Origin of the sequence: Curtobacterium sp. PhB170 (assembly GCF_003752345.1) — a bacterium.
GTDB lineage: Bacteria > Actinomycetota > Actinomycetes > Actinomycetales > Microbacteriaceae > Curtobacterium.
Genome location: NZ_RJUM01000011.1, coordinates 403,701 through 517,523, shown reverse-complemented (window position 1 = coordinate 517,523; position 113,823 = coordinate 403,701). Strand labels below are relative to the sequence as shown.

Annotated in this window: 104 protein-coding genes and 1 other RNA gene (2 of these 105 running past the window's edge); 63 read left to right on the top strand and 42 right to left on the bottom strand. The window is 71.2% G+C overall.

The features are described 5' to 3' along the window. Nucleotides 1-427: the beginning of a TerC family protein gene (locus EDF40_RS13180; protein ID WP_111086101.1), read on the bottom strand. Its footprint begins 602 nt before the window's first position; the window shows 427 of its 1,029 coding nt (coding positions 1-427); the start codon lies at nt 425-427; the stop codon falls past the left edge of the window. Between the two features lie 217 nt (nt 428-644). Here EDF40_RS13180 and ftsY point away from each other — a divergent pair, with 217 nt between their 5' ends. Together ftsY and EDF40_RS18905 are read left to right on the top strand one after the other, a co-directional pair. After that, nucleotides 645-1,514, top strand: coding sequence for a signal recognition particle-docking protein FtsY (ftsY, locus tag EDF40_RS13175; RefSeq protein ID WP_111086057.1), 870 nt, complete (start codon nt 645-647; stop codon nt 1,512-1,514). Between the two features lie 59 nt (nt 1,515-1,573). Beyond that, the gene (locus EDF40_RS18905) at nt 1,574-1,732 is read left to right on the top strand and encodes a DUF4175 domain-containing protein (RefSeq protein WP_139199230.1); all 159 of its coding nucleotides are present in this window, start codon (nt 1,574-1,576) and stop codon (nt 1,730-1,732) included. A 162-nt stretch (nt 1,733-1,894) separates the two neighbouring features. Here the strand turns inward: EDF40_RS18905 and lipA are convergent, their stop codons facing one another. After that, the gene (gene lipA, locus EDF40_RS13170; protein ID WP_123339843.1) at nt 1,895-2,878 is read right to left on the bottom strand and encodes a lipoyl synthase; all 984 of its coding nucleotides are present in this window, start codon (nt 2,876-2,878) and stop codon (nt 1,895-1,897) included. Beyond that, nucleotides 2,875-3,630: a lipoyl(octanoyl) transferase LipB gene (lipB, locus tag EDF40_RS13165; protein WP_123339842.1), complete on the bottom strand. Its 756-nt coding sequence runs from the start codon at nt 3,628-3,630 to the stop codon at nt 2,875-2,877. Before lipB ends, lipA begins: the two co-directional genes overlap by 4 nt. 89 nt (nt 3,631-3,719) lie before the next feature. Here lipB and EDF40_RS13160 point away from each other — a divergent pair, with 89 nt between their 5' ends. Both EDF40_RS13160 and ffh read left to right on the top strand, forming a co-directional pair. Beyond that, complete coding sequence (locus EDF40_RS13160) at nt 3,720-4,403, top strand: hypothetical protein (RefSeq protein WP_123339841.1); 684 nt, start codon at nt 3,720-3,722, stop codon at nt 4,401-4,403. 43 nt (nt 4,404-4,446) lie between these two features. Next, complete coding sequence (ffh, locus tag EDF40_RS13155; RefSeq protein ID WP_123339840.1) at nt 4,447-6,000, top strand: signal recognition particle protein; 1,554 nt, start codon at nt 4,447-4,449, stop codon at nt 5,998-6,000. Nucleotides 6,001-6,308: 308 nt separating this feature from the next. On the opposite strand, the gene EDF40_RS13150 is transcribed toward ffh, so the two are convergent. Beyond that, nucleotides 6,309-7,448 carry a glutamate--cysteine ligase gene (locus EDF40_RS13150; RefSeq protein WP_185003039.1) on the bottom strand — a complete coding sequence of 380 codons (1,140 nt, stop codon included), beginning with the start codon at nt 7,446-7,448 and terminating at the stop codon, nt 6,309-6,311. Nucleotides 7,449-7,567: 119 nt separating this feature from the next. Here EDF40_RS13150 and aroA (EDF40_RS13145) point away from each other — a divergent pair, with 119 nt between their 5' ends. From aroA (EDF40_RS13145) to trmD, 8 genes are all read left to right on the top strand, one after another. After that, nucleotides 7,568-10,828, top strand: coding sequence for a 3-phosphoshikimate 1-carboxyvinyltransferase (gene aroA / locus EDF40_RS13145; protein ID WP_123339838.1), 3,261 nt, complete (start codon nt 7,568-7,570; stop codon nt 10,826-10,828). After that, a complete protein-coding gene (locus EDF40_RS13140; protein ID WP_123339837.1) occupies nt 10,825-11,994 on the top strand; it encodes an acyl-CoA dehydrogenase family protein in 1,170 nt (389 codons plus the stop codon). Before aroA (EDF40_RS13145) ends, EDF40_RS13140 begins: the two co-directional genes overlap by 4 nt. Before the next feature lie 84 nt (nt 11,995-12,078). Then, entirely contained in the window at nt 12,079-12,903 is an 825-nt protein-coding gene (locus EDF40_RS13135) for an SDR family oxidoreductase (RefSeq protein WP_123339836.1), read from the top strand. Between the two features lie 4 nt (nt 12,904-12,907). Beyond that, on the top strand, nt 12,908-15,028 hold the full coding sequence (locus EDF40_RS13130) for an FAD-dependent oxidoreductase (protein ID WP_123339835.1): 2,121 nt from the start codon (nt 12,908-12,910) through the stop codon (nt 15,026-15,028). Between the two features lie 164 nt (nt 15,029-15,192). Further along, complete coding sequence (rpsP, locus tag EDF40_RS13125; RefSeq protein ID WP_111086066.1) at nt 15,193-15,606, top strand: 30S ribosomal protein S16; 414 nt, start codon at nt 15,193-15,195, stop codon at nt 15,604-15,606. Nucleotides 15,607-15,609: 3 nt separating this feature from the next. Next, nucleotides 15,610-15,846: an RNA-binding protein gene (locus tag EDF40_RS13120; protein ID WP_111086067.1), complete on the top strand. Its 237-nt coding sequence runs from the start codon at nt 15,610-15,612 to the stop codon at nt 15,844-15,846. Nucleotides 15,847-15,865: 19 nt separating this feature from the next. Further along, a complete protein-coding gene (gene rimM, locus EDF40_RS13115; protein WP_123339834.1) occupies nt 15,866-16,411 on the top strand; it encodes a ribosome maturation factor RimM in 546 nt (181 codons plus the stop codon). Between the two features lie 5 nt (nt 16,412-16,416). After that, a complete protein-coding gene (gene trmD, locus EDF40_RS13110; RefSeq protein WP_123294798.1) occupies nt 16,417-17,109 on the top strand; it encodes a tRNA (guanosine(37)-N1)-methyltransferase TrmD in 693 nt (230 codons plus the stop codon). Nucleotides 17,110-17,318: 209 nt separating this feature from the next. Here trmD and map read toward each other — a convergent pair whose 3' ends face one another. After that, nucleotides 17,319-18,110 (bottom strand): type I methionyl aminopeptidase, encoded by a 792-nt coding sequence (gene map, locus EDF40_RS13105; RefSeq protein WP_123339833.1) that lies wholly within the window; start codon nt 18,108-18,110, stop codon nt 17,319-17,321. A 167-nt stretch (nt 18,111-18,277) separates the two neighbouring features. Here map and rplS point away from each other — a divergent pair, with 167 nt between their 5' ends. The 9 genes from rplS to EDF40_RS13060 all read left to right on the top strand — a co-directional run bounded on the left by rplS (nt 18,278) and on the right by EDF40_RS13060 (nt 25,528). Then, a complete protein-coding gene (gene rplS, locus EDF40_RS13100) occupies nt 18,278-18,634 on the top strand; it encodes a 50S ribosomal protein L19 (RefSeq protein ID WP_123339832.1) in 357 nt (118 codons plus the stop codon). 133 nt (nt 18,635-18,767) lie between these two features. After that, nucleotides 18,768-19,511, top strand: coding sequence for a signal peptidase I (gene lepB, locus EDF40_RS13095; RefSeq protein ID WP_111086070.1), 744 nt, complete (start codon nt 18,768-18,770; stop codon nt 19,509-19,511). Next, nucleotides 19,508-20,206 (top strand): ribonuclease HII, encoded by a 699-nt coding sequence (locus tag EDF40_RS13090; protein WP_123339831.1) that lies wholly within the window; start codon nt 19,508-19,510, stop codon nt 20,204-20,206. The genes lepB and EDF40_RS13090 overlap by 4 nt, the downstream gene beginning before the upstream one ends. A 273-nt stretch (nt 20,207-20,479) precedes the next feature. Further along, nucleotides 20,480-20,803: a DUF2469 family protein gene (locus tag EDF40_RS13085; RefSeq protein ID WP_111086072.1), complete on the top strand. Its 324-nt coding sequence runs from the start codon at nt 20,480-20,482 to the stop codon at nt 20,801-20,803. A gap of 106 nt (nt 20,804-20,909) precedes the next feature. Further along, nucleotides 20,910-21,257, top strand: coding sequence for an Lsr2 family protein (locus tag EDF40_RS13080; RefSeq protein WP_123339830.1), 348 nt, complete (start codon nt 20,910-20,912; stop codon nt 21,255-21,257). Between the two features lie 153 nt (nt 21,258-21,410). Continuing rightward, nucleotides 21,411-21,800, top strand: a complete 390-nt coding sequence (locus EDF40_RS13075; RefSeq protein WP_123294793.1) for a YraN family protein — start codon at nt 21,411-21,413, stop codon at nt 21,798-21,800. Next, nucleotides 21,797-23,320 (top strand): YifB family Mg chelatase-like AAA ATPase, encoded by a 1,524-nt coding sequence (locus EDF40_RS13070; RefSeq protein WP_123339829.1) that lies wholly within the window; start codon nt 21,797-21,799, stop codon nt 23,318-23,320. Before EDF40_RS13075 ends, EDF40_RS13070 begins: the two co-directional genes overlap by 4 nt. After that, nucleotides 23,317-24,564 carry a DNA-processing protein DprA gene (gene dprA, locus EDF40_RS13065; protein ID WP_123339828.1) on the top strand — a complete coding sequence of 416 codons (1,248 nt, stop codon included), beginning with the start codon at nt 23,317-23,319 and terminating at the stop codon, nt 24,562-24,564. Before EDF40_RS13070 ends, dprA begins: the two co-directional genes overlap by 4 nt. Before the next feature lie 25 nt (nt 24,565-24,589). Beyond that, nucleotides 24,590-25,528 carry a tyrosine recombinase XerC gene (locus tag EDF40_RS13060; RefSeq protein WP_123339827.1) on the top strand — a complete coding sequence of 313 codons (939 nt, stop codon included), beginning with the start codon at nt 24,590-24,592 and terminating at the stop codon, nt 25,526-25,528. Between the two features lie 240 nt (nt 25,529-25,768). Here EDF40_RS13060 and EDF40_RS19250 read toward each other — a convergent pair whose 3' ends face one another. Beyond that, on the bottom strand, nt 25,769-26,350 hold the full coding sequence (locus EDF40_RS19250) for a murein hydrolase activator EnvC (protein WP_185003036.1): 582 nt from the start codon (nt 26,348-26,350) through the stop codon (nt 25,769-25,771). Between the two features lie 331 nt (nt 26,351-26,681). Between EDF40_RS19250 and EDF40_RS13045 the strand changes: the two genes are divergently transcribed. From EDF40_RS13045 to EDF40_RS13000, 10 genes are all read left to right on the top strand, one after another. Beyond that, on the top strand, nt 26,682-28,124 hold the full coding sequence (locus tag EDF40_RS13045) for a sugar porter family MFS transporter (RefSeq protein WP_111086085.1): 1,443 nt from the start codon (nt 26,682-26,684) through the stop codon (nt 28,122-28,124). A gap of 312 nt (nt 28,125-28,436) precedes the next feature. Then, nucleotides 28,437-29,363, top strand: a complete 927-nt coding sequence (gene rpsB, locus EDF40_RS13040) for a 30S ribosomal protein S2 (RefSeq protein WP_111086086.1) — start codon at nt 28,437-28,439, stop codon at nt 29,361-29,363. 82 nt (nt 29,364-29,445) lie between these two features. Further along, nucleotides 29,446-30,273 carry a translation elongation factor Ts gene (tsf, locus tag EDF40_RS13035; RefSeq protein ID WP_111086087.1) on the top strand — a complete coding sequence of 276 codons (828 nt, stop codon included), beginning with the start codon at nt 29,446-29,448 and terminating at the stop codon, nt 30,271-30,273. A 126-nt stretch (nt 30,274-30,399) separates the two neighbouring features. After that, nucleotides 30,400-31,119, top strand: coding sequence for a UMP kinase (pyrH, locus tag EDF40_RS13030; protein WP_123339825.1), 720 nt, complete (start codon nt 30,400-30,402; stop codon nt 31,117-31,119). Between the two features lie 47 nt (nt 31,120-31,166). Beyond that, nucleotides 31,167-31,721 carry a ribosome recycling factor gene (gene frr / locus EDF40_RS13025; protein WP_111086089.1) on the top strand — a complete coding sequence of 185 codons (555 nt, stop codon included), beginning with the start codon at nt 31,167-31,169 and terminating at the stop codon, nt 31,719-31,721. A gap of 65 nt (nt 31,722-31,786) precedes the next feature. Beyond that, nucleotides 31,787-32,731 carry a phosphatidate cytidylyltransferase gene (locus EDF40_RS13020; RefSeq protein ID WP_123339920.1) on the top strand — a complete coding sequence of 315 codons (945 nt, stop codon included), beginning with the start codon at nt 31,787-31,789 and terminating at the stop codon, nt 32,729-32,731. A gap of 80 nt (nt 32,732-32,811) precedes the next feature. Next, entirely contained in the window at nt 32,812-33,360 is a 549-nt protein-coding gene (locus EDF40_RS13015; protein ID WP_123339824.1) for a DivIVA domain-containing protein, read from the top strand. 60 nt (nt 33,361-33,420) lie between these two features. Continuing rightward, complete coding sequence (locus EDF40_RS19540) at nt 33,421-34,419, top strand: lytic transglycosylase domain-containing protein (RefSeq protein ID WP_260212886.1); 999 nt, start codon at nt 33,421-33,423, stop codon at nt 34,417-34,419. Between the two features lie 12 nt (nt 34,420-34,431). Beyond that, nucleotides 34,432-34,734: a hypothetical protein gene (locus tag EDF40_RS13005; RefSeq protein ID WP_235035894.1), complete on the top strand. Its 303-nt coding sequence runs from the start codon at nt 34,432-34,434 to the stop codon at nt 34,732-34,734. Further along, on the top strand, nt 34,731-35,465 hold the full coding sequence (locus EDF40_RS13000; protein WP_123339823.1) for an alpha/beta hydrolase: 735 nt from the start codon (nt 34,731-34,733) through the stop codon (nt 35,463-35,465). The genes EDF40_RS13005 and EDF40_RS13000 overlap by 4 nt, the downstream gene beginning before the upstream one ends. 91 nt (nt 35,466-35,556) lie before the next feature. Here EDF40_RS13000 and EDF40_RS12995 read toward each other — a convergent pair whose 3' ends face one another. Then, on the bottom strand, nt 35,557-37,395 hold the full coding sequence (locus EDF40_RS12995; RefSeq protein WP_123339822.1) for a hypothetical protein: 1,839 nt from the start codon (nt 37,393-37,395) through the stop codon (nt 35,557-35,559). 184 nt (nt 37,396-37,579) lie between these two features. Between EDF40_RS12995 and EDF40_RS12990 the strand changes: the two genes are divergently transcribed. Further along, nucleotides 37,580-39,322, top strand: a complete 1,743-nt coding sequence (locus EDF40_RS12990) for a hypothetical protein (protein WP_148053833.1) — start codon at nt 37,580-37,582, stop codon at nt 39,320-39,322. Continuing rightward, complete coding sequence (locus EDF40_RS12985) at nt 39,319-40,326, top strand: tetratricopeptide repeat protein (protein ID WP_123339820.1); 1,008 nt, start codon at nt 39,319-39,321, stop codon at nt 40,324-40,326. Before EDF40_RS12990 ends, EDF40_RS12985 begins: the two co-directional genes overlap by 4 nt. A gap of 207 nt (nt 40,327-40,533) precedes the next feature. Here EDF40_RS12985 and glgB read toward each other — a convergent pair whose 3' ends face one another. The 3 genes from glgB to EDF40_RS19625 all read right to left on the bottom strand — a co-directional run bounded on the left by glgB (nt 40,534) and on the right by EDF40_RS19625 (nt 47,462). Continuing rightward, nucleotides 40,534-43,089 carry a 1,4-alpha-glucan branching protein GlgB gene (glgB, locus tag EDF40_RS12980; protein ID WP_221180467.1) on the bottom strand — a complete coding sequence of 852 codons (2,556 nt, stop codon included), beginning with the start codon at nt 43,087-43,089 and terminating at the stop codon, nt 40,534-40,536. Next, nucleotides 43,086-45,086, bottom strand: coding sequence for an alpha-1,4-glucan--maltose-1-phosphate maltosyltransferase (locus EDF40_RS12975; RefSeq protein ID WP_173168709.1), 2,001 nt, complete (start codon nt 45,084-45,086; stop codon nt 43,086-43,088). The genes glgB and EDF40_RS12975 overlap by 4 nt, the downstream gene beginning before the upstream one ends. Nucleotides 45,087-45,335: 249 nt before the next feature. After that, nucleotides 45,336-47,462: a glycogen-debranching protein gene (locus EDF40_RS19625; protein WP_123339819.1), complete on the bottom strand. Its 2,127-nt coding sequence runs from the start codon at nt 47,460-47,462 to the stop codon at nt 45,336-45,338. Between the two features lie 59 nt (nt 47,463-47,521). On the opposite strand from EDF40_RS19625, the gene EDF40_RS12965 reads away from it, so the two are divergent. From EDF40_RS12965 to EDF40_RS12930, 8 genes are all read left to right on the top strand, one after another. Beyond that, a complete protein-coding gene (locus EDF40_RS12965) occupies nt 47,522-48,703 on the top strand; it encodes a cysteine desulfurase family protein (protein ID WP_123339917.1) in 1,182 nt (393 codons plus the stop codon). 60 nt (nt 48,704-48,763) lie between these two features. After that, a complete protein-coding gene (gene prfB, locus EDF40_RS12960) occupies nt 48,764-49,873 on the top strand; it encodes a peptide chain release factor 2 (protein ID WP_111086442.1) in 1,110 nt (369 codons plus the stop codon). A gap of 61 nt (nt 49,874-49,934) precedes the next feature. After that, on the top strand, nt 49,935-50,690 hold the full coding sequence (ftsE, locus tag EDF40_RS12955) for a cell division ATP-binding protein FtsE (protein ID WP_111086441.1): 756 nt from the start codon (nt 49,935-49,937) through the stop codon (nt 50,688-50,690). Further along, a complete protein-coding gene (ftsX, locus tag EDF40_RS12950) occupies nt 50,687-51,601 on the top strand; it encodes a permease-like cell division protein FtsX (protein WP_111086440.1) in 915 nt (304 codons plus the stop codon). Before ftsE ends, ftsX begins: the two co-directional genes overlap by 4 nt. Nucleotides 51,602-51,690: 89 nt before the next feature. After that, nucleotides 51,691-52,167: an SsrA-binding protein SmpB gene (smpB, locus tag EDF40_RS12945; RefSeq protein WP_123294782.1), complete on the top strand. Its 477-nt coding sequence runs from the start codon at nt 51,691-51,693 to the stop codon at nt 52,165-52,167. A 101-nt stretch (nt 52,168-52,268) separates the two neighbouring features. Further along, nucleotides 52,269-52,645, top strand: a transfer-messenger RNA (tmRNA) gene (gene ssrA, locus EDF40_RS12940). Between the two features lie 156 nt (nt 52,646-52,801). Then, nucleotides 52,802-53,611: a hypothetical protein gene (locus tag EDF40_RS12935; protein ID WP_123339818.1), complete on the top strand. Its 810-nt coding sequence runs from the start codon at nt 52,802-52,804 to the stop codon at nt 53,609-53,611. A gap of 129 nt (nt 53,612-53,740) precedes the next feature. Continuing rightward, nucleotides 53,741-55,408 carry an APC family permease gene (locus EDF40_RS12930; protein WP_221180466.1) on the top strand — a complete coding sequence of 556 codons (1,668 nt, stop codon included), beginning with the start codon at nt 53,741-53,743 and terminating at the stop codon, nt 55,406-55,408. Nucleotides 55,409-55,427: 19 nt separating this feature from the next. Here the strand turns inward: EDF40_RS12930 and EDF40_RS12925 are convergent, their stop codons facing one another. Next, the gene (locus tag EDF40_RS12925; RefSeq protein ID WP_123339817.1) at nt 55,428-56,735 is read right to left on the bottom strand and encodes an LLM class flavin-dependent oxidoreductase; all 1,308 of its coding nucleotides are present in this window, start codon (nt 56,733-56,735) and stop codon (nt 55,428-55,430) included. Nucleotides 56,736-56,738: 3 nt separating this feature from the next. Next, nucleotides 56,739-58,196 (bottom strand): O-acetylhomoserine aminocarboxypropyltransferase/cysteine synthase family protein, encoded by a 1,458-nt coding sequence (locus tag EDF40_RS12920; protein WP_123339816.1) that lies wholly within the window; start codon nt 58,194-58,196, stop codon nt 56,739-56,741. Nucleotides 58,197-58,331: 135 nt separating this feature from the next. Between EDF40_RS12920 and EDF40_RS12915 the strand changes: the two genes are divergently transcribed. After that, on the top strand, nt 58,332-59,594 hold the full coding sequence (locus EDF40_RS12915) for an amidohydrolase family protein (protein ID WP_123339815.1): 1,263 nt from the start codon (nt 58,332-58,334) through the stop codon (nt 59,592-59,594). A 91-nt stretch (nt 59,595-59,685) separates the two neighbouring features. Here the strand turns inward: EDF40_RS12915 and EDF40_RS12910 are convergent, their stop codons facing one another. From EDF40_RS12910 to EDF40_RS12895, 5 genes are all read right to left on the bottom strand, one after another. Beyond that, nucleotides 59,686-60,219, bottom strand: coding sequence for an NUDIX hydrolase (locus tag EDF40_RS12910; protein ID WP_123339915.1), 534 nt, complete (start codon nt 60,217-60,219; stop codon nt 59,686-59,688). A 114-nt stretch (nt 60,220-60,333) separates the two neighbouring features. Next, nucleotides 60,334-61,047 carry a M50 family metallopeptidase gene (locus tag EDF40_RS12905; protein WP_185003033.1) on the bottom strand — a complete coding sequence of 238 codons (714 nt, stop codon included), beginning with the start codon at nt 61,045-61,047 and terminating at the stop codon, nt 60,334-60,336. A 137-nt stretch (nt 61,048-61,184) separates the two neighbouring features. Next, nucleotides 61,185-61,298, bottom strand: coding sequence for a Rax2 family protein (locus EDF40_RS19530; protein WP_240347339.1), 114 nt, complete (start codon nt 61,296-61,298; stop codon nt 61,185-61,187). Beyond that, nucleotides 61,298-63,112, bottom strand: a complete 1,815-nt coding sequence (glmS, locus tag EDF40_RS12900) for a glutamine--fructose-6-phosphate transaminase (isomerizing) (protein ID WP_123339813.1) — start codon at nt 63,110-63,112, stop codon at nt 61,298-61,300. The genes EDF40_RS19530 and glmS overlap by 1 nt, the downstream gene beginning before the upstream one ends. A gap of 426 nt (nt 63,113-63,538) precedes the next feature. After that, nucleotides 63,539-66,235 (bottom strand): LuxR family transcriptional regulator, encoded by a 2,697-nt coding sequence (locus EDF40_RS12895; RefSeq protein ID WP_123339812.1) that lies wholly within the window; start codon nt 66,233-66,235, stop codon nt 63,539-63,541. 487 nt (nt 66,236-66,722) lie between these two features. Between EDF40_RS12895 and EDF40_RS12890 the strand changes: the two genes are divergently transcribed. Next, nucleotides 66,723-68,207, top strand: a complete 1,485-nt coding sequence (locus tag EDF40_RS12890) for an MFS transporter (protein ID WP_123339914.1) — start codon at nt 66,723-66,725, stop codon at nt 68,205-68,207. 59 nt (nt 68,208-68,266) lie between these two features. Here the strand turns inward: EDF40_RS12890 and hisN are convergent, their stop codons facing one another. The 4 genes from hisN to aroA (EDF40_RS12870) form a co-directional block, all read right to left on the bottom strand. Beyond that, nucleotides 68,267-69,049 carry a histidinol-phosphatase gene (gene hisN / locus EDF40_RS12885; RefSeq protein WP_123294773.1) on the bottom strand — a complete coding sequence of 261 codons (783 nt, stop codon included), beginning with the start codon at nt 69,047-69,049 and terminating at the stop codon, nt 68,267-68,269. An 18-nt stretch (nt 69,050-69,067) separates the two neighbouring features. Beyond that, complete coding sequence (locus EDF40_RS12880) at nt 69,068-70,240, bottom strand: hypothetical protein (protein ID WP_148053832.1); 1,173 nt, start codon at nt 70,238-70,240, stop codon at nt 69,068-69,070. 331 nt (nt 70,241-70,571) lie between these two features. Continuing rightward, the gene (gene rsgA, locus EDF40_RS12875; RefSeq protein WP_123339811.1) at nt 70,572-71,663 is read right to left on the bottom strand and encodes a ribosome small subunit-dependent GTPase A; all 1,092 of its coding nucleotides are present in this window, start codon (nt 71,661-71,663) and stop codon (nt 70,572-70,574) included. Between the two features lie 3 nt (nt 71,664-71,666). Further along, nucleotides 71,667-73,046 (bottom strand): 3-phosphoshikimate 1-carboxyvinyltransferase, encoded by a 1,380-nt coding sequence (gene aroA, locus EDF40_RS12870; RefSeq protein WP_123339810.1) that lies wholly within the window; start codon nt 73,044-73,046, stop codon nt 71,667-71,669. Between the two features lie 111 nt (nt 73,047-73,157). On the opposite strand from aroA (EDF40_RS12870), the gene EDF40_RS12865 reads away from it, so the two are divergent. Genes EDF40_RS12865 through EDF40_RS12855 form a run of 3 tightly spaced genes read left to right on the top strand, consistent with a single transcriptional unit; the run spans nt 73,158 to nt 74,650 of the window. Next, nucleotides 73,158-73,919, top strand: a complete 762-nt coding sequence (locus EDF40_RS12865; RefSeq protein WP_111086427.1) for a sigma-70 family RNA polymerase sigma factor — start codon at nt 73,158-73,160, stop codon at nt 73,917-73,919. Continuing rightward, complete coding sequence (locus tag EDF40_RS12860; RefSeq protein WP_111086426.1) at nt 73,916-74,158, top strand: zf-HC2 domain-containing protein; 243 nt, start codon at nt 73,916-73,918, stop codon at nt 74,156-74,158. Before EDF40_RS12865 ends, EDF40_RS12860 begins: the two co-directional genes overlap by 4 nt. Nucleotides 74,159-74,209: 51 nt before the next feature. After that, nucleotides 74,210-74,650: a GNAT family N-acetyltransferase gene (locus EDF40_RS12855; protein ID WP_123294768.1), complete on the top strand. Its 441-nt coding sequence runs from the start codon at nt 74,210-74,212 to the stop codon at nt 74,648-74,650. Between the two features lie 77 nt (nt 74,651-74,727). On the opposite strand, the gene EDF40_RS12850 is transcribed toward EDF40_RS12855, so the two are convergent. Continuing rightward, nucleotides 74,728-78,480, bottom strand: coding sequence for a multifunctional oxoglutarate decarboxylase/oxoglutarate dehydrogenase thiamine pyrophosphate-binding subunit/dihydrolipoyllysine-residue succinyltransferase subunit (locus EDF40_RS12850; RefSeq protein WP_185003030.1), 3,753 nt, complete (start codon nt 78,478-78,480; stop codon nt 74,728-74,730). Between the two features lie 166 nt (nt 78,481-78,646). On the opposite strand from EDF40_RS12850, the gene EDF40_RS12845 reads away from it, so the two are divergent. Then, a complete protein-coding gene (locus tag EDF40_RS12845) occupies nt 78,647-80,086 on the top strand; it encodes a GuaB1 family IMP dehydrogenase-related protein (protein WP_123339809.1) in 1,440 nt (479 codons plus the stop codon). A gap of 163 nt (nt 80,087-80,249) precedes the next feature. Here EDF40_RS12845 and EDF40_RS12840 read toward each other — a convergent pair whose 3' ends face one another. The 4 genes from EDF40_RS12840 to EDF40_RS12825 form a co-directional block, all read right to left on the bottom strand. After that, entirely contained in the window at nt 80,250-81,287 is a 1,038-nt protein-coding gene (locus tag EDF40_RS12840; protein WP_123294216.1) for a hemolysin family protein, read from the bottom strand. 55 nt (nt 81,288-81,342) lie between these two features. Then, entirely contained in the window at nt 81,343-82,713 is a 1,371-nt protein-coding gene (locus tag EDF40_RS12835; RefSeq protein WP_123339808.1) for a hemolysin family protein, read from the bottom strand. A 157-nt stretch (nt 82,714-82,870) separates the two neighbouring features. Continuing rightward, entirely contained in the window at nt 82,871-83,953 is a 1,083-nt protein-coding gene (locus tag EDF40_RS12830; RefSeq protein WP_123339807.1) for an NADH:flavin oxidoreductase/NADH oxidase, read from the bottom strand. Between the two features lie 10 nt (nt 83,954-83,963). Next, the gene (locus EDF40_RS12825; RefSeq protein ID WP_123339806.1) at nt 83,964-84,596 is read right to left on the bottom strand and encodes an HAD family phosphatase; all 633 of its coding nucleotides are present in this window, start codon (nt 84,594-84,596) and stop codon (nt 83,964-83,966) included. Between the two features lie 24 nt (nt 84,597-84,620). On the opposite strand from EDF40_RS12825, the gene EDF40_RS12820 reads away from it, so the two are divergent. After that, nucleotides 84,621-85,481 (top strand): ADP/ATP-dependent (S)-NAD(P)H-hydrate dehydratase, encoded by an 861-nt coding sequence (locus EDF40_RS12820; protein ID WP_123339805.1) that lies wholly within the window; start codon nt 84,621-84,623, stop codon nt 85,479-85,481. Nucleotides 85,482-85,923: 442 nt separating this feature from the next. On the opposite strand, the gene EDF40_RS12815 is transcribed toward EDF40_RS12820, so the two are convergent. Beyond that, on the bottom strand, nt 85,924-86,634 hold the full coding sequence (locus EDF40_RS12815; RefSeq protein WP_185003028.1) for a YceI family protein: 711 nt from the start codon (nt 86,632-86,634) through the stop codon (nt 85,924-85,926). Between the two features lie 84 nt (nt 86,635-86,718). Here EDF40_RS12815 and EDF40_RS12810 point away from each other — a divergent pair, with 84 nt between their 5' ends. Beyond that, entirely contained in the window at nt 86,719-87,984 is a 1,266-nt protein-coding gene (locus EDF40_RS12810; RefSeq protein ID WP_123339804.1) for a glycosyltransferase 87 family protein, read from the top strand. Continuing rightward, nucleotides 87,981-88,289, top strand: a complete 309-nt coding sequence (locus tag EDF40_RS12805; RefSeq protein ID WP_123339803.1) for a thiamine-binding protein — start codon at nt 87,981-87,983, stop codon at nt 88,287-88,289. The genes EDF40_RS12810 and EDF40_RS12805 overlap by 4 nt, the downstream gene beginning before the upstream one ends. Before the next feature lie 75 nt (nt 88,290-88,364). On the opposite strand, the gene EDF40_RS12800 is transcribed toward EDF40_RS12805, so the two are convergent. Then, nucleotides 88,365-88,559, bottom strand: coding sequence for a hypothetical protein (locus EDF40_RS12800; RefSeq protein ID WP_123339802.1), 195 nt, complete (start codon nt 88,557-88,559; stop codon nt 88,365-88,367). Between the two features lie 124 nt (nt 88,560-88,683). Here EDF40_RS12800 and EDF40_RS12795 point away from each other — a divergent pair, with 124 nt between their 5' ends. Then, nucleotides 88,684-88,869, top strand: a complete 186-nt coding sequence (locus EDF40_RS12795; RefSeq protein WP_123339801.1) for a hypothetical protein — start codon at nt 88,684-88,686, stop codon at nt 88,867-88,869. A gap of 306 nt (nt 88,870-89,175) precedes the next feature. After that, nucleotides 89,176-90,441 (top strand): MFS transporter, encoded by a 1,266-nt coding sequence (locus EDF40_RS12790; RefSeq protein WP_123339800.1) that lies wholly within the window; start codon nt 89,176-89,178, stop codon nt 90,439-90,441. A gap of 333 nt (nt 90,442-90,774) precedes the next feature. Here the strand turns inward: EDF40_RS12790 and EDF40_RS12785 are convergent, their stop codons facing one another. The 6 genes from EDF40_RS12785 to EDF40_RS12760 form a co-directional block, all read right to left on the bottom strand. Next, the gene (locus tag EDF40_RS12785) at nt 90,775-91,446 is read right to left on the bottom strand and encodes a response regulator transcription factor (RefSeq protein WP_111086410.1); all 672 of its coding nucleotides are present in this window, start codon (nt 91,444-91,446) and stop codon (nt 90,775-90,777) included. Nucleotides 91,447-91,533: 87 nt separating this feature from the next. After that, nucleotides 91,534-92,859 (bottom strand): hypothetical protein, encoded by a 1,326-nt coding sequence (locus tag EDF40_RS12780; RefSeq protein ID WP_123339799.1) that lies wholly within the window; start codon nt 92,857-92,859, stop codon nt 91,534-91,536. Then, nucleotides 92,856-94,013, bottom strand: coding sequence for a sensor histidine kinase (locus EDF40_RS12775; protein WP_123339798.1), 1,158 nt, complete (start codon nt 94,011-94,013; stop codon nt 92,856-92,858). The genes EDF40_RS12780 and EDF40_RS12775 overlap by 4 nt, the downstream gene beginning before the upstream one ends. Before the next feature lie 242 nt (nt 94,014-94,255). Further along, nucleotides 94,256-95,458, bottom strand: a complete 1,203-nt coding sequence (locus tag EDF40_RS12770) for a homoserine O-acetyltransferase (RefSeq protein ID WP_123339797.1) — start codon at nt 95,456-95,458, stop codon at nt 94,256-94,258. Between the two features lie 282 nt (nt 95,459-95,740). Next, nucleotides 95,741-97,072, bottom strand: coding sequence for a bifunctional o-acetylhomoserine/o-acetylserine sulfhydrylase (locus EDF40_RS12765; protein WP_111086406.1), 1,332 nt, complete (start codon nt 97,070-97,072; stop codon nt 95,741-95,743). A gap of 348 nt (nt 97,073-97,420) precedes the next feature. Beyond that, on the bottom strand, nt 97,421-98,512 hold the full coding sequence (locus EDF40_RS12760) for an acyltransferase family protein (RefSeq protein ID WP_123339796.1): 1,092 nt from the start codon (nt 98,510-98,512) through the stop codon (nt 97,421-97,423). Nucleotides 98,513-98,655: 143 nt separating this feature from the next. Between EDF40_RS12760 and EDF40_RS12755 the strand changes: the two genes are divergently transcribed. The 5 genes from EDF40_RS12755 (at nt 98,656) to EDF40_RS12735 (ending at nt 102,049) form a co-directional block, all read left to right on the top strand. Beyond that, complete coding sequence (locus EDF40_RS12755) at nt 98,656-99,429, top strand: SDR family oxidoreductase (RefSeq protein ID WP_123339795.1); 774 nt, start codon at nt 98,656-98,658, stop codon at nt 99,427-99,429. Between the two features lie 69 nt (nt 99,430-99,498). Beyond that, nucleotides 99,499-100,032, top strand: coding sequence for a phosphoribosyltransferase (locus EDF40_RS12750; protein WP_173168683.1), 534 nt, complete (start codon nt 99,499-99,501; stop codon nt 100,030-100,032). Beyond that, the gene (locus tag EDF40_RS12745; RefSeq protein WP_123339911.1) at nt 100,029-100,748 is read left to right on the top strand and encodes a Type 1 glutamine amidotransferase-like domain-containing protein; all 720 of its coding nucleotides are present in this window, start codon (nt 100,029-100,031) and stop codon (nt 100,746-100,748) included. Before EDF40_RS12750 ends, EDF40_RS12745 begins: the two co-directional genes overlap by 4 nt. A gap of 5 nt (nt 100,749-100,753) precedes the next feature. Beyond that, complete coding sequence (locus EDF40_RS12740; protein WP_123339794.1) at nt 100,754-101,437, top strand: uracil-DNA glycosylase; 684 nt, start codon at nt 100,754-100,756, stop codon at nt 101,435-101,437. A gap of 9 nt (nt 101,438-101,446) precedes the next feature. Beyond that, entirely contained in the window at nt 101,447-102,049 is a 603-nt protein-coding gene (locus EDF40_RS12735) for a GNAT family N-acetyltransferase (protein WP_123294233.1), read from the top strand. A 185-nt stretch (nt 102,050-102,234) separates the two neighbouring features. On the opposite strand, the gene EDF40_RS12730 is transcribed toward EDF40_RS12735, so the two are convergent. Beyond that, complete coding sequence (locus EDF40_RS12730; protein ID WP_123339793.1) at nt 102,235-102,933, bottom strand: FadR/GntR family transcriptional regulator; 699 nt, start codon at nt 102,931-102,933, stop codon at nt 102,235-102,237. 206 nt (nt 102,934-103,139) lie between these two features. Here EDF40_RS12730 and EDF40_RS12725 point away from each other — a divergent pair, with 206 nt between their 5' ends. Together EDF40_RS12725 and EDF40_RS12720 are read left to right on the top strand one after the other, a co-directional pair. After that, nucleotides 103,140-104,690 (top strand): GntP family permease, encoded by a 1,551-nt coding sequence (locus tag EDF40_RS12725; protein WP_123339792.1) that lies wholly within the window; start codon nt 103,140-103,142, stop codon nt 104,688-104,690. Then, nucleotides 104,687-105,214: a gluconokinase gene (locus tag EDF40_RS12720; protein ID WP_123339791.1), complete on the top strand. Its 528-nt coding sequence runs from the start codon at nt 104,687-104,689 to the stop codon at nt 105,212-105,214. The genes EDF40_RS12725 and EDF40_RS12720 overlap by 4 nt, the downstream gene beginning before the upstream one ends. Here the strand turns inward: EDF40_RS12720 and EDF40_RS12715 are convergent. Genes EDF40_RS12715 through EDF40_RS12705 form a run of 3 tightly spaced genes read right to left on the bottom strand, consistent with a single transcriptional unit; the run spans nt 105,211 to nt 108,600 of the window. Continuing rightward, nucleotides 105,211-105,969, bottom strand: coding sequence for a 3-keto-5-aminohexanoate cleavage protein (locus EDF40_RS12715; RefSeq protein WP_123339790.1), 759 nt, complete (start codon nt 105,967-105,969; stop codon nt 105,211-105,213). The two genes, EDF40_RS12720 and EDF40_RS12715, sit on opposite strands and share 4 nt — an antisense overlap. A gap of 11 nt (nt 105,970-105,980) precedes the next feature. Beyond that, nucleotides 105,981-106,889 carry a L,D-transpeptidase gene (locus EDF40_RS12710; RefSeq protein WP_148053831.1) on the bottom strand — a complete coding sequence of 303 codons (909 nt, stop codon included), beginning with the start codon at nt 106,887-106,889 and terminating at the stop codon, nt 105,981-105,983. A gap of 46 nt (nt 106,890-106,935) precedes the next feature. Then, a complete protein-coding gene (locus tag EDF40_RS12705; protein ID WP_123339788.1) occupies nt 106,936-108,600 on the bottom strand; it encodes an ABC-F family ATP-binding cassette domain-containing protein in 1,665 nt (554 codons plus the stop codon). An 81-nt stretch (nt 108,601-108,681) separates the two neighbouring features. Here EDF40_RS12705 and EDF40_RS12700 point away from each other — a divergent pair, with 81 nt between their 5' ends. After that, nucleotides 108,682-109,098: an HIT domain-containing protein gene (locus EDF40_RS12700; RefSeq protein ID WP_123294238.1), complete on the top strand. Its 417-nt coding sequence runs from the start codon at nt 108,682-108,684 to the stop codon at nt 109,096-109,098. Nucleotides 109,099-109,183: 85 nt separating this feature from the next. After that, a complete protein-coding gene (locus EDF40_RS12695) occupies nt 109,184-109,489 on the top strand; it encodes an EthD family reductase (RefSeq protein ID WP_123339787.1) in 306 nt (101 codons plus the stop codon). Between the two features lie 110 nt (nt 109,490-109,599). On the opposite strand, the gene EDF40_RS12690 is transcribed toward EDF40_RS12695, so the two are convergent. After that, entirely contained in the window at nt 109,600-109,947 is a 348-nt protein-coding gene (locus EDF40_RS12690) for a hypothetical protein (RefSeq protein ID WP_123339786.1), read from the bottom strand. A 107-nt stretch (nt 109,948-110,054) separates the two neighbouring features. Here EDF40_RS12690 and EDF40_RS12685 point away from each other — a divergent pair, with 107 nt between their 5' ends. Then, entirely contained in the window at nt 110,055-110,954 is a 900-nt protein-coding gene (locus EDF40_RS12685) for an NmrA family NAD(P)-binding protein (protein ID WP_123339785.1), read from the top strand. 99 nt (nt 110,955-111,053) lie between these two features. Here EDF40_RS12685 and EDF40_RS12680 read toward each other — a convergent pair whose 3' ends face one another. The 3 genes from EDF40_RS12680 to EDF40_RS12670 are packed head-to-tail and all read right to left on the bottom strand — an operon-like array spanning nt 111,054 to nt 113,395. Beyond that, nucleotides 111,054-111,941 carry an alpha/beta hydrolase gene (locus EDF40_RS12680; protein WP_123339784.1) on the bottom strand — a complete coding sequence of 296 codons (888 nt, stop codon included), beginning with the start codon at nt 111,939-111,941 and terminating at the stop codon, nt 111,054-111,056. After that, complete coding sequence (locus tag EDF40_RS12675; protein WP_123339783.1) at nt 111,938-112,621, bottom strand: TetR/AcrR family transcriptional regulator; 684 nt, start codon at nt 112,619-112,621, stop codon at nt 111,938-111,940. The genes EDF40_RS12680 and EDF40_RS12675 overlap by 4 nt, the downstream gene beginning before the upstream one ends. Nucleotides 112,622-112,630: 9 nt before the next feature. Next, nucleotides 112,631-113,395 (bottom strand): acetoacetate decarboxylase, encoded by a 765-nt coding sequence (locus EDF40_RS12670; protein ID WP_123339782.1) that lies wholly within the window; start codon nt 113,393-113,395, stop codon nt 112,631-112,633. An 80-nt stretch (nt 113,396-113,475) separates the two neighbouring features. On the opposite strand from EDF40_RS12670, the gene EDF40_RS12665 reads away from it, so the two are divergent. After that, nucleotides 113,476-113,823 carry the start of a 3-hydroxyacyl-CoA dehydrogenase family protein gene (locus EDF40_RS12665; protein WP_123339781.1) on the top strand. It continues 519 nt past the right edge of the window, so the window shows 348 of its 867 coding nt (coding positions 1-348); its start codon is at nt 113,476-113,478; the stop codon falls past the right edge of the window.

Genomic DNA, 113,823 nt, shown 5'->3' with positions numbered 1-113,823 from the left:
GCCAGAACAGCAACGCGCCGAACAGGTAGAACACCCACGAGAAGTTCTCGATGATCGTGACGCCGAGGGCGATGAAGATGCCTCGGGCGACGAGGGCGATCGCGACGCCGACCAGCAGGACCTTCTGCTGGAACTCCTTCGGCACGGCGAAGCTCGTCATGATGATGAGGAAGACGAACAGGTTGTCGACCGACAACGCCTTCTCGGTGAGCCACCCGGCGAAGTACTCACCGCCGGCCTGTCCGCCGCCGAAGACCAGGATGCCGAAGCCGAACAGGATCGCGAGTCCGATGTAGAACACGGACCAGAACGCGGATTCGCGGATGTGCGGCACGTGCGGGGTGCGCACGTGCGAGTAGAAGTCGAACACCAGCAGGGCGAGGATGCCTGCGATGGTGAGGAGCCAGACGAAGAGTGGGACGTCCACGGTTTCCTTCAGGTAGGGCGCGCCGCTGATGTGCGGGTACGCCGAGGCCTGAAGGTCTCTTCCGCCGTGTCGCACCGGAACCGGTGCTGCACGACCGGCGCCCCGGGTCCGGATCGTTCCGGGCCGTACTGACGGGGTCACCGAGAGGGAATACTCCCCTTCGTGAGACCGAGCATACCGGGCACAGCGGACATGCGCCGCGCTCTAAGCTGGGAGCATGGCGAGTTCCTGGTCACTGTCCTCACGGCTGCGCGGCCTCTTCCAGCGCAAGACGATCGACGAGACCACGTGGGAGGACCTCGAGACCGCGCTGATCGGCGCCGACTTCGGTCCGGACATCTCCGAGGCGATCATCGAGGACCTGCACGCGCGCGTCGACCGCTACGGCACGACCGACCCGGCCGACCTGCAGCGCATGCTGCGTGAGGTGCTCGAGGAACGGCTGTCGAAGCTCGACACCACGCTCAAGCTCAGCGCACGGCCCGCCGTCGTGCTCGTCGTCGGGGTGAACGGCGTCGGCAAGACCACGACGATCGGCAAGTTCGCCAAGTTCCTGAAGACCTACGACCGCACGGTCCTCGTCGGTGCGGCCGACACCTTCCGTGCTGCCGCGGTCGAGCAGGTCGCGACCTGGGCCGAGCGCGCCGGCGTCGACGTCGTCCGCCCGTCGCAGCCCGGGCAGGACCCGGCCTCGGTGGCGTACCAGACCGTCGAGAAGGCGATCCGCGACAACACCGAGATCGTCGTCATCGACACCGCCGGCCGCCTGCACACGAAGGCGGGCCTGATGGACGAGCTGACGAAGATCAAGCGCGTCGTCGAGAAGCAGACCGAGATCAGCGAGGTGCTGCTCGTCCTCGACGCGACCACCGGGCAGAACGGCTTGGCCCAGGCGCAGGCGTTCATCGAGGGTGCCGGGGTCACCGGCCTCGTCATCACCAAGCTCGACGGCTCCGCGAAGGCCGGCTTCGTGCTCAGCGTGCAGGAGAAGACGGGCATCCCGATCAAGCTCATCGGGCAGGGCGAGGGCATCAACGACCTGACCGGTTTCACCCCGCACGTGTTCGTGCAGAACCTCGTGGGCTGATTCCGGGTACTGTCTCCGCAGTACAGGGATCGTCCAGGTACACCGGAAGGAGCCCTTCAATGCCAGCACTCCTGATCATCGCGATCATCGTCGGCCTCGTCCTGCTCTTCAGCGGCATCTTCGTCGGTGCGCTGAAGTTCCTGCTGTGGGTCGGGATCGTCCTCATCATCCTGGCCGTCATCGGCTGGCTCCTCAGGAGCATCCGCGGTCGCGCATAGCGCTCGCGTCGCCCTGAACGGGCGGATGGACGAACGGGAGGCACGGTGCCAGCTGGCACCGTGCCTCCCGTCTGTCCGTGGTCGCGACCAGTGCCGCCACAGCGACAGACTGCCGCGAACTGTCGGCGGAGATCTGTCGCTTTCGCGGACCGGCGGGCGGCTTCAGACGGCCTGGCGACCCGGCGTCGCGTCGAGCAGGTGCGAGAGGTGCTCGGGAACCGAGCCGCCACGCGCGACCGTGGCGCGTGCCCACAGGCGTCCGGCGCGGTACGACGACCGGACGAGCGGGCCGGCGAGCACCCCCGCGAAGCCCATCTCCTCGGCGACCTCACGCAGCGCCACGAACTCCTCCGGCTTGACCCAGCGCGCCACGGGCAGGTGCCGCGGCGAGGGGCGGAGGTACTGCGTCAACGTGATGATGTCCGTGCCGGCGTCGAACAAGCGCTGCAGGGCGTCCTCGATCTCGATGTGCTCCTCGCCCATGCCGAGGATCAGGTTCGACTTCGTGACGAGCCCGGCGTCGCGGCCCTGCGTGATGACGTCGAGGGAGCGCTCGAACGTGAATGCCGGTCGGATCCGCTTGAAGATCCGCGGCACGGTCTCGACGTTGTGGGCGAAGACCTCGGGGCGGGCGTCGAACACCTGGCCGAGCTGGTCCGGGCGGCCGTTAAAGTCCGGCACCAGGATCTCGACGCCGGTGCCGGGGGAGTGCTCGTGGATCTGGCGGATGGTCTCGGCGTAGAGCCAGGAGCCGCCGTCGGGCAGGTCGTCGCGGGCGACGCCGGTCACGGTGGCGTACTTGAGTCCCATGGACACGACCGAGTCGGCGACCCGGCGGGGCTCGTCACGGTCGAGCGGCTCGGGCTTGCCGGTGTCGATCTGGCAGAAGTCGCACCGGCGGGTGCACTGCGAGCCGCCGATCAGGAACGTGGCCTCGCGGTCCTCCCAGCACTCGAAGATGTTCGGGCAGCCGGCCTCCTGGCAGACGGTGTGCAGCTGCTTGTCCTTGACCATGGCGGACAGCTCGCGGAACTCGGGGCCCTGGGTGGCACGGGTCTTGATCCACCCGGGCTTCGTCTCGATCGGGGTCTCGGCGTTGCGGGCCTCGACGCGGAGCATCCGGCGGCCTTCGGGGGCGAGGGTCATACGAGGGTCTCCTGTCGAGCGGGCAGAGTGCTGGTGGATGCGGTGCTGGTGGCTGCGCTGCTGATGCTCGCGGCGCTGCGTGCCGCGCGACTGATCCGGTCGCCGTTGTGCATGCCGTGCTCGGCGGCACGGATGCGGTTGACCACGACGTCGGCGAGGTCGGCGACCGTGACGGGACGCCCGGCGGCGGCGCTCAGCGTCGTCACGCCGGCGTCGGCGATGCCGCACGGCACGATCGCGGCGTAGACGTCGAGCGCGTTGTCGCAGTTGATCGCGATGCCGTGGGTCGTCACGCCCTCGGCGACGTGCAGCCCGATGGCGCCGACCTTGGCGGGCGAAGCGCCGGTCGTCGCCGCCGACCCGGACGTCCACGCGCCGCTCCGGCCGTCGATGCGCCGCGCGTCCACCCCGACGGTCGCCGCCGCGTCGATGATGACCTGCTCGAGGTCGCGCACCCACGCCACGACGTCGATCGGAACGGCCAGTCGGACGATCGGGTAGGCCACGAGCTGTCCGGGGCCGTGCCAGGTGATGCGTCCGCCGCGGTCCACGTCGACCACCGGGGCGCCGTTCGTCGGCAGGTCGGACGGCTCGGTGCGTCGGCCGGCGGTGTACACGGACGGGTGCTCGCACAGCACGAGGGCCCCGGGGGAGCGGCCGGCGACGACGTCGGCGAGGAGGTCCCGCTGCAGCGCGAGGCCCTCGGCGTAGTCGAGCAGCCCGGCAGGCCGCACGATCTCGAGTTCCGTCATGCGAGCGAGCCTACGATGGTTTCTGGACGGAGTACAACAACAGGGGCGACCTTGACCTGAACCGTGGTTGAGGGCTTCGGATGGCGGACATGGACATCCGCCAGGCACAGCTCGCCACCCGCTCGCTCGACGACACCGCCCGGTTCTGGGAACGGCTCGGCTGCCCGGTCGACCGCGCCGACGGAGTGGTCGAGGTAGCGGTGGGGTCCACGCGCCTCCTGTTCCGGGAACTGCCGTCGATGACCGGTGCGCTGCACCTCGCGATCACGATCCCGGCGGGCACGTTCGACGTGGCTGCCGAGTGGATCGCCGGGATCGCGACGGTGCTGGTCGACGCCGACGGGCGTGACGAGTTCGAGGGCCCGCCGAACTGGAACTCGCGATCGGTGTACTTCGAGGGACCGGACCAGCAGCTGCTCGAGCTCATCGAACGGCGGGACCTCGCCGCGGCCGCACTCGCACCGGCGCCCGTCGCACCCGTGTCGGGGCCGGCTTCCGCGGTTCCGCTCCTGTCCGTCAGCGAGGTCGGCATCGCCGTGCCCGACGTCCTCGGTGCCGTCGGGACACTGCGCCGCGCCGGACTCGAGCCCTACGCCAACCCGGCAGGCGAGGGCTTCGCCGCGGTCGGCGACGTCGACGGTCTCGTCATCCTGGTGGCGCCGGACCGGCGCTGGTTCCCCACCGGGGACCGCCTGCCGTCGACCGCACCGGTGGTCCTCGACGTCGGGCTGGACACCCCGGTCGAGCTCACGCCCGGTGTGCTGCTGCGCTGACCGACCGGGACCCGCGCTCCGAGCCTTGTAGAATCGACGGATCATGGCGCAATTCGGTTCACTCTCCGATCGGCTGACCGAGACCTTCCGCAATCTGCGGAGCAAGGGTCGGCTGACTCCGTCCGACGTCGACGGCACCGTCCGCGAGATCCGGCGGGCGCTCCTCGACGCCGACGTCGCGCTCGAGGTCGTCAAGGCGTTCACCGCTTCCGTGCGCGAGCGTGCCCTCTCCGACGAGGTCAACCGCGCGCTGAACCCGGCGCAGCAGGTCGTCCAGATCGTCAACGAGGAACTCGTCGGCATCCTGGGCGGGCAGCAGCGTCGCCTCGAGTTCGCGAAGAAGCCGCCGACGGTCATCATGCTCGCGGGTCTGCAGGGTGCCGGTAAGACCACCCTCGCCGGCAAGCTCGGCAAGTGGCTCAAGAAGGACGGCCACACCCCGATGCTCGTCGCGGCGGACCTCCAGCGTCCGAACGCCGTGCAGCAGCTGCAGGTCGTCGGCGAGCAGGCCGGCGTCCACGTCTTCGCGCCGGAGCCCGGCAACGGCGTCGGTGACCCGGTCAAGGTCGCCAAGAACGCCATCAAGGCCGCGGTCGACCAGCAGTACGACACCGTCATCGTGGACACCGCCGGTCGTCTCGGTGTCGATGCCGAGCTGATGAAGCAGGCCGCGAACATCCGCAAGGCCGTCGACCCCGACGAGGTCCTGTTCGTCATCGACGCGATGATCGGTCAGGACGCCGTCGTCACGGCCCGCGCGTTCCAGGAAGGCGTCGACTTCACCGGAGTCGTGCTGTCGAAGCTCGACGGCGACGCCCGTGGTGGTGCGGCCCTGTCGGTCGCCAGTGTCACCGGCCGCCCGATCATGTTCGCCTCCACGGGCGAGGGCCTCGACGACTTCGAGCCGTTCCACCCGGACCGCATGGCGAGCCGCATCCTCGACCTCGGCGACATCATGTCGCTCATCGAGCAGGCCCAGTCGGCCTTCGACGAGGACGAAGCCCGCGCGGTCGCCGAGAAGATCGCGTCTGACTCGTTCACGCTGAACGACTTCCTGCAGCAGATGCAGCAGCTCCGCAAGGCCGGCTCGATCAAGGGCATGCTCGGCATGCTCCCGGGTGCCAAGGGCATGCGCGAGGCACTCGACAACTTCGACGAGCGCGAGATCGTGCGCACCGAGGCGATCATCCAGTCGATGACGCCGAAGGAGCGCGAACTCCCGAAGCTCCTCAACGGCTCGCGCCGACTCCGCATCGCCAGGGGTGCCGGCTCCACGGTCACCGAGGTCAACGCCCTCGTGAACCGGTTCGAGCAGGCCGCGAAGATGATGAAGACCGTCGCCCGTGGTGGCGTGCCGCAGATGCCGGGCATGGGTCCGATCCCGGGCATGCACGGCGGCAAGAAGCAGCAGCAGGGCGGCAAGAAGAAGTCGAAGGTCGGTAACCCGGCCAAGCGTGCGGCGATCGCCGCCGGTACGGCTGCCGCTCCGCAGCAGGCGCCGAAGGGCTCCGGCCTCGGCCTCGGCGGTGCCGCCAAGGGCGGCAAGGCGCCGACCGAGGAAGAGCTCGCGAGCCTGCAGAAGTTCCTGGGTCGCTAGTCGCGACCCCCTGACGGACGGGAGGCCCGTGGCGGATCCGCCACGGGCCTCCCGTCCGTCGACGCGCACGTCGTGACGTTCCTTCCCAGAACGGGCGCGATGGAAAGCTGAATCGGGCGTACCTGGTCGGAAGAAACGACCAGGTACGCCCGGATCGACCAGGTGGGTGGGCGCGGGCTGGAGGCGCGGGGCGGGCTCACGACGTTCTTTCCCAGAACGGGCGCGATGGAAAGCCGAATCGGGCGTACCTGGTCGAAAGAAACGACCAGGTACGCCCGATTTGACCAGCTACGCGGAACGGCCCGGGGTCACAGGGACTCGCGGAACTCCGTGACCAGGTGGCGGACGACCTCGCGCAGGTCACCGCCGTGCTCCTGCGCGACCCGGAGCTGCCGCTGGTACGACGCCCCGTTCGCGATCATCGTGTCCAGGTGGTGCAACTCCTGCTGGCAGCCGAGCCGCTCGGCCACCGGGTCGAGCCGCTGCACCAGGTCGTGCACCTCGTCGGTCACGAGCCGCTCGTCGCCGGCGGCGTTCGTGATGATCTCGGCCTCCATGCCGTAGCGAGCGGCGCGCCACTTGTTCTCGCGGATGAACCACGGCTGCATCGTCGGCAGGGTCTCGCCGGCGTCGAGCCGGTCGGACATCGCGGTGACCAGGCACTGCACCAGGGCGGTGACGGCGCCGACCTCGTGCAGGGTCGAGATGCCGTCGGACACCCGGTTCTCGAGCGTGCCCCACTTCGGCGACGGGCGGATGTCCCACCGCAGGTCCTTCACGCTGTCGATGACGCCCGTGTGCGTGAGGTCGCTCACGACCTCTTCGAAGTTCGCCCAGGCGCCGAGTGCCGGCGGCAGGCCTCCGGTGGGGAGCTGCTGGAACATGAGGGCCCGGTTCGAGGCGTACCCGGTGTCGATGCCGGCCCAGAAGGGGCTCGACGCGGTGAAGGCCTGCAGGTGCGGGACGTACGCGAGCATCGCGCCGAGGATCGGCAAGGCCTTGTCGCGGTCGTCGATGCCGACGTGCACGTGCACACCCCAGATGAGCATCTGCCGACCCCACCAGCGCGTCCGGTCGATCAGGGTCGTGTAGTGCTCGCTGTCCGGGGTGATCTCCTGCTGGTCCCAGACGGCGAACGGATGCGTGCCGGAGCACATGACCTGGGCGTCGAGCGGCTCGGCGGCGTCGATGACCTCGCCGATGATGCCGGACAGCTCGCTCGTGGCGTCGCCGACCCGAGCGTGCACGCTGGAGACGACCTCGACGGTGTTGGTCAGGAGTTCCTCGGTCACCCGCTCGCGATCGCCGAGTCGTTCGTGCACGGCCGCGATGACGGCAGGGGCACGGGGCGCGAGGTCGCCGGTCGACAGATCGACCAGCGGGAGCTCCCACTCGACGCCGATGGTCGACGGAGGGGACTCGGTGAAGCGGATGTCCATGCTGTACATCCTGCCCGGAAGGTTGTCGGACACGCACAACGACGGCGGCTTCTGGTCGTGCGGATCCGATTCACAGTAGTTCCACACCGGGCGTACCGTTGATATGTACAGAGCAGGAAGAGGTACGCATGCAGTTGGTCGTGCGCGGCACGTCCGCACCACTCGTCGGTGAACTCGACGTCCCGGTCTCGAAGTACCACGCGCACCGCGCGCTGGTGCTCGCATCGCTGGCGAAGGGGACGAGCATCGTCTCCGGCATCAGCGCCACCCGCCAGGTCGAGTGGACCGTCGGCACGCTCCGCGCCCTCGGCGTCGACGTGCGGCGTCGCGGGGACGAGTACCACGTCACCGGGCTGGGCGGCCGGTACGAGGCCACCGACGTCGTCGACCACGGGTCCCGTGGCGCCGACGGCATCCTGAACATGGGGTCCTCCGGCACCACGCTCTACTTCATGACCGGGCTGGCGTCGCTCGCCGACGAGCCGATGACGCTCGTCGGCATGAAGTACTTCCAGCGCCGGCCCATCAAGGCGCTGCTCACCTCGCTGACCCAGATGGGCATCGAGCTCGAGGCGACGAACGACTGCCCGCCCGTCACCGTCCAGCCGAAGCGCCCCCGCGGCGGCGACGTCACGATCGCCGGCACCCTGTCGCAGTGGGTCTCCGGCCTGCTCCTCGTGGCCCCGTTCGCCGAGCAGGAGACCCGGATCCACATCACCGGCGACCGGCTCAACGAGCAGCCCTACGTCGAACTGACCGTCCGGATGATGCGACAGTTCGGCCTGACGGTCGAGGTCTCCGACGACTGGCTCGAGTACCGGATCCCGGCGAACCAGCAGGCCACCCCGCACGACTACGTCATCCCGCCGGACATCGGCTCCGCCGCGTTCGGCATCGCCGCGGCCGGCATCCGCGAGTCGAACCTGCTCCTGCGCGGCATGACGGCCTTCACCACCGCCGAGACCGACCACCCGGAGAGCGAGTTCCTCGACCTCGCGACGGCGATGGGCGTCCCGATGCGGATCGACGAGGAGACCGGGTTCGTGCGCATCGAGCACGACGGTTCCCCGCTGCGACCGCTCGACATCGACTGCCAGCCGATCCCCGACCTGCTGCCGGTCCTGTCGACCATGGCCACCTTCGCCGAGGGCACCACCCGCCTCTGGAACGTCGCCCACATCCGGTTGAAGGAGTCCGACCGCGTCGCGGCGATGCTGCAGCTCAACCGCATGGGCGGCCGGGCCGAGCAGGGTGCCGACGAGCTCCGCGTCACCGGGGTCGGGGCCGAGGGACTGCACGGCGCGCAGATGTCGTCGTTCAACGACCACCGGGTCCTGATGTCGCTCGCCGTCGCCGCCTCGAAGGCGCGCGGCACCTCGGGGCTGACCTACCCGCGGGCCTACCGGATCTCGTACCCGACGTTCCTCGAGGCGATGAACTCCGTCGGCCTCGACATGGAGGTCGGCGACGCCCTCGCCGCGCAGATCGCCCGCGACGACCGGGCCGACGCGGCCGAGGCCGCCGCGATCACCGACGCGCGCACCGACCTCGGCGAGCGCACCGATGGCGAGCCGGCCGACGGTGAGCGCACCGACGGTGAGCGGGCCGACGGTGAGCGCACCGACGGCGAGCAGCAGCCGGTCGCGCCCACGACCCCGGAGCCGCTCGCGCTCGCCGGTGTCGACGCCGACCCCCTCGTGCTGAGCGAGAAGGTCCGCACGCTCGCGACGACCGATCCCGACGGCCTCGCGGTCATCGAGGTCGGCGGCGCAGCACCCGTGCACACCACGTGGCGGGAACTGCAGGACGAGGCCGACAAGGTCTCCGCGCTCCTGCTCGAGCTCGGCGTCCGCACGGGCGAGTCGGTCGCCATGCAGCTGCCGAACTGGCGCGAGTTCGTCTCCATCACCCTCGGGGCGATCCAGATCGGTGCGGTCGCGACACCGATCATGCCGGTGTTCGGTCCGCGCGAGACGACGATGACGCTCGCCCGGTCCCGCGCCCGTGTGGTGTTCCTGCCGAACGTGTTCCGCAAGCGCCGGCCCGCGCTCGAGCTCCTCGACGTCATCGACGAGGCGAAGGCCCAGCAGCGCCGGCTGTCGGTCGAGCACGTCATCGTGCTCCGGTCCGAGGCGCGCGGCCAGGTCGACGCCCCGACGAACCAGCCGCCGCTGCCGGCCGACGCCCTGGACCGGGTGGCCACGAGCGACTGGCACTGGCGGTACTTCGACAACGCCCTCGACGCCGTGCACGTGGACGTCGACGAGATCACCTCGCGCGCGCCGGGCCCCGACGACGTCTGCCAGCTGCTGTTCACGAGCGGCACGACGGGTGAGCCGAAGGGCGTGCAGCACCCGCACCGCACCCTCGGGCTGGCCACGGCCATGCACGTCGCGCAGTCGGGCTTGACGAGCGCGGACCGTATCTACGTCCCGTCGCCGCTCGCGCACCAGACCGGCTTCCTGTACGGCATGCTGCTGGCGTTCCGGCTCGGTGCGCCGCAGGTCATCCAGCCGGTGTGGGACGGTACCGTCGCGCTCGAGCAGGCGTTCGGCGTCGCGAAGGCGTCGTTCGTGCAGTGCGCGACCCCGTTCCTGACCGACCTCGTCGACCTGGTCGAAGCCGGTGCCGCCCAGCCCGAGTCGCTGCGGATCTTCGTGCCGACCGGTGCCGCGGTGCCCCGGGCCCTCGCCCAGCGGGCCGCGACGGTGCTCGGCACCGCCATCCTCGGCGCGTTCGGCACGAGCGAGACCTGCCTCGGCGCGCTGTCCAGCCCGAGCGACGACCCGGCGGCAGCGTACGGGCACGACGGTCGCGCGCTGCCGGGCATCCGGATCCGGATCGTCGACGACGAGGGCCACGAGCTCCCCGCCGACACCGAGGGCAACTTCGAGCTGCACTCGCCGACGATGTTCGACGGCTACCTCGACCGCCAGGACCTGACCGACGACGTCTTCACCGAGGACGGCTGGTACCGGACCGGCGACCTGGCGAAGGTCGACGCGAACGGCTTCCTGTCGATCACCGGCCGGATCAAGGACGTCATCAACCGCGGGGGCGAGAAGATCCCGGTCGTCGAGATCGAGAACCTGCTCTACCAGCACCCCCTGGTCACCGACGTGGCGATCGTCGCGATGCCGGACGCCCGACTCGGTGAGCGTGCCTGCGCGTTCGTCGTGCCGGCTGCCGGTGCCGAGCGGCTCGACTTCGCGGCGATGCAGCAGGCGCTCGACAAGGCGGGCGTGAGCAAGTACTACTGGCCAGAGCGGCTCGAGTCCATCGACGAACTGCCGCGCAACGCCGTCGGCAAGGTCCAGAAGAACGTCCTGCGTGAGCAGGCAGCCGCGCTCGTCGCCGCGAGCACCACGAAGGAGAACGAGACACGATGACGCTGGTCATGGAAACCGCCACCGAATCCGCCTTCCAGCAGCTCAAGGCCGAGGTCACCGAGTGGGTCCGCGGCCGCGGTGAGGAGTGGGCGGACGAGATCGAGCGCACCGGCCGGGTCGCCCCGGAGCTGTTCCAGGAGCTCAAGGACAACGGGTGGCTCAGCCTCGCCGCCCCGACCGAGCTCGGCGGACGGGCCATCCCGTTCTCGCGCTACCTCGAGATCATGGAGATCATCTCGCGTTCGCACGCGTCGATCCGGATGCTCGTGCACGTCATCAACGGCACCTGGCGCGCGATGGCCCCCTACGCGACGCCGGAGCAGATCGAGCAGGTCGTCAAGCCGAGCGTCGCGGGCGACAAGCTCGTCGCGTTCACCCTGACCGAGGCCACGGCCGGCACCGGCGCGGACATCCGCACCACCGTCCGCCGCGAGGGCGACACCTACGTCATGAACGGTGAGAAGCACCTCATCACGTTCGGCGTCAAGGCCGACTACTGGCTCATCGCCGCCCGCCTCGAGGGCACCAGCGGCCAGGACGGCACGGTCGCGTTCCTCATGCCGAACAGCGGGCTGCCGGGTGCCGAGGTGATCGACGACTCCGACACCATGGGCATCCGGGGCACCGACCACGCGATCCTGCGCTTCACCGACGTGCCCGTGCCGGCCAGTGCGCTGCTCGGCGCCGAGGGCCAGGGGCTCGAGGTCGCGCTCGGCGGCTTCCTGCTGCCGAGTCGCGTGTCCGTCGCGATGAGCGCCGTCGGCCTGGCCGAGCGTGCGAACGAGCTCGCCGTCGAGTACGCGAACAAGCGGGAGACGTTCGGCAAGCAGCTCTCCAGCCGCCAGGCGATCCAGTTCTACCTGGCCGAGAACTACGCCGACATCGCCGCCGCCCGCGCCCTGGTGCTCGAGGCCGCGCGCGCGTACGAGGAGGACCGCCCGGACGCCGGCACGCTCTCCAGTGCCTCGAAGATGGTCGCGGTCGACATGCTCGCCCGCGTCACCGACAAGGCCCTGCAGGTGCACGGCGGCCAGGGCTACTGGAAGCGCAACGCGATCGAACGCGTCTACCGCGACGCGCGCGCGCAGCGCTTCGAAGAGGGCACCAACGAGATCCAGAAGCTGGTCGTCGGTCGTGCCGTCGTCACCGGCAAGGCCGGGTTCTAGACCACAACCACCCACCGGACAGGAGGCCCGTGGCGGGCCCGCCCCGCGCCTCCTGTCCGTCTCCCACTCACCTGAAGGACCGCAGTGACCGACAGCACCAACGCACCCATCGCGCTCATCACGGGCGCTTCGCGCGGCATCGGCCGCCTGCTCGCGCAGAAGCTCGGCCAGCGCGGCGTGACCGTCGTGGTCACGTACAAGGGCAACGCCGACCTGGCCGAGGAATCCCTGGCCGACGTCAAGGCCGCTGGCGGCGACGGGATCACCGCGCAGGTCGACATCGAGCAGCCGGAGTCGATCGACGCCCTGTTCGACCTGGTGCGGGACACCTACGGTCGCCTCGACCACTTCGTCGCGAACGCCGCTGCCAGCGCGTTCAAGCCGGTCAAGGAACTGAAGCTGCACCACCTGGACCGCAGCTACGCCACCAACGCCCGCTCGTTCGTGCTCGGGGCGCAGCGTGCCGCCCAGCTGATGGACCGCGGTGGGCGCATCGTCGTCGTGACCTCGTACGGATCGCTGCGCGCGTTCCCGACCTACGCCGCGCTCGGCGCCGCGAAGGCCATGAGCGAGTCGTACATGAAGTACATGGCGGTCGAGTTCGGTCCGCGCCAGATCACGGTGAACGCGGTCAACGGTGGTCTGATCGACACCGACTCGCTCGAGTACTTCTACACGAAGGTCCCCGGCCAGGCGCCGATCGACTCGGTGTTCGAGAAGCTCCCGCTGCAGCGCCCCGGCACCGCCGACGACATGGCCGACGCGGTGGACTTCCTGCTGTCCGACAAGGCCGGCTACATCACCGGGCAGGTGCTGTCGGTCGACGGCGGCCTGACCGTGATCGCCCCGCCGTTCTGGGCGGACACGACGTCGCCGCTGCGCGACGCGGTGCTCCCTCCGGCAGAGTAGGGGCATGAGCACCGTCGCCCTACCCGAGCTCGCCGTCGTCTCCTCGCCGTGGACACTCGGCCCCCTGACCCTGCCCAACCGGGTGGTCATGGGATCGATGCACACCGGACTCGAGGTGCACGACGACGGTGGGGCCGGCATGGCGGCGTTCTACCGCGAACGTGCTGCCGGCGGTGCCGCGTGCATCATCACCGGCGGCATCGCGGTGAACGACGAGGCCCGTGGTGGCCCCGACTTCGCCGTGTTCGGGGTCGGGGGAGCGGACGAGCGGTTCCGCGCCGCGGTCGACGCCGTGCACGAAGAGGGCTCCACGATCCTCGCGCAGCTGTTCCACGCCGGGCGGTACGCGCTCGCCGCGGGGATGGTCGACCGGCACGGGGAGCCCCAGCGCGTGGTGGCACCGTCGGCCCTGCCCTGGGCGGCCGCCCGTGGCGTGGTGCCGACCGAGCTGACGCCGGCCGAGATCGAGCGCACCATCGAGGACTTCGCCGCCGCGGCCCGGTCCGCGCGCGACGTCGGGTTCGACGGCGTCGAGATCATGGCGTCCGAGGGCTACCTCATCAACCAGTTCCAGTCACCGCTGACGAACCTCCGTGACGACGAGTGGGGCGGTTCGCCGGAGCGTCGACGACGCTTCACGGTGTCGGTCGTCGAGGCCGTCCGTGCGGCGGTGCCCGACCTGGCCGTGACGATCCGGCTCTCCGGCGCCGACCTGATGCCCGGTTCGTCGACCGAGGACGACGTCGACGCCCTGGTGCACGACCTGCTGCCGCTCGGGCTCGACGGCATCTCGGTGGGGATCGGCTGGCACGAGTCCCGCACCCCGACCGTGCAGGCCGCCGTGCCGCACGGTGCCTGGCTCGCCTACGCCGCGCGCATCGCCGGGGTCGTGCGCGCCTCGTCGTACCCGGACGTCCGGGTGATCGCGTCGAACCGGATGACCGACCTGCGCGACGGTGAGACCGTCCTCGCCGACGGGATCATCGACGCCGTCGCGCTCGCCCGACCGTTCCTCGCCGACCCTGCGCTCGTGAACCGGTCGCTCGCGGGCCGGTTCGCGCTGGTGAACACCTGCATCGGCTGCAACCAGGCGTGCCTCGACCGCTCGATCATCGGTGCGCCGGTGTCCTGCCTGGTGAACCCGCGCGCCGCCCGCGAGGTCGCGTTCCCCGCACGTCCGACCACCGACCCGAAGCGCGTCGACGTCGTCGGCGGGGGGCCGGCCGGTCTCGCCGCAGCCGTCGACGCCGCCCGACGCGGCCACCGCGTCACCGTGTGGGAAGCCGCGGACCGGCTCGGCGGCCAGTTCGGCCTCGCCGCGCTCGTGCCCGGCAAGGAGGACTACGCCGCCACCGTGCGGGCTGCCCGCGCCGAGCTCGACGAGCGCGGGGCCACGGTGCACCTCGGCCGCCCGGCCACGACTGCGGACCTGGCCGACAGTGACGCCGTGGTGCTCGCCGCCGGGGTGGTCCCGCGCGACGTCGACGTCCCCGGTGCACACCTGCCGCACGTCCTGTCGTACGAGCGGGCACTGCGCGAGGGCGTGCCCGCCGGCACCGTCGCGATCATCGGCGGCGGCGGCATCGGCGTCGACACCGCAGCGTTCCTGACCGAGTCGCCGGACGAGTCGGTCCGCGCCACCGAGTTCGCGGCGCGCTGGGACCTCGACGTCTCCGAGGAGCTCGTCGGCGACGTCCCCCAGCGGCTGCCCGCCGCGTCGCGCACGATCCGGCCGGGCTCCGACGTCACCGTGCTCCGCCGATCGGGCAAGTTCGGGCAGGGCGTCGGGATCACCTCGCGCTGGGTCGCCATCGGTCGCCTCCGTGACGCGGGGGTGCGCATGGTCGGTGGCGTGCAGGAGTACCTGCGCATCGAGCCCGGTGCCCTCTGGATCCGCGACGAGCACGGCGAGGAGCGTGCGATCCTGGCGGACAACGTCGTGGTCTGCGCCGGGCAGGAACGCGCGATCGACACCGAGGGTGACGTGCGTGACGGACTCGTGACGGGCCTCCAGGCAGCCGGTGTGCCGTTCGCCGTCGTCGGCGGCGCACGCGACGCACGGAGCGTGGACGCGGTCCGCGCGACGTCCGAGGCCCTCGAAGCGGTCCGGCGACTCGCGCCGTAGCGCGTCGGCTCGCATCGCGGCCCGGAATCTGTAAGAATGAACGGTCGAATCGCCGCAGCTCGACCCTCTATCCAGCTGTGAGCGATCTCTCTCGAGCTTTCACCGTGTGTGCCCCCACGCCCGCGGTTCCAGTTCAACCACAACGTAAGCAAACAGGAGCAATTGTGGCTGTCAAGATCCGTCTGAAGCGTCTCGGTAAGATCCGTGCGCCCTACTACCGCATCGTCGTCGCCGACTCGCGCACCAAGCGCGATGGTCGTGTCCTCGAGGAGATCGGTCAGTACCACCCGACCGAGGAGCCCTCGGTCATCAAGATCGAGTCCGAGCGTGCGCTCTACTGGCTCGGCGTCGGCGCGCAGCCGACCGAGCAGGTCGCGGCCCTCCTCAAGCTGACCGGCGACTGGGCCAAGTTCAAGGGCGAGAAGGACACCGCGTCCAAGGTCAAGGTCGCCGAGCCGAAGCAGGCCTTCCAGGTCGACTCCTCGAAGAAGGCCGTCCTCAAGCCGAAGTCGGAGAAGACGGCTCCCGCCGCCAAGACCGACGACGCCGAGACCGCCGACGAGACGACCGAGGCGTAGTCCTTGCTCGAATCCGCGCTGACGCACCTCGTCAAGGGGATCGTCGATCACCCTGACGACGTGCGCGTCGCCAGCTCCACCTCCCCGCGGGGCGAGGTCCTCGAGGTGCGCGTGCACCCCGAGGACCTCGGCCGCGTGATCGGTCGTGCCGGGCGGACCGCCAAGGCACTCCGCACCCTCGTCTCGGCCCTGGCCGACGGCAAGCGTGTGCGGGTCGACGTGGTCGACACCGATTCCTAGGGAGACGACCCAGCTCCGGGTGGGTCGAATCACGAAGGCACACGGGCTCAAGGGCGGCATCAAGCTCGAGCTCTACACCGACGACCCGGATCGTCGGTTCACCCCCGGTGCCACGTTCACGCTCCAGGTCCCCGACGATTCACCGTGGTCGGGCAAGACCCTCGAGCTGGACGAGCTCCGCTGGTACAACGGTCACCCCGTCGCGTTCTTCGCCGGGATCGACGACCGCACCGGCGCCGAGTCGCTCGCCCGGATCATCCTCTGGGTCGAGCAGGACGCCGACGCCGAGACCGGCGAGGACGACGCGTGGTACGACCACCAGCTGGTCGGGCTGAAGGTGCTGCGCGACGGCGTCGAGGTCGGCACCGTCGCCCGGGTCGACCACATGCCGGCGCAGGACCTGCTCGCGATCGACACCCCGTCGCGCGGCGAGGTCCTCGTGCCGTTCGTCGCGGCGATCGTGCCCGCGGTCGACATCGCTTCCGGCACCGTCACGGTCACGCCGCCGCAGGGCCTGTTCGAAGACCCCGAGGACACCTCCCGGCCCGAGACGGTCACGGGCTAGCTGCCGTGCGGATCGACATCGTCACGATCTTCCCGGAGTTCTTCTCCGTGCTGGACGTGTCCCTGCTCGGCAAGGCCCGCTCCGGTGGGCTGCTCGACCTGCACGTGCACGATCTGCGCTCCTGGACGACCGACCGGCACCGCACCGTCGACGACACCCCGTACGGCGGTGGCGCCGGCATGGTGATGAAGCCCGAACCGTGGGCGCAGGCGCTGGACGCCCTGCTGCGGCCGGACGGCTCGTCGACCCTCGTGGTCCCGACGCCCGCCGGCACGCCGTTCAAGCAGTCCATCGCGCGCTCGCTCGCGTCGACCTCCGACCACCTCGTGTTCGCCTGCGGGCGGTACGAGGGCATCGACGCCCGCGTCTTCGAGTGGGCGGCATCACGCTGCTCGGTGGTCGAACTCTCGCTCGGCGACTACGTGCTCAACGGCGGCGAGGTCGCGGCGATGGCCATGATCGAGGCCGTCGGGCGACTCGTCCCCGGTGTCGTCGGCAACCCCGAGTCGCTGGTCGAGGAGTCCCACGAGGACGGCCTGCTCGAGTACCCCTCGTACACGAAGCCCGCTGTGTGGCGCGACCACGCCGTGCCCGAGGTGCTGCTCAGCGGTCACCACGGCAAGGTCGCTGCGTGGCGGCACGAGCAGCAGGTGGAGCGGACGCGGCGCGTCCGGCCGGACCTGCTGCCGCCTGCCTGACGGGCGCGTGTCCGGCTGCCGGTTGCCCGGTTGCCGGTTGTCGCTTTCGCCTTCGCGAAAGCGACAGTCTGCCGCGGAACATCCGCGGCCAACTGTCGCTGTCGCGCACATGACGGCGGCCACAGCCGAGTTCTGTCGCTTTGGGGCACTGGTCGCGACCCGTGACGGACGGGAGGCGCGGGGCGGGACCGCACCGCGCCTCCCGTCCGTCAGCTGGTCGGGTCGGCGCGCTGGGCGCGACGCAGGGTCAGGACCTCGGGTCCGGCCTCGGTGACCGCCACCGTGTGCTCGACGTGCGCAGCACGTGAGCCGTCGACGCTCCGGAGCGTCCAGCCGTCATCGTCCTGGTACAGCTCGTCGGTGCCCTGCATGAGCCACGGCTCGATCGCGACCACCAGGCCCGGCCGGAGCTTCAGACCGCGACCGGGTCGCCCGTCGTTCGGCACGTGCGGGTCGCCGTGCATCGTGTGACCGACGCCGTGCCCGCCGAACTGCAGGTTGACGCCGTAGCCCGCCTCCTTCGCCACGTGTCCGATCGCGTGCGACACGTCGCCGAGCTTGTTGCCGGGCGCAGCCTGCGCGATGCCAGCGGCCAGGGCGCGCTCGACGGTCGAGATGAGCGTCTGGTCCTCGTCGCGGGGCGTCCCGACCTGCACCGACACGGCGGAGTCTGCCACCCAGCCGTCGACGCTCGCGGCGAAGTCGAGGCTGACGAGGTCGCCGTCCTGCAGCACGTGGTCGAACGGCAGACCGTGCAGCGCCGCGTCGTTCACCGAGGTGCACAGGTTCTTGCCGAACGGCGACTTGCCGAACGAGGGGTGGTAGTCGACGTAGCAGCTCTCGGCGCCCCGGTCGGCGATCATCCGCGCGGCGACGCGGTCGAGCTCGAGCAGGTTCACGCCGACGTCGACCGTGGCGAGCAGTTCGTCGAGGACGTCGGCCACGAACCGACCGGCGACGCGCAGTCCGTCGAGTTCCGTGGGGGTGCGCAGTTCGATCATGGGTCCATCCTCGCTGTTTTGCCCCCGGCGTTCTGTGTGGCAGTATTGATCGCTGTGCCCTGGCTGGACTCTGCCACGGGGGAGTCGCCGACACCGGGCACGCACCACCACTTCATCAGACATCGATCCGCGGCGACCCGTGTGCGTCCGCAGAGAGTAGAACAGCCATGAGCCAGCTCCTCGACAACGTCGACGCAGCATCGCTGCGGACCGACGTCCCGGACTTCCGCGCCGGTGACACCATCAAGGTGCACGTGAACATCGTCGAAGGCACGCGCTCGCGTATCCAGGTCTTCCAGGGTGTCGTCATCGGCCGCCAGGGCCACGGCATCGGCGAGACCTTCAAGGTCCGCAAGGTGAGCTTCCAGGTCGGTGTCGAGCGCTGGTTCCCGGTGCACTCGCCGATCATCGACCACATCGAGATCGTCACCAAGGGTGACGTTCGTCGCGCGAAGCTCTACTACCTGCGCGAACTGCGCGGCAAGGCGGCCCGCCGCAAGATCAAGGAGAAGCGCGACGCCTGATCGCCTTCACAGTGAGCGCCCGCGAGCCGGACGCCGCTGCTGGCCCCTCGCCGATGTACGGTTGTGCATCGACGGGGGGCTTTCCCTTTGCGCCCGCTGAACCCGGGCGGGCACGGTGTGAACGAGAGCGGAAATGACGGACACGACTGAGGAATCCGGGCGCAGGCCCCGGCCCGAGAAGCAGCGCAACGGGATCCTCACATTCCTCCGCGACCTCGTCATCATCTTCATCGCGGCGCTGCTCGTGTCGTTCTTGGTCAAGACGTTCCTGATCCGCTCGTTCTACATCCCGTCGGCGTCGATGGAGAACACGCTGCAGATCAACGACCGCGTGATCGTCAACGAACTCGTCCCGGGTGTCGTGGCACTGAAACGCGGCGACGTCGTGGTGTTCAAGGACCCGGGTGGATGGCTCGCCGGGTCCGAGGTGCCGAGCGTCACGCCGGACACCCAGCCCGCCAAGGCGATCGACTGGGTCCTGACGCAGATCGGCCTCGGGACGGGCGACAGCGACGACCACCTCATCAAGCGCGTGATCGGTCTGCCGGGCGACAAGGTCTCCTGCTGCAACGACCTCGGGCAGATGTCCGTGAACGGCGTCCCGATCAAGGAGCCTTACCTCAAGCTGCCGGCCGGCGCTCCCGCGTCGGCGACCGACTTCTCCGTCACCGTGCCGAAGGGCACCATCTGGGTGATGGGCGACAACCGGAACGACTCCAAGGACTCCCGCTACAACGGGGACACACCGTCGAAGGGGTTCGTGCCGTTGTCCGACGTGACCGGCCGCGCCTTCGTGATCTCCTGGCCGACGAGCCGCTGGACGTGGCTCGACGACCACCCCGAGGTGTTCGCCGGGGTGGAGGAGCGCGACCAGTGACCCCCGTCCGCCCGTCCCTCCGCGTCGAGAAGCGACTGCTGGCCGAAGGCCGTGTCACGGTCATCGGGATGGACGAGGTCGGACGCGGTGCGATCGCCGGTCCCGTCGGCGTCGGCGTCGCGGCCGTGACGACCGACGTCGGGCGGGTCCCGCAGGGTCTGGCCGACTCGAAGCTGCTGTCCGCCACCCGCCGCACGGACCTGGTCCCCGTCGTCACCCGCTGGGCGCGCACCGCCGTCGGCATGGCGTCCGCCGAGTACGTCGACCGGCAGGGGATCGTCCCGGCGCTCGGAGCCGCAGGGGCGCAGGCGCTCGAGTCGCTGGTCGCCGGTGGCCTGTCGCTCGACGGCGCCGTCGTCGTGCTGGACGGGTCCTTCGACTGGCTGACCCGTGCCGTCCCCGTTTCGCTCCGTCCGACGACGGACCCGCTCGAGGTCGTCGTGCAGGTCAAGGCCGACCGGGACTGCGCCTCGGTCGCCGCGGCGTCGATCGTGGCGAAGGTCGCGCGGGACGCCCTGATGATCGCTGCCCACGATGAGGCACCGCACTACGCCTGGGCGTCGAACAAGGGCTACGGCTCGACCGCACACTACGACGCCATCCGCGCGGTCGGGGCGCACGCGCTGCACCGCAAGTCGTGGTTGCACCAGGCGTCGAGCGTGTCACTCGAGGGCTTCGACGCGCTCGTCAGCTGACCCGGCGCCGTCGCCCCGGGCTGCCGTGCCTGTGGCCCTCGCGCCCTGCCCCGGCGCCGGCTGGTGAGGTTCCGAAATCTCGGCATCTCGGCGCATGCCCGGTGCCGCCGCGGAACCTCGGCGGAGCGCACACGGCGTGTTGTGGAACCTCGGTGGGCTCCTTGGGGAGCAGCCGGCCTCGGTGTCGTTCGACCTTCACGTTCGCGGCGCTGAGGCACATCGCTGAGGGGGTGTCGCGCACTGGTGCGACTGCCGCCGTAGACTGTGGGCGCAATGGATGAGGACGAATTCGACGACTACGACCGCGAGGTCGAGCTGGCCCTGTACCGCGAGTACCGCGACGTCGTGTCGCAGTTCCGCTACGTGGTCGAGACCGAGCGGCGTTTCTACCTGGCGAACGAGGTCGAACTCGTGCGCCGGGACACCGAACACGATTTCTACTTCGAACTGACGATGAACGACGTCTGGGTGTGGGACGTCTACCGTTCCGACCGGTTCGTCAAGGGCGTCCGCGTCCTCACGTTCAAGGACGTGAATGTCGAAGAACTGACATCGCGAGAACTCGAACTGCCGAAGGAACTCGCACTCGACGAGTGATCGTCAATTCCGGTGCATTCGGTGAATCGCCGGTGACTGGTGACGTGCCGGAATTCCACACGCTATTCTGGTCGGGATTTTCCCGTCCAATGAACAGGAGCCGCGCATGGCACAGAAGGTCACCGTCCAGCTCGTCGACGACCTCGACGATTCCCCCATCACCACCGGTGAAGGTCGCACGGTCGAATTCGGTTTCGACGGCTCGTCGTACGAGATCGACCTGACGAACGACAACGTCGACAAGTTCCGCGAAGCGATCTCCGACTACATCGCCGCCGCGCGCAAGGTCTCCGGTCGTCGCACCGGCAGCACGGCGCCGAAGTCGGCCCCGAAGCGTGGCAACGCCGAAGAGCTCGGCAAGATCCGCGAGTGGGCGAAGGAGAACGGCTACGAGGTCTCGACCCGTGGTCGGATCTCGACCCAGGTGCAGGAAGCGTACGCAGCCGCACACTGAGCCGCTGTCGACGAAGGACCCGGGTGATCGCGATCACCCGGGTCCTTCGTCATTCCTCCCCAAGGGGGATCGTCGTCGTCTCATTCCACAGAGTCTTCATCGGCGCCCATCCGCGCTGTCCGTTCCCGCGATCGTTGCCGTGGAGGCAATGACATGGAACAGAAGCTGCACGATCGCCCCGGACGAACACTCCGGAACGGCCGCCTGGGGCGATTCGGCGAGGACCAGGCCGTGGCGTGGTTGCACGAACGGGGATTCCGGGTCCTCGAGCGGAATTGGCGGTGTGCCCGGGGCGAGATCGACATCGTCGCGTGGGATTCCTGCACACTCGCGTTCATCGAGGTGAAGACGCGATCCGGTACGACGACGGGGCATCCGTTCGAGGCGATCACGGCGACGAAGCTCACGCGGATGCGACGACTCGTGGCCGAGTGGTTCGACGCCCATCCGGAGGTGTCGGCACGCGCGATCCGCATCGACGTCGTCGCGGTTCACGTCGACGGCCCCCGGACGGCCGTGCAACACGTGGCGGGTGTGCTGTGACGGGCATCGGCCGTGCTGCGGCCGTTGCCCTGCTCGGCGTGACCGGGCGCCGGATCGAGGTTGAGGCCCACCTGACCAGTCAGCTGCCCGCCTTCAGCATCATCGGACTGCCGGACACCTCGCTCGGCGAGGCGCGCGAGCGAGTCCGTGCCGCCGCTGCGAATGCCGGGTGTCCGTTGCCGGCTCGTCGGATCACGGTGAACCTCACGCCCGCGGCGATCCCGAAACGGGGTTCAGGGTTCGACCTGGCGATCGCGATGGCCGTGCTCGCCGGCGCCGGACTCGCACCCGACGTCAGTGAGCGGATCGTCTACATCGGGGAGCTCGGTCTGGACGGTCGGGTCCGACCGGTCGCCGGCGTCATCCCGATGCTGCTCGCCGCCCGCGACGCCGGGGCCGACCGAGTCGTGCTGCCGATCGGCAACCTACCCGAGGCCCGCGTGGTCGACGGCGTGCGCACCACCGGGGTCGACTCACTCCGTGCGGCTGCGATCGACGCCGGCGCGCTCCTACCGCCGGTCGAGGTCGACGCCGTGCTGCCGGTGCCGGCGCCCTCGGTCCAACGCCCGGTGGCCGAACTGTCGGACGTCGTCGGGAACCCCATCGGGGTGCGCGCCCTCGTCGCCGCGGCGGCCGGTGGGCACCATGCGCTCCTGCTCGGTCCACCCGGTGCCGGCAAGACGATGCTCGCGGAGCGCCTGCCCGGACTCCTGCCCGACCTCGACGACGCGACCGCGCTCGAGGTCGCCGCCGTCCGGTCCGTCGCCGGACTCGGACCGGCGTCGTGGAGCACGAAGCCCCCGTGGGAGGCCCCGCACCACTCGGCGTCGGCGATCTCCCTGATCGGCGGCGGCTCAGGTGTGCTGCGACCCGGAGCAGTGTCGCGGGCGACCGGCGGCATCCTGTTCCTCGACGAAGCACCGGAGTTCCCCCGAGCGGTGCTCGACGCGCTCCGCCAGCCGCTCGAGTCCGGTCGGATCACCATCCACCGGGCTGCGGGCGCCGCGGAGTTCCCGGCGCGGTGCCAGGTCGTGCTCGCTGCCAACCCCTGCCCGTGCGGCAACGCCGGCGGAGCGCACGGTCAACCGTGTGAGTGTCCGCCGAGTGCAGTCCGGCGCTACCTCGGGCGGATGTCCGGACCGCTGCTCGACCGGATGGACATCCGGGTGCTCGTGCCCCGGGTGACGACCGGGAAGATGCGTGGAGCCGACGGGAGCACGCCGACGACGGCCGAGGCCCGCGCCGGGGTCGCCGAGGCCCGCGCTCGGATGGCCGAACGCCTCCGGGACACCGGGTGGACGAAGAACGCCGAGGTCACCGGAGCCTGGCTGCGGGCGGACGGTCGGATCGAACCGGGTTCGACGACCGAGCTCGACCGGGCGCTCGACCTCGGCACCCTGACCATGCGGGGGTGGGACCGGGTGATGCGGCTCGCGTGGACCCTCGCAGACCTCGAAGCGGTCGACCGTCCGAGCAGAGCACACGTCCGGGGTGCCCTCGCCCTTCGGAGCGCGCTGTGAGCGGCGTGGGGCCCGGCCACGCCAGCGAACTGCTGGCCGCGATCCGACGGGTCCTCGGGGCCGACGGAGTGTCGGACCCGGTCGAGACCGCTGCCCGCGTGGCGTGGTCCGTGATCGTGGAGCCGGGGGACTCCGTCGCCGGTGAGCTCATGGCGGCCCTCGGGCCGGAGCGCGCCCTCGGCACGGTCCTGCTGGCAGCCGACGGTGCGTTCGACGAGCTGCTCGACGGGTGCGTGGAGGCCGGCGTGCCCGGTGCGGAGGACCCCGATGCGTTCGCCGGCGTCCTGCACACGGCCATCGACCGGTGGCGACCGCGCTTGGTCCGGTCCGACGTGGCCGACGTCGTCGCCTCGGCCGAAGCCGTCGGGGCACGACTGCTCGTGCCCGGGTCCGCTGGGTGGCCGACGGCGATCGACGACCTCGGCCCCTACGCACCGCTCGTGCTCTGGACGCGCAGCGCCACGGCGGGTGTCGGCGACGGGGCACCCGCCCTGGCCGTGGTCGGGTCGCGGGCGAACACCATCGCCGGGGCCGAAGCAGCCGCCGAGATCACCTCGGCCGCCGCGGACGCCGGCTGCACGATCGTCAGCGGCGGCGCCTACGGGATCGACGCGGTCGCACACCGGGTGGCGATCGCCGCAGGGGCCCCGACGATCGCGGTCCTGGCCGGGGGGATCGACCAGCTCTACCCCGCCGGCAACCTCCAGCTGCTCCACAACGTCGCTCGGCAGGGCGCCCTGGTGGCGGAGTCGGCACCGGGGACCCGCCCGACCCGGTGGCGTTTCCTGGCCCGGAACCGGTTGATCGCCGCCCTCGCCGACGCCGCAGTCGTCGTCGAGGCCGGGGCGCGGTCGGGTGCGCTCAACACCGCGCACCACGCCGGGCAGCTCGGTCGCCCGGTGTTCGCCGTGCCGGGAGCGTTCGCGTCCTCGGCGTCGGTCGGATGTCACCGACTCGTGGCACAGGGCCGGGCGCAGCTCGTCGTGCACCCGGGGGACCCGGTCGCCGCGATGCGTCCCGTGGCCGCTTCCGGTGCGACCGCGGCGGCGGACGAACCCCTCGTGTCGGTCCAGCGCGATCCCGAGGTCGTCCGGGTCCTCGACGCGCTCGGCCGTCGTGCCCTGCCAGAGGCCGAGATCGCTCGACGGTCCGGGCTGTCCGGAGCGGCGGTGGCGGACGCCCTTGCGCTCGCGCAGTTGCAGGGGCTCGTGGCGCACAGCAGCGGCGGGTGGGGCCGCGCATGACGTCGGCCAGCCGTACGCTGACGACGTGGCGGACCGAGCAGAGCAGCAGGAAGAGCGACTCGTGGCAGCGGTCGACTCGTTCCTCGGGCACGCTCGACACGCCAGGGGGCTCAGCGAACAGACGCTCCGCGCGTACGCGAACGACCTCGACCAGTTCGTCGGGTTCGCCGCGCGACGCGGCGCCGTCAGCATCGACGGGGTCGACCTCGAACTGCTCCGTGACTGGTTGTGGGAAGCCGACCAGCGGGGGCTCGCACGGTCGACGATCGCCCGCCGATCGTCGTCGGTGCGGGCGTTCACCCGGTGGGCGAGCGAGACCGGGGTGACCGCGACGGACGCCGGTGTGCGGCTCCGTGCGCCGAAGGGCGGCGCGCACCTGCCGCGGGTGGTGTCGGCCGACCAGGTCCGTGGGTTGCTCGAAGGCCTCGCGGCCCGTGCAGCGACCGACGATCCCGGTGCGCTGCGGGACCTGGCGCTCGTGGAGCTGCTGTACGCCGCGGCCATCCGGGTGAGCGAGCTCGTTGGCATCGACGTCGCCGATGTCGATCGCGGGCGGCTCACGGTCCGCGTGCTCGGGAAGGGCGGGAAGGAGCGGGTCGTGCCGTTCGGCGTCCCGGCCCGTGACGCACTCGAGGCGTGGACGTCACGGGGACGTCCGACCCTCGCGGCGCGGGCCGACGTACCGAGCACGGCACTGTTCCTCGGCGACCAGGGTGGCCGGCTCGGGGTGCGGAGTGCGTACCGCGTGGTGGCTCGGCTGCTCGGGGACCTTCCCGGCGAAGGGCCGAGCGGACCGCACACCTTCCGGCACACCGCGGCGACGCACCTGCTCGACGGGGGAGCGGACCTGCGGGCGGTCCAGGAACTGCTCGGGCACGCGAGCCTCGGGACGACGCAGATCTACACGCACGTGTCCTCGGCACGGCTGCGCGAGGTCTACCGGACGGCCCACCCGCGCGCCTGACGGCGCGACCGCCGGACCGCCGCCGTGCCCCGCGAGCGACCGTCGGACCGGCTCCGAGCGACCGCCGGGCCGGCACCGCGCACTCGTGCGGCTGCGCGGCGCCGGAACGTTGGAACGGGGCGATCGTGTGACGTCGCACGCCGCACGTCGCACGTCGCACGTCGCACGTCGCACGTCGCACGTCGCACGTCGCACGTCGAAGTTGCCCGTCGCCCGTCGCCCACCGCTCGTCGCCGTCGCTCACCCCGGCCAAGCGGACTCCGGCAACAGGACGGGCCACTCGGCCGCGGGAAGGTACGACGTCGGGTCCACGTAGCGGCCGTCGACCCGCGCGCCGAGGTGCAGACACGGTGCCGAGGCCGGGCAGTGCCCCACGGACACCCGGCCGACCGGATCACCCTGTCGCACGTCGTCCCCAGCAGCGACGAGTGGCTGCACTGAGTCGAAGGTGCTGACGAGCCCGCCGCCGTGGTCGACCGTCACGACGCTCCTGCCGCCCACCGGTCCGGCGAACGCCACCGTGCCGTCGTCGACCGCCGCCGCAGTCGTGCCGAGCGGCGCCGGGACGTCGATTCCGCGGTGACCGGCGGCGTAGTCGTCGGACGGCGGTTCCCACCCGCGCTCGACCACCTGCGTGTCGGTCGGCCAGACCCACGGCTCATCAGCACGAGTCGCCGCCGTGCGATCCCGGTGGTCGTGCACGTCCTCCGGCGCGGGCCCAGGTGCGGGCAACGACGCGGTGGCCGCGCCGAGCATCCCGATCACCACCACCATCGCGACGACCGGGGGGAGCCGAGTGCCGGAGCCGGGGAACAGGACCATGCCGCCACCCTGTCCGGCCCGGACCCGCCACACGACCGAGGTGAGGCGGCCCGTGGAGGGTGGGGCGGGCCTCCCGGCCTGTGGAGGGACGATGCGACCGCAACGAGCGACGTCCTCGATGTCGCACGACATCGACGGTGTCGTTCCGAGTCGAGGCGACACCCCGACCCGACCGACCCACGCCGACACCCGCACCCGGTTATGACCACATCCACCACGAGGAGTACAGTCGGGGCCGCTCCGGACCACGCAACGCCGCACGGACGGCGAACGAGCCGACCGCCGGGGCACCGTGCCCACAGCAGCACGGCCGGCAGAACCCAGGAGCATCGTGTCCAACACAGCCACCGGGCACGGCGAGGACCGTGCGTTCAAGGGGAAGGTCACCGCGTTCGCCATCGCAGCAGCGGTGGGCGGTTTCCTCTTCGGCTTCGACTCGTCGGTCATCAACGGCGCCGTCGAGGCCATCAAGGGCGAGTTCGGCCTGTCCGAGGCGGCGAGCGGTTTCGCCGTCGCGTCCGCCCTCATCGGCTGTGCGTTCGGCGCCTACTTCGCCGGTCGACTCGCTGACCGCTGGGGCCGCACCCGGGTGATGTTCTGGGCCGCAGTGCTGTTCCTGGTGAGCTCGATCGGCTCCGGCTTCGCGTTCGCCACGTGGGACTTCGTCCTGTGGCGTCTCGTCGGCGGCCTCGGCATCGGTACGGCCTCGGTGATCGCGCCGGCGTACATCTCCGAGGTGTCGCCGAAGGCGATCCGCGGACGCCTGGCCTCGTTCCAGCAGCTCGCCATCACGCTCGGTATCTTCGCCGCGCTGCTGTCCGACCAGTTCTTCGCCGTCACCGCCGGTGGCGCCTCCGAGGTCGTCCTCGGCCTGCCGGCCTGGCGCTGGATGTTCCTGGTCGGCGTGATCCCGTCGGTGGTCTACGGCATCCTGGCGATCACGCTGCCGGAGTCGCCGCGGTACCTGCTCGCCAAGGGGCGGACGGAGGACGCCCGCGCGGTCATGACGAAGATCGTCCCGCGCGACACGGTGAACACGAGCCTGGAGGAGATCCAGGACGGCATCAAGAAGGAAGCCAACGAGAAGAAGGGCTCCATCCGGGGCAACCGCTTCGGTCTGCAGCCAATCGTCTGGGTCGGCATCATCCTGGCCGTGCTGCAGCAGTTCGTCGGGATCAACGTGATCTTCTACTACTCGACGACGCTGTGGCAGGCGGTCGGGTTCAAGGAGAGCGACTCGTTCCTCATCTCCACGATCACGTCGGTGGTCAACGTCGCCGTGACCTTCATCGCGATCTTCCTGGTCGACAAGGTCGGTCGGAAGCCGCTGCTCGTCACCGGTTCCGCCGGCATGTTCGTGTCGCTGGCGATGGTCGCGATCGCGTTCTCGCAGTCGACGATCGTGGACGGCAACCCGAGCCTGCCCGGCTCGTGGGGCGTCATCGCCCTCATCTTCGCGAACCTGTTCGTCGTGTCGTTCGGCGCGACGTGGGGTCCGCTCATGTGGGTGCTGCTCGGCGAGATGTTCCCGAACCGCATCCGCGCCACGGCGCTCGGCATCGGCTCGGCCGCCAACTGGGTCGCGAACTTCATCGTCACGATCACCTTCCCGGTGCTGTCCGGCTTCAACTTGACGGTCACGTACGGCATCTACGCGCTGTTCGCGCTCATCTCGTTCTTCTTCGTCATCGCGAAGATCCCCGAGACCAAGGGCCGCTCGCTCGAGGAGATGGGCATCTCCGCCGAGGGCGACACCGTGAACGCGAAGGCGTGACCAGACGCGCCTGACACACCCAGAACACCGGGCAGGAGGCCCGGATCACGTCAGCCGGTCGGCGCGCGTGATCCGGGCCTCCTGTCTGCTAGCATTTCTCCAGCAGTGCGCTGATGCGCGCTGACTTCGCGTGTCCACAGGGTCGTCAACGGTTCGCCGTCTCCGGCCCGGCACCCGACCACCGGTCCCGCTCTCACGAGCGGGCGGTCGCGTGCCAGGACACCAGGGATCACGACCTCCGGTCGTGCTCGACACAACCGCAACAGGGGCACAGCACAGCTGCGCTCCGAGAACACAGAAGGAGGACGGCACATGGCCGTCGTCACCATCCGCCAGCTGCTCGACAGCGGCGTCCACTTCGGACACCAGACCCGTCGGTGGAACCCGAAGGTGAAGCGCTTCATCCTCGCCGAGCGCTCGGGCATCCACATCATCGACCTGCAGCAGTCGCTGGCCTTCATCGACCGCGCGTACGACTTCGTCAAGGAGACGGTCGCGCACGGTGGCACGATCCTCTTCGTGGGCACCAAGAAGCAGGCACAGGGCTCCATCGCCGAGCAGGCGACCCGCGTCGGCCAGCCGTACGTCAACCAGCGTTGGCTCGGCGGTCTGCTCACGAACTTCCAGACGGTCTCCAAGCGCCTCGCGCGCATGAAGGAGCTCGAGGAGATCGACTTCGACGACACGACGAAGGGCTTCACCAAGAAGGAGCTCCTCATCAAGAAGCGCGAGCTGGACAAGCTCCACAAGACCCTCGGTGGTATCCGCAACCTCACGCGGACCCCGAGCGCGCTCTGGATCGTCGACACCAAGAAGGAGCACCTCGCCGTCGACGAGGCGCAGAAGCTCGGTATCCCGATCATCGGCATCCTCGACACCAACTGCGACCCCGACGAGATCACGTACCCGATCCCGGGCAACGACGACGCGATCCGCTCCGTCGGTCTCCTCACCCGCATCGTCGCCGACGCCGCGGCTGAGGGCCTGAAGACCCGCCACAACGGTGGCGACGACGAAGAGGCCGCAGAGCCCCTCGCCGAGTGGGAGCAGGAGCTCCTCGGTGGCGACGCCGCGACGCCGTCTGCCGACGCCGCTCCCGAGGGTGCGACCGTCGAGGAGAACAACGCTGACGCGCAGGTCGCCGCGAAGGAGATCGGCGAGCCGATCGCCGACGACGCGAAGAACGCGGAGCCGACGGCCGAGGCCGAGGCAGCCGCGGAGACCACCCCCGCCGAGTGACCTGTCGCAGGCGCCGGATCCGATCGGGTCCGGCGCCTGCTTCACCACTCTCCACACACGTACCGTCCAGAAAGGACAGTCAATGGCAAACTTCACCGCTGCTGACGTGAAGAAGCTCCGCGAGGACCTCGGCGCCGGCATGATGGACGCGAAGAACGCGCTCGTCGAGGCCGACGGCGACTACGACAAGGCCGTCGAGCTGCTCCGCATCAAGGGTGCGAAGGCCGTCGCCAAGCGCGACGACCGTGCCACCTCCGAGGGCGTCGTCGTCGCGAGCTCCGAGAACGGCGCCGCCACGGTCGTCGAGCTCGCGAGCGAGACCGACTTCGTCGCGAAGAACGAGAAGTTCACGACGCTGGCCGACAAGGTGCTCGGGGCCGTCGCGGCCGCCGGTGCAGCTGACGTCGCCGCCGCGAACGCCGCCCCCGTCGACGGCAAGACCGTCCTCGAGGTCGTCAACGAGTCGGCCGCCGCACTGGGCGAGAAGCTCGAGGTCCGCACGGTCCGCCGTGTCGAGGGTTCGGCCTTCGAGATCTACCTGCACAAGACCAGCCAGGACCTGCCGCCGCAGATCGCCGTCGTCATCGCGTACGAGGGTGACAACGCTGCCGAGGCCCGCTCGATCGCCCAGCACGTCGCGTTCGCGAACCCGACGTACCTGACCCGCGACGAGGTCCCGGCCGACGAGATCGCCAAGGAGCGTGCCACCGTCGAGGCGATCACGCGCGAGGAGGGCAAGCCCGAGGCTGCGCTCCCCAAGATCGTCGAGGGTCGGGTGAACGCCTACATCAAGCAGGTGTCGCTCCTCGACCAGGACTACGCGAAGGACAACAAGATCTCCGTCGCGAAGGCCGCCGAGAACGCCGGCATCACGATCCAGGGCTTCGCCCGCGTCAAGGTCGGCGCGTAACGAACCCGTGACGGGGTCAGGAACCAACCAGGTTCCTGGCCCCGTTTTTCGCGCCTCCGGGCGCGACACACACGCGACACATCCGCGAGTACATTTCCACGAGACCACGACGAAGGGTGCGATCAGATGACCGACGAGAAGACCGGACGACGCCGCGTACTGCTGAAGCTGTCGGGAGAGGCCTTCGGGGCCGGATCGCTCGGCGTGAACCCTGACGTGATCGGGGCCATCGCCAAGGAGATCGCTGTCGCCGCGCGCGAGGTCGAGATCGCGATCGTCGTCGGCGGGGGCAACTTCTTCCGCGGCGCCGAGCTCTCGCAGCGCGGGATGGACCGCGGCCGCGCCGACTACATGGGCATGCTCGGCACCGTGATGAACGCGCTCGCGCTGCAGGACTTCCTCGAGCAGGCCGGGGCCGCCACGCGCGTGCAGTCGGCCATCGCGATGACCCAGGTCGCCGAACCGTACATCCCGCGGCGCGCCGAGCGGCACCTCGAGAAGGGCCGCGTCGTCATCTTCGGCGCCGGCGCCGGCCTGCCGTACTTCTCGACCGACACGGTGGCCGCGCAGCGAGCACTCGAGATCAAGGCCGACGAGGTCCTCGTCGCCAAGAACGGTGTCGATGGCGTGTACACGGCGGACCCGAAGAAGGACGCCACGGCCGAGAAGCTGCACCACGTGACCTACCAGGACGCGCTCCTGAAGGGCCTGAAGGTCGTCGACGCCACCGCGTTCTCGCTCTGCATGGACAACGGCATGCCGATGCACGTCTTCGGGATGGAGGGCGAGGGCAACGTCCAGGCCGCCATCCGTGGGGAGCGCATCGGCACGGTGGTCAGCAACTGACCCGCACCGCTGACTAGACTCGACGCCAGTACCGAAGGAGTAACACCGTGATCAGTGATGTCCTGACCGAAGCCACCGAGAAGATGGCGAAGGCTGTCGAGGTCGCCAAGGACGACTTCTCGACCGTCCGCACCGGCCGCATCAACGCGGCGCTCTTCCAGAAGATCCCGGTCGAGTACTACGGCACGCCGACGCCGCTCGCGCAGCTCGCGTCGCTGCAGACGCCCGAGGCCCGCACGCTCATCGTGACGCCGTACGACAAGACGGCGCTCAAGGAGATCGAGCGCGCCATCGCGACCTTCCCGAACCTCGGCGCCAGCCCGACGAACGACGGTGACATCGTCCGCGTGACGATCCCGGAGCTCACCAAGGACCGCCGCAAGGAGTTCGTCAAGCTCGTGCGGACGAAGGGTGAGGACCACAAGGTCGTCATCCGGAACATCCGCCGCAAGGCCAAGGACGACCTCGACGCACTCAAGGGTGAGATCTCGGACGACGAGATCTCGCGCGGCGACAAGGACCTCGAGGCCCTGACGAAGAAGCACGTCGACCAGATCGACGAGTCGCTGAAGAAGAAGGAAGCCGAACTCCTCGAGGTCTGATGCGCCGCCCGGACCAGGGCGGTGAACGCCCCACAGCAGAGCACGGACCCGACCAGACCGGGCCCGTGAAGAAGGGGCTCCGCCAGGACTTCGATGCGCGTGCCCGAGCGGCCCGCACCGACTTCGAGGCGCAGCTCCGGCAGCGCAAGGCCGACTTCGGTGCGCGCAACGAGGCCCTGACGGCGCGGACCGGGCGCAACCTGCCGGCGGCGATCGGCATCGCGCTCGCGTTCGCCGTGGTCATGCTCGGCACGCTCCTCATCTGGCCGCCGTCGTTCATGGTCGTGGCGGCGTTCCTGCTCGGCGTGGGCGTCTACGAGCTGACGAGCGCCATGCGCTTCGCCGGCCGTGACGTCCCGCGGATCCCGAGCGTCGCCGTCGCGATCGCGATCGTGCCGGCGGCGTTCCTGCTCGGGCAGGTCGCGGCACTGTTCACGCTGCTCGGTGGCATCGTCCTGATCAGCCTCTGGCGTCTGGTCGAGGTCGCGGTCTCGCGGCAGAAGCCATCGGCGGGCGACGTGTTCCGCGACGTCACGAACGGCCTGTTCGTGCAGGCGTACATCTCGTTGCTCGGCGCCTGTGTCGTCCTGCTCTCCGCGCAGTCGCAGGGCAACCTCTGGGTGATCGGTTTCATCCTCGTCGTCGTCGCTGTCGACACCGGTGCCTACGCCACCGGGTTGAACCTCGGCAAGCACCCGATGGCGCCGCGGATCAGCCCGAAGAAGACGTGGGAGGGCTTCGCCGGATCGGTCGCAGCGAGCATCATCGTCGGCATCCTGGTCGCCTGGCTCATGCTCGGTCTGCCGTGGTGGACCGGCGTCGTGCTCGGCGTGCTGATCTCCGGGTCGGCGACCCTGGGCGACCTCACCGAGTCGATGATCAAGCGCGACCTCGGCATCAAGGACATCTCGTCCTTCCTGCCCGGGCACGGCGGACTGCTCGACCGCATCGACAGCATCCTGCCGTCGGCCGCCGTCGCCTACGTGCTGTACCTGATCGTCAACCACTGACCGACCTCGTCGGCCCAGCCTGAGCGCCGCCCTCAGCGCGTCCAGGTTGTGCCACGGGTCGGGACTGGCAGAATGACGCCGTGGCCACCACCTTCCCGACCGCAGCTCGCTCCGCCCTCGGATACGACGTCGACGAAGTCGAGCGTTTCCTCGAGGACGCCCGTCGTGCGTACTCCGCAGACGACAGCGCCCCCGGCATCGAGGCTGCGAAGATCCGCGCCACCGCGTTCTCGATGCGCAAGGGCGGCTACTCCACCTCGCACGTCGACGCAGCGCTGGAGCGCCTCGAGGACGCCTTCGCGGCCCGGGAGCGTGAGCGGGAGATCGGCGACGCCGGGCAGAAGGCCTGGTACGCCGAGGCCCGCACGAAGGCCTCCGACGTCGTGGCCCGCCTCGAGCGCCCGGACGGTCAGCGGTTCAGTCGGGTCAGCGTGCTCGGTACGGGCTACCACCCGAAGGACGTCGACGCGTTCGCGGCCCGCCTCGGCGGCTACTTCCGCGAGGGCAAACCGCTGAGCCTCACCGAGGTGCGGTCCATCGTGTTCCGCCCGAAGCACGGGGGCTACCGCGAGGGCCAGGTCGACGCCCTGCTCGATGCCGTCGTCGAGGTCATGCTCGCCGTCCGCTGACGACGCGCTGCACCCAGGTGCTTCGCTTTCCGTGATCGTTCCGTTACCCTGGTGCTACTCATGGGCAGGCACACGGCAGACCACAGCTCCGACCGCGATCTCCGCGAGCACCTGAGCCTCCAGGCTTCGGGTGAGCGCCGCGCGGCACTGAACCGAACCCGTACGGCAGACACCTCGGTGCTCCAGGCGAACCCGCAGGTCCTGCCGGAGACCGGTCCGGTCGCGACGCCGAAGTCCGTCGCAGCGAACCGCGTGTCCGACGAACGCATCGCCGCGTTCGCGCACGAGGCCCCCGCGGCCCGGGTCGACCCGCGCGCCGCGAAGCAGCAGAACGCGACGGCTATCCAGCGCACCGCGACGGCGCAGCAGCCGACCCGTGGCGCAGCCGCCGCGGTCAACGCCTTCGCACGGAAGCGTTCCTCGGTCCCGGCGTTCTCGTTCGTCGGGGTCTTCCTCTTCGTCGGGGCGTCGCTCTTCAATCCGCTCCAGGCCGACGTCGCGCAGGCCGCGGTCGACACCCCGGTGCTCGTGAAGACACCGCAGGCCCCACAGCAGTACACCGCGCACGGCACCTACGGCGACGCCGCTGCCGACCGTGACGGCTACGGCGTGACCGTGCCAGCGCCCAAGGTCGTCAAGCCCGTCGTCGAGGAAGAAGCCGACGACGCCACCACCGACGAGACGACCGACGCCTCCGCGGCCGAGACCGACAGCGTCTCTGCCGCGAACACGCTGGCCGCCGTGGCCGCGACCCCCGACGCGGGCAGCGCACAGGCCATCGCCCTGCAGCTCGTCACGGCCCGGGGCTGGGGCACCGACCAGTACAACTGCCTCGTCTCGCTGTGGAACAAGGAGTCCGGCTGGCGGGTGAACGCCTACAACCCCAGCGGTGCGTACGGCATCCCGCAGGCGCTCCCGGGCAGCAAGATGGCGACCGCCGGTGCCGACTGGCAGACGAACCCCGCGACGCAGATCACGTGGGGTCTCAACTACATCGCCGGTGTCTACGGCACGCCCTGCGGCGCCTGGGGCCACAGCCAGGCGAACAACTGGTACTGATCGGCAGTTGGGGTGCCGCGCAGCAACCGGCCGCGGCGTCCCCGTGGTCGCGACGTCGAGCCTGACGAGGACACCGGCCTCGATCGGCTGATGAGCTCGTGGAAGCGCACCGAGGTGCGTCGCGGGCGGGAGTACCTCGTCCAGCCCGTCTCCGCGGCGTCGGCGCAGAAGGAGTACGTCTGCCCCGGGTGCGGCGGTACGGTCCTGCCCGGCACCGCACACGTGGTGGTCTGGCGTTCCGACGGGGTCCTCGGCGACGCTGCTGACCTGGCATCACGCCGACACTGGCACAACCACTGCTGGAGCATCGCATGACCGACGACGGCGAGATCCGATCCGCCACGCAGCTGCCCGCTCGCCGCACCGACGTCGAGCTCGTCACCGACGACCACCTCACCCTGGTCGGGGAGCTCGCCGAACCGGAGGCGCGCCCGGCACGGGGAACCGTCGTGACGCTGCACCCGCTGCCGACCGCGCACGGCTTCATGGACTCGCACGTGCTCAAGAAGGCCGCCGCGCGTCTGCCGGCCCTGGCGGACATCGCGGTCCTGCGCTTCAACTTCCGGTCGGTGACGTCACCACGCGGCACGTCCGAGGGTGTGTTCGGCGAGGGCGTCTCCGAGGGCTTCGACCTGCGCGCCGCCGTCGCCGAGGTGGTCGACCGTGGTCTGCCGACGCCGTGGTTGGTCGGATGGTCCTTCGGTACCGAGGTGATCCTCAAGCACGCGCTGGAACACGTCGAGGCCGGCACCGTGGCGGGCGTGGTCCTGCTCTCGCCGCCGCTGCACCGCACCACGGAGGACGAGCTCGCGCGCTGGGCAGCCGTGGACGTCCCGGTGGTGGCCCTGGTGCCCGAGCACGACGACTTCCTGCAGCCCGACGAAGCGATCGCCCGGTTCGCCGTCGCCCCGAACGTCCGGGTCGTCCCGATCGAGGGAGCGAAGCACCTGTGGGTGGGGGAGCGGTACGTCCGGATCGTCCTCGACGCCGTCGCCGACCTCGTCGTGCCGGGCAGCGCGCCGCTGCCGACGCACTGGCCGGTCTGACGGCACTCGCCGGTCCGACGCACGGTGCGTGCCCACCTCGGTGCGGTGGGCCGACCGGGAGGCGCGACCCGCGCCTCCTGGTCGGCTCGCGTCAGCGTTCGGTCGGGTCCACTGCGTCGTCGCCTGCTCCGGGAGCGGTGCCGGGTGCGGTCCCCAGCAGGCCGGTCGCGTGCGTGAGCACGCCGCGCAGGTTCTCCAGGTAGCCCGCAACGGCCTCGCGCTCGGTGCGGATCGCCGACAGCCGGTCCTCGGCCTCGGCGGTGATGGCAGCCGTGCGCTCCTCGGCATCGGAGACCATGCGGTGCACGCGGTCCTGGGCGTCCGCGACGATGGTGCGGGCGTGCTCCTGCGCGTCGGCGGTGCTGGTGCGCTCGAGGTCGTCGGCTTCCTGCTGGAGCCGTTCGGCGCGCTCACGGGCCTCGGTGGCACGGCGCGTGGCCTCGGCGAGCTGCAGGTTCGCCTCGTCGAGGTACTTCTGCGTCTCGGTGACGGTCTCGTGGTGCTTCTGCAGGTAGTCCTGCTCGGCGTCGTCCCGGCGTGAGGCGAGCTCGGACTCGAGCGTCGTGCGGGCCTCGTCGCGCTCGCGGGCGACCTCGGCTCGGGCCTCGTCACGTTCCTTGGCCAGGTCGGCGCGGGCCGTGTCGATCTCCTGACGGAGGGCGGTGCGCTCGGACTCGAGCGTGTCGAGCTCGGCGGATCGGCGGTCGGCGATCTCGGTGTCGACCTCGGCGTGCTCGCGTTCGCGGCGGGCAGCCAGGGTGTTCTCGTGCTCGCGGTCCGCGCGTTCGGCGGCGGCATCGGCCTCGGCGCGCTCCCGCTCGATGCGGGTGTCGTGCTCCTCGAGCTCGCGTGCGATGCGGTCGGCGGTCTCCTGCACGAGCCGCTCGTTCTCGACGCGCGTCTGTTCCTCGTCGACGCGCAGCTGCGCACGCAACGCCTCGGCTTCCTGTGCCAGGGCGGTGCGCGCCGAGGCGAGCTCCCGGTCCCACTCGGCACGGGCAGCGGCGAGTTCCTCGTCCACGACACGGCGGCGGTCGGCGAACTCGCCGTCGATCTCGGCGCGGCGTCGGTCGACCTCGGCCTGCAGCTCGGCGCGGCCGGTCTCGATCGCCAGGGCGTGCGCCTGCTGCTGCTCGTCGCGCTCCCGGTGCCACGCAGCACGCCCCTCGGCGACCTCGCGCTCGAGTGCCTGACGGCGGGTGGACTCCTCGTGGTCGAGGTCCTCGACCCGGCGGGCGTGGTCGGCCTCGAACACCGAGCGGCGGTGCTCGGTTTCGCGGTCGAGGTCGGCTGCTGCGGTGCGGGAGTCGGCCGACTCGCGCTGGGCGATCTCGCGCAGCTCGGCGACCTCGTGCTCGACCTGTGCGCGCAGGGCGTTCGTCTCGCGGATGGCGACGGAGCGGACCTCGGCGGCCTCGGTCACCGCGGCACCCCGGATGGCCGCGGCCTCGTTGCGGGCGTCCTGGGTCAGCAGGCCGGCTTCGGCACGGGCACGCTCGACGGTGTCGGCGGCCTCGGCACGAGCACGGGTGAGTTCGTTGGTGGAGCGGGTGCGGGCGTCCTCGAGGGTGTCGCGGGCTTCTTCCTGTGCCTCGCGCACGGTGCGGTCGGCCTCGGCCCGGCTCGACGCCCGCAGGCGCTGTGCGTCGATGTCCGCCTGGCTGATGAGGCGGGTGGACTGCTCCTCCGCCACGCGCAGGGTGGACTCGAGTCGCGTACCCAGGCCGCTGTAGGTGGGGGTGCCGGCCTCGTCGAGCTCGCCCTGGAGCTCGGACACGCGGGACTGCAGGAGACGGATCTCCTTCGCGGCGTCGGCACGGTCGGTGTTCGACTTGATGAGCTCGCGGCGCAGGTCGTTCAGCGAACGGTCGACGTCATCGCGGCGGTACCCGCGCAGCTCGGTCCCGAACTCGGCCTCGTCGTTCGCCACGTGTCGCTCCCAGGTGCTCGGCGGAGGGCCCGATCCGGCCCGCGGTCGAGTGTAGTGGTGGCCCGACGGGGTCGTCTGAGACCGGCGTCAGCGCGGATGGATGCGCTGTTCAGCCATGCTCGCTATCCTGAGTCGCTGATTCGCGCGCCGACATCCCCACCCCGGCGCGGTAGGGAGAGTGTTCGTGCGATTCGTCCTGGCGATCGTCAGTTTCGTCATCGGCCTGCTGCTCGTCGCGACGGCGGTCGGACAGCGGACCGTGTTCGCGCCGCCGTCCTCGCTCGTCGCGGACAGCACCACCAAGAGCTCTGCCCCCGTCACCGTGATCCCCGGGTCGACGCTCAACGCGAACCCCGGCTACCAGCGGATCAACGTCTCCGGCTCCGGCAAGGTCTTCGCCGCGTACGGCAAGACGGCCGACGTCGACGCGTGGGTCGGTGACGCCGAGCACACCACGCTCCGGTTCGACGCCGAGAGCGCGAAGCTGGTGGGCAAGACCACCGGCTCCGAGGCGTCCGTCCCGTCGCCCAAGGGCAGCGACCTCTGGTACCAGGAGTACGACGGCTCCGGGCAGTTCACGGTCCGCCTGCCGCAGGACGTCTCGGTCCTCATCGTCGGCGACGGCAAGGCCGCCGCGCCGAGCGACGTCTCGGTGACGTGGCCGAAGGACACCGCAACGCCGTCCGTCGGGCCCCTGCTCGTGGCCGGTGGCGTCTTCGCACTCGGCGGCATCGTGCTGCTGGTCCTGGCGTTCCTGCACCAGCGCCGCGGTCGTGGGCCGCGTCGTCGCAGCGGCGGCACCCGACCGCCGCGCGTGCGGGCCTCGCGTCGCGCCGCCGCCGCCGGTGCCCAGGTCCCGACCCGGGGCCGCCGCGGATCGCGCGCGTTCATCGCGGTCCCTGTGGTCCTCGTCGGCACGCTCGCCCTGGCCGGCTGCTCGTCCGACTACTGGCCGCAGGGCGGGGACCCCTCGCTCGCGACCCCGACCCCCACGGCCAGTGCGACCGGAGCGGCGGAGACCACCGAGCCCGCGGCGGCGACCAAGCAGCAGATCACCCGCGTGGTCGAGCGGATCGCGGCGGTCGCCGACAAGGCCGACAGCGCCCGCGACACCGACCTGGCGACGACCCGGTTCACCGGTGCCGCGCTCGACCTGCGGACGGCGAACTACGCCATCCGCGGCAAGGACACCGAGGTCAAGGCACCGCCGGCGATCTCCGCCGGTCAGGTGTGCGTCGCGCTGCCACAGCAGACCGACACGTGGCCGCGCACGGTCTTCGTGATCGTCGCCGAGGACTGCGACGCCAAGTCGGCACCGCAGGCCCTGACGCTCGTGCAGGACACCGCGCGCGACCCGTACAAGGTCGCCTACGACGTCTCGCTCGAGGCCGACGCCAAGATCCCGAGCCTCGCGCCGACGTCGATCGGCGCGGCGCTCCTGGCCCCGCAGTCGAAGCTCCTCGCGATCGCCCCCGACCAGGTCGCGACCGCCTACGGCGACATCCTGTCCAAGGACTCGAAGAGCGAGTACGCCGACCTGTTCGCCACCGAGGGTGACGGCCTCCGCACCACCATCGGCAAGGCCTACAAGGACAAGAAGGCGCAGTCCCTGCCGGACACGGCGAAGATCGAGTACTCGTCCGAGGCCCCGGAGGACTCCGCCGTCGCCATCGCGACCGACGACGCCGGCGCGCTCGTCTCCGCCGACCTCAACGAGATCGAGAAGGTGACCCCGACCGCCTCCGGCGCCGAGGTCAACACCGAGGGTGCCGTCAAGGCACTGTCCGGGGTCGACACGAGCAAGAAGGGCATCAGCGCCACGTACGGCGTCCAGCTGCTCTTCTACGTGCCGCCGGTCGCCTCGGATGACAAAGTGGTCCTGCTCGGGTTCACGCAGGGCCTGACCGCAGCGAGTGAGGTGCAATGAGCAACATCCCCCCGACCCCGTCCGGGCTCCGCGGAGCCGTGGACCTGTCGTCCCTCGTCGACCGCGCACAGCGGCCGCCCCAGCCGCCCGCCGGTGCTCCGGCGCAGGCGGGAAGCCCGACCGGTGCACCAGCGCCGGGCGCCGAGACCGGCGGTGACCTGACCGTCCCGTCGCTCGTGCTCGACGTCACCGACGACACGTTCCAGGACGTCCTGGAGCTGTCGTCCGTGGTGCCGGTCATCGTCGACATCTGGGCCGAGTGGTGCGGGCCGTGCAAGCAGCTCTCGCCGATCCTCGAGCAGCTGACCGCCGAGTACGGCGGGCGCGTGCTGCTCGCCAAGGTGGACGCCGACACCAACCCGCAGCTCGTGCAGGCGTTCCAAGCGCAGTCGATCCCGACCGTGGCCGCGCTGATCGGCGGACGCCCGCTCGGGCTCTTCGTCGGTGCGCTGCCCGAGGCGCAGGTCCGCGACGTCTACGAGCAGGTGCTCCAGGCAGCCGAGCAGAACGGCGTCTCCGGTCGCGTCACCGTGGACGGTGCTGCTCCGCCCGAGGACACCGCCGAGCAGGGCGAGCCGGAGCCGGAAGCGCTGCCGCCGCACCACCAGGCCGCGTACGACGCGATCGAGCAGGGCGACTACGCCACGGCGATCACCGAGTACAAGACCGCGATCCTGCAGGACCCGCACGACCAGATGGCCGTCGCGGGGCTCGCGCAGGTGTCGCTCCTGGACCGGCTGAACGGCCACACCGCCGACGACATCCGTGCCGCCGCCGGTGCGGGTCCGAAGGACGTCCAGGCGCAGCTCGCGGTCGCCGACCTCGACATCTCCGGTGGCCACGTCGAGGATGCCTTCGGGCGCCTGCTCGACCTGGTGCCGACGGTGTTCGGCGAGGACCGTGAGGCCCTGCGCGTCCGCCTGGTCGAGTACTTCGAGCTCATCGGCACCGACGACCCGCGCGTGGTCGCGGCCCGCCGTCGCCTGGCGAGCGCCCTGTACTAGTCCCAGGCCGGCTCGAGACCGGCCCAGACGCCGTCGTGTCAGCGAGACGCCGCCGAATCCGGCGGCGTCTCGCTGCGTCCGGGGCGTCGCGGCGACACGACGGCGTCTCGCGGGTTCCAGACACGTCGCCCGACGGACGGGAGGCCCGGTGCCAGCTGGCACCGGGCCTCCCGTCCGTCTGTCGGTCGCGTCCAGGACGCGATGACGCTAGCGCGCGAGCTCGAGCCAGACGGCGCCGAGCGGCGGCACCACGAGGTGCGCCGACGCGGGTCGGCCGGCCCACGGGGTGTCCTCGGCGGTGACGACCCCGAGGTTGCCGACACCGGAGCCGCCGTACTCCGCGGCGTCGGTGTTGAGCACCTCGTGCCACTCGCCGGCGCTCGGCAGGCCGAACCGGCGCTCCACGGGCACGCCCGAGAAGTTCACGAACACCGCCAGCCGGTCGTCGCCGTCCTTGCGCAGGAACCCGAGCGTCGAGTGGGGGGCGTCGCCGCCCTCGATCCACTCGAAGCCGTCGGCCGTGCTGTCGTGCGTCCAGAGCGCGGGCGTGTCCTTGTAGACCCGGTTCAGGGCGGCGACGAGGTCCTGCACACCGCGGTGCCCGGGCTGGTCGAGGAGCCACCAGTCGAGTCCCTTCGCCTCGGACCACTCTGCGGGCTGGGCGAACTCCTGCCCCATGAAGAGCAGCTGCTTGCCGGGGTGCGCCCACATGAACGCCAGGTAGGCCCGGACGTTCGCGAGCTTCTGCCACTCGTCGCCGGGCATCTTGCCGTAGAGGGAACCCTTGCCGTGCACGACCTCGTCGTGGCTGATCGGCAGGGTGAACTGCTCACTGAAGGCGTAGACGAGCGAGAACGTGATCTCGTCGTGGTGGTAGCTGCGGTACGCGGGGTCGCGCTGCACGTACTCGAGCGAGTCGTGCATCCAGCCCATGTTCCACTTCTGGCCGAACCCGAGCCCACCGGCGCTGGTCGGCTGGGTCACGCCGGGCCACGAGGTGCTCTCCTCGGCGATCATCACGATGCCCGGGTAGCGCTTGTACGCGGTGGCGTTCGTCTCCTGCAGGAACGCGACGGCGTCCAGGTTCTCGCGGCCGCCGTGGATGTTCGGCAGCCAGTCGGTGCGGGAGTAGTCGAGGTACAGGATCGAGGCGACGGCGTCGACGCGCAGGCCGTCGATGTGGAACTCCTCGAGCCAGTACAGGGCGTTGGCGACCAGGAAGTTCCGGACCTGCGGCTGCCCGAAGTCGAACACGTACGTGCCCCAGTCGAGCTGCTCGCCGCGGCGGGGGTCCGGGTGCTCGAACAATGCGTGGCCGTCGAAGCGTCCGAGTGCCCACTCGTCCTTCGGGAAGTGTCCGGGGACCCAGTCCATGATCACGCCGATGCCGGCGGAGTGCAGGCGGTCGATCAGGTACCGCAGGTCGTCGGGGGAGCCGTAGCGTGCGGTCGGGGCGTAGTACCCGGTGACCTGGTAGCCCCACGAACCGCCGAACGGGTGCTCTGCGAGCGGCAGGAACTCCACGTGCGTGAAGCCCGTGTACTGCACGTGCCCGATGAGCTGGTCGGCGACCTCGCGGTACGACAGCCCGGGGCGCCACGAGCCGAGGTGGACCTCGTAGACGCTCATCGGCGCATCGTGCGTGGTCGTCTCCGCGCGGCGTTCCATCCAGGCGCGGTCGCCCTCGGACCACGTGTAGCTCGACTCGGTGATGACCGAGGCGGTGGCCGGGGCGATCTCGGCCTCGCGGGCGAACGGGTCAGCGCGCTCGACCCAGCCGGAGTCGGTGAGGATCTGGAACTTGTACCGCTGTCCGGCGACGGCTCCGGGCCAGAACAGCTCCCAGACGCCCAGGTCGCTCAGGCGGCGCATCGCGGTCGTGCGGCCTTCCCAGCCCTCGAAGTCGCCGATCACGCGCACGGCGGTGGCTCGGGGTGCCCACACGGAGAACGCGACGCCGTCGACGCCGTCGATCGTGCGGACGTGCGCGCCGAGGTGGTGCCAGAGCTGCTCGTCGCGGCCCTCACCGAACAGGTGCAGGTCGAGCTCGCCGAGCGTCGGGGCGAACCGGTACGCGTCGTCGGTCGTCCAGGTGGCGTCGTCCTCTTCCGAGGACTCGTCGAAGTCGTAGTCGGCCTCGACCCGGTAGCGCCCGAGCTCCTCGGCGGTGGCGCCGGCCCAGAGACCGTCGCCCTCGTGGGTCAGCTCGACGTCGTCGCCGTCGAGCCGGACGAGCCGGACCGCCTGCGCCAGGTGGCGCACCACGCGGACGCTCGTGCCACCGTCGACGGCGTGCGGGCCGAGGACGTCGTGGGGCTGGGACCAACGGCCCTCGGCGACCTGTTGGCGCAGCCACTGCTCGACCGGAGCCGGGCGCGGGCCCGTGCTGTCGGCGGTGGCGGGCTCGGGAGCCGGCGGCGTCGGGAGGGCGGTCGACGGCGCAACGGTGGACGGGCCTCCGGTCGGAGCGCCCGAGGACGCGACGGCGTCGACGGACGGTACCCGCGGGTGCGTCGCGTCGACGGGGTGCCCCGCCAGCGTGGCGGACTCGGCGACCCCGCGGTCGGGCGCCTCGCGCGGTGCAGCGGGAGCGCCTGGCAGGTCCTCGTCGGGGGCGGAGACCCGCGGCTCGTAGCGCGGCTCCGGCTTCGCGTCGGACGGTGTCCGCGCGGGCACGGGCGGCGGCGGGGGCGGGACCGGCGGCACGGCGGGGCCGCGGCGCGACGGCGGGGTCGGCTGGGGTGCGGTCGGGTCGTTCGTCATCGGTGCAGTCCTTCCACGACGAGCAGGTGCACGGGTTCCTGGAACGCGTCCAGGCGGACGTAGTTCGACGCGCCCCAGACCCAGCGCTGCCCGGTCACGACGTCACGGACGTCGAACCGGCTGTCGGCCGGCAGGCCGAGCGCAGCGAGGTCCAGGTGCACGGTGGTCTCACGCGCCGAGTGCGGGTCGACGTTCGCGACGACGATCACGGTGTCGGCGTGCCCGGAGCGGATGAACTCGCCGGACAGGTGCTTCGAGTACACGACGGTCGCCGGGTCGTCGGCGGCGTGCACGTGCAGGTTCCGCAGCTGGCGGAGGGCGGGGTGCGCGGCACGGAGCCGGTTGAGCATCGTCACGTACGGGGCGAGCGACGCGCCCTCGGCCTCGGCCAGGGCGAAGTCACGCGGCTTGTACTCGTACTTCTCGTTGTCGATGTTCTCTTCCGAGCCCGGTCGGGCGACGTCCTCGAACAGCTCGTACCCGGAGTACATGCCCCACGTCGGGGCGCCCGTCGCAGCGAGTGCGGCACGCACCTTGTAGCCGGCGCGACCGCCGAACTGCAGGTACTCGGTGAGGATGTCCGGCGTGTTCACGAACAGGTTCGGGCGCAGGTAGTCGCTCGTCTCGTGCGACAGCTCCTCGAAGTAGGACTCGATCTCTTCCTTCGTGTTCCGCCACGTGAAGTACGAGTACGACTGCTGGAACCCGACCTCAGCCAGTGCGCGCATCATCGCCGGACGGGTGAACGCCTCGGCCAGGAAGACGGTGTCCGGGTGCTCGTCGCGGACTTCGCGGATGACGCGCTCCCAGAACCAGAGCGGCTTGGTGTGCGGGTTGTCGACCCGGAAGATCCGGATGCCGAAGTCGATCCAGTGCCGCAGGACGCGCAGGACCTCGGCGACCAGGCCCTCGGGGTCGGAGTCGAACTGGATCGGGTAGATGTCCTGGTAGCGCTTCGGCGGGTTCTCGGCCGTGGCGATCGAGCCGTCGGCGCGCTGCGTGAACCAGTTCGGGTGCTCGGTGACCCAGGGGTGGTCGGGGGAGCACTGGAGCGCGAAGTCGAGTGCCACTTCCATGCCGGTGTTCTTCGCGGTCTCGACGAAGTCGCGGAAGTCGTCCTCCGACCCGAGGTCGGGGTGGATCGCGTCGTGCCCGCCCTCGGGGGAGCCGATCGCCCAGGGGCTGCCGGGGTCGTGCGGCCCCGGGGTGAGCGTGTTGTTCGGGCCCTTGCGCGCGGTCGTGCCGATCGGGTGGATCGGCGGCAGGTAGACGACGTCGAAGCCCATCCGGGCGACGGCGGGCAGACGGCGAGCCGAGGTCCGGAAGTCGCCGCTCTTCCACGAGCCGTCCGGGTTCTTCTTCGCGCCTTCGCTGCGGGGGAAGAACTCGTACCAGGCGCCGACGCCGGCGCGGGTGCGCTCGACGTCGAGCAGCTGCGTCGGGGAGTGCGTCCGGAGCGAGGTGAGCGGGGCTTCCTCGACCTCGGCCACGATGCGCGGGTCGTCGACGGCGGCCAGGCGCTCGGCCGGGTCGAGGTCGGTGTCGCGCACCTTCGCTGCCGCGCGGGTGGCGGCGGGGGAGTCGGTCTCGTCGGCGAGCCGGTCGAGCAGCAGGGCGCCGTCGAGGAGCGTCGCCTCGGTGTCCACCCCGGCCGCGATCTTCAGCCGTGCGGCGTGCAGCCACGTTGCCCAGTCGTCGGAGTAGGACTCGACGTGCCAGGTCCAGACGCCGACGTGGTCGACCTGGACGGTCGCCTCGTACCGGTCGGTCCCGGGCGCGCCGAGGGCCAGGGGGACGGTCCTGGTGCCCCCGTCCGGGCGTTCGAGGACGAGGTCGGCGCCGATGATGCCGTGTCCTTCTCGGAAGACGGTCGCACCGAACGTGATCACCTCGCCGTCGAACGCCTTGCCGGGGAACCCGTTCGGCGTCCTCGGGGCGAGCTCGGTGATCGGGATGCGCCCGATCTTCGGTCGGCGGGGTCGGTCTGCGGTGGCCACGGAGCCGACGCTACCCGGAAGCCGCCCGGACGTTCCCCGGAACGCGTGTCGTGTGGACAGCTCGTCGGTCGCTCGTGCCGGTGGAGGGACGGACGGGAGGCCCGTGGCGGGGCCGCCACGGGCCTCCCGTCCGACCGCCGATTGGGACCACGTTGCGCCCCGCCGTGGTCATCGCGCCCCGACTCTCCGGGGCGCGATGACGTTGACGGGGCGCAGCGCGCGAGCGCGCGAGCGCCCGAACGCCCGGCGCTACGCCGGCTCGAACAGGTGGATGCCGGGGCCGTAGGCGGTGAACACCTGACCGGCGGGGCGGAGCCGCTCGTGGTCACGGTGCTTCTCGCTCGACCACGCGAGGCGGTAGCCGAGCACGTCCTCGCGCACCGGCAGCGTCAGGTCACGTGTGCGCCCGCTGCCGTGCACCACGACCAGCACGCGGTCGTACGGCTCGTGCTCGGGCGTCGACTCGGCGAAGTACTGCAGGACGCGGTGCACCGGCTGGTCCCAGCCCTCGATGGTCATCGGGTGCCCGTCCGGCCCGTACCAGGACATCCGCGAGGCACCCGCGGTCTCCTGCCCCTCGACGCCGAAGCGCGTCGGCCGGAGTGCGGGGTGCGCCTGCCGGAACCGGGCGAGCGCGGCGACGGCCTCGGTCATCGACTCGGCGTCCTCGTCGTCGGACCAGTCCACCGGGGTGAGGTCGTCGGACACGACGTACGCGTTGTTGTTGCCGTGCTGCGTGCGGCTCCGCTCGTCGCCCGCGGTGAGCATCGGCACCCCGGCGGAGAGCAGCAGCGTCGCCGCGAGGTTCCGCATCGACCGGCCGCGCGCTGCCCGGACGCCGCGGTCGGCGGTGTCGCCCTCGATGCCGTGGTTGAACGAGCGGTTGTCGTTCGAACCGTCGCGGTTCTCCTCGCCGTTCGCCGCGTTGTGCTTGCCGTCGTACGACACCAGGTCGAGCAGCGTGAAGCCGTCGTGGGCGGTGACGAAGTTGACGCTCGCGAGTGGGCCGCGGTCGACGCCGAAGACGTGGCGCGAGCCGGTCAGGGCTCCGGCGAGGGCGCCGATGCCGGTGCGGGGCATGCCGTTGCGGCGTTCCTCGGCGATGTCCGTCAGCCAGAACTGGCGGACCGTGTTGCGGAAGCCGTCGTTCCACTCACCGGTGCGGTCGCCGGCCGCGCCGAACGAGCCGGTCTTCCAACCGTCGGGTCCGACGTCCCACGGCTCGGCGATGACCAGGGTGTCCTGCAGGTCGGGGTGGTTCCGGATCCGCTCGAGCAGCGGGTGCTGCGGATCGAAGACGTGGTGGGCGTCGCGGGCGAGCGCGGCCATCAGGTCGAAGCGGAAGCCGTCGACCTGCACCTCGCGGGCCCAGTAGACCAGGCTGTCGACGATCAGGTCGGCCGTGGACTCCACCGAGGTGTCCAGGGTGTTCCCGCAGCCGGTGGTGTCGTAGTAGGTGTCCCGGAACGGCGGCGCGGCCTCGGTCCACCGGTACCGCTCCGCGCCGTCGATGCCGCGCAGGCTCGTGGTGGGTCCGCCGAGGCCCTCTTCCGCCGTGTGGTTGTAGACGACGTCGAGCACCACCTGGATGCCCGCTTCGTGCAGCAGCCGGACCATGCCCTTGAACTCGCGCAGGACCGCGGACGCGCCCTCGGCCCGTGCGGGAGCCGAGGCGTGCGCGGCGTGCGGCGCGAAGAACCCGAGCGTGTTGTAGCCCCAGGCGTTCTCGCGGCCGGCGTCCCGCAACCAGTTCTCGGTGTCGAACGCGTGCACCGGCAGGAGCTCGAGCGTCGTGACACCGATCCGGTGCAGGTGCGCGATGGTGCTCTCGTGCGCCACCCCGGCGTACGTGCCGCGCAGGTGCTCCGGCAGGTGCGGGTTCGCGGCGGTCAGGGTGCGGACGTTCGCCTCGTAGACCACGGCGCGGTCGAGCGGGACCGTGGGCTTGACGACGCCGCCCCAGTCGAAGGCGTCGTCCACGACGACGCTCGTCCAGCGGGGCGCGCCGGCCCCGGTGTCGGGTCCGGCCCCGGTGTCGGTTCCGGACCCGGTGTCGGGTGCGCTCTCGGGCACGCCGGTCGGGGCGATGCCACGGGCGTAGGGGTCGAGCAGGGGCCGGGTCGGGTCGAACTCGTTCCGCGGTCCGACGGGCCCGTCGACGAGCAGGTGGTACCGGTCGCCCGGGGCGACGCCTGGGGTCTCGGCCGTCCACAGGTCGGTCGCCGGCAGCCGCTCGAGCGGGTACCGGACCGGCTGCCCGCCCGCTCGCTCGACGACCACGACGACGGCCGTGGCGGTGGCGGACCGCAGGGAGAACCGCGGGACGTCGGCCCCGAGGTCGAACCCCGGGGTGTGGTCGATCGCTGTCTCGTGCACCCGACAAGGGTACGAGGACCGGCGCGTATCCTGGACACCGCTCGTTCCAGGGGGTGCAGATGCCGGTCTACCTCGACCACGCCGCGACGACGCCGATCCTGCCGGAGGCGCTCGCCGCGTTCACCGACGCGCTCGGAACCGTCGGCAACCCGTCCTCGATCCACAGCGCCGGGCAGCGCGCCAAGATGCTGCTCGAGGACGGCCGCGTCGCGGTCGCCCGGTCGCTCGACGCCGACACCGTCGAGGTCGTGTTCACCTCCGGCGGCACCGAGAGCATCAACCTCGCCGTGAAGGGCCTGTTCTGGGCTCGTCAACGCGACCGTGCCCGCCCCCGCATCGTCGTCCCCGGCGGCGAGCACCACGCCACCGTCGACACCCTGACCTGGTTGGAGACGCACGAGGGGGCCGTCATCGACGTGGTCCCGTTGGACGCGCAGGGTCGCGTCGACCTCGTCGGACTGGAGGCACGACTCACCTCCGCCGACGACGTAGCCCTGGTCACGTTCCTGTGGGCGAACAACGAGGTGGGCACCATCCAGCCCGTGGCACGGATCGTGGAGCTGGCGCACGCCGCCGGCGTGCCCGTGCACAGCGACGCCGTCGCCGCCTACGGCCAGGTGCCGGTGTCGTTCGCCGTGTCCGGCCTCGACGCCCTGAGCGTCTCCGCCCACAAGGTCGGCGGACCGGTCGGCATCGGTGCGCTGGTGCTCGGGCGGAAGGCCACCGTCGAGCCCCTCATCCACGGCGGCGGGCAGCAGCGCCAGGTGCGGAGCGGCACGCAGGACGCCCCCGCTGCGGCCTCGTTCGGCGTCGCGGCCACGATGGTCGCCGCCGAGCCGATGCCGCACCCGTCGCTCGTCGCCCTGCGCGACCGGCTCGTCGCCGGTGTCCGTGCCGCCGTGCCGTCCGCCGTGCTGATGGGCGATCCCGACGACCGGCTGCCCGGCAACGCGCACTTCACGTTCCCGGGCTGCGAGGGCGACTCGCTGCTGTTCCTGCTCGACGCGGCCGGGGTCGCCGTGTCGACCGGGTCGGCGTGCCAGGCCGGCGTACCCGAGGCGTCGCACGTGCTGCTCGCGATGGGCCTGTCGGAGCAGGACGCCCGCGGCGCGCTCCGGATCACGCTCGGGCACACCTCGACCGATGCGGACGTCGACGCCTTCCTGGCCGCGCTGCCGGACGCGGTCGCGCGGGCCGGGGCTGCCGGCATGGCGTCGCGGGAGCCGCTGCTCGGGCGCTAGAGCGCCCTCCGGCGGGGGTGCGACGCCGACCGGCCTGCCGCGCCGGTAGGATCGGTGACCATGGTCGAACTGGACTTCACCGAGCAGCTCTCCGCCCTCCGAGAGACCTTCGGCAACATCCGCTCGGTGGTCGACGTCGACCGCCTGCAGCGTGAGATCGCCGACCTCAGCGAGCAGGCGGGCGCCCAGGACCTCTGGGACGACGTCGAGCACGCGCAGCAGGTGACGAGCGCGCTCTCGCACCGGCAGTCGGAGCTCAAGAAGATCACCGACACCGAGCGTCGCATCGACGACCTCGAGGTGCTCGTCGAGATGGCGAACGAGGGCGACGACCAGGACTCGGCCGACGAAGCCGTCGCCGAGCTCAAGGCGATCCAGAAGACCATGGGCGACCTCGAGGTGCAGACGCTCCTCGACGGCGAGTACGACGACCGCCCCGCCGTGATCACCATCCGTGCCGGGGCCGGTGGCGTCGACGCCGCGGACTTCGCCGAGATGCTCATGCGCATGTACCTGCGGTACGCCGAGCAGCACGGCTTCAAGACCACCGTGATGGAGACGTCCTACGCCGAAGAAGCGGGCATCAAGTCCGCCACGTTCGAGGTCGACGCCCCCCACGCCTTCGGCACCCTGTCGATCGAGGCCGGCACCCACCGCCTCGTCCGCATGTCGCCGTTCGGTGCAGCGGGCAAGCGGCAGACCTCGTTCGCCGCGGTCGAGGTCATCCCGCTCATGCCGGAGACGATGGTCATCGACATCCCCGAGAACGACATCCGCGTCGACGTCTTCCGCTCGTCGGGCCCCGGCGGGCAGTCCGTCAACACGACGGACTCCGCGGTGCGCCTGACGCACATCCCGACCGGCACCGTCGTCTCGATGCAGAACGAGAAGTCGCAGATCCAGAACCGTGCGGCCGCCATGCGCGTGCTGCAGTCGCGCCTGCTCCTCCTGAAGAAGGAAGAGGAGAACGCGAAGAAGAAGGAGCTCGCCGGCAACATCACGGCGAGCTGGGGCGACCAGATCCGGTCCTACGTGCTGGCGCCGTACCAGATGGTCAAGGACCTGCGGAGCGAGCACGAGGTGAACAACCCCTCAGCCGTGTTCGACGGCGACCTGGACGGCTTCATCAACGCCGGCATCCGCTGGCGCAAGCAATCCGTCGACGCGTAGGGGTTCGTGAGCCGCGCGCCTCGCTTGCTTTCCAAGCGGGGCGACCTACCCTGATCCGGTCATGATCAAATTCGACCAGGTCACCAAGGTCTACTCGGGCAACCCGAGTCCGGCGCTCGACAACCTCACCCTCGAGATCCTCAAGGGCGAGTTCGTGTTCCTCGTGGGCGCCTCGGGTTCCGGCAAGTCCAGCTTCCTGCGCCTCGTGCTCAAGGAGGAGAAGCCCTCCCGTGGCCAGATCCACGTGCTCGGGCAGCGCCTCGGGTCCCTGGCGTCGCGGAAGGTCCCGTACTTCCGGCGCAACCTCGGCGTCGTCTTCCAGGACTTCCGACTCCTGCCCAACAAGAACGTCTTCGACAACGTCGCGTTCTCGCTGCAGGTGATCGGCAAGAGCAAGGGCTTCATCAGCGAGGCCGTCACCGACGTGCTGAAGCTCGTCGGGCTCGCGGGCAAGGCGACCCGCATGCCGCACGAGCTCTCCGGTGGTGAGCAGCAGCGCGTGGCGATCGCCCGCGCCGTCGTCAACAAGCCGGCGATCCTGCTGGCCGACGAGCCCACCGGCAACCTGGACCCCACCACGTCCGCCGGCATCATGGCGCTCCTCGAACGCATCAACCAAGGAGGCACCACCGTGCTCATGGCGACCCACGACGCGAGCATCGTGAACCAGATGCAGCGTCGGGTCATCGAGCTGTCGAACGGCACGGTCCTCCGTGACGAGCAGTCCGGCGGCTACCAGACCCAGGCGGTCCCGATCCAGCGCGGCACCGTGTCGAACACGACCGGCATCCAGACCATCCCGGGGCTCATCCGATGAGGCTCGGGCTCGTCATGTCCGAGGTCGGCTCGGGCCTGCGGCGCAACGCGTCGATGGTCGTCTCCGTCGTCCTCGTGACCTTCATCTCGCTCACCTTCGTCGGGACCGCGATCCTGCTCCAGATGCAGATCAACCAGATGAAGGGGTACTGGTACGACCGGGCGCAGGTCGCCGTCTACCTGTGCACCGACACCGACACCACCGGCAACTGCACGGGTGCCAAGGCCACCGAGGACCAGCGGAAGCAGGTCCAGGCCCAGCTCGAGTCGTCCACCCTCAAGCCGTACATCGAGAAGACGTACTACGAGGACCAGGACCAGGCGTTCACCCGCTTCAAGGAGCAGTTCAAGGACTCCGCGGCGACCGAGTTCGTCAAGCCCGAGTACCTCAACGAGACCTTCTGGGTGAACCTGAAGAACCCGTCGCAGGCCGACGTCCTCGTCGAGAGCCTGTCGAAGGTCGCCGGTGTGCAGAGCGTCGTCGACCAACGCGGCTACCTGCAACCGATCTTCAACCTGCTCAACGCGTCGTCGTACACGGCGATCGGCATCGCGGCGCTCATGCTCGTCGCCGCCGTGCTCCTCATCGCGACCACGATCCGGTTGTCCGCCTTCAGTCGCCGGCGAGAGCTCGGCATCATGCGGCTGGTCGGTGCGTCGAACCGGTTCATCCAGACGCCGTTCGTGCTCGAGGGGGTGATCGCCGCCGCCATCGGAGCCGTCCTGGCGGGTGGTGCCATCACCGCGGTGGTGTGGTTCTTCGTCCGGAACTTCCTGGCCGAGCGCTTCACCGGCACGGCGTTCATCGGCATGGGGGATGCGGCCATCGTGGTGCCGTCGGTGATCGTCATCGGGGTGTTGCTCGCCGCGGTGTCGGCGTCGATCGCCATCCGCCGCTACCTCAAGGTCTGATCCGCCGCGCCGGGAAGGTGCGTGGGGCGCCCGCTGTTGGGTAGTGTGTAGGGCTGCGCAGCGCAGTGCCCGGAACGAGAGGAGTCGTCATGGCGAAGGAACGCGGTGAGAAGATCGTCGCGACGAACCGTCGCGCCCGACACGACTACCTCATCGAGGACACCTACGAGGCCGGCATGGTCCTGTCCGGCACCGAGGTGAAGTCCCTGCGCATGGGTCGTGCCTCGCTGGTCGACGGGTACGCCTACATCGACCGGGGCGAAGCCTGGATCGATGCGGTGCACATCCCCGAGTACACCGAGGGCACGTGGAACAACCACGCACCTCGGCGCAAGCGCAAGCTGCTCCTGCACAAGCAGCAGATCGTGAAGATCTCGCACAAGACGGCTCAGGGCGGCTACACGCTGGTGCCGTTGCAGATCTACTTCCACGACGGCCGAGCGAAGATCGAGATCGCCGTCGCGAAGGGCAAGCGCGAGTTCGACAAGCGTCAGGCCATGCGGGAGAAGACCGACAAGCGTGAGGCCGAGCGGGCCATGCGCACGAAGAACCGCGTCGGCGAGTAGCGGCCTCGCACCTCGGTCGGCTAGACTGAGGGACTGCTCCGATCGGAGCAGTCGCAACACAACTCAACAGCGTGACAGCGGCTCGCACGTCCGGCCCGCATGGGGATGATCGGTTTCGACATTGCCTGTGTGCCGACGGGAAGCGGGCCGAGGACCCACGGTTATCTCGTGAACGATCCGTGGAAAACAACAAGTGCCAATTCCAAGCGCACTGACTTCGCTCTCGCTGCGTAAGCAGCCCAGCACATGAAGTCCGTCGGCCAGGTGACCGTCCCCTAACCTGATCCCGGCGTCATCCAGAGGACTTGCTGCACGGTTGCGCCTCAGGGCCGTGCGGGACTTGCACTGAGACTGGGCCCGTCGTCCTAGAAGCCGGTAGCAAAGGACGGGGCCGAGCAGAACGAACTATCCGGATACGCCCGTAGAAGACGTCGAATTGCAGCGATGGACGGGGGTTCGATTCCCCCCATCTCCACCATTCGCCGGTCGTCGAGCCGCTGTCACCGTTGACCGAACGCCCCGCCACCGTCTTTGGACGATGCCGGGGCGTTCGCTGTTCGGCCACTTCGCAGGACTACGATCCGTTGCAGGCGCCGGGACACGCCCGTGCCGACCCCGAACGGAAGGCCCCCACGTGGTGCAGGAGATCGCGATCCGAGTCCGTCTGCGCGAGCAGGAGCGAGTGGTGCTCGCCGACTACGAGCGGATCGTCGGGTCCGTCGCGACGGTCGCAGCCCTCGCTGCCTGGCTGCCCACGCCAGACGCTCGCCTGGTCGTCCGCGGCCGGGGTGCCGAGCCCGTGCGCCTCGAGACCGTCACCTACGGTTCGGTCGTCGAGATGCTCGTCGTGCTCGACCAGCGCTCGGCTGCCGTTGAGCGGGGTGCTGCAGCGATCGCGGCACTGATCGAGTCGGTGCGGCACGAGCACGTCGCCGACGACGTGGCCGGGGTCGCCGGTGAGCTGGACCGCCTGGACCGCGCTGCGCCGCGTGGGCGGTCGGTCGTCGAGCGGACGCTCCGCACGTTCCTCGAGGGTGCGCGGGCCGACGTCCTGGCACGCAGGACCACGACCCGTGTGCGGACCGCGCAGGCGCTGTTGCGTCTCGCCGAAGACGACGCGGTGCTCACCGTCGAGCGGGTCACCGACGCGCTCGCGCCCGTACTCGAGGAGCGCGCGGTCGATGTCGCGCTGGACACGGGTTCCGCCGTGGTCGTCGAGCCGATCGACGGGGTCGAGTCGCCGGAGCAGGCGACGGTCCTGCCCTTGCCCTCGGCGCAAGCGAAGCAGGAGAAGTCGGAGAAGAAGCCGTCCAAGAAGCAGGACGACGGCAAGAAGAAGTCGGACGAGAAGAAGTCCGACAAGAAGAAATCCGACAAGAAGAAGTCCGACAAGAAGAAGTCGGACAAGAAGGACGACGGCAAGAAGAAGAAGTCCAAGAAGTAGCAGCCTGAGTGCTTATACAGCACAATTGTTTCCGGCGTGTTACAAAATCCGGCCAAGCCGCGGCCACGGTGCCAGAGTCGATGAGCGCGACCCCCGTTCGTGGGGCGCGCTCACTCGACGGGAGCAGCAGTGGCTACAACGACGACGCCGGCGTTGCCGGACTCCGGCCTCAAGCGGAACGTGGGCTTCATCGGGCTCATCTGGGCCTCGACGGGGTCGATCATCGGCTCCGGATGGCTCTTCGGGTCGCAGGAGGCCCTGAAGACCGCGGGCCCGGCCGCGATCATCTCGTGGCTCATCGGTGGTGTGGCGATCCTCGTCCTCGCCCTCGTGCACGCCGAACTCGGCGGCATGTTCCCGATCGCGGGCGGAACGGCGCGGTTCCCCCACATCGCGTTCGGGGGCATCGCCGGTGCGTCGTTCGGCTGGTTCTCCTGGTTGCAGTCCGTGACCGTCGCCCCGATCGAGGTCGAGGCGATGATCAAGTACGCGCAGCACTGGCAGTTCGCGCACCCGTGGCTGCACACCACGACGGTGGACGGGGAGACGCAGCAGCTGCTCACCAGCGCGGGCATCGCGGTCGCCGTCGTCCTCATGGCGGTGGTCACCGTGATCAACCTGCTCAGCGTCCGGATCCTCGCGAACACGAACTCGGCGGCGACGTGGTGGAAGGTCGCCATCCCGCTGCTGGTCATCATCGTGCTGGCGTTCAGCGGGTTCCACGGCTCGAACTTCACGGCGGCCGACGGCTTCATGCCCGAGGGCGCCAAGGGGGTCCTGGCGGCGGTGTCCACCTCCGGCATCATCTTCGCCTTCCTGGGCTTCGAGCAGGCCGACCAGCTCGCAGGCGAAGCGAAGAACCCGCGGCGGGACATCCCGCGCGCCGTCATCGGCTCGGTGCTCATCGGGCTGGTGATCTACCTGCTGCTGCAGGTCGTGTTCCTCGGGGTGCTCCGGTCGGATGCGATCCAGGGGTCCTGGGCCACCGCGGACTTCACGAAGTACACCGGTCCGTTCGCCGACATCGCGATGGCTGCGGGCCTCACGTGGCTGGCGGTGGTCATCTTCATCGACGCGATCATCTCGCCGGCGGGCACCGGCCTGATCTACGTGACGGCGACGAGCCGCATCTCCTACGGACTCAGTCGCAACGGGTACTTCCCGAAGGCGTTCGAGTGGACGACGAAGCAGGGTGTGCCGTGGGTCGGGCTCGTCACGGCGTTCGTCGTCGGCTGCGCGTGCTTCGCACCGTTCCCCTCGTGGCAGGGGCTGGTGAGCCTCATCACGAGCGCGTCGGTCCTGATGTACGCCGGCGCCCCGTTGGCGCTCGGTGCGTTCCGGAAGCGGATCCCGGAGATCGAGCGCCCCTACCGGATGCCCGCCGCCGCGGTGCTGTCGCCGATCGCGTTCATCGTCGCGAACCTCATCATCCTGTGGACCGGGTGGGACACCGACTGGAAGCTCGGCGTCGCGATCCTCATCGGTGCCGTGGTGATCATCCTGAACAACGTGTTCCGCGGTGCCTCCAGCGTCCGGCCGCGCTGGGACTGGAAGGCGGCGCAGTGGCTGCTGCCCTACCTGATCGGCATGGGGCTCATCGTGTTCCTCAGTGACTTCGGTCCGCTGACGCACCCGGTGTTCCCGTTGTGGATCGACATCGTCGTGGTCGCGGTGTTCTCGTTGGTGATCTACTACTGGGCGATCAACTCCGCCTCGGACCGTGCGGAGATCCTCCGCACGGCCGACGACGTGCGTGACGTCGAGGAATCAGGCGTGGTCGAGCCGGTGCACCACTAGAAGTCGAACAAGTTCACCCCTAAAAGTCGAACAGGTTCGCCCGGAAGCCCCCGGCGCCGTACTCCCGCCGCAGGAGCCCACGGCGCCGGAGCACCGGCACCAGGTCGCCGAACATCCGGTGGATCTGCGCCGGGTGCAGGTCGCCCGAGAAGATGATGCCGTCGTTGTCGGCGTCCGACCCGAGCTCCTCGATGAAGTCGGCGAACTCGTCGGCGGTCCCCACGAAGCCCTCGCGCGAGGACACCCGCCCCTTGCGGGCCTTGCGTTCCAGGAGCGCGCGCAGCGGGGCGCCCGGGGTGTCGCCGAGCAGCCCGCGGATCGTGCCGGCGGAGACGTGGTCACCGAAGGTCCCGTCGGGCACGGGAGCATCGAGGTCGAGCGCGAGCAGGTCCGTCTCGGAGTCGCTCGACCACGCGATCGCCGCGGTCCGCAGGTCGTCGTCGGACGGGTGCCGGGACGCCTCGACGATCCGGTCGGCCTCGTCGGACGACGAGACGATCTCGGGCTTGAGGACGAACAGGATGCGCAGGTCGGCGGCCGTGCGTCCGGCGGCCTGCGCTGCGGCGATCACGCGACCGCGGTAGTCCGCCACCGCCGCGGCCGACAGGGGCGCGAGCGCGAGTTGCACGTCCGAGTGGGTGCCGGCGAACGCGAGGCCCCGACCGGAGCCACCGGGGGAGACGACCACCGGGTCCGAGTCGAGGGGCAGCGCGTTGAGCGGGCCGTCGGCGGTGAAGTACGCGCCCTCGTGGTGGAACGCGTCGAGGGCGTCGCCGTCGGCGAAGCGCCAGTCGGAGGGATCCCCGACGTACCCGGACGATCCCCACGAGTGCCAGAGCCGGCGGAGCAGCGTGATCCACTCCTCGGCCCGGTCGTACGCCTGGTCGTGCGGCAGCGGCGGCAGACCGGCGTGCCGGGCACTGCCGACGTCGGTCACGACGTTGATGCCGAGGCGCTCCGACGACAGGTGCGCCAGCGTGGCGAACTGTCGTGCAGCCAGGTACGGCGGCGTGAACCCGGCGTTGACGGTCGGCGCGATGCCGATGTGCGAGGTCGCCGCGAACAGGTACGGCGCGAGCAGCAACGGGTCGTGCTTCGGGCCGCCGTACGCCTGGCGGATGCGCAGGTCGAGCGTCGACGGGTTGCCGAGCGAGATGGCGTCCTCGGCGATCACCAGGTCCATGCCGGCCTGCTCGAGCGTGCGGACGGACTGCTGGTACAGGTCGGGCTTGGTCCAGTCGTGGCCCCAGTCCCAGTCCGAGCGCCCCCACGCCTGCGGGCCGAACCCGCGCGAGAAGAAGTACCCGAAGTGTTGCGGTCGTGCCATCGTCTAGAGCTCCTCCGAGATCACGTGCGTGCCCGGGACCGAGTGTTCCAGGGACGCGCGCTCCGCGTCGGACGCGCTCACCGGGCTCGCAGGCTCGCCCGGCGCGATCCGCGCGTCGCTGGCGCGCCGCCCCTGAGCGGATCGCGCCCGGTCATCATTGCCGTCTGCGGAACGCAACGCGGCGAACCCGCGTTCCAGGTCGCGGAGCAGGTCCGCGACGTCCTCGATGCCGACCGACAGTCGGATCAGGCCGTCGTCGATGCCCTGGTCGGCGCGCTCCGCGGCGGTCTTTCCGGCGTGCGTCGTCGTCGCGGGGTGCAGGATCAGCGAGCGGACGTCGCCCAGGTGGGTCATCCGGCTGAACAGCTGGACGCTGTCGATGAAGGTGTGCGCGGCGGCTTCGCCGCCCGCCAGCGTGAACGCGAAGACGGAGCCGGCTCCGCGCGGCAGGTAGCGCTGGGCGAGGTCGTGGAACGGACTGGAGGCCAGACCCGCGTGGTCGACGCTCGTCACCTCCGGCTGTGCTTCCAACCACTGCGCCACCGCCAGCGCGTTCGCGCTGTGGCGTTCGACGCGCAGGCTCAGCGTCTCGATGCCCTGACGGATCAGGAACGCGTTGAACGGCGACGGGGTCGGGCCGATGCGCGAGGCGACGACGTCACGAGCGAAGACGACGAACGCCCGGTTGCCGTAGCGCTCGACGTAGCTGTCGCCGCCCAGCGACCGCTCCGGGCTGGTGAGGTGCTGCCAGCGCTCGGGGGAGGCGGACCAGTCGAACCTGCCGCCGTCGACGACGACGCCACCCAGGCCCGCGCCGTGGCCGGACAGGAACTTCGATGCCGAGTGGATGACGATGTCGGCGCCGTGCTCGACCGGGCGGACCAGGTACGGCGTCGCCAGGGTGTTGTCCACGATCAGCGGGACCCCGGCACGGTGCGCGGTGTCGGCGACGCCGGTGATGTCGAGGACGTCGTTCTTCGGGTTCGGGATCGTCTCGGCGAAGAACGCCTTCGTGTTCGGTCGGACGAGCCGTGCCCACTCGTCGGGGTCGCGCTGGTCGGCGACGAAGTCGACCTCGATGCCGAGGCGGCCGAGGTTCTGCACGAGGAGCCCCTTGGTGCCCTCGTAGATGCTGCGGGCGGCGACGACGTGGTCGCCGGCCTGCAGGAGGCCGAGGAACGTGATGGTGGCCGCCGCCTGGCCGCTGCCGACGAGGATCGCCTCGACGCCCCGCTCGAGCAGGGCGACGCGGCGCTCGACGTCGGCGTTCGTCGGGTTGCCGAGGCGGGTGTAGGTGTAGCCGTCCTCGGTGCCGGCGAAGCGATCGCGCGCCTGGTCGAAGTCGTCGAAGAGGAAGCCGGAGGACATGTGGATGGCCGGGATCCGTGCGCCGTGCCCTGCGTCGGGCACGAAGCCGCCGTGCACCTGTTCGGTCGAGAAACCGTGATCGTCGTTCGCCATGGGACACCTCCGGGAGTCGTCTGGCGGTAGCCTCGCAGCCTTCGCTGCGTGGACAGGCGATTGCGGCGTTCCGTTACGCGGAACCGGGGTGCGGCGGGGTCGCGGCGGAGCCCTGGCGGCTGCCACGATGGGGGCATGGCGACCGACGAAGCGACCCTGATCATCCGCGATGTCCGTCCGTGGGGTGGTGCACGGTCGGACATCCGGGTGGCAGACGGCCGCATCGTCTCGGTCACCGCGACCGGAGCGGGCGACGGCGTCGCGAGCGGTGCCAGTGCCAGTGCCAATTCCGATGCCGATGCCGATGACGGTCCGCGGGTCGTCGACGGGCGCGGCCAGCTCGCGCTGCCTGGGTTCGTCAACACGCACGCCCACGTCGACAAGAGCTGGTGGGGGCACGAGTGGGAGTCGTACGGCGGCGAGCCCGGCACGCAGGGGCGCATCGCGCACGAACGAGCTCGGCGTGACGCCCTCGGGATCCCGAGCGAACCCGTCGCCACCCGGGTCCTGCGCGAGGGGCTGCGCACCGGCACCACCCGGGTCCGCACGCACGTCGACGTCGACCTCGGCGTCGGGCTGCGGGGGATCGAGGCCGTTCGTGCGGCGGCCGACGCGCTCGACGGTGCGGTCGAGGTGTCGATCGTCGCGTTCCCGCAGGATGGCGTGCTGCGACGGCCCGGTGTGCTCGACCTGCTGCGGCAGGCGGCGACGGCCGGAGCCGACCACATCGGTGGGCTCGACCCGTCGCTGATCGACCGCGACCCGGTCGGGCAGCTCGACGGCCTGTTCGCCATCGCCGCCGACACCGGGTGCGGCATCGACATCCACCTGCACGAGCCCGCCGAGCTCGGTGCGTTCGCGTTCGACCTGGTGCTCGACCGGGTGGAGCAGCTCGGCATCGCACCGGGCAGGGTGAACATCGCCCACGGATTCGCGATCGTCGACGTCGATCCCGTGCGTCGCCGCGACCTGCTCGCCCGGATGGCGTCGCTCGGCGTCACGATGACCACGGTCGCCCCGGTACGGATGCGACAGCTTCCCCTGCACGAGTTCGACGACGCCGGCGTGCGGTTCGGCTTCGGCACCGACGGCATCCGCGATCTGTGGAGCCCCTACGGCGACGGCGACCTGCTCGGCATCGCGTGGCAGTACGCGCGGGCCGGCGGTGTTGTGCGGGACGCGGACCTGACCCGCGTGGTGGAGCTCGCCACGCGCGACGGTGCCCGGTTCGTCACCGACGAGGCGCACGACCTCGTGGCGGGGGCGCGTGCCGACGTGGTGCTGCTCGACGCCGAGAACCCGATGGACGCCCTGGTGCGACGGGTGCCGCGGTCGCTCGTGGTCTCCGGTGGCCGGGTGTTCGACCCCGCAGAGCTCGCGCAACGCCCCTGGGAGTAGGCGCAGGGCTGCGCACCCGTTCTGCGACATTGCACGAGTCGATCACCGCGTGGATCGTCGCGGACGTGGTGCGAGCACGACGAGCGAGGCGTCAGCCGCGGTAACCGACCGATGCGACGGCCGCCGACAGCCGGCCGGGCAGCCCCGGCGGGATCTCGGCCGGCAGGGCGTCGAGCACGAACCAGCGGACGTCGTCGCTCTCATCGCTGACCGCCGTCACCACCGACGGGTCGGCGAGGGCGACGAAGCCGACGTCCCAGTGCGCCGCGCAGGCGAACCCGCCGCCGAGCTCGTGCCGGTCCAGGTCCGCGATGCGGTCGTCGACGAGCTCGAGGTCGGTGATGCCGGACTCCTCGCGGGCCTCGCGACGAGCGGCGCCGGCCAACGAGACATCCGACGGCTCGAGGTGCCCGCCGAACTGCACCCAGAAGCCGCCCTTGCGGTGCAGGCAGAGCAGCACCCGGGCCAGGTCGGGTGAGAACACGAAGCACGACGCGGTGAGGTGGTCCGGGCCGCCGTCACGCCACAGGGAGGCATCCCCTCGGGCGGCGACGAACGCGGCGAACGCATCGCGGTGCCGATCGTCAGCGGTGGCGAGGGCGGTGGTGGCGGTGTCGAGCAGCACCGCACCATCCTCCCAGGTGGTGAGGGGGACGCGGTGGGTGGCGGCGACGCGGAACGACGAGGTCGACGTCGTACGACATCGAGGGCGTCGTTCCGCGTCGACCACGGCAGGCCGTCAGAAGAGTGCGCGCACGCCCGCAACCACGGTGTCCCAGACCTCGAGCAGCGGGACCCGTGCGAGCCACACCGCGAGGCCGTTCACCAGCACGAACAGCACGAACCAGACCCCCGCCGGCACCCGCATCTCGGCTGCGGCGATGTGGAAGTCCGTCTGCACGCGGGCGCCGGTGAGCAGCCACCGTGCGACCTGCACGACCGAGCGCAGTCCGTCGACGACGAAGAACGCCCCGACGGCGGCGACCAGGAGCACCGTGACCTCGGACGGACGCAGCGCCACCCACAGCGCCAGGACGTCGAAGCCGAGCACGACGAGCAGCCCGAACCAGTTCCGCACGAACACCAGCGCCACGAGCCCGATCACACCGAGCACCGCGACGGGCAGCCATCGCGAGCCGTGCAGCACCCCGGTCACCAGGAGCACCCCGGCCCAGAGCGGCGCGCTGTACCCGGCGTAGAGGTTGAGGATCCGGACGAGCCAGCGGATGCCGCCGGGGACCCGGCCGAGCTGGACCCAGGCCTCGCCGGAGCCGTCCGGGTGCAGGTCGATGCGTTGGATGCGGCCGCCGAACGGGACGACGACGATGCAGTGCCCGACCTCGTGCGCGATGGTCGCGGCGATCCGCGCGACGCGTCCGACGAGCGGCAGGAACGGCAGGAGCGCGCCGACGACGAGCGCGACGAACACGAGGGGCGGGGCTGCGGTGGTCAAGGGACCAGCATCGCAGCCGTGTCCCGCGAACTGCCCGAGACCCGGCGGCGACGACGATGTGGAACGACATCCTCGACGTCGTACGACATCGACAACGTCGTTCCGAGTCGCCGCCCGGCCGGCCCGCGCGCCCGGGCTCAGCCCAGGACGGTCGGCCCGGCCACCACGACGACGAGCACCGTCGTCATGGCGATCGCGAACGCCGTGAGCACGACCAGGAACGTCGTCAGGTGGTTCATCCGACCGCGCATCACTCGACCGTCACCGACTTCGCCAGGTTGCGCGGCTTGTCGACGTCGCAGCCGAGCTGCAGCGCGAGTTCGCGGGCGAGCATCTGCAGCGGCACGACGGCCTCGAGCGGACCCCACGGCGCCGCCATGGCGCCCCAGGCGAGTCCGCCGGAGCCGCGGCTGCCGAGCGCCGGGATGTCGGAGCCTTCGCCGCCGATGGTGATGACGAACCCGCCGCGGGCCCGGACCTCGGCGATCGCCGACTGGATCTTCGGCTCGCCGTGGTCGATCACGACGACGGGGGTGCCCTCGTCGACGAGGGCGAGCGGACCGTGCTTCAGCTCGCCCGCGGGGTACGCCTCGGCCCAGCGGTAGCTGAGCTCCTTGAGCTTGAGTGCACCCTCGGCGGCGTACGGCAGGCCGGCACCGCGGCCGAGGAACAGGAAGCCGGTGGCCTCCTTCACGCTCGACACCAGGAGCGGCATCCGGTCGGCGGACACCTGCGTGGCGTGCTCGATGCGTGCCGGCAGGTCGAGCAGTTCGTCGACGAGCGCGTGGGCACGTGCGACCTCGATGCGGCCGGACGCCACGAGCGCGGAGATCACCGCGGCGACGCCGACGACGACCTGCGCGGTGAACGTCTTCGTCGCGGCGACGCCGATCTCCGGACCGGCGTGGCAGTCGAGCACGGCGTCGGCGCGACGGGCGAGCGAGGAGTGCATGTTGTTCGTGAGCGCGAGCACCGGGTGGCGGTCCTCGAAGCGGTCGAGCGCGCGGAGGACGTCGGCGGTCTCGCCGGACTGGCTGATCGCGACGACGAGGGTGTCAGGGCCGAGGACGGCCTGGTCGGCCTCGCTGGCGACGACGATGTCGGTGGGGACGCCGCCGATGCCGCGCAGCGCGGTGGCGATCACCTGGCCGGCGTTGAGCGAGGTGCCGCAGGCGACGATCGCCAGGCGCTGGAAGGCTGGCAGCCCGAGGCCGACCCACATGCTGCCGTCCGCGGTGCGGCGGGCGATGCGGTCCAGGATCGTGCTGACGACGTCGGCCTGCTCGCCGATCTCCTTCGCCATGTGGTCGGGGTGGTCGCCGAGGTCCAGCGCGGTGGCGGCGAACGGCGACGGGGTGGGGAACGGCACGGGGACGGTGATCCCGTTCGACGACCAGGTCCAGGCCTCGCCGAGCTCGACGACGTCACCGTCGCGGAGCGCCACGAAGGTCTCGCACCACTCGGCGATCGCACCGATGTCGCTCGCCACGAAGTCGCCGCGGGCGGACCGGGCGACGACGAGCGGGGAACGGTCCGCGGCCACGACCATCCGGCCGTCGCGGGCGTCGAGGACGACGATCGCCCACGACCCCTCGAGCTGCGCGGTCGCGATCTGCACGGCGAGCATCAGGTCCGGGTCGACGGCCAGTGCGCGCTCGACGAGGTGCGCGATGACCTCGGAGTCGACCTCGGAGCGGAACCGGTGGCCCTGCGCTGTGAGCATGTCACGCAGGCGGTCGGCGTTCTCGATGATGCCGTTGTGCACGATGCTGATCCGGCGCGAGCAGTCGGCGTGCGGGTGGGCGTTCGCTTCGCGCACGGCACCGTGCGTGGCCCAGCGGGTGTGGCCGATGCCGACGCCGGTCAGGGCGTCGCCGGACCGGGCGGCGACGAGCGTGCGCAGGTCCCCGACGCGGGAGACCGAGCGGATCGTCTCGGTGCGTCCGGCGGCGGTCCGGACGGCGATGCCGGCGGAGTCGTAGCCGCGGTACTCGAGTCGTTCGAGTCCGTCGAGCAGGTAGGGCGTCGCGTCGTCAGACACGCGGGCCGCGATGATGCCGCACATCGGCTGTCCCTTCGGGGGAACGGGGTGGGGGAGTGGAGCGGGGGTTCGGCACCGACCGCCGTCGGGTCTGCCGCGCGTCCGGGCCCTCGCGGTCCTGACCGGCGCCCGTCCTCGGATCAGGCGAGGACGGACGACGGAGTGGGTGGGCCACGAGGTTCGGGTACCGGACGGGGTACCGCGGTCTGGCCCCTCGGGAGGGGCACGGCGGTCGGTGCATGAGAAGCCTCACCCGGCGACGCCGCCACGGCAACAGTCGTCGACTGCTCTTGCGGTTCCCCGCGTGCGGGGGACGCCGCGGTGCGGTCGCGTGCGGACTCCCGCAACGCACGCGCGCGACGCACACCGCGTCCTGGAAAGGGAAAAGGCGGACGGGAGGCCCGGTACCAGCTGGTACCGGGCCTCCCGTCCGCCTCGTGCTCGCGTCGACTACGTGAGCAGCGCGACCAGGTGGGAGCGCGACCGCGCGCCCACCTTGCGGTAGATCTGCGTGAGCCGCAGCTCCACCGTGCGCTGCGACATGAACAGCGACGACGCGATCTCGCGGTTGCGGTAGCCCTCCGTCACCTTCTGCACCACGGCGCGCTCCTCGGCCGTGAGCGAGGTGAGCACCGCCGAGGCGTCCGGAGCGCTCCGGGGCGTCCCCGGCATCGACGCGGACAGCACCGGTGCGGACCGGAGCGACGGCCCCGTGCCGAACGGCGGCATGGCCGCTGCCGGTGCGGGGGTGACGAGGGGACGGCGCATGCCGGCCGCCTCGTACGCCGCCGCTGCTGCCGCACCGAGACGCGGACGCTCGGCGGGGTTGCCGACCGTCGCGAGGGCCGCGAACGTCCGTGCCCGCTCGAACTGCGAGTCGTGCGGCTGGAACAGCTCCAACGCGCGGCGACGGGCGGTGTCCCGGGTGGTGTCGTCGGCGACGAGCGCGAGGCTCCTCGCCAGCACGAGCGCACCCCAGCGACCCGGTCGGGCGTGGTGGTCCGCAGCGAGCCGCGCGGTGATGGTACGGGCATCGTCGATCCGTCCGAGGCGTGCGTACGCCTCGACCAGGTCGCCGAGGTGCCGGAGCACCGCGGGGTTCCGCAGGGACCGACCGATGGCGTCCGCCGCTTCGAGTGCGGCGGCTGCCTCCTCCAGTCGGCCATCGAGCAGCAGGACCCGACCGCGGAGCGCGTGCAGCTTCGCCGTCGCACCCCACAGGCGGCTCGTCGAACGGTGCTCGAGGCACCGGTCCACGACCGCCAGGGCATCGGCGGAGCGCCCCTCGGCGAAGTGCCGCCAAGCGATCGCGATGGCCCGCGACGGCTCACGGAGCCGTTCGACCACCGAGGAACCGGCCTCCCACACGTCGATCGCGCGGAGCGCCTGCCGGAAGTTCCCGGAGCGCACCTCGTTCTCGGCGGTCAGGTAGCGGGCCGCCTCGGTCCACACCGGCGCCGTCTGCGGGCCACGGGCGAGGACGAGTGCGAACACCCGACGCGCGCTCCGGTACCGCTCAGCGATGCTCAGCGCGTGGGCGAGGAGCAGCAGGGCCGGGTCGGACATCGCCAGCAGCACCGACGTCGCGAGTCCGTCGTGCAGGTCGGTGTCGGACGGCAGGGTGCCGTCGATCGCGGCGATGAGCTCCCGCGCGGTCGTCGTGATCTCCAACGTGTGCGGAGACGCCGACGCCTCGAGGGGCTCGACGCGGTGCAGCAGGTCCTTCGCCTGGTCGAGCTCCCACGCCTCGGCACGGAAGCACGCCACCATGGCCATCAGCCCGGCGACCGCGTCCACGTCGGCCGGCTCGGTCGCGTCCACCGACACGAGGAGTTCGTCCGCGTGCACGGCGTCGCCACTGAGGTACTGCGCCGAGTACTGCAGGCGCAGCCGGCGGACCTCGTGCGCCGTCGTCCGGAACGGACGGAGCGCGGCGAGGTAGCGCGCGGCGAAGCCGAGCAGCCGGTTGCCGAGCAGGGCCTCAGCGACCCCGAGCAGCGCGACGAGCTCGTCCTCGGTGCCACCACCGACGTGCAGGGCACGCTCGGTGAGGGCGATCGCGGCGTGCACGTTGCCGTCCACCACGTAGGACCGTGCGGCGCCGAGCAGCGCGACCACGTCGGGGACGTCGTCGACGAAGCTCCGGTGCCACGCGGCTGCCCGGGGGTCGGACTCGGCGCTCGCCGTGGCCAGCGCGGCGTGCGCCGCGCGGCGGTCACGGGCGGGCATCCGCCAGTAGAGCGCGGACCGGACCAGGGGGTCGCGGACCGTCACGCTCTGGCCCCGCACGGTGGCGAGGCCTGCTCCGACCAGGTCGTCCAACTCGTCGCGGTCCCAGGCCGTGGTCTTCGCGACCGGCACCAGGGCGAGTTTCGCGAGGACGTCCAGATCTCGTCCCGCGGCGGACCCGAGTGCGAGGGCTGCGAGGGCCTCGGTCGTCGGAGTGGGTCGGAGCGGGAGCACGATCGGCTCCGCGCCGGTGAGCTGCTCGCGGCTGAGCACCGCGAGTTGTTCGCGGAGCGCGCCGGGGTTGCCACCGGTCTCCGCGGCGAGGACGGCGAGGACGCCGTCGTTCGCTTCTTCCGGTGCCATGGTCCGGGCGAGGACGAGAGCTTCGTCGGACGGCAGCGGCTCGATTCGGAGCGCCGGCAGGGCCGCGAGCGGACCGTCCGACGGCACCGAACGGACCGTCGCCACGACGCGCAGGGCGGTGCCTGCGAGTCGGCCGGCGAGGAACGCGATGAGCTCCTGGCTCTCGACGTCCATGCGGTCGAGGTCGTCGATCAGCACGAGCGTCGGCGGCAGGGTGAGGGCGTGCACGGCGTCGAGGAAGTCGTGCGCCGCCGCCAGCCCGGCGGTCACGGGGACCGCCGTCTCACCCGTCTGCAGGAGATGGGCGATGTGGGCCGTCGCACGAGGGTCGTCGAGCGCGGTGAACAAGGAGGTCACGCCGGCCAGCGGCCAACGGGATTCACTCCCGTTGACACCGACCCGCACGACGGGGAGGGAAACGCGGTTCGAGACCGCGTCGAGGACGCTGCTGCGTCCGGAACCAGGGTCGCCGACCACGACCATCGCGGACTCCCGAGGGAGTACAGCGAGGGTCGCAATCCGGTCGACCTCGAGACGTCGACCGGTGAGTGCCATGACTCACCGGCCTCCGGGCCCGGAAGCGGATCCTGCGGAGAGGTCGTCGGCGAACGCTGCGAGCGCTGCGACGGGGCGCCGTGAGGCGGACCGGACTGCTGCACGGTGGGTGGCCGTGTCGGAGTGCGGACGGATGGCGGCGACTGCGCGCGCGCCGGAGCTGTCGTGGATTGAATGCGGTCGACGAGTGAGGGTGCACTCGGTTCCGCTCGGGAACGATGATGTCATCGTCTGTATCACCCCTCGGGTTAGGGTCTTCGGACGAACACGAGAGGCCGTGCACGTGCACTCGGATCTAGGGAACCCAGGTGCTTGCGTGACCTTCCGTAGGAGCACGATAACTCAGGTCCTGACCATCTGAGCCGCCCCGCGCACCGCGTATCCGGCAACGGTGCCCCCAGTCCGGGGGGCCACGACGAGGGGGTGTCACCCGCCCGGGGGGTGGGTCTCGCCCGCCCGGAGGCCGGTCGGTGTACGAACGATGGTGATGTCCAGCGCTGACCCGACCGACGCCCGCCTCGACGACCGCACGCGTTGGAGGGCCTTCGCCGTGTGCGTCGCGGTGGCCGCCCTGACGATCCTCGACCTGTCGAAGGTCAACGTCGGTCTGCCGTCGATCGAGAAGTCCCTCGACGCCACCAGCTCGTCGCTGCAGCTCATCGTGGCGGGGTACGCGCTGGCGTTCGGCCTCGCCCTCGTGCCCGCCGGTCGGCTCGGCGACCTGAAGAGCCGCCGAGCCCTGTTCATCATCGGACTCGTGGCGTTCACCGTGTCGAGCCTGCTCTGCGCCGTGGCGCCGACCATCCAGGTGCTCATGGTCACGCGGATCCTGCAGGGCTTCGCCGCCGGCACCCAGATGCCGCAGGTGATCGGGCTCGTGCAGCAGTTGTTCCGGGGGCCGGAGCGCGGACGGGCCTTCGGGCTGTTCGGCGCCATGATCGGCATCTCGACGGCGCTCGGCCCGACGATCGGCGGTGGCCTCATCGCGATCGGCGGTGAGGAGAACGGGTGGCGGCTGTTGTTCTGGATGAACGTGCCGCTCGGACTCGTCGCACTGTTCTTCGCGATGCGGCTGCTGCCCAAGGGGGCGCAGGGACAGGCGAAGGACCGCGAGCTGGACATCGTCGGCATCCTGCTACTCGGCGCCGCCATCATCACGCTGATGCTGCCGTTCGTGCTCACCACGGGTGCCGGCGACTCCGGTGCCCGGTGGCTCTGGCTGATCGCCTTCGTCGTGTTCCTCGGCCTGTTCGTGCTCTGGGAGGTCCGGTACAAGCAGCAGGGCAAGTCGCCGGTGGTGCACTTCGAGCTGTTCCGGCTGTCGTCGTACCGCAACGGGCTGTCGATCGTGGCCGTCTACTTCGCGGCGATCCCGGCGTCCTTCCTGATGGTGACGCTGTTCCTGCAGGAGGGGCTCGGGCTGTCACCGCTGTTCGCCGGCATGGTGAGCATCCCGTTCGCGGCCACGAGCGCCGTGGGGTCCTACATCGGCGGACGGATCGTCGACCGGGTCGGGCGGGCCCTGGTGGTCTTCGGGCTCTTCATGGTCGTCGTCGGCTTCGTGCTCCTCATGCTCGCCGCGGTGCTGACCCCGCCGGAGGTCACGCCGTGGGCGATGGCCGGGGCGTTCCTGGTCGGCGGGCTCGGCGGCGGGTTCGTCGTGTCGCCGAACCAGACGCTCACCCTGGCCGAGATCCCCGTGGAGCAGTCCGGGGTCGCCGGGTCGATGCAGCAGCTCGGGCAGCGCGTCGGGACCGCGATCGGGACCGCGGTGGCGACGAGCATCTTCTACGGGATCGTGCGGGGTGCCGCTGCCGGGGGCTCCGGCGGGAGTCGGCTCGACGCGTACCACGACGCGTTCCGGAGCGGCACGACGTTCACGGTGTCGCTGATGGCCCTCGCGCTCGTGCTGGCGGTCGGGGACCTGGTGGTGCGGCGGCGTGCTGCCCGGCGTGAGTCGGCGGCGGCCTGATCGACTCGGAACGACACCCTCGACGTCGTCCGACGTCGAGCGTGTCGTTCGGGGTCGTGCTAGCGGCGGATGACCTCGACGACGGCGTCGTGCACCAGGCCGTTCGTCGCGAGTGCACTGCCGTGCCAGGCCCCGGGGTCGCCGTCGAGTGAACTGAAGCGGCCGCCGGCTTCTTCCACGATGGGCACGAGGGCCGCGATGTCCCACGGCTTCAGGTCGGGTTCGCCCGCGATGTCGATGACCCCCTCGGCCACCAGCATGTACGACCACATGTCGCCGTAGGCGCGCGTCCGCCAGACCTTGCGGGACAGGTCGACGAGGGACTCGAGCCGGTCGTCGTCGTCCCACTGCTGGATGCTGTTGTAGCTCAGGCTCGCGTCGGACAGGTCCGCGACGCCGGAGACGCGGAGGTCGCCGTCGAACGAGTGCGCGCCGAGGCCCTCGGCCGCCCACCAGCGCTTGCCGAGCGCGGGGGCGCTCACGACGCCGAGCACGGGGCGGCCGTCGACCGCCAGGGCGATGAGCGTCGCCCACACCGGCACACCGCGCAGGTAGTTCGCGGTGCCGTCGATCGGGTCGATGACCCACTGACGGTGCCCCTCGCTGGTCGCCTCGGCACCGGTGTCCGCCGTGGTCTCCTCGCCGAGGAACGCGTCGTCGGGGCGTTCCGTCGCGATCCGCTCGCGCAGGGCGTGTTCGACGGCCTGGTCGGCGTCGGTCACGTGCGTGCTGTCGGCCTTCTTCGACACGTGCAGGTCGGCGGCGCGGAACCGCTCAAGGCTGATCGTGTCGGCGATGTCGGCGAGCGAGCGGGCGAAGTCCAGGTCGGCGCTGAGGTCCACGGGTCGAGCGTAGCGGGGCTACGCGGCGACGACCTCTTCCTCTTCGAGCCGGGTGACCTCACGCTCGCGGGCGATGCGGGTGCGGCGGGCGACGAGGCCGTGCACGACCACGCAGAGCAGGACGGCCGCGGCGAGCCAGAGGGCGAGCACCAGGGACGACCGGCCGAGCGAGGCGTCCGGGAAGTACTGCAGGTCCTGTGCCGCCTGCAGCCACGCGGCGCCGCTCCAGAAGGAGTGGAGCGCGGAGAAGAACCCGGGCACGAACGACGCCTGGAAGATGCCGCCGGACGACGTGAAGTTGAGCATCACGAACAGCATGGTGAGCACGGGTGTCGTCCACCGCCCGAGGACCGGGTGCAGGCCGACGCCGATCGCGACGATGATCGCGTCGTACAGCCAGGCGAACAGGAACACCTGCCAGTGGTGCGTGGTGATGACGCCGTAGATCGGTCCGGCGACGATGATCCCGATGCCGGCGACGACCCCGGCGGTGGCGAGGCCGACCACCGCGGTCCACACCGCGCGGAGCTTCGTCGCGACGGACGCCACGGCGATGGCTGATGCGTAGCCGCCGACGCTCAGGGCGACGAGCAGGAAGAACAGCCCCTGCCCGGTGCTGTCCTGCTCGCCCGTGGGGACGACGTCGACGACCCGGAACGGCACGTGCTGCTCGTAGGCGATCGGCAGGAAGACCTTCTGCGCGGCGCTCGCGGTCGTCTCCGATGCCGCGGTCGACACGTAGAGCGTCGCGCCCGTGGTGGTCGGGGCGTACACGGCGGCCAGGTCGCGGTCGCGGATCTGCCGCTCGGCGTCCTTGGTCGACGCGACGACGTGGGCGACGAGGGCACCGTCGGACTCGTCGGTCACGGTCTGGGCGAACACCTGGGTGGCGGCGGCCTGCCCGACGATGCCGACCGGCAGTTCCTTCGGCGCGGGGGCGTGGAAGGCACCGAGGTACGCCAGGCCCATCCCGGCGGCGAGGAACAGCGGCACGAGGATGTGCGTGGCGAAGGTCAGGAGCACCCGTCCGAGGCCGGCCGGGCGCAGGACGCTGTCGGTGCGCTGCGGTCGGGGTGCTCGGGAGGACTTGTGGGTGGGGGAGTGGTGCGCGTGCGACGTCGTTGTCGTGCTCGAGGACGGGGCGTCGACGGCGGGGGTCGGCGCAAAGTTGTACTTTGCAACTTCAGACACGAGGGTCCACTGTACAACACCGCTGCACACTTGTCGACGTGTGCCGGGTGGGGACGGAGGGCGCTCGGGCACGGTTGGACGAGGTGCCGCGCCCGAGCGCCCTCCGCCGAGGTTCCGCAACATGCCGTGCGCGGTGCGCCGAGGTTCCACGATCGGCCCGAACCGACGAGGTGCCGCGCCCGAGCGCCCTCCGCCGAGGTTCCGCAACATGCCGTGCGCGGTCCGCCGAGGTTCCACGAACGGCCCGAACGGCGGCCGAGATGTGCAGATTTCGGAACCTCGACGGGCGCAACGGGTCCGACGGGGCACGGACGCGGGAGCGCGCGGCGGGCTACTCCAGGCCGGGGTCGGAGGCGCCCATGCCCGTCAGGAGCGCGCGGAACGAGTCGAGCCGTTCGACGCCGGTGACGCCGAGCTCGCCGTCCTGCACTCGGTCGACGATCTCCCAGTCGTGCGCCTGCGCCAGGGGGATGCCGTCCCGCGCAGGGCGAACCGGGATCGCGTGCGAGGCGAACGCGCGGAACACGTTCGCGGGGTCGACGTGCCCGAGGCCGAACGACCGCACGCCAGGGGTGTCGATGATCCACCCGCCGTCACGGACCCGCAGCGCGATCGACGACGACGAGGTGTGCCGCCCACGACCCGTCACCGAGTTCACGACGCCGATCGCCCGCGTCGACCCGGTCAGGGCGTTCACGAGCGTCGACTTGCCGACCCCGGAGTGCCCCACGGTCACAGTGACCTTGTCGTCGAGCAGGTCGTGCAGGGCCTCGAACGGGACGTCGTCGGACCGGCTCGTCACGATCCGGAGGTCGAGGCACGCGAAGTGCGCCAGGAACGGTCCCGGGTCGGCGAGGTCGGTCTTCGTGATGCACAGGATCGGGTCGAGCCCCGCGTCGAACGCGGCGACCAGGTACCGGTCGATGAGCCGGGTGCGGGGCTCGGGGTCGGCGGCCGCCACGACGATGAGCATCTGGTCGGCGTTCGCCACGATGACGCGCTCGACCTCGTCGGAGTCGTCGGCGCTGCGGCGGAGCAGCGTGGTGCGCTCGGCGACCTTCACGATGCGCGCCAGCGACCCGGGGTCGCCCGAGACGTCGCCGACGAGCGACACGTGGTCGCCGGTGACGACCGACTTCTTGCCGAGCTCGCGCGCCTTCGTCGCCGTGATGACGTGCTCGGCATCGGCATCGGCATCGGAATCGGGATCGGAGCCGGACCCCGTCCCCACCAGCACGCCGAACCGCCCACGGTCGACGTTCGTGACCCACCCCACGGGCGCGTCGTCGTACGTCGGCCGGGTCTTCGTGCGGGGCCGGTTGCCCTTCGGGTTCGGACGCACCCGCACGCTCGACTCGTCGTACTGTCCGTACGGCTCGTCCGCGTCGGAGTCGTCACCGTCGACGTCGTCCCACCAGCTCATGCGTCAGGCCCCCGCGTCCCCGGTCGAGACAAGCGCCGCCCACAGCTCGGGGAACTGCGGCAGCGTCTTGGCCGTGCACCCGATGTCGTCGACGGCGACGCCGTCGACGACGAGGCCCACGACGGCACCGGCCGTCGCCATCCGGTGGTCGTCGTACGCGGCCCAGTCGCCGCCGTGGAGCGCGGCAGGCTCGATGCGCAGGCCGTCGTCGAGTTCGTGCACCGAGCCTCCCGACCGGTTCACGTCCGCCGCGAGCGCGGCGAGACGATCCGTCTCGTGCCCACGCAGGTGGCCGATCCCGGTGATCTCGGTCGGCCCGCCGGCCAGCGCGGCCAGCGCGGCCAGCGCCGGTGCGAGTTCACCGCCGCGGCTGAGGTCCAGGTCGAGACCCGGCAAGGAGGCCCCACCCCGGATCCCGACGCCGCCGTCGACGACCAGGTCGTCGCCGTCACGGGCCACGGTCGCGCCCCACAGGGGCAGGAGCGTCTCGAGGTCGGCGCCGACCTGCGTGGTCTCGCGCGGCCAGGTGCGGATGCGGACGGTGCCACCCGCGACGAGCGCGGCGACCGCGAACGGCGCGGCGTTCGACAGGTCGGGCTCGATCGTGACGTCGCGCGCGGCGATCGGACCGGGGTGGACGACCCACTCGCCGACCGCGGGTTCGTCGACGGTCACGCCGCGGGCACGGAGCGCGGCGACGGTCATCTCGATGTGCGGCAGGCTCGGCAGACGTTCCCCGACGTGGGTGAGGTGCAGGCCCTCGTCGAAGCGGGGCGCCGAGAGCAGCAGGCCCGACACGAATTGCGACGACGCCGACGCGTCGATCGACAGGGCGCCACCGCGCACCGACCCGGTGCCGGTGAACGCGAACGGCATCGAGCCGTCGCCGTCGTCGGTGACGTCGACCCCCAGGTCGACAAGCGCCCCGATGATCGCGTGCATCGGACGCTTGCGGGCGTAGGGGTCGCCGTCGACGACGACCGGGCCGACCGCCAGGGCGGCCAGCGGCGGCAGGAACCGCATCACGGTGCCGGCGAGGCCGCAGTCGACGCGAACACCGCCGTGCATCGGTGCCGGGGTGATCCGGAGGTCCGGGCCGTAGGGGTTCGGCTGTGCACCAGGTGCCGGCTCGACCTCGTCGATCCCGACGCCGAGCTGCCGGAGCGCCGCGATCATGAGCGCCGAGTCGCGCGAGTGCAGCGGCAGGCGGATGACGGAGGGGCCGTCGGCGAGCGCAGCGAGCACGAGTTCGCGGTTCGTCAGCGACTTCGAGCCGGGCAGCGCGACGTCGCCGCGCAGGGGACCGCGCGCGAGCGGGGCGATCCAGGGGGCCGGGTCCGCGGCGGCCTGTGCACCGCTGCGGGAATGCGTCGTGTCTGCCATCGGTTCACAAGACTACTGAAACGATCGGGAGGACCCTTGGCGACAGCACTCGCACCCTCGCGGACGCGCCTGCCCGGCGTGTCCACGTCGCTCGCTCTAGACTGGCCCGCGATGACGACCGACGAGCCGCAGGCAGCACCGCACGACCTGGTCGAGGAGACCGAGGAGCAGCTCGACGCGGTCGAAGCGGAGGAAGAAGCGTCGTTCGTCGACGCGAAGACCGTGCCGGCCGACGAGCTCCGGGCCCTCTTCGAGACCCAGGCACTGCCCTTCATGGACCAGCTGTACGGTGCGGCGATGCGGATGACCCGCAACCCGGCCGATGCGTCGGACCTCGTGCAGGAGACCTTCGTCAAGGCGTTCGCCGCGTTCCGCCAGTTCAAGCAGGGCACGAACCTGAAGGCCTGGCTGTACCGGATCCTGACGAACACGTTCATCAACACGTACCGCAAGAACCAGCGGAACCCGTACCAGGGCACCATCGACGAGCTCGAGGACTGGCAGCTCGGCGGCGCGGAGAGCGTCACCCAGTCGATCTCCGCACGGTCCGCCGAGGCCGACGCGATCGACCACCTGCCGTCGTCTGCCGTCAAGGACGCGCTGCAGGCCATCCCCGAGGACTTCCGGATGGCCGTGTACTTCGCCGATGTCGAGGGCTTCTCGTACCAGGAGATCGCCGACATCATGAAGACCCCCGTGGGGACGGTCATGAGCCGTCTGCACCGTGGTCGCCGGCTCCTCCGGGGGCTCCTGGCGGACCACGCCCGTGAGACCGGCATCGTCCCGGACGCAGCGTCGACGGCGACGATGCGCGGACGAGGCCGGAAGACTGCCGCGACCGAGGGTCGCGTCGATGGGAAGGAAGCACGATGAGCGGCTGCGACTGCTCCAAGGCGAAGGCCGAGCTCGAGGAGTTCCTGCACGGGGAGCTCTGCCGCGAGGACGCGGCGGACATCCGTGAGCACATGGACGACTGCGAGGACTGCACGACCGAACACCGCGTCGGCGTCGTCCTGATCGAGACCGTGCGCCGCGCGTGCAAGGAGACCGCTCCGGAAGAACTGCGTGGCGAGATCCTCGCGCGCATCCGGCTGGAGCAGTCGACCCACTGAGGTCCTCCGCTCCGTCGTCACACGACGGGTCGGGTCGGTAGTGTCACGGACATGACCCTCCTCGTCGAGTCGATCACCACCTGGTCCGACACGGACGTCTCCGACGTCGCTGCCCTCGTCCGCCTGCTCGGCCACGAGGTCGACGACGCGGCGATGCGCGCACGCCTCGAACGGCTCACGCCCGAGGCCGGACACCGCACCTGGGTGGTGCGCGGCGACGACGGTCGCGCGGTCGCCGTCGCCGGCGCGCAGGTCACCTGGGCGTACGCGAGCGACGAGCCGACGGCGCAGCTCCTGCTGCTGGTGGTCGACGACACGGCCAGGAGGCTCGGCACCGGTTCCGCGCTCATCGGCACCTTCGAAGCATGGGCCGTCGAGCAGGGCGCGCGTCGCCTGAGCGCCGTCAGTGCGGCCGCCACGGACAGCGCGCACCGGTTCTACCAGAAGCGCGGGTACCACGACGCGGGTGTGCGCTACACGAAGATCGCGTAGCCGTCACGTTCCTCGCGAACGTCGAAGCGCCCCGTGCAGGAGTCCCTCGGACTCCCGCGCGGGGCGCTTCCTGACGCTCAGGCCGACGCGCTCAACGCATTCTCGATGACCTCGGTGGCTTCCTGTGCGGAACGCTTCGACGAACCGGTGGCCGGCGCGGCGCTCGCGGCACGGGCGGCGACCGACAGCGGCCGACCGTCGAGGTGCGGCGACAGGTTCATGCAGACGAACGGCCAGGCACCCTGGTTCTCCGGCTCCTCCTGCGCCCACACGACGTCGGCGTCCGGGTAGCCGGCCAACACCTCGAGGATGCGCTCGCGGGGGAGCGGGGCGAGCTGCTCGAGCCGGACGAGGGCGACGTCGGTCACCCCGCGCTTGTCCACCTCGGCGCGCAGGTCGTGGTGCACCTTGCCGGAGTGCAGGACCACGCGACGCACCGCCGCCTTGTCGGCCACGCGTTCGTCGTCGATCACTTCCTGGAAGGTGCCGTTCGTGAAGGCGTCGACCGCGCTCGTCGCCTGGCGCAGGCGGAGCATGGCCTTCGGGGAGAACACGATCAGCGGCTTCTGCGGACGCTCCCACGCCTGACGACGCAGCAGGTGGAAGTACGACGCCGGGGTCGACGGCCGGGCGACGACCATGTTGTCCTCGGCGCACAGCTGCAGGTAGCGCTCGATGCGGGCGGACGAGTGGTCCGGTCCCTGGCCCTCGTAGCCGTGCGGCAGCAGCAGGACGAGGCCGGAGCGCTGCCCCCACTTCTGCTCGGCGGACGAGATGAACTCGTCGATGACGGTCTGGGCGCCGTTCGCGAAGTCGCCGAACTGCGCCTCCCACAGCACGAGCGCCTCGGGCCGCTCGACCGAGTAACCGTACTCGAACGCCATCGCCGCGTACTCGCTGAGCAGCGAGTCGTAGATGGTGAACCGCGCCTGGTCCTCGGTGAGGTTCGACAGCGGCAGCCACTCCTGGCCGTTCGACCGGTCGTGGAACACCGCCTGGCGCTGGACGAAGGTGCCACGGCGGGCGTCCTGGCCGGCGAACCGGACGGGCTTGCCCTCCACCAGCAGCGAACCGATCGCCATGAGCTCGGCCATCGCCCAGTCCACACCGCCGTTGCGCGTCATGTCGGTGCGCTTCGACAGCAGCTGCTGCAGCTTCGGGTGGATCGAGAAGCCGGCGGGCGGGTTGCTGTGCGCGTCACCGATGGAGCGGACGAGCTCTTCCGACACTGCGGTCTCGCGGACCTCGACCTCGGAGTCGTCCTGCTGCGCCGCCGGGCGTTCGAGCCCCTGCACGGCACCGTCGTCGTCGACCTGGATCACCGGGATGGTGCCGGTCTGCGCCTCGTGCGTCTCGGCGAAGGCACGCTCCAGGCGGTCCTGGAAGTCGCGGTGCGCCTCGTCGTACTCTTCCTGCGTGATGTCACCGCGGCCGACGAGGGCCTCGGTGTACAGCGTGCGGACGGACCGCTTCGCCTCGATCAGGTTGTACATGAGCGGCTGGGTCATCGAGGGGTCGTCGCCCTCGTTGTGCCCGCGGCGGCGGTAGCAGATGAGGTCGATGACGACGTCGCGGTGGAACGCCTCGCGGTACGCGAACGCCAGGTCGGCGACGCGTGCGACTGCCTCGGGGTCGTCGCCGTTCACGTGGAAGATCGGCGCCTGGATCGTCTTCGCGACGTCGGTGGAGTACACCGAGCTGCGCGCCGACTCGGGCGGGGTGGTGAACCCGACCTGGTTGTTGATGACCAGGTGCACGGTGCCGCCCGTGCGGTAGCCACGGAGCTGCGACATCTGCAGCGTCTCGACGACCACGCCCTGGCCGGCCATCGCCGCGTCGCCGTGCACGAGCACCGGCAGGACGTTCGTCGAACCGGGGCCCTGCTTGTCCTGCTTGGCGCGGACGATGCCCTCGAGCACGCCGTCGACGGCTTCGAGGTGGGACGGGTTCGCCGCGATCGTCACGGGGATGCTCGAGCCGTCCGAGGTGCGGAACAGCCCTTCGGTCCCGACGTGGTACTTCACGTCGCCGGAACCCTGACCGGACACCGAGCCCGGCAGCGACGAGCCCTCGAACTCCCGGAAGATCTGGCCGTAGGTCTTGCCGGCGATGTTCGTCAGGACGTTCAGGCGACCGCGGTGGGCCATGCCGATCGCGACCTCGGCCAGGCCGACACCGGCGGCGTGCTGGATGAGCGTGTCGAGGAAGGCGATGGTGGATTCGCCGCCCTCGAGCGAGAAGCGCTTCTGCCCGACGTACTTGGTCTGCAGGAACGTCTCGAAGGCCTCGGCCTCGTTGAGCTTGCCGAGGACGCGGAGCTGCTCGTCCTTCGACGGCTTCGAGTAGGGGACCTCGATGCGTTCCTGCACCCAGCGACGCTGCTCCGGGTCCTGGATGTGCATGTACTCGATGCCGACCGTGCGGCAGTAGGCGTCGCGCAGGATCCCGAGGACGTCGCGCAGCGGAGCACTGGTCGTGCCGGCCAGCCCGCCGGTGACGAACTCGCGGTCGAGGTCCCAGAACGTCAGCCCGTGGCTCTCGATCTCGAGGTCGGGGTGCGTGCGCTGGCGGTACTCGAGCGGGTCGATGTCGGCCATCAGGTGTCCGCGGACCCGGAAGCTGTTGATGAGCTCCTGCACGCGAGCCGTCTTGTTGACCCGGTGCGCCAGGTCGACGTTGATGTCGTTCGCCCACTGGATCGGCTTGTACGGGATCCGGAGCGCGGCGAAGATGCCCTCGTAGAAGCCGTGCTCACCGATGAGGCGTTCGTGCACGTGCTTGAGGTACTCGCCCGAACCGGCGCCCTGGATCACCCGGTGGTCGTAGGTGCTGGTCAGGGTGATGGTCTTGCCGATGCCGAGCTCGACCAGGGTCTTCGACGCCGAGCCCTGGAACTGCGCCGGGTACTCGAGGGCGCCGGCGCCGATGATCGCGCCCTGCCCCTTGGTCAGGCGGGGGACCGAGTGCACGGTGCCGATGCCGCCCGGGTTCGTGAGCGAGATCGTGGTGCCCTGGAAGTCGGCCGGGGTCAGCTTGTTGTCGCGTGCCCGCTTGACCAGGTCTTCGTAGGCCGACAGGAACTGGCCGAAGGTCAGGGTCTCCGCACGCTTGATGCTCGGCACGAGGAGCGACCGGGTGCCGTCCTTCTTCGGGACGTCGATCGCGATGCCGAGGCCCACGTGCGCCGGGGCGACGACGAACGGCTTGCCATCGCGCTCCTCGTAGAACACGTTCTGGCTCGGGAAGTCCTTGAGCGCCTGCACCATCGCCCACCCGATGAGGTGGGTGAAGGAGATCTTGCCGCCGCGGGCACGGCGCAGGTGGTTGTTGACGACGATCCGGTTGTCGATCATCAGCTTCGCCGGGATCGTCCGGACGCTCGTGGCCGTCGGGACGGTCAGCGAGGCGTCCATGTTCGACGCCAGGGTCTTCGCCATGCCCCGGAGCGGGGTCGCCACGTCCTCGTGGGTCTCCTCGTGGTCGTCGGCGGCGTCGTTGGCCTCGGCCGGGATCGGCGGCGGGGTCGGCTGGCGCGACGTGGTCTTCGCCTGGATCGGCCCACCCTGCGCTGCCGCCTGCTGCTGCTGCGGGGCCGGCGCGTCACCGGTCGCGGGCTGCTGCGTGGTCGACTGCGCGGGCGTCGAGGACTGCTGGTCAGCTGCCGGAGCGCCGCCGACCTGCGTGCGGTGGTAGCTCTCGAGGACCGGCCACCAGGACTTGTCGACCGACTCCTTGTCCGCGACGAACTGCTCGTAGAGCTCGTCGACGAGCCACTCGTTCGCCCCGAATTCGCCCGCGGTCTCGTCCGTTCCGGTCAGATGGCTCGACACAGCCGATCGCCCACTCTCCGTCGATAGATGCTCGTGTGTGTCGTGCGGTGCAACCCTGCCCCGCACAGGTGCCAAGCCTAGCCGCTCGCACATGTCCGTTCGGTGTCAGCCGCGGTGCGAGTCGGGGCCCGGTCCGGCCTCCGGGCGGAGCCGTACAGTGGGGCCCATGAGGTTCTACGAGACGCGGCCGACACACGACCTGACCTACTCCGACGTCTTCCTCGTCCCGAGCCGTTCCGGCGTGACGAGCCGCTTCGACGTCGACCTCGCGTCGAACGACGGCAGCGGTGCGACGATCCCGATCGTGAGCGCCAACATGAACTCGGTCACGGGGCCGCGCCTCGCCGCGACCCTGGCGCGGCGCGGGGGCATCGGCGTCCTGCCGCAGGACATGCACCTGCAGGACCTCGACGCCGCGATCCGTTGGGTGAAGGACCAGCCGGTCGACTACGACACCGCCTACGACATGGGCTCGTCCACCACCGTCGCCGAGGCGCTCGAGCAGCTGCTGCCCGTCGCCGGTCGGGGCGTGGTGGTCCGCGACGCCGCCGGGGAGTACCTCGGGTGCGTCCCCGCCAGCCGGCTCGGCGACGCCGGTCCCGACGCGACGCTCGGCGACCTGCTGCACGGCGCCTCGACCGCGATCGACGCCGAGGACGCCGGCACGCCCCGCCACGTCTACGACGTGCTGAGCGGCGCCGAGGTCGACTTCGCGCCCGTCGTGCGGCACGGCAAGGTCGTCGGCACCACGAGCCGGACCAGCGCCATCCGCTCGGACATCTACACGCCGGCCGTCGACGTCTCGGGTCGTCTGCGGGTCGCGGCCGCGATCGGCATCAACGGCGACGTCGCCGCCAAGGCGCAGGCCCTCGCCGCCGCCGGGGTCGACGTCCTCGTGCTCGACACGGCGCACGGCCACCAGGAGAGCATGCTCCGCGCGCTCCGCACCGTCGCGGGGCTCCGGCTCGGCATCCCGCTCGTCGCCGGCAACGTCGTCACCGCCGACGCCGTGGCCCACCTCGTCGACGCGGGCGCGGACATCATCAAGGTCGGTGTCGGACCCGGCGCCATGTGCACCACGCGCATGATGACCGCCGTCGGTCGGCCGCAGTTCTCCGCCGTCCTCGAGACCGCGGCGGCGGCGCGGTCTCTCGGCGCGCACGTCTGGGCCGACGGCGGGGTCCGGTATCCGCGCGACGTCGCCCTCGCCCTGGCGGCCGGTGCCTCGGCCGTGATGATCGGCTCGTGGTTTGCGGGCACCCTCGAAGCGCCGGGCGTGCTCCGTCGCGACGCCGCCGGCAAGGCCTACAAGGAGAGCTGGGGGATGGCGTCCGCCAAGGCCGTCCGCGAGCGCTTCGAGCGGCTCGACCCGTACGAGCGGGCCCGCAAGGAGCTCTTCGCCGAGGGGATCTCGTCGTCGACGATCTACCTCGACCCGGAGCGGCCGAGCGTCGAGGACCTGCTCGACATGATCACCACGGGCGTCCGGAGCTCCGCCACGTACGCCGGCGCGTCGTCGCTCGCCGAGTTCTCGGAGCGCGCGTTGGTCGGCATCCAGTCCGCCGCCGGCTACGAAGAGGGCAAGCCGCTCCCCGTCAGCTGGTAGCGCGCGCAGGCGGGTGCGGCCCTGCTCGCGACCACGAACGGACGGGAGGCCCGTGGCGGCGTTGCCACGGGCCTCCCGTCCGCCATCGCGAAAGCGACAGATCCCTGCGGAACGTTCGCGGGAATCTGTCGCCTTGGCGGAACTGGCGGAACTGGCGGTGCGGCTACCGGCGTCGGGTCGCGTCCTCGACCTCGCCGACGAGCTCCTCGAGGATGTCCTCGAGGAAGAGCACGCCGAGGGTCCGGCCGTCGGCGTCGAACGCCCGCGCGACGTGGCGGCCCGCGGCGCGCATGGTGGCCAGGGCGTCCTCGAGGTCCATCTCCGTGTAGAGCGAGATGAGCTGGCGGATGCGCTTCGGCGGCACCGGGTCGTCGAACTCGTCCGGCCGCAGGTCGATGACGTCCTTCACGTGCACGTAGCCCGTGGGGGAGCCGTCCTCGCCGACGAGCACGTACCGCGAGAACCCGCGCTGCGCCACCGCACGCTCGACGTCCGCCGGGGTGGCGTCCTCGGGCAGGGTGACGAGCTCGGCCATCGGCACGGCGACGTCGCGGACCTTCTTCTCGGTGAACTCGAACGCCAGGGCGAGCTTGCCGTCGTCGGTCAGGGTGCCCTCGCGGCGGGACTGCTCCACGATGGTCTGCACCTCTTCCACCGTGAAGGCGCTGACGGCTTCGTCCTTGGGCTCGACGCGGAACAGACGCAGCACGGCGTTCGCGACCTCGTTCAGGCCGACGATGACCCAGTGCAGGCCGTGGCCGATGTACCAGAGCGTCGGCACGAGCAGCAGCGCTGCGCGGTCCGGCATCGAGAACGAGATGTTCTTCGGGACCATCTCGCCGAACACCACGTGCAGGAACGAGACGAGCAGCAGCGTGACCACGAACGCCACGGTGCCGATGACCTCGACGCTCCAGCCCGTCAGGTGCAGCGGGACCTCGAGCAGGTGGTGGATCGCCGGCTCGGAGACGTTCAGGATGAGCAGCGAGCAGACCGTGATGCCGAGCTGCGTGGTCGCGAGCATGCGGGTGGCGTGCTCCATGGCCCACAGGGTCATCTGCGCGGCCTTGGAGCCTTCTTCTGCGCGCGGTTCGATCTGGGAGCGGCGGGCGGAGATGACGGCGAACTCGGCGGCGACGAAGTACGCGTTGCCGAGCAGCAGCACGAAGAGCCAGAAGATGCCCCACCAGTCTGAGCTCATCGCAGTTCCCCCTCGGAGCCAGAAGATGCCGCTGCGCCCGTCACGAAGTCGGAGCTCATCGGGTACTGCCCTTCGTGCCGGTCTTCGTGGACGGGATGATGATGGCGGTCGCCGCGGTGTCCGCCGGCGGGGGCGTCGGGGTCCACCGGATGCGGTCGATCCGGCGGCCGTCCAGGCGTTCGACCCGGAAGACACCGCTGTCGAGCGGGACCTCGTCACCGACGACGGGCAGGCGGCCGAGCGTCGACATGAGGAAGCCGCCGACGGTCTCGTACGGGCCGTCCTCCGGCACCTTCACGCCGGCGCGGTCCTCGAGCTCGTCGGGGCGCAGCAGACCGGGGAAGGTCAGCCAGTCGCGGGAACGGACCACGTCGATGCGCGCGCGGTCGTGCTCGTCGGAGACCTCGCCGACGATCTCCTCGATGAGGTCCTCGAGCGTGACGACCCCGGCGGTGCCGCCGTACTCGTCGACGACGATGACCATCTGGTAGCCGCGGCCGCGGACCTCGGCGAGCAGGGTGTCGCCCGGCATCGTCTCGGGCACGCGTTCGGCGTCGGTCATGAGTGCCCCGACGGGGACCTCCGGGCGCTTCTCGCGGGGGACGGCGACGGCCTGCTTCACGTGCACGATGCCGACGACGTCGTCCGCGTCCTCCTCGATGACGGGGAAGCGGCTGAAGCCGGTCTTGCGGGCGAGGGCGATGACGTCCTGCGCGGACTCGGACACCCGGATGGTGGAGAGCCGCGGGCGCGGCGTCATGACGTCGCTGGCGCTGAGCTCCGAGAACGAGATCGTCCGCTGGAGGAGCGTCGCGGTGTCCTGTTCGAGCGACCCCTCGGACGCCGAACGGCGGAGCAGCGAGGTGAGCTCCTCGGCGCTGCGAGCACCGGAGAGTTCCTCTTGCGGCTCGATGCCGATCGACCGCAGCACGGCGTTCGCGGTGCCGTTGAGCACCGCGACCGCCGGCTTGAACACGGTCGTGAAGGCGATCTGCAGCGGCACCACGAGCTTCGCGGTCTGCAGCGGCAGCGCGAGCGCGAAGTTCTTCGGCACGAGCTCGCCGAGGATCATCGACAGCAGGGTCGCGATGACGAGCGCGATGATCGATCCGACGGTCTCGACGATGCCCTCGGGCAGGTTCATCGCCAGGAACGGCGCCTCGAGCAGCTTCGCGATGGACGGCTCGAGCAGGTAGCCGGTGAGCAGCGTGGTCAGCGTGATGCCGAGCTGCGCACTCGACAGGTGCGTCGAGGTGACCTTCAGCGCCCCGATGACGGGTGCGAGGCCCGGCTCACCGCGGTCGCGACGGGCTTCGACGTCGGCGCGGTCGAGGTTGACCAACGCGAACTCGGACGCGACGAAGACGCCGGTGCCGAGTGTAAGCAGGATGCCGCCGACGAGCATGACGATGTCGATCGGACTCATGATTCACCCCCGTCCGCGCACGGGGATGACGTGCAGCTCACCGAGTGAGCGGCGGATGAGTGAGGCGAAGAACTATTCGGGGGATCGTCCACAGTGCTGCCAATCGTACTGCCTGCCCGAGGGACCGACCGAGAATCCGTTCAGGAAGACCGCGCGTCTACGCCGTGACCCGCGCGCGGTGGTACTGCTGCGGCTCGTAGTCGACGGTGACGCCGAGCTCGACGGCCACGCGCAGCGGGAACCCCGGGTCGCGCAGGAACTCGCGGCCCACCATCACCACGTCGGCCTGTCCGGTCGCGACGATCTGCTCGGCCTGGAAGCCCTCGGAGATCATGCCGACCGCGATGGTGCCGATGCCGGCGTCGCGCTTGATCGCCGCGGCGTGCGGCACCTGGTAGCCGGGGCCGACCGGGATCGGCGCGCTCGCGACGTTGCCGCCGGTCGAGACGTCGGCCAGGTCCGCGCCGTGCTCCGCCGCCCACCGGGCGACCTGCGTGGTCTCGTCGAGCGTGAGCCCGCCGTCCACCCAGTCGGTCGCCGAGAAGCGCACGACGATCGGGAAGCCCTCGCCGACCTCGGCACGGACGGCGTCGACGACCTCGAGCAGTGCCCGGGCGCGGTTCTCGAGCGACCCGCCGTACTGGTCGGTGCGGTGGTTGCTCAGCGGCGAGAGGAACTGGTGCAGCAGGTACCCGTGGGCGGCGTGGATCTCGACCAGGTCGAACCCGGCCTCGACGGCGCGGCGAGCGGACTGCGCGAACGCCAGTGCGACGACCCGGATGTCCTCGGTCTCCAGCTCTCGCGGGACGGCGTAGCCGTCGAAGGCCACGGCGGACGGGGCGACGGTGGACCAGCCGCCCTGGTCGGCCGGGACCGAACCGTGCTCGGACTCCCACGGGCGGAACGTCGACGCCTTGCGGCCGGCGTGTGCGAGCTGGACACCGGCGGCAGCACCCTGCGCGTGCAGGAAGTCGACGATCGGCTTGAAGGCATCGCGCTGCTGGTCGTTCCAGAGCCCGAGGTCCTGTGGGCTGATCCGGCCCTCCGGCACCACGCCGGTCGCCTCGACGACCACCGCACCGGCGCCGCCCTTGGCGAAGCCGCCCAGGTGGACGAGGTGCCATGCGGTCGGCACGCCGTCCTGCTCCTCGGCCGAGTACTGGCACATCGGGGAGACCCAGATGCGGTTGCGGACCGTCAGGTCGCGGATGGTGATCGGCTCGAACAGGGCGTGCGTCACGCGGGACTCCTCAGGGGACGGGCGCCGGCTCGGCCGCGAGTTCCGTCAGGAACGACCGCAGTGACGCCGACGACGTGTAGTGGTGGCCGACCGCCCCGATCGCTTCCGCGCCGGTGGCGTTCTCGGCCCTGTTGTCCACGAACACCATCTGCTGCGGCTCGATTCCCAGACGCGCGCACGTGTCGCGGTAGATGGATGCGTCGGGCTTCAGGACGTGCTCCTCGGCGCTCACCACCACCGTCTCGAACAGCGAGCCCATCGGGGAGCGTCGGTACGGGTCACCGAAGTCGAAGCCGGCGTTCGACAGCAGCGCCACCCGGGTCCCCGCGTCGTGCAGCTCCTCGACGATCGCCAGGGTCTCCGGCTCGACCTCGAACCACCCGGTGAAGTCGACGGCCCAGAACCGGTGGATGTCCGTGATGCTCCAGGTCCGCCCGACGCGCTCGCCGATCGCCCGCCAGTACGCCACGACGGACAGGTCGCCGCGGTCGAGGTCGTGGCGGAGCTCCTGGTAGACGGGGAACAGCTCGTCGGCCGGCACCCCGGTCAGCTCGACGAGGGCGTCGCGCGACGCGTGCGGCGTCCGGCTGATCACCTCGCCGTAGTCGAAGACCACCACGCGACCAGGCAGGAACAGGCTCATGCGCTCCACCGTAACGTGGGGCCGGTGAACGACTTCGTGCCCGTCCGACCGTCCGATGCCGCCGCGTGGGTCACCGCGCCGACGGGGGAGTCCACCAAGTACCGCCGTGGGGTGCTCGGCATCGCGACCGGCTCGGACCAGTACCCGGGTGCCGCGGTGCTCGGGGTCGACGCCGCGGTGCACACCGGTGTCGGCATGGTCCGGTACGTCGGGCCGTCGCGGGCGTCGGACCACGTCCTGGCCCGTCGCCCCGAGTCCGTCGCCGGCGTCGGTCGGGTGCAAGCCTGGCTCGTCGGCTCGGGCATCTCGGCGTCGTCGCTCGGTGACCTGGACGACACGACCGCCTCGGCCTTCACGCGCGCTTCGGACGACGGCGTCCCGGTCGTGGTCGACGCGGGCGCGATCCCGCTCGTCGACCTCGGCCCGCTCGCCGTCCTGACCCCGCACGCGGGGGAGCTCGCGTCGTTGCTCGGCGTCTCCCGCGAGTCGATCGAGCAGGACCCGGCCGCCGCGGCGCTCCGTGCGGCCGAGCAGACCGGCAGCGTCGTGCTGCTCAAGGGCGAGCGCACGCACGTGGTCACGCCCGACGGGTCGGTCCGGTTGGTGGCGTCGTCGGCGACGCCGTGGCTCGCCGCCGCCGGCGCCGGGGACGTGCTCGGCGGGGTGCTCGGCGCGCTCGTGGCGTCGCGGCAGGGCTCCGTCGAGGCGGCTGGTTCGTCGCTGACGCCGTCGGACCTCGCGCACCTGGCCGCGTCGGCCGCGGTGGTGCACGGGCTCGCGGCGCGGCGGGCGTCCGGCGGCGGGCCGTTCCCGATGACCGGGCTCATCGGCGAGCTGCCCGGGGTCGTGCGGGACCTGGTCGTGGACGGCGACGCGCGCGGGTAGCGGTCGGTGCGCGGCGACGCAGCACGACAGCGTCGACGTCGCACGACATCAGTGATGTCGCCTGTTGCGGACGCCGCGTGACGACTTCCTCGTTGTCGTGCGACGACGAGGAAGTCGTTCTTTGCGTGCGCCGGTGGTTGCACACGCGCGGTGACGACATGGTCGACGTCGTACGACATCGAGTTCGTCCTTCCTTGCCCACGCGCATGGTTGCACACGCGCGGTGACGACAGCATCGACGTCGTACGACATCGAGTTCGTCGTTCCTTGCCCACGCGCATGGTTGCGGGCGCGGGGTGACGACATGGTCGACGTCGTGCGACATCGGTCGTGTCGCCTGTTGCAGACGAGAGCGGGGACGGACGGGAGGCCCGGTGCCAGCTGGCACCGGGCCTCCCGTCCGCTCGTGCGCACGTCACGGGCGTGACGCGCGTCGCGGACGTCAGCTCGCGGGGGTCGCGTGCACCAGGAACTCGACCGTGCCGGAGTCGTCGACCTTCACGAAGCCGAGGCTCGGCGCCTGCACGCCGTAGTCCGAGAACGTGACCGGGATCGAGCCGGAGATGTCGACGCCGTCGCCGTTCAGGCCGACCTGCAGGTCTGCGGTGACGTCCTTCGTGACGCCGTGCAGCGTGAGCTTGCCGGCAGCGGTGACCTTCGTCGTGTCCGAGCCGCTCGGGACCGCGTCGGCGATCGGCTCGGAGAGTTCGAACGTGGCCTCGGGGAAGGCGGCGGTGTCCATCGCGGAGTCGCGGAAGTAGGAGTCGCGCTGGTCGGAGTCGGTGGCGATGTCGGCGACCTGCACCGTGATCGTCGCCTTCGTGATGCTCGTGCCGTCGACGGTGGCGGTGCCGGAGACGCTGTCGGTGCGGCCGGTGACGGTGACGTCGGAGCCGTTGAGGACCTCGTGCAGGCGGTAGCCGGCCTCGGAGTCGCCGCCGACCGTCCACGCGCCGGACAGGTCGGAGTCGTCGAGGGTGGAGGCCTGTCGGCTGGCGGCCACGGACGGTGCCGCTGACGCCTTCGCGTTCTCGTTGCTCGTGTAGACGTTCGTCGCGACGATCGCCCCGATGACGCCGAGCACGACGACGGCGGCGATGACGGAGATCCAGATGACGGCCTTGCGGCGCTTGCGCGGGGTTTCGGTGGTCACGAGCAAGACGGTGACACGTCATGGTTGGGGGAGCCTGGGATTCGCTGCCGGTTCGGGTGCGCTCGCTGCCGGTACGCTCGTCCGGTGCGCAGGACCGGGAACCCGTGGATCGAACGCGTCGGGTTCGTCCTGGCGTTCGCCGCCGTGCACGCGGCGCTGTGGTGGCTGACCGCGATCTCGGCGAACCTGCCCCTCGGCGACGTCACCATCACCTACAGCCGGTGGATCGAGACCGGGCGGAGCGCGGACTTCTGGGTCGGGATCGACGGCGAGTGGGTCTACCCGATCCTGGCGATCGTGCCGATGGCCGCCGCAGCACTCGGTGGGATCGCGTCGATCGGCTCCGGGTGGCTGCTGCTGATGGTGCTGCTCGACGCCGTCGCGTGTGCCTTCCTGTGGCGGTTCCGGGCGCGTGGCGCGTTCGGCTCGCGTGCGGACGGCTCGTCGGCGCGCGGCGTGCGCGTCGTGTGGTGGTGGCTCGCCTTCCTGCTCGCACTCGGGCCGATCGCGCTCGGTCGCATCGACACGGTGGCGACGGTGTTCGCGTTGGTCGGGGTGGCCTTCGTCGCCTCGCGGCCGGCGGTCGCCTCGGCGCTGTTCACCGCCGGTGCGTGGACGAAGGTCTGGCCGGCCGCCCTCGTCGCCGTGCTGCTGCTCCTGCGCAAGGGGCACCGCCGCGGTGTGCTGGCCGGTGCCCTCGTGCTCAGCGCGCTCATCGTGCTCGTCGACGTGCTCTGGGGCGGAGCGCCGTACCTGCTGTCGTTCATCGGCGAGCAGACCGGCCGAGCGCTGCAGATCGAGTCGCCGCTCGCGACGCCGTTCATGTGGGCGGCGGCGTTCGGGGCTCCTGGTGCGGCCGTCTTCTACAACCAGCAGATCCTGACGTTCGAGGTCTCCGGTGCCGGCACGCACGCCGCTGCCGCGGTCTCGACGCCGCTGATGGCCCTCGTGGTCGTCGCCGGTGTCGTGCTCGCGCTGTGGGCAGCCCGCCGTGGCGCTCGTCGGGCCGAGCTCGCGCCCGTGCTCGCGCTGCTGTTCGTCGCCGCGCTCATCGCCACCAACAAGGTCGGGTCTCCGCAGTACATCGGGTGGCTCGCCGTGCCGATCGTGTGGGGGCTGGCCGCCGGGACGCCGAGTGTGCGCCGGTTCGTGCCGATCGCGATCGCCGCACTGCCCACCGCTGTGCTGACGCAGCTGGTCTACCCGGCGTACTACGACCAGGTGCTCACGCTGCAGCCGTGGATGCTCGTGGTGCTGACGCTGCGGAACGTGCTCGAGGTGGCGGTCCTTGCGTGGACCGTGGTCGAGCTGGTGCGTATGGGCCGGGGCGCGGGCAGGATGGACGCATGATCGTCGCCTTCTCCGTTGCTCCGTCCGGTGGTCCCTCCGAACAGGCGGACGGCTCCGTGCACGATGCCGTCGCCGCGGCCGTGCGGGTGGTCCGCGAGAGCGGCCTGCCGAACCGGACGTCGTCGATGTTCACCGAAATCGAGGGGGAGTGGGACGAGGTCATGGACGTCGTCAAGCGCGCCACCGAGGCCGTCGGCGCCTACGGCACGCGGGTGTCGGTCGTGCTCAAGGCCGACATCCGACCTGGCCACACCGGCGAGATCGACGGCAAGCTCGAGCGGCTCGAGGCTGCGCTCGGCGAGTAGCGCTCAGCGGCCGGCGCTGTCGCTCGGCGCTGTCGCTCGGCGCTCGTGTTCGGCGCTGTCGCTCGGCGCTCGCGCTCAGCGCTTGTCGCGCCGCCGTGCCCGGGTCCGCCGGCGCGGGTCCGGCCCGAGCACCACGAACACCGTCAGCAGCGCGATGCCGGCGAGCGCCGCGATGAGCACGACGACCATGCCCATCGGGTCGGTGGCGTCCTCGCAGTTCGCGGGCGCACCGGCGACGCAGGAGGCGATCACGGTGGCAGCGAGGGTCACGTGCTCATTGAACAACGAGGGCCCGCACGACACGCCGATACCCTCCCGCGGATGTCGGTGGTCGGGTGTCTCATGGCCCCTGTCGAGCCACATCCGGTGGCCCCGAGACGACGAGGAGCGCGTGATGACCCACGACGGCTGGTGCCCCGACTGCGACCTGCGAACGGTCGTCATCGACACGGACGAACAGGGCGAGAACGCCTGGGCCACGTGCGCCGAGTGCGGCGCCGGCTGGACGCACCGCGACGAGCTGCCCGAACTCGCTCCTGCATCGACGCGTCCCGCCCACGCGGAGCGTCAGGCGGCCTGACCCGGTTCACCTCGGGTACGACCGGGCCAGCCCGGTGCGACCCGAGATGGCCGCGCACGGCGACTTCCGTTCGGCCTTTGGAGCGGTCTACACTGCTCGGACCGGATGGTCGTCGCCACCCGGACCGTCCCGTTCGCTGCTGAACCCGGACCGGCACCCCGTTCGGGCGTGGCCGCGCTGCCGATCGGCACGTGCGCCGCGACGACCACGGGACGCCTCCGTCACCACCGTCGCCCAGGCGACACCGTCCAGCCGACACCCCGATCCGACGCCGCCCGTGCAGGACGTCGTCCGAGAACAGGCCCCATGTCACAGCTCACGCCTGCGCGTCGCACCGCCGCGCTCATCTCGCTCGCCCTCGGCGGCTTCGCCATCGGGTCGACCGAGTTCGTCGCGATGGGCCTGCTGCCGAACATCGCGCAGGCACTGCTGCCGCAGCAGTACGGCCTCGACCCGGATGCCGGCATCGCGCACGCGGGCTGGCTCGTCAGTGCCTACGCCCTCGGTGTCGTCGTCGGTGCTCCCACCATCGCGGCGATGTCGGCGAAGTTCCCGCGAAAGGGCCTGATCCTCGTGCTGCTCGTCGGGTTCGTCCTCGCGACGATCGCGAGCGCGCTGCTGCCGTCGTTCGGCCTGGTGCTCGTCGCCCGGTTCGTGGCGGGTCTGCCGCACGGCGCCTACTTCGGCATCGCCTCGATCGTCGCGGGCGACATGATGGGCCCGGGCAAGCGCGGCAAGGGCATCGCGATGGTGCTGCTCGGCCTGTCGGTCGCGAACGTCGTCGGTGTCCCCGCGATCACCTGGGTCGGCCAGCTCGCCGGGTGGCGGATCGCCTACGGCGTCGTCGCCGCACTGTTCGCGCTCACGTTCCTCGCCGTCGCGGCCTTCGTGCCGAAGAGCGCCCGTGACGAGCACGCGACCATCGGCCGGGAGCTCCGCGCCTTCCGTGTGCCGCAGGTCTGGATCGTGATGGGCCTCGGCGCCGTCGGGTTCGGTGGGTTCTTCGCCGTCTACTCGTACATCTCGCCGCTCGTGCAGAACGTCACCGGCATGCCGGAGTCGTTCGTGCCGATCGTCCTGGTGGTCGTGGGCATCGGCATGGTCGTCGGCGGTGTGCTCGGCGGACACCTCGCCGACCACAGCGTGAAGCGCACGATCTACTTCGGCATGTTCTCGCTCATCGGAGCCCTGCTGCTCACGGTGCTGACCGCGCAGTGGCTCTGGGGCATGCTGCTCGGCGCCTTCCTGCTCGGTGCGACCTCGTCGGCGATCCCGCCGGCGGTGCAGTCCCGCCTGATGGACGTCGCCGGCGACGCCCGGACGATCGCCGCGGCGCTCAACCACTCGGCGTTCAACATCGGCAACTCGCTCGGCGCGGCACTCGGCGGTGCGGTCATCGCTGCCGGCTTCGGGTTCGTCGCACCGGGTTGGCTCGGCATCGTCCTCGCGCTGCTCGGCGTCCTCGTCACGATGTTCAGCTACTCGGTCGAGCGTCGCACCACGCGCCGTGCCGCGCTTCGCTCGCCGTCGCCGAGCACCGGCCCGATCACCGCGCCGGTCCCCATCCACTGATCGCGCGCGGGCGCCGCCAGCGCAGTTCGCGAAAGCGACAGTCTGCCGCGAACTGTTCGCGGCAGACTGTCGCCTTCGTGGAACGGACCGCCGGCATCCGCGCCACAGTGTCGCTGTGGCGGGACAGACCGCAGGCCGGTCCCGATCCACTGACCGCGCGCAGTGGGCGCGCCCACGCGTCGGACGGGAGGCCCGTGGCGACGCCGCCACGGGCCTCCCGTCCGACGTGGTGTTGCGGCAGACCGCCCACGGTGAGCAGAAATGGTCGGTTCCCGTGATGGGACCCGACCATTTCTGCTCACGAAACGGGCAAGCGCCCACGTGCGCCGCGCGCTACAGGCCCAGCGGGCCGCCGTCCTGCACGATGATGCCGTCGGTGATCGCCCGCTTCCGGAGCGCGACCTTCGTGCCCACGTCGAAGCCTGCGACGCGGTACTTCTCGCGGATGCGCTTGAGGTAGCTCTTCGCGGTCTCCTCGGAGATGCCGAGCTGGTACGCGACGCTCTTCACGGGCTCGCCGCCGCCGTACAGGGCCATGACGCGACGCTCCTGGGCGCTGAGCTTCGGGACGCCACCGACGTCGCCGCTGTTGATGGCCAGGTCGAGCTCGGCGGAGACGTACTGCTCGCCGCGCTGGGCGGAGCGGATCGCCTCGACGATCATGTCGGCGTCCTCGCTCTTCACCAGGTAGCCGAGGGCACCGGCCGCCAGGGCCTCGCGCACGACGTTCGGCTCCGAGTAGGTGCTCATCACGACGGTCTTCACGCCGGCGGTCTTGAGGGTCGAGATCTTCAGCGACACCGGGATGGAGTCCTTGAGGTCCAGGTCGAGCAGCACCACGTCCACCGGGAACGCCGGGCTCGTCAGGAGCTCGGGCCAGGTCGTGACCGCGGCCACCAGCGTGATGTCGTCGGCGGCGCTCCGGATCCACTCCGTGAGCGCGCCGAGGAGCATCCTGTGGTCGTCGACCAGTGCGAGTCGGATGGGTTCCTCTGGAGTCGCCATGCGGGCGTCCTTTCTCGGGGGCAGTTCGTGCCCGATCCTAGGAGGGAGGGGCACGTGGCACGGGCAGGCTGTCCGGGTGTCCGGCAGCTACATCGACGGATGTCGGTCCACGACGCAGTGGGCGACGATGTGGAGCGCGCCGTCGCGGACGGTCTCGGTGTACGGACCGATGCGTTGCAGGGCGCTCCAGGCGGTGGGGCCGAGGCGTCGGCGCTGGACGCCGCGCGACTCGATCACGACCGGCACGTCCATCCGCTCGTCGGTGACGGGGTGGCCGTCGGACCCGACCGGGCCGAGCGTGACCGAGACGACCGGCAGGCCAGGGGTGGCGGTGCGGCCGTCGCCGACCATCTGCCACAGGGCCTGCAGCAGCCCGTCGCGCTGGGCGGGCGAGAGGTGTCCGGCGAGGGCGCCCGGGTCGGCGACGCTCACCGAACGGCCGAGGTGGTCGGACTCCGTGATCGCGTGGTACAGCCAGGTCTCGCGCCGGCCCTCGATGAGGTGCAGGCGGAGCTCGGTCGCGAGCGAGGCCGCGACGGAGCTCGAGGCGTCCGACAGCGGAAGGGGATCGGTGCCGTTCGCGACGGCGTCGAGCAGCTTCTCGGCGGCCAGGTCGAGTCGGGCGAGCTCGTCCGAGGCGAGCATGCCGACCGCGAACTGCGGCGCCTGCACGTTGCTCTGCACGAGCACCCGGTCGAGTTCCCGCTGCACGAGCTGCCGGAACCGCTGCACCACGTACAGGGCGATCGACGGGGGCACGACGACCAGGGCGAGCAGGGACACGATGCCCGGCAGCGTGTCGTTGGTGATCGGGGTCGAGGCGACGCTCATGCCGACGAACGCCAGGCCGAGCACCGCGATGGCGGCGGCGACCTCGCGGGCGGGTCGGAGCGTGGCGATCGGCAGGAGCGCGAAGCCCGCGGCGATCGACGCCGATGCCGTGTGGGCGATGTCGTGCTCGGGCCAGATGCCGATGAAGTCGAGGGTCACGACGCACGCCAGCACGACGCAGATCAGCACGAAGGCCAGCCCGGTCAACCGCTCGCCGTAGGTCAGCACGCTCAGGCCGACACCGACCGCGGCGACGATGTAGAGCATCCAGGCGGCTGCCGGCAGCCACGGGTCAGAGAAGTCGGACCAGCGGACCAGGAAGTACACGATGCCGGAGACGGCCTCGATGGCGGTGAGCACCGCGGCGCCGAGGCCGAGGTACCCGGCTCCGAGCGAGGCGCCGGGCTTGGCGGCCTGGCGGAGCGACCGTGCGCCGGTCGAGGTGGAGGGGAGCCCGCGGGCCTGCCGACGCTCGCTGGTGCGGTAGCGCTCGCGCGCCTCGCGACGGGTGCGGGGCGGCTGCTGACCGGTGGACTCGCCGGGAAGGCCGCGGCTGATGGTGTCCTCGGGGACCCGGGTCATCGCGGTGCCTCCAGGACGACGGTGGTGCCGGAGCCCGGCGCGGAGAAGAGCTTGGCGTCGCCGCCGACCTCGCGCAGCCGGCTCACGACGCTCTCCTTGAAGCCGAGTCGTTCGGCGCTGACGGTGGTCAGGTCGAACCCGACGCCCGAGTCCGTGACCATGGCGCGCACCATGTCGTTGTCGTGGACGATCGTGACGTGCGCCTCGCCGACACCGGCGTGCCGGCGGACGTTCTCGAGGCACTCGCCGAGCGCGAGCAGGAAGGCGTCGAGCACGTGCGACGGCAGCAGCACCTGGCCAGTGCCGTGCCAGCTGACCTCGAGGCCCATCCGCCCGAAGCGCTGCTTCACCGACTCGAGGGTCTGGCCGAGCGGCGACTCCTCTTCGCGGGTGAGCGAGTAGTCGCCGGACTGCGACGGCTGCGGGGTCGCGCCGAGTCGCAGGTGGCGGAGGAGTCTGGCGTCCTCGGCGGCCTGCTCGCGCATGGCCTGCTCGGAGACCCCGACGCCGGAGTGGGCGAGGAGCGTGAGCGTCGCGAGGACCGTGTCGTGCAGCAGCCGCGCACCCTGCCGCCGCTGTGCCTCGGTCTCGCTGGCCTGCCGTTCGGCGCGGTGCGCGGTGCCGATGCTGTAGATCCGTCGGGCGACGCGGGGGATACTGCGCGAGATCCACACGGCCACGACCGCGATGAGCACCCAGCCGAGCAATGCGCCGCTGACGGGCGTCGACAGGAACCCGCCGGTGGCCCACACCATCACGACGACGACGATCGCGCCGGTGCCGATCGTGAGCCCGAGGCCGAACGGCTGGCCGCGCTGCGCCATCAGCGGGGCGGAGAGCGAGCCGCCCGCGAGCGGCATGACGGCGCTGGCGACGAGCGGGCGGACCGACTCGTCCACGCCGGAGAACAGCAGCGCGAGCGAGGCCAGCCCCGTGACGAGGATCGCGGCGGTCCACCACACGGTCCCGCTGCGGCCGAAGAACACGAACGCGGCGACCATCGCGGCGATGCACAGCAGGGCGCCCACGAGTGGCAGGGCGGAGACCGCGGCGGCGGAGACCACGCCGACGACGCTGATGAGCGCGCAGACGATGCCCACGACACGGGTCGTCGCCCGCAGCAAGCGGTCGCGTTCCTGTGCGATGAATTCCATCGATGTCCTGGTTGGTGACGAGCTGGTGTGACGGGTCGTGCGGGGAAACCGAGCCTCGTTCAGTCCGGGCTCGCAGCCATCCAACCACGGGCGACACCCGTTGGGGGGTGTTCGGCGCGCCGTGCCGCGCGTGCCGTCACACACCGGTGCGTGCCGCCGCGGGTGCCGTGCGTGCCGCCGCCGCCCCGGTGCGTGCCGCGGCCCCTGTGCGTGCCGCCGCCCCGCCGCGTGCCGTGTCGCGCTCAGCCGTCGAGCAACCGCCGCAGGTGCGCGCCGACCTGCTCGTGCTCGATGAGGAACCCGTCGTGCCCGAACTCACTCTCGATCACCGCGGCCGTGTCACCGTCGAGCGTGTCCGGCACCCCCGCGGCGATCCGGTGCTGGTCCTCGATCGGGAACAGCCGGTCACTCGAGATCCCCACGACGAGCGTGCGGGCCGTCACGAGTTCGAGCGCGGCAGCGACACCGCCCCGCCCGGCCCCGACGTCGTGGGAGTCCATCGCGTGCGTGAGGGTGATGTACGACGACGCGTCGAAGCGCCGGGTGAACTTGTTGCCGTGGAAGTCGAGGTAGCTCTCGACCGAGAACCGCCCGTCGTCGCCGAGCGGGGACACGTCGCTCTGCCACGACCGGGCGAACCGGCCGTTCAGCTCGTCGGACGCCCGGTAGGTCATCAACGCCATCCGCCGCGCGAGCGCCAACCCGCGGTGCGGGCCCTCGCCGGCATCGGCCTCGTAGTAGTCGCCGCCCGCGAACGCCGGGTCCATCTGGATCGCCGAGCGCTGCAGGGAGTTCGCCGCGATCTGGTCCGCCGTCGTCTGCGCCGTCGATGCCAGCACCGCCAGCCGCTGGACGCGTGCGGGGTGCGACACCGCGAACTCGAGGGCGTGCATCCCGCCCATCGACCCGCCGACGACGGCCGCGAACACGTCGATGCCGAGTCGGTCGGCGAGTTGGCGCTGCACCTCGACCTGGTCGCGCACGGTGACGAACGGGAAGCGCGAGCCCCACTCGACCCCGGTGGGTGCCACCGACGACGGCCCGGTCGTACCCTGGCAGCCGCCGAGCATGTTGGGCGCGATCACGAACCAGCGGTCGGTGTCGATCGCCAGGCCGGGGCCGACGACGTCGCCCCACCAGCCGGCGGTGCGGTGCCCCGGACCGGGTGCGCCCGCGACGTGCGAGTCCCCGGTCAGCGCGTGGAACAGCAGGACGGCGTTGTCGCGCGCCGTGTTGAGCGTGCCCCACGACTCGTACGCCACCCGCACGGCCGGCAGCCGCCCGCCGCGCACCCACTGCTCGCCGAGGGATGCGAAGTGGCGCGCACCCGGGTGGTCGCCGGGGCGCCAGGCGCCGGTGACCGGCGGCTTGCCGATGGTGCCGAGTTCGGCACCGGGCACCAGGGTGGACGGCACGGAGTCCTCGGGGGTCGTCTGCCAGTCCATGGTGCGTCCAGTCTGCCGGGAGGCGCGGGTCGCCGCCGCCGTGTTACGTCACGCCCGCCCCGTGGCCGGGTCGCGGGCCGCGCTCGCGTCGTCCTGGTCCGGGCGTCTGCGGGCGGGTGCGCGGGCGGGTGCGCGGGCGGGTGCGACAACGTCGACGTCGTACGACCTCGAGGAAGTCGCACGGCCGCGTCGGCAACTGTTGCACGGGCGGTGAGACGACAAGGTCGACGTCGTGCGACGTCGACCTTGTCGTTCCGAGTCGGTGCCCGGGCGGGAGGAACGCTAGGCGCGCTGCCCCTCCTGCGACACCGCACGGGCCGCGGCGAGCCCGGCCTCGAGGTCGGCCTTCAGGTCCTCGATGTTCTCGATGCCGACGGACAGGCGCACCAGGCCCGGCGTGACCCCGGTGGTGAGCTGCTGCTCGGGCGTGAGCTGCGAGTGCGTGGTCGACGCCGGGTGGATCACGAGCGAGCGCACGTCGCCGATGTTCGCCAGGTGCGAGAACAGCTGCAGGTTGTCGACGAACGCCTTGCCCGCGGGCACCCCGCCCTTGAGCTCGAACGACAGCACGGCGCCGACGCCCTTCGGCGCGTACCGGTTCGCCGCGGCGTACCAGGGCGACGTCGGGAGGCCGGCGTACGCGACGGTCGCGACGTCCGGGTGCTGGTCGAGCCACTCGGCGATCTCCTGGGCGTTCGACACGTGGCGCTCGATGCGGAGCGACAGGGTCTCGATGCCCTGCAGGAGTGCGAACGCAGTGTCCGCCGAGTTCGACGCCCCGAGGTCGCGGAGCAGCTGCACGCGGGCCTTCACGATGTAGGCGAGCTCGTTGCCGACGGCCTCGGCGAAGACCGCGCCGTGGTACGACGGGTCGGGCGTGTTGAACTCCGGGAACTTGTCCGGGTGCTGCGACCAGGCGAACTTCCCGCCGTCGACGATGATGCCGCCGATGACGGTGCCGTGGCCGCCGAGGAACTTCGTCGCCGAGTGCACGACGATGTCGGCCCCGTGCTCGAACGGACGGATCAGGTACGGCGTCGCGATCGTGTTGTCGACGATCAGCGGGACGCCGGACTCGTGCGCGACGTCGCTGACGCCGGTGATGTCGAGGACGTTGATCCGCGGGTTGCCGATGGTCTCGGCGAAGAAGAGCTTCGTGTTCGGGCGGACGGCGCGGCGCCACTCCTCGAGGTCGTCCTGGTCCTCGACGAACGTGGTCTCGATGCCGAGCTTCGCCAGCGTGTACTTGAACAGGTTGTACGTGCCGCCGTAGATGGACGACGACGACACGATGTGGTCGCCCGCACCCGCGATGTTCAGCACGGCGTACGTCTCCGCCGCCTGGCCGGACGCCACGAGGAGTGCGCCGCTGCCGCCCTCGAGTGCCGCGATGCGCTGCTCCACGACGTCGTTCGTCGGGTTCATAATGCGGGAGTAGATGTTGCCCGGCTTGGCGAGGGCGAACAGATCGCGGGCCTCGTCCGAGTTCGCGAAGACGTACGAGGTCGTCTTGTAGATCGGGGTGGCGCGGGCGCCCGTGGTCGGGTCCGGCTGTGCGCCGGCGTGGACCTGCGTGGTCTCGAACCGCCACTGCGCGGCGTCGTGCTCGGTCATCTTGGTGCTCCTGTCCGGTGCGGCTGGGTGATGGGTTCGGGTGAGCTCGAGCGGGCCACGCCGGCCGGTCCCGAGCAGACGCGCCAGCGGCTGGTCGGCCGTGCCCGGTGGGGATGCTGCTTTGCGTCGGGTGTCACGGTACGCAGGTGGCCGGGCCCGCACCACCGCACCCGCCTTCGGACGTAACGCGCGCGCCCGACGCGCCACGGGCCTCCCGTCCGTCCGTCCGCACCGTGCTGTCACCGTCGGACGGTGCGAGGTCGGTGGTGCGGTGCGGCGCTGCCGCGCCGCACCGAACCGGCAAGCTCGCACCGGCCGGAGGAACGCGCACGGTGCGAGGTGGCACCGCTACGCCGCGTCGCGACGGAACAGCCAACCGACGTTCGGTTCGAGCAGCCAGCGCATCCCGCGCCGCACGAAGGGCTGCGCCAGGAAGAGGCTGACCGCGCAGGCGATCGCGACCATCAGGAGCACGAACGGCCACGCGGAGTGCGGACCGGCGAGCACGCCGGACTCGCGGATCGGGTAGAGCACGAAGGTGTGCAGCAGGTACACGTACATCGTCGCCGCACCGAACTGCGTGAGCCAGATGTTCCGGCGGGGGATGAGCACCAGGAACGACGCGGTCAGCAGTGTCGCGAGCAGCATCAGGCCGAAGCGGACGGCACCCGCCCACCAGGCGTCCTCGCCGAGACCCGAGTACGAGTCGTCGTAGAAGAACCAGTGGTGCAGGTCGAACTCCTTGAACTGCGGGATCCACACCGCGCACGACACGGCCCACGCGGCGAACACGACACCGGCGGCGACGCGCACCCGCACCACGGTGCGACGCGAGGCCTCGTACCAGCGGTCGAAGAGCCCCCACTGCTTGACCTGCCACCCGAGCAGGAAGAACGGGAGCAGGCTGATCGCACGGGACAACGACAGCGTGGAGTCGACGTTGTCGAAGTAGCCGACGCCGATGCTGAACACGACGGCCCAGAACAGCGGCCACCGCAGCTGCGCCAGGTACGGCAGGATCAGCTTGAAGATGCCGAGGGCCAGCAGGAACCACAGGGTCCAGGTCGGCTGCGTCGGGTTGAAGTCCTTGCCGCCCTCGACGATGCCCTGCACCACCGTCCAGATCGTCTGCATGATGATGTACGGCACGACGATGTCGGTGATCGTCCGGCGCATGCGCTTCGCCGTCGGGGTGTCGGCCGACGAGAAGTAGCCGCTGATCACACCGAACGCGGGCATGTGGAACGCGTAGATGAACGTGTAGAGCGCCAGGGCGTGCTCGCTCGCGGTCGTCTGGCGCTGGATCGCGTGGCCGATCACCACGAGGGTCACCGCGACGAACCGCGCGGTGTCCCACATCGGGATACGGCGCGGTGCCCGGCCGGGTTCGAGCTGCGTCGCCGGGGCCGAGGGTGCGGGAGGGGCGGCATCCGTCGTCATCGTCGGTCACGTTACCGGATCGTGACCTGGGAGGGTCGGTACGGTGGGGACCGGGGCGAGCAGTCGTCCCGACAACGGGGCGATCCGTTGCCCCGACAACGGGGCGATCCGGGGCCCCGACACCGACGCAGGAGGCATATCACATGGCAGCACGGCGCGCAGTCGTCACCGGAGCGAGCTCGGGCATCGGGGCGGCCACGGTCCGGCTGTTCTGCTCGCGGGGCTGGGACGTGCTCGCCGTCGCCCGCCGGGCGTCGAAGCTCGAGGCGCTCGCCGCGGAGACCGGGGCCGAGGTCCTGGTGGCGGACATCACGAGTGCTGCCGACGTCGAGGCGCTCGCCGCCCGCGTCGCCGAGCTCGGCGGCGCCGACGTCCTCGTCAACAACGCCGGCGGCGCGTTCGGCTCGGCCAGCGTCGAGGAGTCCGACGTCGACGACTGGCGGGCCATGTTCGAGGTGAACGTGATCGGCACGAAGCGCGTCGTCGCCGCGCTGCTGCCGCACCTGCGGGACCGTGCGCGCGACACCGGGGGAGCGGACATCGTCACGGTGACGAGCACGGCCGGCTTCGTGGCGTACGAGAACGGCGGTGGCTACAACGCCGCGAAGTTCGCCGAGCACGCCCTGGTCGGGGCGCTCCGGCTCGAGCTGAACGGCGAGCCGATCCGCGTCGTCGAGATCGCCCCAGGGCTGGTGAAGACCGACGAGTTCGCGCTCACCCGCTTCCGCGGCGATGAGCAGAAGGCCGCCGCGGTCTACGACGACGTGCCGGACCCGCTCGTCGCCGACGACGTCGCCGAGGCGATCGTGCACGCGGTGGAACTGCCGCCGCACGTGAACCTCGACCTCGTCACGATCCGACCGGTCGCGCAGTCGGCGCAGCACAAGCTCGCGCGCGGGACGCTCACGCCGCGCTGATCGCCTGCGCAGCGCCCGGGCGGTGGCCACGGGTCGCGGGCGCGGGGTCCCTGCCGGTACCGTGGACGGATGCCGATCAGCAGCGAACCCGAGCCCACGGCCCCGGCTCAGTCGACCGTGACCGTGACGAGCGGGCCCGAGGTGCTCGGATGGCTGGAATTCGGTGACGCCGCACGCCTGCTCGCGAAGGACGTGCTGTCCTCCGGCTTCGAGCCCGAGGTCGTCGTCGCAGTGGCCCGCGGCGGGCTGATCATCGCCGGTGCCGTGGCCTACGCGCTCGGCACCAAGGAGTGCGGCTCGATCAACGTCGAGTTCTACACCGACGTCGAGCAGCGCCTGGACGAGCCCGTCGTGCTCGCACCCGCGCTCGACGCCCCGAGCCTGGCCGGCAAGCGCGTGCTCGTCGTCGACGACGTGTCGGACTCCGGTCGGACCCTGCGCCTGGTGGTCGACATCATCCGGAACGCCGGTGCCGACGTCCGCAGCGCCTGCCTGTACTCGAAGCCCGGCACCGTCCTCGAGCCCGACCACGTGTGGCGCCGGGTCGACGGCTGGATCACGTTCCCGTGGAGCGCCCTCGCGCCGGTGACGGCCGAGTCGTGAGCATCCACCTCGTCGGCGGCGGACTCTTCGCCGCCTCGGACGCCGCAGCGCCCTTCCTCGCCGAGGCCACCGCGCGCTCGGCCGCCGTCGGCCGGACGGTCCCGCGCATCGCCCTGCTCTCCGTCGCCGGCCCGGACGGCGGCAGTCCGTCGTCGACCGCCGACATCGCCGAGGTGCTCGGCGGTGCCCGCGCGGCCGAGGTCGTCGTCACCGAGGTCGCGGCCGGCCAGGTGTTCGACACGACCGTCCTGAGCGACGTCGACGCGCTCGTCGTCGGTGGCGGCGTCACCCCCGACTACCTGGGCGCGATCGCCCCACTCGTCGACCAGATCCGGTTGCTCGTCGCCGACGGCCTGCCCTACCTGGGCTACTCGGCCGGTGCGATGATCGCCGCCGACCGCGCGCTCGTGGGTGGCTGGCGCATCGGCGGCGTCGAGATCTGCCCCGAGGGGGCGTCTGAAGGACTCGACGAGGTCGAGCTCCGCGAAGGGCTCGGCCTGGTCGACCTGACCATCGACGTCCACGCGGTACAGGCCGGCACCCTCGCCCGCCTGATCGCGAGCGCCGAGGCGGAGTTCGTCACTGCGGGCCTGGCGATCGACGAGGACACCGCCCTCGTCGTCGGCGAGGGCGCGCTCGAGGTCCGGGGCACCGGCAGCGTCTGGCGGGTCATGGCCGGCGAGGAGTCGGTGGCCGTCGCCACGATGGGCGCGTAGCCGTCGTGGAACCACGACCGCTCGCCGACCTGGTCGACCCGGGCTGGGCGTCGGCGCTCGCTCCGGTGGAGGCCGACGTGCACCGCATGGGTGCCTGGCTCCGTGACGAGACAGCGGCTGGCCGCACCTACCTGCCGGCCGGCGCCGACGTGCTCCGGGCCTTCACCACGCCGTTCGACGCCGTGAAGGTGCTCGTGGTGGGGCAGGACCCCTACCCGACGCCGGGCAACCCGATCGGGCTGTCGTTCGCCGTCGACCCGGCAGTTCGTCCGGTGCCGCGCAGCCTGGCGAACATCTACAAGGAGCTCAGTGCCGACGTCGGCGTGACCCCGCCGGCGCACGGTGACCTGCGCGCGTGGTCGGACCAGGGCGTGCTGCTGCTCAACCGTGTGCTCACGGTCCGTGCGGGCGACGCCGGCAGTCACCGCGGCAAGGGCTGGGAAGCCGTCACCGACCAGGCCGTCCGCGCACTCGTCGCCCGGGGGACCCCGCTCGTCGCCGTGCTCTGGGGCGCGCAGGCCGCGTCCGTCCGGCCGCTGCTCGGCGACACCCCGGTGGTGGCTTCGGCGCACCCGAGCCCGTTGAGCGCGTCGCGGGGCTTCTTCGGCAGCCGGCCGTTCTCGCAGGTCAACGCGCTGCTGCAGGAACAGGGCGCGGCGCCGGTCGACTGGTCGCTGCCCGCTCAGTAGGCTCGGCACGTGCTCGAGGAGGAATACCAGCGACGGCGGGTCCTGCCGCGACACCTGCGTGCCCGGCCGGCGAGCGAGACCGCGTTCGAGTACCGGATCCGTGCCGCCGAGGCGAGCGACCTGCCCGACGTCCGTGAGATCCACACGCACTACGTCCGCAACTCGTCGGTGACCTTCGACCCGTCGGCGTTCACCTTCGCCCGGTGGAAGCAGCGCTACGACGACATCCGGAAGCGCAAGCTGCCCTTCCTGGTGGCCGAGAACCCCGCCGGACAGATCCTCGGCTACGCGCTCGTGGACGCCTGGAACCCGCGCGACCGGTCGAACCGGGTCGTCGAGGACTCGATCTACCTCGGAGCGGCCTCGGGTGGCAAGGGGCTCGGCCGTGCACTCATGGAGGCCCTGCTCGACGAGTGCCGGTCCGCCGGGGTCCGCGAGGTCGTCGCCGTGATCGCCGACCGGCAGGCCGAGGCCTCGATCCGCCTGCACGAGCGGCTCGGCTTCGAGGAGGTCGGCCGGATGGGCAAGGTCGGCTACAAGTACGACCGGTGGCTCGGCACGGTGACGATGCGCCTGCGGTTGCGCGGACCCCGCCTCTTCGCGCGCAAATAGTCGGTCCGTCGTCCGTCGTCGTTCGGTCGCGGTGGGCCTCGCCGAGGTTCCGAGATCTGCGCATCTCGGCGTGCGATCGCGCGCGTTGTGGAACCTCGACGACCAGCGCACGGCGTGTTGTGGAACCTCGGCGGTCAGCGCCCGGCGTGCCGGCCCTCGCCCGCCCCCGCACCCCGCACACCCCGTCAGGGCCGCGGGGCCTCCGCGATGAACTCGTCGCGCGTGACGCCGACGAGCGCCGTCGTCGCGGCCGCCGCGGCGGCCCCGTCACCCGTGACGAGGGCGTGCCCGACGGCCTCGTGGCGGAGCGCTGCCTCGCGCGTCCAGCGCGTGATGGTGTCGCGCGACTCCGACGTGCGGGTGCGCAGCAGCGCCTCGACGGTGCCGGCGAAGTGCGCGAAGACGGCGTTGCCGGAGCCGGTGAGCAGGGCGCGGTGGAAGCGGACGTCGGCCTCGAGGTACGCGCGGCTGTCCTCGCGCGCGCAGGCGGCGAGCATGTCCTGCGCGGCGTCGAGGACGGCGGACGCCCCGGAGCCGCCTGCGGTGAGCGACGCCGCGACGGGTTCGACGCCGAGCCGCAGTTCGAGCAACTCCCGCTGCTGCACGAAGTAGGCGGGCGAGGCGCCACGCCACCGGATGACCGTCGGGGCGAGCAGCTCCCACGACCCGATGCCGAGCACCTGCGTCCCGACGCGCTGCCGGGGTTCGACCAGTCCGAGCGACTGCAGGACGCGGAGCGCCTCGCGCACGACCGACCGGGATACACCGAACTCATCTGCCACGAGCTCGGGGCGGACCACCGTGCCGGGGTCGAGCGCACCGTCGACGATGCGCTGCCCGAGGGTGTCGAGCACGTGGGCGTGGAGTCCGCGGGCTGGGGGCATCGTTCCTCCGTGCAGTACGGGTCGCGCGGTCGGCGTGACGTCGGTCCCATCGAAACGGCAGACTGCGTCCGAGGGCGGATGGCGCGCGGCGGATCGTCGTATAGTCTGATTAATCAGATTATTGAGGGTCGGCGCGCGCAGCACCAGCCGCCCCTCGACACGAAGGCGACGGAGCCGCGCGGCAGCGGCTCCAGGAAGGGGCACCGATGCCTCACGCTCCAGTCCACCTGCTCGCCCACCCCGTGGGCACGGTCCTCGCGGCCGATGGCGGCGGTACCGAGACCGTCGACCCGTCCGGGCCGATCCCGCAACTGATCATCGCGGCCCTGGTCGGCATCGTCGTGATCATCGCGCTCATCACCTGGCTCAAGGTCCACCCGTTCATCGCGCTCGTGATCGGTGCCCTGGGCGTCGGCATCGGTGCGGGGCTCGCGCCGGACAAGGCCGTCGTGAGCTTCGGCAACGGCTTCGGAGCGACGATGACGAGCGTCGGCATCCTGGTCGGCCTCGGGTCGATGTTCGGCAAGATGCTCGTCGACTCCGGCGCCGCCGACCGCGTGGTCGACACCCTGGTGCGCAGGTCGTCGAAGGCCGCGCTGCCGTGGACGATGGCCCTGATCGGTGCGCTGATCGGCCTGCCGATGTTCTTCGAGGTCGGCCTCGTGCTCCTCATCCCGATCATCGTGCTCGTCGCGAAGCGCAGCTCCGTGCCGATCATGAAGATCGCCGTGCCCGCCCTGGTCGGCCTGTCGACGATGCACGCGTTCGTCCCGCCGCACCCCGGCCCGCTCGTCGCGATCTCGACCGTCGGCGCGAACCTCGGCACCACGCTCGCCTTCGGCATCGTGCTGGCGATCCCGGTCATCATCCTGGCCGGGCCGGTGTTCGCCCAGTTCGCGGCCCGCTGGGTCGACATCCCCGCGCCCGACATGTTCGGGTCGCGTGGGTCGGACTCCAGGTCGGCGTCCGGTCCGCAGGACCCCGCCTCGGGCGGACGGGAGGCCCGGCGCGGCCCCGCCACGCAGGACACCGCGTCCCTTCCGGGCGGCAAGAGCGACTTCACGCGCGTCATCAGCGAGCCCCGCAGCCCGTCGTTCACCGTCGCGCTCATCGGCATCCTGCTGCCCGTCGTCCTCATGCTCGCCCAGGCCGTCCGCGAGGCGACCATGCCCGACGCCGCTGGCTCGTGGGTGAGCCTGCTCGACTTCCTCGGGTCGCCGATGATCGCGATCGGCATCGCCGCGATCTACGCGATGGTCTTCTTCGCGATCGGCGGCGGCATGGACCGGTCCGCCGTGGCGAAGTCGCTCGAGAGCGCGCTGCCCCCGGTCGCCGGGGTGCTGCTCATCGTCGGTGCCGGCGGTGGGTTCAAGCAGGTGCTCATCGACACCGGCATCGGCGGCGTGATCGCCGACGCCGTGAAGGACTCCGGCGTCTCGGTGCTCCTCGTCGCCTGGGTCGTGTCCGCCCTGGTGCGTGTCGCCACCGGGTCGGCCACGGTCGCCACCGTGACCGCGGCGGGCATCATGGCCCCGATCGCCGCCGACCTGTCCACGCCGATGACCTCGCTGCTCGTACTGGCGATCGGTGCGGGCTCGGTGTTCCTGTCGCACGTCAACGACGCCGGGTTCTGGCTCGTCAAGGGCTACCTCAACACCACCGTGGGACAGACCTTCAAGACGTGGACGGTGCTCGAGTGCCTCATCTCGGTGCTCGGTCTGCTCGGTGTGCTGCTGGCCGGGGTGTTCATCCGATGAGCGGCGACTCCGCTCTCGACGCTTGCGTGCTGGTCGTCATGGGGGTCTCCGGTTCCGGCAAGTCGACCGTCGCCGCGATGGTCGCCGAGCAGCTCGGGTGGGACTTCGCCGAGGGCGACGCCATGCACCCGCAGGCGAACGTCGACAAGATGCACGCCGGCACGCCACTGACCGACGAGGACCGCTGGCCGTGGCTCGACGTCGTCGCCGGCTGGATCCGCGGGCACCTCGACGCCGGCACGCACGGTGTCGTGACCTGCTCGGCGCTGAAGCGGTCGTACCGCGACGTGCTGCGGGCGCCCGGCGTGGTGTTCGTGCACGTCGCCGGTGACGGCGCGTTGATCGAACAGCGCATGTCGCAGCGGTCTGGCCACTTCATGCCGACGTCGCTGCTGCAGTCCCAGCTCGCGACGCTCGAGCCGCCGCAGGACGACGAGGCGCACCTGACGATCGCGGCCGACCGCACTCCGGAGGAGGAGAGCGCCGAGGTCGTGGAGCGGCTCGGGCTCGGCGACGGCCGCTAGCTGCTGTCGGAGTCCGAGCCGGATCCGGTGTCGGCGCGGCTGGCTTCGGACACCAGGTGCGCTGCAGCGGCGGCGAGCTGTGTGTTCGACGTCACCGCTGTGCCGTCCTCGAGCACGCTCGTGTCCTCGAGCCCGGTGCGGATCGCGTGGCCCCGGGAGAGCGCCCGTCGGCTCACCTGCCACGAGGCGGCGCCGATGCCGTGGTGCAGTTGGGGGAGTCGGACCCCCGCGGCCCGGACGATCGACTCCATCTCGGCGTCGAGCGCGAGCGCGTCGTCGGCGTCGTGCTCGAGGGGCTCCACCACGAGTCGGACGAACCGGTCGTGTCCACCCTTCCGGACGAACCGCTCCACGTCGGCAGTGCTGAGGACGCAGGCCTCGACGCCGACGCCGCGTCGCGCGAGGAGATCGGTGACGTCGTCGATCCCGTCCTCGCCCTGGTTCGCGGCGATCAGGTCGGGCAGCTCCGTCCACGAGGAAACGAGGTCGAGGCGTTCGCGGGGGTCGGGCACGATCGCTGCGAAGGTCGTGACGTTGAGCGGGATCCCCGGGCACGCCGCCCGCACGGCGCGGAGCATCCGGCCGACCGGTCCGGCGGCGAGCGACTCGGCGCCGTCGTCGTCGAAGGCGTGCAGGTGGAGGAGCGTCGCGCCCGCCGCCACACACGCTGCCGCGTCGCGGGCGATCTCCTCCGGTGTGCGCGGCATCGCCGGGTGGGTGGTGTCGCCGTTCAGGGCGAGTTGCAGGTCGGGCACGTGGTCGCTCCTCAGCTGAACCGGATCGGGGTGCCGACGGGCAGGGCGGCGAGGGTGCGGGTCATCTCCGCCGAGATCCGCACGCACCCGTGCGAACTGCCGGTCGGGTCGGGGTAGTAGTGCAGCGCGGTCAGTGCCGCGTTGCCGCCGTACGACGGGATCCGCGACGAGTGCGCCCCGGTCAGGATGATCGGGTTGCCCTGCGTGTACGTCACGCGGGTGTCCACGTACGCCGCCTCGACGTAGGTGGCGGTGTCGGACGGCGTGGGGTCCTCGGGGGTGCCGAGCCGGGCCGCCTCGGTCGCGGCGACATGGCCGCTCCGGGTGACGACCGAGACCGTGCTCCGGGCGACGTCGACACGGATCGTCCGGTCGGTGTCCGTGACCGTGAAGTCGGCTGCCCGTGCCCAGGCGAACGTGGCGCTCGGCGCGTCCGGGTCGCCGCCGTCACCCGGGGTGCGGTTCCGTGCCGGGGTCGAGACGAGGAGCATGCCGCCGTCGACTCCGGGCGACCGGCCCCAGACGGCGGTGGCGGCGGGCAGGTCGATCGTCGACACCCGGTGCGACAGCGTGGCCACCGGGCGGGCGTGGCTGGACGGGCTGGCGTACAGGGCCACGAGGTCGTTCCGAGGGGTGGCGATCTGCCAGGTGTCCGCGGGACGGACGTCCCCGCCGTCGAGCAGTTCGGGGACGACGCCGTCGTGGAACGCCAGCGGCAGGGCGGCGAGGGTGGCGGCCGACGGCGCGCGGGGGACGGCCGCGAGCGTCGGGGTGGGGGTCGGCGTCGCGGTCGCGGTGGCCCGTGCGGTGTGGGTCGGGTCGGCGCCCGGACGGTCGGCGGTCACCCCGACGACGACGGCGGCCGCGACGGCGAGCGCAGCCGCACCCCCGACCACGGCGATCCAGCCCCTGCGTCGCATCGGCATCCCCCTGTGCTCCTGGTGTCGGTCAGCGTTCGTGACCCGGTCAGCGTTCGGTGACCCGGCCGGCGTCGACGTGCCACTGCCGGTCGAGGCGGACGGTCTCCAGCATGCGCCGGTCGTGCGTGACGAGCAGCAGCGTGCCGTCGTACGACTCCAGTGCCTGCTCCAACTGCTCGATGGCCACCAGGTCGAGGTGGTTCGTCGGCTCGTCGAGCACGAGCACGTTCACCCCGCGGGCCTGCAGCAGCGCGAGGCCGGCGCGGGTCCGTTCGCCCGGGGAGAGCGCCGACGCGGGCCGTCCGACGTGGTCGGCCTTCAGCCCGAACTTCGCAAGCAGTGTCCGGACGTCGGCGGTCGTGTACTCGGGCACGATCGCCTCGAACGCCGCGGCGAGTGACTGGTCGCCGGTGAAGGCCGCACGGGCCTGGTCGACCTCGCCGACGGCGACGCTCGACCCGAGCGAGGCGGTGCCGGTCGTCGGCACCTGCTTGCCGAGCAGTGCCCGGAGCAGCGTGGACTTGCCGGCGCCGTTCGGTCCGGTGATGCCGATGCGGTCGCCACCGTCGACCTGCAGCGACACCGGGCCGAGCGTGAAGTCGCCCTGCGTGAAGGTGGCGTCGGACAGGGTGGCCACGACGGCCGAGGACCGGGGCGCGCTGCCGATCGTGAACTCGAGCTGCCACTCCTTTCGGGGCTCCTCGACCTCGTCGAGCCGCGCGATGCGGGACTCCATCTGGCGGACCTTCTGCGCCTGCTTCTCGCTCGACTCCGAGGCGGCCTTGCGCCGGATCTTGTCGTTGTCCGGGGCCTTCTTCATGGCGTTGCGCACGCCCTGGCTCGACCACTCGCGCTGTGTGCGGGCGCGGGAGACCAGGTCGGCCTTGGTGGAGGCGTAGTCCTCGTACGCGTCGCGCTTGTGCTGCCGGGCGATCTCGCGCTCCTCGAGGAACGAGTCGTACCCGCCGCCGAACAGCCGGTTGGACGACTGCGCCAGGTCGAGCTCGAGGACGCTCGTCACCGACCGTGCCAGGAACTCCCGATCGTGGCTGACGAGCACGACCCCGCCGCGCAGGCCCCGGACGAACCCCTCGAGCCGGTCCAGGCCGTCGAGGTCGAGGTCGTTCGTGGGCTCGTCGAGCAGGACGATGTCGAACCGTGACAGCAGCAGCGCCGCCAGCCCGACCCGAGCGGCCTGCCCACCGGACAGCGCGGTCATGAGCGAGTCCGGTCCGACGCCGTCGTCACCGGCTCCGGTCTCGAGGCCGAGGTCGGCCAGGACAGCGGGGATGCGGTCTTCCAGATCAGCGGCGCCCGCGGCGAGCCAGCGGTCGAGCGCCGTCGAGTAGCGGTCCGCGGCGGCGTCGCCGGCGTCCGGGTCGCCGAGCGCGGCAGCCGCGGCGTCCATGGCCTCGGTCGCCTCGGCCGAGCCGGTCCGTCGGGCGATGTACGCGGCGACGGTCTCGCCCGCGATCCGTTCGTGCTCCTGGGGGAGCCAGCCGACGAACGCGTCGGTGGGCGCGAGCGACACCGTGCCCGCCAGGGGCTCGTCGACACCCGCCAGCAGTCGGAGCAGGGTGGACTTGCCGGCACCGTTCACGCCGACGACGCCGATCACGTCGCCCGGTGCCACCGTGAGGTCGAGGGAGTCGAACAGCGTGCGAGCGGCGTACCCGCCGGACAGGCCCTTGGCGACGAGCGTGGCGGTCATGCGCCAATCGTCCCACGCGGCGGCGCGCGCACGGCACCGACCTCGGAGCGCCAGGTGCTCCGGGTGCAGCACACTGGACGGATGGCATCCTGCGTCTTCTGCGCGATCATCGCCGGCGACGAACCGGCCGTGTGGGTCGAGCGCGAGGACCACGCCGTAGCGTTCGCGCCGCTGCCCGGGTCCGCGCTCGCACCCGGGCACACGCTCGTCGTACCGGTCGAGCACGCCGACGACCTGCTCGGTGCCGCCCCGGTGGCACTGGCCGCCACCGTCGCGCTCGCGCAACGTGTCGCCCGGGCGATGCGGGGCGCACTCGGCGCCACCGGCACCGTCGTGCTGCAGGCCTCCGGCGCCGATGCCGGGCAGAGCGTGCGGCACCTGCACTTCCACGTCGTGCCGTGCTGGCCGGACGACGGCACGACGCACTGGCCGGAGCCGCCCTCGGCACACGTCGTCGACGGTGACCCGCACGCACTCCTCGCCGAGATGTTCGAGTAGCCGATCCCGGGCAGCGGTGCGCGGAACGGAGTGGAGTGGGCGCTGCACCCGTCACCCGTCCCACCGACACCCGCAGGAGCACACCATGACCACGAAGATCACCCTGATCATCGACAACCCGGCCGACCCGTCGGCGTTCGAGCAGTCCTACGTGGAACTCGAGGCACTCGCCGCGGAGCTGCCCGGCCTGCAGCGGCTCGAGGCGGCGAAGGTCTGGCCGAAGGAGGACGGCACCCCCACACCGGCGCACCGCACCCTCGACCTGTACTTCGCCTCGTACGGGGACGCCTCCGACGCGGTGGCGACCGCCGAGGCCGGCGCGTTCTTCGAGCGGCTCGGCGGCACCGGCGTCACGTTCACCGGCCTGTTCTCCGACATCGAGCACGAGTAGCACCGGGCCGGGCCAGGCCGGGCGCCGGGCGCCGGGCGCCGGGCCCGTGCCCGTGCCCGGGTTTCGGGCTCAGCGACACTCCTCGGGTCCCGCGCCGCGTGGAGAGTCGCTCAGCGCGAACCTCGGCCCGGCAGGTCCGGCACGCCCGGCAGGCCCGGCACCGGCACCGGCGCCAACCGGCCCGCGCCGACGGGCAGCACACCCGCGCGGTACTCGAGCACCTCGGCATCGCCGACGGTCACCGTCGCCGCACCGAAGCGCCATGCCCGGTTGAACAGGTACACCCCGATCACGGTCCGGCCGTCGTCGGCGACCGCCCACGTGCCGGTGCCCCACTGCGCCGGGTGCCCGACCCCGTCGATCGTGACGGTCGGGCGGGCGAACCAGGTGAGCAGGGGGCGAGCGAGCCGGAGCTCGATCCGGCGCTTCGTCGTGCCGGAGGGGAGAGTCGTGTCCACCTCCGCAGGATAGGGCCACCGAACCCGGCGCCAGCGCACCGGCGCCGCCGCACCTGTGGCCAGCGCACCTGTGCCCGCCGCACCCGCGCACCCGTAGCGTGGCGGCCATGATCACCACCGTCCTCGTCGCCGGCGCCACCGGAGACCTCGGCGGACGCATCGTCCGCGAGCTCCTGCAGCACGACACCCGCGTCCGCGTCCTCACCCGCCCGTCGAGCACCGGCGCCCAGCGGCAGTTCGCCGACGACAACCGCATCGACGTCGTCATCGCGGACTACACGGACGCACCGGCGCTGGTCACGGCGCTCGCCGGGGTCGACGTCGTCGTCTCCACCGTCAGCGGTACCCGCGCCGTGATCGTGGACGCCCAGCGCGCTCTGCTCGACGCCGCGGTCCAGGCCGGCGTCCCGCGGTTCATCCCCTCGGACTACGCCGCCGACTACCGCTCGATCACGCCCGGCTCGAACCGCAACTTCGAGCTCCGCCGCGAGTTCGCCGCCGCCCTCGACGCTGCACCGATCCGTGCGACCTCGGTGCTGAACGGGGCGTTCACGGACATGCTCACCGGTCAGGCGCCGCTGATCCTGTTCGACCGCCAGCGGGTGCTCTACTGGTCGTCGGCCGACCAGGTCCTCGACTTCACCACGAAGGACGACGTCGCGCGCGTGACGGCGCTCGTCGCACTCGACGCGGACGCACCCCGTGTTGTCGAGGTCGCCGGTGACCGCGTGACGGCACGGTCGATCGCCGACACGATGTCCCGACTGACCGGCACCCCGTTCCGGCTGCAGTGGGCGGGGACGACCGGCACGCTGTCGGCGATGGCACGGATCGGCCGTCGGCTGTCGAAGGACGACGCCGAACCGTTCCCGGCCTGGCAGGGCATGCAGTACTTCGTGAGCATGTTCAGCGGCGAGGCCGAGCTCCACCACGTCGACGCCGACCGCTCCGGTCCGCACGGGTGGACGAGCGTCCGCGACGTGCTCGCAGCTCACCTGGGCGTCTGACGGTCCGACCGGGAGGCCCGCCCCGCGTCGCGCAGGACGGCCGACGGTCCGCCGCCGTGGCCGTCACGGGCACGCGCCGGCCGGGTGCTGCGCTGACGATCAGGCGCCGCGGACGGCCCTGACGATCTCCTGCCGTGCTGCTCGTCCGCTGCGCGTCGGCAGCAGGGGGAACACGTGCAGCGCGCCGGGGCGCTCGCGCAGCGTGACGTCCACGCCCGCGGCCCGGGCGGCCGCGACGAGCAGGTGCGCGTCGGGGTTGAGCACGTCGCGGGTCCCGGTGTGGACGATCATCGGACCGAGGCCGTGGAACGAACCGGCCAGGGGACTGACGACCGGGTCGTCGATCGACAGGCCGTCGGCCCACAGGTGACCGAGGACACGGCCCCCGTCGCGACCGAGCCACGGGTCGCTCGGCTGCACCTCGGCGATGCGCGGGTTCGAGAAGCCGAGGTCGAGCGCCGGTGACACCAAGACGGTCCGGAGCGACGGTACGCCCTGGTCGCGCAGGGTCTGGGCGACCGACAGCGCGATCTGCCCGCCCGCGGAGTCGCCGGCGAGCTGCACCCGTCCGCGCTGGTCGATGACGCGGCGTGCGACGTCGATGACCAGGTCGTGTGCCTGTCGGGCGTTGCCGTCCGGCAGGAGTCGGTAGATCGGCACGGTCACGGTGGCGCGCGCCTCGGCGGCGAGCTGGGCGATGAGCGCCCAGTGCTGCGGGGCGATCTCGTGGACCCAGCCGCCGCCGTGGACGTACACGAGGTCGCGGAGCGGTGGCTGTCGGCTCGGGGTCACGGTGTACACGGGGGAGCCGCCCTGACGGTGGACGTCGACGCGCACGTCGGGCCGGAGGCGCTTCGGTGGTCCGAAGGGTTCGGGGCGGAGGGCCTGTCGGCGGACGGCTCGGTGCGCTCCCGCTTCGGTGACGAACGGCGCGTTCGCGTGCGTGGCCCGCAGGAACAGCGGGACCGCGGCTTCGGGGACGATCACGCGGTACCTCCTGCGTCGTCGGTGTCGTCGGTGTCGTCGGCCTCGCGCACCGGCTCGCTGAGTCCGAGGAGTGCGCCCCGCACCGCGGCGACGCGGATGGTCGCGGCATCGTCGTAGAGCACCGTCTGGCTGACCGCGCCGACGTGTGCGGCGACGACCGCACGGGTGAAGACGTCCGGCGCGACGGTCAGTCGCCGGCCCTGGGCCGTGACCGACTCGACGAGCAGCGGTTCGAGTGCCGCGTGGAAGGCGTCGGTGTGCACTCGGAGCAGTGCCCGGAGCTCGGGTTCGTGTCGCGCCCGGGACAGCAGGACCGAGCGGATCGCGTACCACTTGCCCTCGGGCGGCAGGCCGCCGAGGACACCGGAGACGATCGCGTCGACGGACTGCGGGTCGGTCGTGCCGAGCGCGGCCCGGAAGCCGTCCTCGAGCCGCTCGACGACCACGGCCTCCTGCGCTTCGTACACCGCGAAGAAGAGCTCGTCGGTCGTCGCGAAGTTCGAGTAGAAGGCCCCGCGCGTGAACCCCGCACGCGCGACGATCGCCTCGACACTGGCCGAGGCCGAGCCGGTCTCGTCGAACAGCGCCTCTGCCGCGCGGACGAGCTCCGCGCGGGTGCTGCTGCGCCGCCGGGTGGGGCGGGCGGGTGCGGCGGTGTCGTCGCTCACTCGTGGGGACATCGGCTCATCCTAGGAGGCGTCGTCCGACCGGCGCGGGTCGGCCAGGTAGTCGTGCACGGACCGCACCGGCGCGAGCGTCAGGTCGGTCAGGACGTGCGAGGCGCTGATGACCTCGAGAACCGGCAGGTCGGCCATCGGCGCGAGGGCGTGCTCGAACAGCTGCAGGCGGGCGGGCCCGGTCCAGGCCCCCTTCACGACGATGTCGGTGATCTCGGTCCGCACGAGGTCGGCGGCGCGCAGCCCCAGGGTCGTCACGTCGGGGACGAGCTTCACCATCCAGGTCGGCACCGTGATCTGCGCCGCGGCCTCGACCGGGTCCATCGGCTCCCACTGGTACGCCATGGTCGCCGTCGCCACACGCTCGGCACCGCGGTCGAGCGTGCCGACGAGGGCGCCCTGGTCGACGCGCAACCCCGGGGTCCCGAGCACCTTCGGGTAGGCGCTCAGTTCGCGACCGGCGAGCGTCGCCGCGGAGTTGTCGAGGTACATGGCGTGCAGGTACTCGCCGACCTCGCCGTCGTGGGTGACCTGGATCGCCTGACCGGACTCGACGTAGGGGCCGTAGCCGTCGACGTCGCCCATCTTCATGACCTCGAATCGGACCAGCGGCGCGTCGACCCGCAGCGGCTCCGGCACGACGGCGCGGAGGGCGTCGGGGTCGGTCCGGTACACGACGTTGAAGTACTCGCGATCGGTGAAGCGCGTCGGGCGCAGCGGGTAGACCGGCGCGGTGAGGGGCGTGGTGGCGTGGCGGAGGACGTCCGAGGCCTGCATGGGAACTCCTTGTCGAGTTGCGATACGTTCCGTACTGAGTACGTTGTGTATCGAACCTACACCCGAGAACGAAGGACACCATGGGCTTCTCCCTGCCGACCGACATCCGCAACCGACCCGTCACCGTGATCGGCGGTGGGACCCTCGGCCGTCGCATCGCCCTGGTGTTCGCCAGCGCCGGCGGCGAGTCCCGCGTGTACGACCTCGCCGAGCCGGTCCGCACGGCCGCCGTCGAGTACGTCGAGCGCGAGCTCCCGGCGCTCGCCGCGGCACGGGACGGGGGCGCGGTCGGCACCGTCCGCGCGTTCGACGACCTGGACGAGGCCGTCGCCGGTTCGTGGCTCGTCGTCGAGGCGATCCCAGAGCGCCTCGACCTCAAGACGACGGTGTTCGGGCAGCTCGACCGCGCCGTCGGGGCGGACACGATC

What these genes read in the sequence shown, in the direction of transcription:
- rsgA (WP_123339811.1), bottom strand. Translation starts at nt 71,663, where the DNA reads ATGAGCTGGTGGGACGACGTCGACGGTGACGACTCCGACGCGGACGAG.
- EDF40_RS12775 (WP_123339798.1), bottom strand. Translation starts at nt 94,013, where the DNA reads ATGGAATTCATCGCACAGGAACGCGACCGCTTGCTGCGGGCGACGACC.
- EDF40_RS12730 (WP_123339793.1), bottom strand. Translation starts at nt 102,933, where the DNA reads ATGCCCCCAGCCCGCGGACTCCACGCCCACGTGCTCGACACCCTCGGG.
- EDF40_RS12705 (WP_123339788.1), bottom strand. Translation starts at nt 108,600, where the DNA reads ATGACCGCCACGCTCGTCGCCAAGGGCCTGTCCGGCGGGTACGCCGCT.
- EDF40_RS12965 (WP_123339917.1), top strand. Translation starts at nt 47,522, where the DNA reads ATGCCGGTCTACCTCGACCACGCCGCGACGACGCCGATCCTGCCGGAG.
- EDF40_RS12700 (WP_123294238.1), top strand. Translation starts at nt 108,682, where the DNA reads ATGGCATCCTGCGTCTTCTGCGCGATCATCGCCGGCGACGAACCGGCC.
- EDF40_RS12805 (WP_123339803.1), top strand. Translation starts at nt 87,981, where the DNA reads ATGATCGTCGCCTTCTCCGTTGCTCCGTCCGGTGGTCCCTCCGAACAG.
- EDF40_RS12720 (WP_123339791.1), top strand. Translation starts at nt 104,687, where the DNA reads ATGAGCGGCGACTCCGCTCTCGACGCTTGCGTGCTGGTCGTCATGGGG.
- EDF40_RS12925 (WP_123339817.1), bottom strand. Translation starts at nt 56,735, where the DNA reads ATGGCACGACCGCAACACTTCGGGTACTTCTTCTCGCGCGGGTTCGGC.
- EDF40_RS13160 (WP_123339841.1), top strand. Translation starts at nt 3,720, where the DNA reads ATGGACATCCGCCAGGCACAGCTCGCCACCCGCTCGCTCGACGACACC.
- EDF40_RS12770 (WP_123339797.1), bottom strand. Translation starts at nt 95,458, where the DNA reads ATGGACTGGCAGACGACCCCCGAGGACTCCGTGCCGTCCACCCTGGTG.
- EDF40_RS12865 (WP_111086427.1), top strand. Translation starts at nt 73,158, where the DNA reads ATGACGACCGACGAGCCGCAGGCAGCACCGCACGACCTGGTCGAGGAG.
- EDF40_RS12855 (WP_123294768.1), top strand. Translation starts at nt 74,210, where the DNA reads ATGACCCTCCTCGTCGAGTCGATCACCACCTGGTCCGACACGGACGTC.
- EDF40_RS19250 (WP_185003036.1), bottom strand. Translation starts at nt 26,350, where the DNA reads ATGGTCCTGTTCCCCGGCTCCGGCACTCGGCTCCCCCCGGTCGTCGCG.
- ftsY (WP_111086057.1), top strand. Translation starts at nt 645, where the DNA reads ATGGCGAGTTCCTGGTCACTGTCCTCACGGCTGCGCGGCCTCTTCCAG.
- aroA (WP_123339810.1), bottom strand. Translation starts at nt 73,046, where the DNA reads ATGGCAGACACGACGCATTCCCGCAGCGGTGCACAGGCCGCCGCGGAC.
- EDF40_RS12695 (WP_123339787.1), top strand. Translation starts at nt 109,184, where the DNA reads ATGACCACGAAGATCACCCTGATCATCGACAACCCGGCCGACCCGTCG.
- EDF40_RS12895 (WP_123339812.1), bottom strand. Translation starts at nt 66,235, where the DNA reads ATGGCACTCACCGGTCGACGTCTCGAGGTCGACCGGATTGCGACCCTC.
- EDF40_RS12795 (WP_123339801.1), top strand. Translation starts at nt 88,684, where the DNA reads ATGACCCACGACGGCTGGTGCCCCGACTGCGACCTGCGAACGGTCGTC.
- EDF40_RS12785 (WP_111086410.1), bottom strand. Translation starts at nt 91,446, where the DNA reads ATGGCGACTCCAGAGGAACCCATCCGACTCGCACTGGTCGACGACCAC.
- EDF40_RS13150 (WP_185003039.1), bottom strand. Translation starts at nt 7,448, where the DNA reads ATGTACAGCATGGACATCCGCTTCACCGAGTCCCCTCCGTCGACCATC.
- EDF40_RS12760 (WP_123339796.1), bottom strand. Translation starts at nt 98,512, where the DNA reads ATGACGACGGATGCCGCCCCTCCCGCACCCTCGGCCCCGGCGACGCAG.
- EDF40_RS12750 (WP_173168683.1), top strand. Translation starts at nt 99,499, where the DNA reads ATGCCGATCAGCAGCGAACCCGAGCCCACGGCCCCGGCTCAGTCGACC.
- pyrH (WP_123339825.1), top strand. Translation starts at nt 30,400, where the DNA reads ATGACCGACGAGAAGACCGGACGACGCCGCGTACTGCTGAAGCTGTCG.
- EDF40_RS12765 (WP_111086406.1), bottom strand. Translation starts at nt 97,072, where the DNA reads ATGACCGAGCACGACGCCGCGCAGTGGCGGTTCGAGACCACGCAGGTC.
- aroA (WP_123339838.1), top strand. Translation starts at nt 7,568, where the DNA reads ATGCAGTTGGTCGTGCGCGGCACGTCCGCACCACTCGTCGGTGAACTC.
- EDF40_RS13140 (WP_123339837.1), top strand. Translation starts at nt 10,825, where the DNA reads ATGACGCTGGTCATGGAAACCGCCACCGAATCCGCCTTCCAGCAGCTC.
- EDF40_RS12710 (WP_148053831.1), bottom strand. Translation starts at nt 106,889, where the DNA reads ATGCGACGCAGGGGCTGGATCGCCGTGGTCGGGGGTGCGGCTGCGCTC.
- EDF40_RS12860 (WP_111086426.1), top strand. Translation starts at nt 73,916, where the DNA reads ATGAGCGGCTGCGACTGCTCCAAGGCGAAGGCCGAGCTCGAGGAGTTC.
- EDF40_RS18905 (WP_139199230.1), top strand. Translation starts at nt 1,574, where the DNA reads ATGCCAGCACTCCTGATCATCGCGATCATCGTCGGCCTCGTCCTGCTC.
- EDF40_RS12840 (WP_123294216.1), bottom strand. Translation starts at nt 81,287, where the DNA reads ATGAGCTCAGACTGGTGGGGCATCTTCTGGCTCTTCGTGCTGCTGCTC.
- EDF40_RS12835 (WP_123339808.1), bottom strand. Translation starts at nt 82,713, where the DNA reads ATGAGTCCGATCGACATCGTCATGCTCGTCGGCGGCATCCTGCTTACA.
- EDF40_RS19530 (WP_240347339.1), bottom strand. Translation starts at nt 61,298, where the DNA reads ATGCGCGGTCGGATGAACCACCTGACGACGTTCCTGGTCGTGCTCACG.
- ftsX (WP_111086440.1), top strand. Translation starts at nt 50,687, where the DNA reads ATGAGGCTCGGGCTCGTCATGTCCGAGGTCGGCTCGGGCCTGCGGCGC.
- EDF40_RS12890 (WP_123339914.1), top strand. Translation starts at nt 66,723, where the DNA reads ATGTCCAGCGCTGACCCGACCGACGCCCGCCTCGACGACCGCACGCGT.
- rplS (WP_123339832.1), top strand. Translation starts at nt 18,278, where the DNA reads ATGAGCCAGCTCCTCGACAACGTCGACGCAGCATCGCTGCGGACCGAC.
- EDF40_RS13000 (WP_123339823.1), top strand. Translation starts at nt 34,731, where the DNA reads ATGACCGACGACGGCGAGATCCGATCCGCCACGCAGCTGCCCGCTCGC.
- EDF40_RS12755 (WP_123339795.1), top strand. Translation starts at nt 98,656, where the DNA reads ATGGCAGCACGGCGCGCAGTCGTCACCGGAGCGAGCTCGGGCATCGGG.
- EDF40_RS12790 (WP_123339800.1), top strand. Translation starts at nt 89,176, where the DNA reads ATGTCACAGCTCACGCCTGCGCGTCGCACCGCCGCGCTCATCTCGCTC.
- EDF40_RS12725 (WP_123339792.1), top strand. Translation starts at nt 103,140, where the DNA reads ATGCCTCACGCTCCAGTCCACCTGCTCGCCCACCCCGTGGGCACGGTC.
- glmS (WP_123339813.1), bottom strand. Translation starts at nt 63,112, where the DNA reads ATGTGCGGCATCATCGCGGCCCGCGTGTCTGACGACGCGACGCCCTAC.
- smpB (WP_123294782.1), top strand. Translation starts at nt 51,691, where the DNA reads ATGGCGAAGGAACGCGGTGAGAAGATCGTCGCGACGAACCGTCGCGCC.
- glgB (WP_221180467.1), bottom strand. Translation starts at nt 43,089, where the DNA reads ATGACGAACGACCCGACCGCACCCCAGCCGACCCCGCCGTCGCGCCGC.
- rpsB (WP_111086086.1), top strand. Translation starts at nt 28,437, where the DNA reads ATGGCCGTCGTCACCATCCGCCAGCTGCTCGACAGCGGCGTCCACTTC.
- EDF40_RS12675 (WP_123339783.1), bottom strand. Translation starts at nt 112,621, where the DNA reads ATGTCCCCACGAGTGAGCGACGACACCGCCGCACCCGCCCGCCCCACC.
- map (WP_123339833.1), bottom strand. Translation starts at nt 18,110, where the DNA reads ATGATCGAACTGCGCACCCCCACGGAACTCGACGGACTGCGCGTCGCC.
- EDF40_RS12685 (WP_123339785.1), top strand. Translation starts at nt 110,055, where the DNA reads ATGATCACCACCGTCCTCGTCGCCGGCGCCACCGGAGACCTCGGCGGA.
- ftsE (WP_111086441.1), top strand. Translation starts at nt 49,935, where the DNA reads ATGATCAAATTCGACCAGGTCACCAAGGTCTACTCGGGCAACCCGAGT.
- lipA (WP_123339843.1), bottom strand. Translation starts at nt 2,878, where the DNA reads ATGACCCTCGCCCCCGAAGGCCGCCGGATGCTCCGCGTCGAGGCCCGC.
- EDF40_RS12825 (WP_123339806.1), bottom strand. Translation starts at nt 84,596, where the DNA reads ATGAGCCTGTTCCTGCCTGGTCGCGTGGTGGTCTTCGACTACGGCGAG.
- lepB (WP_111086070.1), top strand. Translation starts at nt 18,768, where the DNA reads ATGACGGACACGACTGAGGAATCCGGGCGCAGGCCCCGGCCCGAGAAG.
- EDF40_RS13130 (WP_123339835.1), top strand. Translation starts at nt 12,908, where the DNA reads ATGAGCACCGTCGCCCTACCCGAGCTCGCCGTCGTCTCCTCGCCGTGG.
- EDF40_RS12915 (WP_123339815.1), top strand. Translation starts at nt 58,332, where the DNA reads ATGGCGACCGACGAAGCGACCCTGATCATCCGCGATGTCCGTCCGTGG.
- ffh (WP_123339840.1), top strand. Translation starts at nt 4,447, where the DNA reads ATGGCGCAATTCGGTTCACTCTCCGATCGGCTGACCGAGACCTTCCGC.
- EDF40_RS13085 (WP_111086072.1), top strand. Translation starts at nt 20,480, where the DNA reads ATGGATGAGGACGAATTCGACGACTACGACCGCGAGGTCGAGCTGGCC.
- EDF40_RS19540 (WP_260212886.1), top strand. Translation starts at nt 33,421, where the DNA reads ATGGGCAGGCACACGGCAGACCACAGCTCCGACCGCGATCTCCGCGAG.
- EDF40_RS12670 (WP_123339782.1), bottom strand. Translation starts at nt 113,395, where the DNA reads ATGCAGGCCTCGGACGTCCTCCGCCACGCCACCACGCCCCTCACCGCG.
- prfB (WP_111086442.1), top strand. Translation starts at nt 48,764, where the DNA reads ATGGTCGAACTGGACTTCACCGAGCAGCTCTCCGCCCTCCGAGAGACC.
- EDF40_RS13080 (WP_123339830.1), top strand. Translation starts at nt 20,910, where the DNA reads ATGGCACAGAAGGTCACCGTCCAGCTCGTCGACGACCTCGACGATTCC.
- EDF40_RS13075 (WP_123294793.1), top strand. Translation starts at nt 21,411, where the DNA reads ATGGAACAGAAGCTGCACGATCGCCCCGGACGAACACTCCGGAACGGC.
- EDF40_RS12920 (WP_123339816.1), bottom strand. Translation starts at nt 58,196, where the DNA reads ATGGCGAACGACGATCACGGTTTCTCGACCGAACAGGTGCACGGCGGC.
- tsf (WP_111086087.1), top strand. Translation starts at nt 29,446, where the DNA reads ATGGCAAACTTCACCGCTGCTGACGTGAAGAAGCTCCGCGAGGACCTC.
- EDF40_RS12845 (WP_123339809.1), top strand. Translation starts at nt 78,647, where the DNA reads ATGAGGTTCTACGAGACGCGGCCGACACACGACCTGACCTACTCCGAC.
- lipB (WP_123339842.1), bottom strand. Translation starts at nt 3,630, where the DNA reads ATGACGGAACTCGAGATCGTGCGGCCTGCCGGGCTGCTCGACTACGCC.
- EDF40_RS12985 (WP_123339820.1), top strand. Translation starts at nt 39,319, where the DNA reads ATGAGCAACATCCCCCCGACCCCGTCCGGGCTCCGCGGAGCCGTGGAC.
- EDF40_RS12780 (WP_123339799.1), bottom strand. Translation starts at nt 92,859, where the DNA reads ATGACCCGGGTCCCCGAGGACACCATCAGCCGCGGCCTTCCCGGCGAG.